The sequence below is a fragment of the Streptomyces sp. NPDC037126 genome (assembly GCF_055605965.1).
This window is the reverse complement of record NZ_JBVJTD010000013.1, coordinates 115343-226000: the sequence shown is the minus strand read 5'-3', so window position 1 is coordinate 226000 and position 110658 is coordinate 115343. Positions and strand designations below refer to the sequence as shown.

At 72.4% G+C, this 110658-nt stretch carries 107 protein-coding genes and 3 pseudogenes (2 of these 110 only partly in view); 48 read left to right on the top strand and 62 right to left on the bottom strand.

Annotated elements, in window-relative coordinates:
- The 15 genes from ACZ7FF_RS26915 to ACZ7FF_RS26845 all read right to left on the bottom strand — a co-directional run.
- Positions 1–457 carry the 5' portion of an NUDIX hydrolase gene (locus ACZ7FF_RS26915; RefSeq protein ID WP_365169908.1) on the bottom strand. Its footprint begins 110 nt before the window's first position, so only the first 457 of its 567 coding nucleotides appear in the window; it begins with the start codon at positions 455–457; its stop codon lies beyond the left edge, outside the window.
- A 4-nt stretch (positions 458–461) separates the two neighbouring features.
- Positions 462–1583, bottom strand: coding sequence for an adenosylhomocysteinase (locus ACZ7FF_RS26910; protein WP_470815013.1), 1122 nt, complete (start codon positions 1581–1583; stop codon positions 462–464).
- A gap of 26 nt (positions 1584–1609) precedes the next feature.
- Positions 1610–2590 (bottom strand): NAD-dependent epimerase/dehydratase family protein, encoded by a 981-nt coding sequence (locus ACZ7FF_RS26905; protein ID WP_470815011.1) that lies wholly within the window; start codon positions 2588–2590, stop codon positions 1610–1612.
- A 54-nt stretch (positions 2591–2644) separates the two neighbouring features.
- Positions 2645–3481: an aminoglycoside phosphotransferase/kinase family protein gene (locus ACZ7FF_RS26900; RefSeq protein WP_470815010.1), complete on the bottom strand. Its 837-nt coding sequence runs from the start codon at positions 3479–3481 to the stop codon at positions 2645–2647.
- Positions 3478–4134: a histidine phosphatase family protein gene (locus ACZ7FF_RS26895; RefSeq protein WP_365169356.1), complete on the bottom strand. Its 657-nt coding sequence runs from the start codon at positions 4132–4134 to the stop codon at positions 3478–3480. Before ACZ7FF_RS26895 ends, ACZ7FF_RS26900 begins: the two co-directional genes overlap by 4 nt.
- Entirely contained in the window at positions 4131–4892 is a 762-nt protein-coding gene (locus ACZ7FF_RS26890) for a phosphotransferase (protein ID WP_365169353.1), read from the bottom strand. The genes ACZ7FF_RS26895 and ACZ7FF_RS26890 overlap by 4 nt, the downstream gene beginning before the upstream one ends.
- Entirely contained in the window at positions 4889–5734 is an 846-nt protein-coding gene (locus ACZ7FF_RS26885) for a class I SAM-dependent methyltransferase (RefSeq protein ID WP_466386189.1), read from the bottom strand. Before ACZ7FF_RS26885 ends, ACZ7FF_RS26890 begins: the two co-directional genes overlap by 4 nt.
- Positions 5735–5765: 31 nt before the next feature.
- Entirely contained in the window at positions 5766–6278 is a 513-nt protein-coding gene (locus ACZ7FF_RS26880; protein WP_344016702.1) for a P-loop NTPase family protein, read from the bottom strand.
- 96 nt (positions 6279–6374) lie between these two features.
- Complete coding sequence (locus tag ACZ7FF_RS26875) at positions 6375–7439, bottom strand: glycosyltransferase family protein (RefSeq protein WP_470815007.1); 1065 nt, start codon at positions 7437–7439, stop codon at positions 6375–6377.
- Entirely contained in the window at positions 7424–9142 is a 1719-nt protein-coding gene (locus ACZ7FF_RS26870) for a carbamoyltransferase family protein (RefSeq protein WP_466386244.1), read from the bottom strand. The genes ACZ7FF_RS26875 and ACZ7FF_RS26870 overlap by 16 nt, the downstream gene beginning before the upstream one ends.
- An 8-nt stretch (positions 9143–9150) precedes the next feature.
- Positions 9151–10107, bottom strand: a complete 957-nt coding sequence (locus tag ACZ7FF_RS26865) for a thymidylate synthase (RefSeq protein WP_470815006.1) — start codon at positions 10105–10107, stop codon at positions 9151–9153.
- Positions 10104–11957, bottom strand: coding sequence for a hypothetical protein (locus tag ACZ7FF_RS26860; RefSeq protein ID WP_470815005.1), 1854 nt, complete (start codon positions 11955–11957; stop codon positions 10104–10106). Before ACZ7FF_RS26860 ends, ACZ7FF_RS26865 begins: the two co-directional genes overlap by 4 nt.
- Positions 11954–12628: an HAD family hydrolase gene (locus ACZ7FF_RS26855; RefSeq protein WP_470815003.1), complete on the bottom strand. Its 675-nt coding sequence runs from the start codon at positions 12626–12628 to the stop codon at positions 11954–11956. Before ACZ7FF_RS26855 ends, ACZ7FF_RS26860 begins: the two co-directional genes overlap by 4 nt.
- 84 nt (positions 12629–12712) lie before the next feature.
- Entirely contained in the window at positions 12713–13147 is a 435-nt protein-coding gene (locus ACZ7FF_RS26850; protein ID WP_470815001.1) for an ATP-binding protein, read from the bottom strand.
- A 49-nt stretch (positions 13148–13196) separates the two neighbouring features.
- The gene (locus ACZ7FF_RS26845) at positions 13197–14000 is read right to left on the bottom strand and encodes a TauD/TfdA family dioxygenase (RefSeq protein ID WP_470815000.1); all 804 of its coding nucleotides are present in this window, start codon (positions 13998–14000) and stop codon (positions 13197–13199) included.
- A 168-nt stretch (positions 14001–14168) separates the two neighbouring features.
- On the opposite strand from ACZ7FF_RS26845, the gene ACZ7FF_RS26840 reads away from it, so the two are divergent.
- The 4 genes from ACZ7FF_RS26840 (at position 14169) to ACZ7FF_RS26825 (ending at position 17960) form a co-directional block, all read left to right on the top strand.
- On the top strand, positions 14169–14636 hold the full coding sequence (locus ACZ7FF_RS26840) for an NUDIX hydrolase (RefSeq protein ID WP_470814998.1): 468 nt from the start codon (positions 14169–14171) through the stop codon (positions 14634–14636).
- 6 nt (positions 14637–14642) lie between these two features.
- A complete protein-coding gene (locus tag ACZ7FF_RS26835; RefSeq protein ID WP_470814997.1) occupies positions 14643–15836 on the top strand; it encodes a helix-turn-helix domain-containing protein in 1194 nt (397 codons plus the stop codon).
- Between the two features lie 207 nt (positions 15837–16043).
- On the top strand, positions 16044–17210 hold the full coding sequence (locus tag ACZ7FF_RS26830; protein WP_470814996.1) for a helix-turn-helix transcriptional regulator: 1167 nt from the start codon (positions 16044–16046) through the stop codon (positions 17208–17210).
- Positions 17211–17237: 27 nt separating this feature from the next.
- Positions 17238–17960, top strand: coding sequence for a 5-formyltetrahydrofolate cyclo-ligase (locus ACZ7FF_RS26825; protein WP_470815074.1), 723 nt, complete (start codon positions 17238–17240; stop codon positions 17958–17960).
- Between the two features lie 261 nt (positions 17961–18221).
- Here the strand turns inward: ACZ7FF_RS26825 and ACZ7FF_RS26820 are convergent, their stop codons facing one another.
- The 4 genes from ACZ7FF_RS26820 to ACZ7FF_RS26805 form a co-directional block, all read right to left on the bottom strand.
- Positions 18222–19703, bottom strand: coding sequence for a UvrD-helicase domain-containing protein (locus ACZ7FF_RS26820; RefSeq protein ID WP_470814995.1), 1482 nt, complete (start codon positions 19701–19703; stop codon positions 18222–18224).
- Positions 19696–21969 carry an ATP-dependent nuclease gene (locus ACZ7FF_RS26815; RefSeq protein ID WP_470814993.1) on the bottom strand — a complete coding sequence of 758 codons (2274 nt, stop codon included), beginning with the start codon at positions 21967–21969 and terminating at the stop codon, positions 19696–19698. The genes ACZ7FF_RS26820 and ACZ7FF_RS26815 overlap by 8 nt, the downstream gene beginning before the upstream one ends.
- 816 nt (positions 21970–22785) lie before the next feature.
- Positions 22786–23751, bottom strand: coding sequence for a pirin family protein (locus ACZ7FF_RS26810; protein WP_470814992.1), 966 nt, complete (start codon positions 23749–23751; stop codon positions 22786–22788).
- A gap of 213 nt (positions 23752–23964) precedes the next feature.
- Entirely contained in the window at positions 23965–24660 is a 696-nt protein-coding gene (locus ACZ7FF_RS26805) for a type 1 glutamine amidotransferase domain-containing protein (protein WP_470814990.1), read from the bottom strand.
- 141 nt (positions 24661–24801) lie between these two features.
- Here ACZ7FF_RS26805 and ACZ7FF_RS26800 point away from each other — a divergent pair, with 141 nt between their 5' ends.
- The gene (locus ACZ7FF_RS26800; RefSeq protein ID WP_470814989.1) at positions 24802–25707 is read left to right on the top strand and encodes a LysR family transcriptional regulator; all 906 of its coding nucleotides are present in this window, start codon (positions 24802–24804) and stop codon (positions 25705–25707) included.
- Positions 25708–25729: 22 nt separating this feature from the next.
- Here the strand turns inward: ACZ7FF_RS26800 and ACZ7FF_RS26795 are convergent, their stop codons facing one another.
- Together ACZ7FF_RS26795 and ACZ7FF_RS26790 are read right to left on the bottom strand one after the other, a co-directional pair.
- On the bottom strand, positions 25730–26281 hold the full coding sequence (locus ACZ7FF_RS26795) for a GNAT family N-acetyltransferase (RefSeq protein WP_470814987.1): 552 nt from the start codon (positions 26279–26281) through the stop codon (positions 25730–25732).
- Between the two features lie 2 nt (positions 26282–26283).
- Positions 26284–26883 carry an HDIG domain-containing metalloprotein gene (locus ACZ7FF_RS26790; RefSeq protein WP_470814985.1) on the bottom strand — a complete coding sequence of 200 codons (600 nt, stop codon included), beginning with the start codon at positions 26881–26883 and terminating at the stop codon, positions 26284–26286.
- A gap of 54 nt (positions 26884–26937) precedes the next feature.
- Here ACZ7FF_RS26790 and ACZ7FF_RS26785 point away from each other — a divergent pair, with 54 nt between their 5' ends.
- Positions 26938–27600, top strand: a complete 663-nt coding sequence (locus ACZ7FF_RS26785; protein WP_470814983.1) for a transmembrane-type terpene cyclase — start codon at positions 26938–26940, stop codon at positions 27598–27600.
- Between the two features lie 66 nt (positions 27601–27666).
- Here ACZ7FF_RS26785 and ACZ7FF_RS26780 read toward each other — a convergent pair whose 3' ends face one another.
- The 3 genes from ACZ7FF_RS26780 to ACZ7FF_RS26770 form a co-directional block, all read right to left on the bottom strand.
- The gene (locus ACZ7FF_RS26780) at positions 27667–28641 is read right to left on the bottom strand and encodes a D-cysteine desulfhydrase family protein (protein ID WP_470814982.1); all 975 of its coding nucleotides are present in this window, start codon (positions 28639–28641) and stop codon (positions 27667–27669) included.
- Positions 28642–28825: 184 nt separating this feature from the next.
- Positions 28826–30178: a vWA domain-containing protein gene (locus ACZ7FF_RS26775; protein ID WP_470814980.1), complete on the bottom strand. Its 1353-nt coding sequence runs from the start codon at positions 30176–30178 to the stop codon at positions 28826–28828.
- A complete protein-coding gene (locus tag ACZ7FF_RS26770; RefSeq protein WP_470814978.1) occupies positions 30175–31032 on the bottom strand; it encodes an AAA family ATPase in 858 nt (285 codons plus the stop codon). The genes ACZ7FF_RS26775 and ACZ7FF_RS26770 overlap by 4 nt, the downstream gene beginning before the upstream one ends.
- Positions 31033–31184: 152 nt before the next feature.
- Between ACZ7FF_RS26770 and ACZ7FF_RS26765 the strand changes: the two genes are divergently transcribed.
- From ACZ7FF_RS26765 to ACZ7FF_RS26750, 4 genes are all read left to right on the top strand, one after another.
- On the top strand, positions 31185–31754 hold the full coding sequence (locus tag ACZ7FF_RS26765; protein ID WP_470814976.1) for a TetR/AcrR family transcriptional regulator: 570 nt from the start codon (positions 31185–31187) through the stop codon (positions 31752–31754).
- 63 nt (positions 31755–31817) lie between these two features.
- Positions 31818–32498, top strand: coding sequence for an ABC transporter permease (locus tag ACZ7FF_RS26760; protein ID WP_470814974.1), 681 nt, complete (start codon positions 31818–31820; stop codon positions 32496–32498).
- Positions 32499–32589: 91 nt separating this feature from the next.
- Positions 32590–33261, top strand: a complete 672-nt coding sequence (locus ACZ7FF_RS26755; protein WP_470814972.1) for an ABC transporter permease — start codon at positions 32590–32592, stop codon at positions 33259–33261.
- Positions 33258–34199, top strand: coding sequence for an ABC transporter substrate-binding protein (locus tag ACZ7FF_RS26750; RefSeq protein ID WP_470814970.1), 942 nt, complete (start codon positions 33258–33260; stop codon positions 34197–34199). The genes ACZ7FF_RS26755 and ACZ7FF_RS26750 overlap by 4 nt, the downstream gene beginning before the upstream one ends.
- Positions 34200–34205: 6 nt before the next feature.
- On the opposite strand, the gene ACZ7FF_RS26745 is transcribed toward ACZ7FF_RS26750, so the two are convergent.
- The 7 genes from ACZ7FF_RS26745 to rhaI all read right to left on the bottom strand — a co-directional run bounded on the left by ACZ7FF_RS26745 (position 34206) and on the right by rhaI (position 43143).
- A complete protein-coding gene (locus ACZ7FF_RS26745; protein ID WP_470814968.1) occupies positions 34206–35360 on the bottom strand; it encodes a betaine/proline/choline family ABC transporter ATP-binding protein in 1155 nt (384 codons plus the stop codon).
- A 38-nt stretch (positions 35361–35398) separates the two neighbouring features.
- On the bottom strand, positions 35399–36052 hold the full coding sequence (locus ACZ7FF_RS26740) for a LutC/YkgG family protein (RefSeq protein WP_470814966.1): 654 nt from the start codon (positions 36050–36052) through the stop codon (positions 35399–35401).
- Positions 36049–37527, bottom strand: a complete 1479-nt coding sequence (locus ACZ7FF_RS26735; protein WP_470814964.1) for a LutB/LldF family L-lactate oxidation iron-sulfur protein — start codon at positions 37525–37527, stop codon at positions 36049–36051. The genes ACZ7FF_RS26740 and ACZ7FF_RS26735 overlap by 4 nt, the downstream gene beginning before the upstream one ends.
- Positions 37524–38279, bottom strand: coding sequence for a (Fe-S)-binding protein (locus ACZ7FF_RS26730; protein WP_470814963.1), 756 nt, complete (start codon positions 38277–38279; stop codon positions 37524–37526). The genes ACZ7FF_RS26735 and ACZ7FF_RS26730 overlap by 4 nt, the downstream gene beginning before the upstream one ends.
- 73 nt (positions 38280–38352) lie before the next feature.
- Positions 38353–39801 (bottom strand): rhamnulokinase, encoded by a 1449-nt coding sequence (locus tag ACZ7FF_RS26725; RefSeq protein ID WP_470814962.1) that lies wholly within the window; start codon positions 39799–39801, stop codon positions 38353–38355.
- Positions 39798–41837, bottom strand: a complete 2040-nt coding sequence (locus ACZ7FF_RS26720; protein ID WP_470814960.1) for a bifunctional aldolase/short-chain dehydrogenase — start codon at positions 41835–41837, stop codon at positions 39798–39800. The genes ACZ7FF_RS26725 and ACZ7FF_RS26720 overlap by 4 nt, the downstream gene beginning before the upstream one ends.
- Before the next feature lie 145 nt (positions 41838–41982).
- The gene (gene rhaI, locus ACZ7FF_RS26715) at positions 41983–43143 is read right to left on the bottom strand and encodes an L-rhamnose isomerase (RefSeq protein ID WP_470814958.1); all 1161 of its coding nucleotides are present in this window, start codon (positions 43141–43143) and stop codon (positions 41983–41985) included.
- A gap of 266 nt (positions 43144–43409) precedes the next feature.
- On the opposite strand from rhaI, the gene ACZ7FF_RS26710 reads away from it, so the two are divergent.
- From ACZ7FF_RS26710 to ACZ7FF_RS26680, 7 genes are all read left to right on the top strand, one after another.
- A complete protein-coding gene (locus ACZ7FF_RS26710; protein WP_470814956.1) occupies positions 43410–44927 on the top strand; it encodes a sugar ABC transporter ATP-binding protein in 1518 nt (505 codons plus the stop codon).
- Between the two features lie 55 nt (positions 44928–44982).
- Positions 44983–46056 (top strand): ABC transporter permease, encoded by a 1074-nt coding sequence (locus tag ACZ7FF_RS26705; RefSeq protein ID WP_470814955.1) that lies wholly within the window; start codon positions 44983–44985, stop codon positions 46054–46056.
- Positions 46049–47026: an ABC transporter permease gene (locus tag ACZ7FF_RS26700; RefSeq protein WP_470814954.1), complete on the top strand. Its 978-nt coding sequence runs from the start codon at positions 46049–46051 to the stop codon at positions 47024–47026. The genes ACZ7FF_RS26705 and ACZ7FF_RS26700 overlap by 8 nt, the downstream gene beginning before the upstream one ends.
- A 97-nt stretch (positions 47027–47123) precedes the next feature.
- Positions 47124–48203 (top strand): rhamnose ABC transporter substrate-binding protein, encoded by a 1080-nt coding sequence (gene rhaS, locus ACZ7FF_RS26695; protein WP_470814953.1) that lies wholly within the window; start codon positions 47124–47126, stop codon positions 48201–48203.
- A 15-nt stretch (positions 48204–48218) separates the two neighbouring features.
- Positions 48219–48539, top strand: coding sequence for an L-rhamnose mutarotase (locus ACZ7FF_RS26690; protein WP_470814951.1), 321 nt, complete (start codon positions 48219–48221; stop codon positions 48537–48539).
- A gap of 117 nt (positions 48540–48656) precedes the next feature.
- Complete coding sequence (locus tag ACZ7FF_RS26685; RefSeq protein ID WP_470814949.1) at positions 48657–49682, top strand: LacI family DNA-binding transcriptional regulator; 1026 nt, start codon at positions 48657–48659, stop codon at positions 49680–49682.
- A gap of 98 nt (positions 49683–49780) precedes the next feature.
- Entirely contained in the window at positions 49781–51082 is a 1302-nt protein-coding gene (locus ACZ7FF_RS26680; protein WP_470814947.1) for an alpha/beta fold hydrolase, read from the top strand.
- A 60-nt stretch (positions 51083–51142) separates the two neighbouring features.
- Here ACZ7FF_RS26680 and ACZ7FF_RS26675 read toward each other — a convergent pair whose 3' ends face one another.
- Entirely contained in the window at positions 51143–52297 is a 1155-nt protein-coding gene (locus tag ACZ7FF_RS26675) for a glutathione-independent formaldehyde dehydrogenase (protein ID WP_470814945.1), read from the bottom strand.
- A 190-nt stretch (positions 52298–52487) separates the two neighbouring features.
- Between ACZ7FF_RS26675 and ACZ7FF_RS26670 the strand changes: the two genes are divergently transcribed.
- Entirely contained in the window at positions 52488–53351 is an 864-nt protein-coding gene (locus ACZ7FF_RS26670; RefSeq protein WP_470814943.1) for a pentapeptide repeat-containing protein, read from the top strand.
- On the opposite strand, the gene ACZ7FF_RS26665 is transcribed toward ACZ7FF_RS26670, so the two are convergent.
- Positions 53313–54980 carry a cytochrome P450 gene (locus ACZ7FF_RS26665; RefSeq protein WP_470814942.1) on the bottom strand — a complete coding sequence of 556 codons (1668 nt, stop codon included), beginning with the start codon at positions 54978–54980 and terminating at the stop codon, positions 53313–53315. The two genes, ACZ7FF_RS26670 and ACZ7FF_RS26665, sit on opposite strands and share 39 nt — an antisense overlap.
- Before the next feature lie 120 nt (positions 54981–55100).
- Here ACZ7FF_RS26665 and ACZ7FF_RS26660 point away from each other — a divergent pair, with 120 nt between their 5' ends.
- Positions 55101–55706: a TetR/AcrR family transcriptional regulator gene (locus ACZ7FF_RS26660; RefSeq protein WP_470814940.1), complete on the top strand. Its 606-nt coding sequence runs from the start codon at positions 55101–55103 to the stop codon at positions 55704–55706.
- Between the two features lie 84 nt (positions 55707–55790).
- A complete protein-coding gene (locus ACZ7FF_RS26655) occupies positions 55791–56516 on the top strand; it encodes a DUF2470 domain-containing protein (protein WP_470814939.1) in 726 nt (241 codons plus the stop codon).
- On the opposite strand, the gene ACZ7FF_RS26650 is transcribed toward ACZ7FF_RS26655, so the two are convergent.
- The 4 genes from ACZ7FF_RS26650 to ACZ7FF_RS26635 all read right to left on the bottom strand — a co-directional run bounded on the left by ACZ7FF_RS26650 (position 56484) and on the right by ACZ7FF_RS26635 (position 60846).
- Positions 56484–57674 carry a lactonase family protein gene (locus ACZ7FF_RS26650; protein WP_470814937.1) on the bottom strand — a complete coding sequence of 397 codons (1191 nt, stop codon included), beginning with the start codon at positions 57672–57674 and terminating at the stop codon, positions 56484–56486. The genes ACZ7FF_RS26655 and ACZ7FF_RS26650 overlap by 33 nt on opposite strands.
- 112 nt (positions 57675–57786) lie before the next feature.
- Positions 57787–58833, bottom strand: coding sequence for a hypothetical protein (locus ACZ7FF_RS26645; RefSeq protein WP_470814935.1), 1047 nt, complete (start codon positions 58831–58833; stop codon positions 57787–57789).
- Between the two features lie 34 nt (positions 58834–58867).
- On the bottom strand, positions 58868–60121 hold the full coding sequence (locus tag ACZ7FF_RS26640) for an FUSC family protein (protein ID WP_470814933.1): 1254 nt from the start codon (positions 60119–60121) through the stop codon (positions 58868–58870).
- 233 nt (positions 60122–60354) lie between these two features.
- Complete coding sequence (locus ACZ7FF_RS26635; RefSeq protein ID WP_470814932.1) at positions 60355–60846, bottom strand: FBP domain-containing protein; 492 nt, start codon at positions 60844–60846, stop codon at positions 60355–60357.
- An 83-nt stretch (positions 60847–60929) separates the two neighbouring features.
- Between ACZ7FF_RS26635 and ACZ7FF_RS26630 the strand changes: the two are divergent.
- Positions 60930–61882, top strand: a pseudogene (locus tag ACZ7FF_RS26630) (DUF3626 domain-containing protein).
- Positions 61883–61922: 40 nt separating this feature from the next.
- Here ACZ7FF_RS26630 and ACZ7FF_RS26625 read toward each other — a convergent pair.
- A complete protein-coding gene (locus ACZ7FF_RS26625; RefSeq protein ID WP_470814930.1) occupies positions 61923–62567 on the bottom strand; it encodes a helix-turn-helix transcriptional regulator in 645 nt (214 codons plus the stop codon).
- 209 nt (positions 62568–62776) lie between these two features.
- On the opposite strand from ACZ7FF_RS26625, the gene ACZ7FF_RS26620 reads away from it, so the two are divergent.
- Positions 62777–65968: a cytochrome P450 gene (locus ACZ7FF_RS26620; protein ID WP_470814929.1), complete on the top strand. Its 3192-nt coding sequence runs from the start codon at positions 62777–62779 to the stop codon at positions 65966–65968.
- A gap of 138 nt (positions 65969–66106) precedes the next feature.
- The gene (locus ACZ7FF_RS26615) at positions 66107–67396 is read left to right on the top strand and encodes an ROK family protein (protein WP_470814927.1); all 1290 of its coding nucleotides are present in this window, start codon (positions 66107–66109) and stop codon (positions 67394–67396) included.
- Between the two features lie 5 nt (positions 67397–67401).
- On the opposite strand, the gene ACZ7FF_RS26610 is transcribed toward ACZ7FF_RS26615, so the two are convergent.
- Together ACZ7FF_RS26610 and ACZ7FF_RS26605 are read right to left on the bottom strand one after the other, a co-directional pair.
- Positions 67402–67641 carry a hypothetical protein gene (locus tag ACZ7FF_RS26610; RefSeq protein WP_470814925.1) on the bottom strand — a complete coding sequence of 80 codons (240 nt, stop codon included), beginning with the start codon at positions 67639–67641 and terminating at the stop codon, positions 67402–67404.
- A gap of 43 nt (positions 67642–67684) precedes the next feature.
- A complete protein-coding gene (locus tag ACZ7FF_RS26605; protein WP_470814923.1) occupies positions 67685–68716 on the bottom strand; it encodes an SDR family oxidoreductase in 1032 nt (343 codons plus the stop codon).
- 186 nt (positions 68717–68902) lie between these two features.
- On the opposite strand from ACZ7FF_RS26605, the gene ACZ7FF_RS26600 reads away from it, so the two are divergent.
- Complete coding sequence (locus tag ACZ7FF_RS26600; protein WP_470814921.1) at positions 68903–69775, top strand: alpha/beta fold hydrolase; 873 nt, start codon at positions 68903–68905, stop codon at positions 69773–69775.
- Between the two features lie 241 nt (positions 69776–70016).
- Here the strand turns inward: ACZ7FF_RS26600 and ACZ7FF_RS26595 are convergent, their stop codons facing one another.
- The gene (locus ACZ7FF_RS26595; RefSeq protein WP_470814920.1) at positions 70017–70673 is read right to left on the bottom strand and encodes an HAD family hydrolase; all 657 of its coding nucleotides are present in this window, start codon (positions 70671–70673) and stop codon (positions 70017–70019) included.
- A gap of 44 nt (positions 70674–70717) precedes the next feature.
- Positions 70718–71755, bottom strand: a complete 1038-nt coding sequence (locus tag ACZ7FF_RS26590; protein WP_470814918.1) for a PHP domain-containing protein — start codon at positions 71753–71755, stop codon at positions 70718–70720.
- A 456-nt stretch (positions 71756–72211) separates the two neighbouring features.
- On the opposite strand from ACZ7FF_RS26590, the gene ACZ7FF_RS26585 reads away from it, so the two are divergent.
- A complete protein-coding gene (locus tag ACZ7FF_RS26585; protein WP_470814917.1) occupies positions 72212–72457 on the top strand; it encodes a hypothetical protein in 246 nt (81 codons plus the stop codon).
- Between the two features lie 109 nt (positions 72458–72566).
- Positions 72567–72821 (top strand): annotated as a pseudogene (locus ACZ7FF_RS26580) (helix-turn-helix domain-containing protein); the annotation flags it as partial.
- A gap of 13 nt (positions 72822–72834) precedes the next feature.
- Here ACZ7FF_RS26580 and ACZ7FF_RS26575 read toward each other — a convergent pair.
- Positions 72835–73137: pseudogene (locus ACZ7FF_RS26575) on the bottom strand (ricin-type beta-trefoil lectin domain protein); the annotation flags it as partial.
- Positions 73138–73146: 9 nt separating this feature from the next.
- Positions 73147–73704, bottom strand: coding sequence for a VanZ family protein (locus ACZ7FF_RS26570; RefSeq protein WP_470814915.1), 558 nt, complete (start codon positions 73702–73704; stop codon positions 73147–73149).
- Positions 73705–73945: 241 nt separating this feature from the next.
- Here ACZ7FF_RS26570 and ACZ7FF_RS26565 point away from each other — a divergent pair, with 241 nt between their 5' ends.
- The 6 genes from ACZ7FF_RS26565 to ACZ7FF_RS26540 all read left to right on the top strand — a co-directional run bounded on the left by ACZ7FF_RS26565 (position 73946) and on the right by ACZ7FF_RS26540 (position 77783).
- On the top strand, positions 73946–74140 hold the full coding sequence (locus ACZ7FF_RS26565; RefSeq protein ID WP_470814913.1) for a hypothetical protein: 195 nt from the start codon (positions 73946–73948) through the stop codon (positions 74138–74140).
- On the top strand, positions 74137–74589 hold the full coding sequence (locus ACZ7FF_RS26560) for a monovalent cation/H+ antiporter complex subunit F (RefSeq protein WP_470814912.1): 453 nt from the start codon (positions 74137–74139) through the stop codon (positions 74587–74589). The genes ACZ7FF_RS26565 and ACZ7FF_RS26560 overlap by 4 nt, the downstream gene beginning before the upstream one ends.
- Positions 74590–74658: 69 nt before the next feature.
- The gene (locus ACZ7FF_RS26555) at positions 74659–74919 is read left to right on the top strand and encodes a Na(+)/H(+) antiporter subunit B (RefSeq protein ID WP_470814911.1); all 261 of its coding nucleotides are present in this window, start codon (positions 74659–74661) and stop codon (positions 74917–74919) included.
- On the top strand, positions 74916–75656 hold the full coding sequence (locus ACZ7FF_RS26550; RefSeq protein WP_470814909.1) for an MnhB domain-containing protein: 741 nt from the start codon (positions 74916–74918) through the stop codon (positions 75654–75656). The genes ACZ7FF_RS26555 and ACZ7FF_RS26550 overlap by 4 nt, the downstream gene beginning before the upstream one ends.
- Positions 75657–75666: 10 nt before the next feature.
- The gene (locus ACZ7FF_RS26545; RefSeq protein ID WP_470815073.1) at positions 75667–76014 is read left to right on the top strand and encodes a sodium:proton antiporter; all 348 of its coding nucleotides are present in this window, start codon (positions 75667–75669) and stop codon (positions 76012–76014) included.
- Positions 76014–77783 (top strand): complex I subunit 5 family protein, encoded by a 1770-nt coding sequence (locus ACZ7FF_RS26540; RefSeq protein ID WP_470814908.1) that lies wholly within the window; start codon positions 76014–76016, stop codon positions 77781–77783. Before ACZ7FF_RS26545 ends, ACZ7FF_RS26540 begins: the two co-directional genes overlap by 1 nt.
- A gap of 25 nt (positions 77784–77808) precedes the next feature.
- Here ACZ7FF_RS26540 and ACZ7FF_RS26535 read toward each other — a convergent pair whose 3' ends face one another.
- A complete protein-coding gene (locus ACZ7FF_RS26535; protein ID WP_470814906.1) occupies positions 77809–78459 on the bottom strand; it encodes a DUF4230 domain-containing protein in 651 nt (216 codons plus the stop codon).
- A gap of 278 nt (positions 78460–78737) precedes the next feature.
- Here ACZ7FF_RS26535 and ACZ7FF_RS26530 point away from each other — a divergent pair, with 278 nt between their 5' ends.
- Both ACZ7FF_RS26530 and ACZ7FF_RS26525 read left to right on the top strand, forming a co-directional pair.
- A complete protein-coding gene (locus tag ACZ7FF_RS26530) occupies positions 78738–81125 on the top strand; it encodes an ArnT family glycosyltransferase (protein WP_470814905.1) in 2388 nt (795 codons plus the stop codon).
- Between the two features lie 42 nt (positions 81126–81167).
- Positions 81168–82121: a ribose-phosphate diphosphokinase gene (locus ACZ7FF_RS26525; protein WP_470814903.1), complete on the top strand. Its 954-nt coding sequence runs from the start codon at positions 81168–81170 to the stop codon at positions 82119–82121.
- Positions 82122–82146: 25 nt separating this feature from the next.
- On the opposite strand, the gene ACZ7FF_RS26520 is transcribed toward ACZ7FF_RS26525, so the two are convergent.
- Together ACZ7FF_RS26520 and ACZ7FF_RS26515 are read right to left on the bottom strand one after the other, a co-directional pair.
- Positions 82147–82527 carry an anti-sigma factor antagonist gene (locus tag ACZ7FF_RS26520; protein WP_470814901.1) on the bottom strand — a complete coding sequence of 127 codons (381 nt, stop codon included), beginning with the start codon at positions 82525–82527 and terminating at the stop codon, positions 82147–82149.
- A 129-nt stretch (positions 82528–82656) separates the two neighbouring features.
- On the bottom strand, positions 82657–83607 hold the full coding sequence (locus ACZ7FF_RS26515; protein ID WP_470814899.1) for an NADP-dependent oxidoreductase: 951 nt from the start codon (positions 83605–83607) through the stop codon (positions 82657–82659).
- A gap of 71 nt (positions 83608–83678) precedes the next feature.
- Here ACZ7FF_RS26515 and ACZ7FF_RS26510 point away from each other — a divergent pair, with 71 nt between their 5' ends.
- A complete protein-coding gene (locus tag ACZ7FF_RS26510; protein WP_470814897.1) occupies positions 83679–84647 on the top strand; it encodes a GlxA family transcriptional regulator in 969 nt (322 codons plus the stop codon).
- A 61-nt stretch (positions 84648–84708) separates the two neighbouring features.
- Positions 84709–85557 (top strand): hypothetical protein, encoded by an 849-nt coding sequence (locus ACZ7FF_RS26505; RefSeq protein WP_470814895.1) that lies wholly within the window; start codon positions 84709–84711, stop codon positions 85555–85557.
- A 22-nt stretch (positions 85558–85579) separates the two neighbouring features.
- Here ACZ7FF_RS26505 and ACZ7FF_RS26500 read toward each other — a convergent pair whose 3' ends face one another.
- Positions 85580–87211 (bottom strand): amidohydrolase, encoded by a 1632-nt coding sequence (locus ACZ7FF_RS26500; RefSeq protein ID WP_470814893.1) that lies wholly within the window; start codon positions 87209–87211, stop codon positions 85580–85582.
- 17 nt (positions 87212–87228) lie between these two features.
- A complete protein-coding gene (locus tag ACZ7FF_RS26495) occupies positions 87229–88731 on the bottom strand; it encodes an APC family permease (protein ID WP_470814892.1) in 1503 nt (500 codons plus the stop codon).
- Between the two features lie 122 nt (positions 88732–88853).
- Here ACZ7FF_RS26495 and ACZ7FF_RS26490 point away from each other — a divergent pair, with 122 nt between their 5' ends.
- The 3 genes from ACZ7FF_RS26490 to ACZ7FF_RS26480 are packed head-to-tail and all read left to right on the top strand — an operon-like array spanning position 88854 to position 90525.
- Positions 88854–89573: a TetR/AcrR family transcriptional regulator gene (locus ACZ7FF_RS26490; RefSeq protein ID WP_470814890.1), complete on the top strand. Its 720-nt coding sequence runs from the start codon at positions 88854–88856 to the stop codon at positions 89571–89573.
- A 44-nt stretch (positions 89574–89617) separates the two neighbouring features.
- Positions 89618–90082 (top strand): pyridoxamine 5'-phosphate oxidase family protein, encoded by a 465-nt coding sequence (locus ACZ7FF_RS26485; protein WP_470814888.1) that lies wholly within the window; start codon positions 89618–89620, stop codon positions 90080–90082.
- Positions 90083–90132: 50 nt separating this feature from the next.
- On the top strand, positions 90133–90525 hold the full coding sequence (locus ACZ7FF_RS26480) for a VOC family protein (protein ID WP_470814886.1): 393 nt from the start codon (positions 90133–90135) through the stop codon (positions 90523–90525).
- A gap of 17 nt (positions 90526–90542) precedes the next feature.
- Here ACZ7FF_RS26480 and ACZ7FF_RS26475 read toward each other — a convergent pair whose 3' ends face one another.
- Positions 90543–90845 carry a DUF4235 domain-containing protein gene (locus ACZ7FF_RS26475; protein WP_470814885.1) on the bottom strand — a complete coding sequence of 101 codons (303 nt, stop codon included), beginning with the start codon at positions 90843–90845 and terminating at the stop codon, positions 90543–90545.
- Positions 90846–90873: 28 nt separating this feature from the next.
- Positions 90874–91890: a glutathione S-transferase family protein gene (locus tag ACZ7FF_RS26470; protein ID WP_470814883.1), complete on the bottom strand. Its 1017-nt coding sequence runs from the start codon at positions 91888–91890 to the stop codon at positions 90874–90876.
- Between the two features lie 99 nt (positions 91891–91989).
- Between ACZ7FF_RS26470 and ACZ7FF_RS26465 the strand changes: the two genes are divergently transcribed.
- Positions 91990–93051 (top strand): cation diffusion facilitator family transporter, encoded by a 1062-nt coding sequence (locus ACZ7FF_RS26465; RefSeq protein WP_470814881.1) that lies wholly within the window; start codon positions 91990–91992, stop codon positions 93049–93051.
- Positions 93052–93355: 304 nt separating this feature from the next.
- Here the strand turns inward: ACZ7FF_RS26465 and ACZ7FF_RS26460 are convergent, their stop codons facing one another.
- Positions 93356–93805 (bottom strand): nitroreductase family deazaflavin-dependent oxidoreductase, encoded by a 450-nt coding sequence (locus ACZ7FF_RS26460; protein ID WP_470814880.1) that lies wholly within the window; start codon positions 93803–93805, stop codon positions 93356–93358.
- 287 nt (positions 93806–94092) lie between these two features.
- Here ACZ7FF_RS26460 and ACZ7FF_RS26455 point away from each other — a divergent pair, with 287 nt between their 5' ends.
- Both ACZ7FF_RS26455 and ACZ7FF_RS26450 read left to right on the top strand, forming a co-directional pair.
- Positions 94093–95322 carry a cytochrome P450 gene (locus ACZ7FF_RS26455; protein WP_470814878.1) on the top strand — a complete coding sequence of 410 codons (1230 nt, stop codon included), beginning with the start codon at positions 94093–94095 and terminating at the stop codon, positions 95320–95322.
- Between the two features lie 12 nt (positions 95323–95334).
- Entirely contained in the window at positions 95335–95535 is a 201-nt protein-coding gene (locus ACZ7FF_RS26450; protein ID WP_470814876.1) for a ferredoxin, read from the top strand.
- On the opposite strand, the gene ACZ7FF_RS26445 is transcribed toward ACZ7FF_RS26450, so the two are convergent.
- On the bottom strand, positions 95510–96097 hold the full coding sequence (locus tag ACZ7FF_RS26445; protein WP_470814875.1) for a TetR/AcrR family transcriptional regulator: 588 nt from the start codon (positions 96095–96097) through the stop codon (positions 95510–95512). The two genes, ACZ7FF_RS26450 and ACZ7FF_RS26445, sit on opposite strands and share 26 nt — an antisense overlap.
- A gap of 137 nt (positions 96098–96234) precedes the next feature.
- Here ACZ7FF_RS26445 and ACZ7FF_RS26440 point away from each other — a divergent pair, with 137 nt between their 5' ends.
- Together ACZ7FF_RS26440 and ACZ7FF_RS26435 are read left to right on the top strand one after the other, a co-directional pair.
- Positions 96235–96693: a nuclear transport factor 2 family protein gene (locus ACZ7FF_RS26440; protein WP_470814873.1), complete on the top strand. Its 459-nt coding sequence runs from the start codon at positions 96235–96237 to the stop codon at positions 96691–96693.
- Between the two features lie 9 nt (positions 96694–96702).
- The gene (locus ACZ7FF_RS26435; protein ID WP_470814872.1) at positions 96703–97230 is read left to right on the top strand and encodes a flavoprotein; all 528 of its coding nucleotides are present in this window, start codon (positions 96703–96705) and stop codon (positions 97228–97230) included.
- Here ACZ7FF_RS26435 and ACZ7FF_RS26430 read toward each other — a convergent pair.
- Both ACZ7FF_RS26430 and ACZ7FF_RS26425 read right to left on the bottom strand, forming a co-directional pair.
- Complete coding sequence (locus ACZ7FF_RS26430) at positions 97227–98084, bottom strand: hypothetical protein (RefSeq protein ID WP_470814870.1); 858 nt, start codon at positions 98082–98084, stop codon at positions 97227–97229. The genes ACZ7FF_RS26435 and ACZ7FF_RS26430 overlap by 4 nt on opposite strands.
- 320 nt (positions 98085–98404) lie before the next feature.
- Positions 98405–99265 (bottom strand): endo alpha-1,4 polygalactosaminidase, encoded by an 861-nt coding sequence (locus tag ACZ7FF_RS26425; protein WP_470814868.1) that lies wholly within the window; start codon positions 99263–99265, stop codon positions 98405–98407.
- Between the two features lie 139 nt (positions 99266–99404).
- On the opposite strand from ACZ7FF_RS26425, the gene ACZ7FF_RS26420 reads away from it, so the two are divergent.
- Positions 99405–100373, top strand: coding sequence for an aldo/keto reductase (locus ACZ7FF_RS26420; protein ID WP_470814866.1), 969 nt, complete (start codon positions 99405–99407; stop codon positions 100371–100373).
- 4 nt (positions 100374–100377) lie between these two features.
- On the opposite strand, the gene ACZ7FF_RS26415 is transcribed toward ACZ7FF_RS26420, so the two are convergent.
- Entirely contained in the window at positions 100378–101172 is a 795-nt protein-coding gene (locus tag ACZ7FF_RS26415; protein ID WP_470814864.1) for a phytanoyl-CoA dioxygenase family protein, read from the bottom strand.
- 69 nt (positions 101173–101241) lie between these two features.
- Between ACZ7FF_RS26415 and ACZ7FF_RS26410 the strand changes: the two genes are divergently transcribed.
- On the top strand, positions 101242–102135 hold the full coding sequence (locus ACZ7FF_RS26410; RefSeq protein ID WP_470814862.1) for a helix-turn-helix domain-containing protein: 894 nt from the start codon (positions 101242–101244) through the stop codon (positions 102133–102135).
- A 277-nt stretch (positions 102136–102412) separates the two neighbouring features.
- Positions 102413–104329, top strand: coding sequence for an RICIN domain-containing protein (locus ACZ7FF_RS26405; RefSeq protein ID WP_470814861.1), 1917 nt, complete (start codon positions 102413–102415; stop codon positions 104327–104329).
- A 1-nt stretch (position 104330) separates the two neighbouring features.
- Here the strand turns inward: ACZ7FF_RS26405 and ACZ7FF_RS26400 are convergent, their stop codons facing one another.
- From ACZ7FF_RS26400 to ACZ7FF_RS26380, 5 genes are all read right to left on the bottom strand, one after another.
- Positions 104331–104825: a universal stress protein gene (locus ACZ7FF_RS26400; protein ID WP_470814859.1), complete on the bottom strand. Its 495-nt coding sequence runs from the start codon at positions 104823–104825 to the stop codon at positions 104331–104333.
- Between the two features lie 31 nt (positions 104826–104856).
- Complete coding sequence (locus tag ACZ7FF_RS26395) at positions 104857–106107, bottom strand: SLC13 family permease (protein ID WP_470815071.1); 1251 nt, start codon at positions 106105–106107, stop codon at positions 104857–104859.
- Positions 106108–106170: 63 nt separating this feature from the next.
- On the bottom strand, positions 106171–107406 hold the full coding sequence (locus ACZ7FF_RS26390) for a polysaccharide deacetylase family protein (protein ID WP_470814857.1): 1236 nt from the start codon (positions 107404–107406) through the stop codon (positions 106171–106173).
- Positions 107407–107615: 209 nt separating this feature from the next.
- Positions 107616–108308, bottom strand: coding sequence for a DUF4232 domain-containing protein (locus ACZ7FF_RS26385; RefSeq protein WP_470814855.1), 693 nt, complete (start codon positions 108306–108308; stop codon positions 107616–107618).
- A 137-nt stretch (positions 108309–108445) separates the two neighbouring features.
- Complete coding sequence (locus ACZ7FF_RS26380) at positions 108446–109849, bottom strand: serine/threonine-protein kinase (RefSeq protein ID WP_470814853.1); 1404 nt, start codon at positions 109847–109849, stop codon at positions 108446–108448.
- A 65-nt stretch (positions 109850–109914) separates the two neighbouring features.
- Here ACZ7FF_RS26380 and ACZ7FF_RS26375 point away from each other — a divergent pair, with 65 nt between their 5' ends.
- Complete coding sequence (locus ACZ7FF_RS26375; protein ID WP_470814852.1) at positions 109915–110445, top strand: RNA polymerase sigma factor; 531 nt, start codon at positions 109915–109917, stop codon at positions 110443–110445.
- Positions 110446–110624: 179 nt separating this feature from the next.
- On the opposite strand, the gene ACZ7FF_RS26370 is transcribed toward ACZ7FF_RS26375, so the two are convergent.
- Positions 110625–110658 carry the 3' portion of a SpoIIE family protein phosphatase gene (locus ACZ7FF_RS26370; RefSeq protein WP_470814851.1) on the bottom strand. It continues 2348 nt past the right edge of the window, so 34 of the gene's 2382 nt are visible here — the last part of the coding sequence; its start codon lies off the right edge, out of view — the gene reads right to left on this strand; the stop codon is at positions 110625–110627.

Sequence of the window (110658 nt, the reverse complement as noted above, 5' to 3'; positions counted from 1 at the left end):
TCACGGCGTGTTCGGCCCGGAGGAGGAAGGCCCAGCGGAAGTCGACGTGCTGGTGTGCCGGCTCGCCCTTCGCGGGGTTGGCGGCGATGTCGTGTACGTCGATGTCCAGCGGCACGGTCTCAAAGCCGGGGAGGGGGACGACGGCATCGCGAGGAATGCCGGCTTCCTCGCCCAGTTCACGAAGGGCGGCACCGGGAAGGTCTGTGTCCCCTGGCTCGTTGTGGCCACCGGGCGCGAGAGCCTTGCCCGTGGCGTTGTGCTGAATGTGGAGCACCCGGTCGTTGCTGTCGATGACGATGGCGCTGCACGTGACGTGCGTGGGAAAGGTCTTGCGGCTGGTCGGATCGTCCCCGCCGGTAAGGGCGACGAAGAGCGCAGCCAGGGCGTCCCGCTCGGACGGGTGGCGGGTGAGGTACCCCTCAACGGTGGCACGGATGTGGTCGGGGGAAGGCGGCATGGAATCACCTGTCGAAGTAGTCGAACCAGATCCTGGCGATGGCCTGGCGGTCGGGTGCGGCCATTTCGTGGAGACCGGACTGGAAGCGGCCGTGGCTGAGGGCCGCGGTGGCGGCGAGTATCTCGGCCTGAACGAGATGGATGTATGAGCCGACGGCGGCGCCGTGCACGAAGTTGACGGCGCCGCCGTCAGCGAGGACGTAGAAGTAGTGGCCCGTGATCTCGTAGCGCGTCAGATGCTCGCTGACCGGGGTGCGCTTGTAGAGGCCATGGAGGCTGCCGAGTTCAAGTTCGTCCTCTGAGGACGTTACCGAGGCGAGGTACGCCCCGTTGCGCAGGGCGGAGAAATCGCCCTGGCGGAGGGCGAGGTTGCCGGTGGCACACAGGACGAGTTCCGCCTCCCGCAGCGCCTCGGCCGTCGACGCGCTCGTACGGAAGCCTTGGGAATGCGCCTGCACTCTCTTGACTGGATCGGTGTCGTGGACGGTGACACGTAGGTCTTGGGCGCGCAGCGTCTGAGCGATGGCCCGGCCGACCTTGCCGAACCCGATGACGCAGGCATTTCGGCTGGTCAGAATGTCGCCGCGGGCGCGTACGAGGGCGTCGGTCGAGAAGACGATGGACCGGCCCACCAGGTGGTCCTCGCAGTCCTTCAGCGGGGAGCGGGCCACCGAGACGACCGGGCAGGGCAGGCGGTCGAGTGCCGCGTACCGCTGGTGTCCGTTCTCGGTGTCCTCGACGACGCCGAGGACACGGCCGGAGAACTTCTCTACCAGGGTGTCGAGGCACGGCGCGAAGTAGCCGCCGATGTCTATCAGGATGACGTTCCGGCCGCCTGCTGTGTCCTCCAGGTACTCCAACGCCCAGGTCGAGTCGGCAAACAGTTCTCGGTTCAGGTCATGGACGGTGAAGGCACGTCGGACCTTCTCCAGCGTCGGCTGGTCGACGGACCTGGGCTTGGGTAGTACAGCACCGACCGTGGACGTCGCGGCCATCGCGCAGAGGAACGCCGGCCGCTCGGAGAGCAGGTGCGTGATGATCAGCGTGGTGACGTGCTCGCCAGCGGGGAACCGTGTTGTGATCTGCCGGAAAAAGGCTTCCAGTCGCGCCCTTTCAGGACTCTCCACTGCAACTCCTCCTGGTGTCCCGCTGGTTATGCCGCGTGGCCGTACGCGGCGGTCTCGGCGGCCAGCGCCTGCATGTGGGCTCGCATGCCGTTGTGAAGGTCGACCTGGGGCTGCCAGCCCAAGACCTCATGGGCGCGGCCGGGGTCGGCGCGGGTGGTGAGGACGTCGCCGCTGCGGGGGTTTTCCTGGTGAACCTGGATCTCGCGACCGGAGAGGCTGTTCGCAATGTTGATCACTTCCAGCAGGGAGGCGCTCGAACCACCCCCGACGTTGATCACTCCGCTGGCGGTCGGGATCGTGGCCGCGGCGATGGTGGCGGCGACTGCGTCGTCGATGTACGTGAAGTCCCTGCGCTGGTGACCGTCTCCGTACAGACGTAGTGACTGGCCGGTCAGGGCGGCCGTGAGGGCGCGGTGCGTGAACATGTCGGGGCGCTGCCAGGGGCCGTAAACGGTGAAGTACCGCAGAGCGACGACGCTGGTGGGGCAATGGGCCTGGGCGGAGTGCGCGAGGCAGAGCTGCTCCTCGGCGAGTTTCGTGACCGCGTACGGGGATGCCGGCTGTGGCCGGTCGGTTTCTACGCTCGGACCGCCCTCGGTGGGGCCGTAGACGCTGGAGGACGAGGCCACCACCAGCCGGGGAACACCCATACGGGTGACGGCGTCCATGACGCGGTGGGTGGCGAGGACGTTGGAGGCGACGTACTCGCTGAACTTCGGCCCCCAGGAGGGGCGTACCCCGGGGATGCCGGCCAGGTGAAAGACGGCGTTCGCGTCCACGAGAAGCGGCTCGATCGCGCAGTTGATGAGGTCAGCGGTGACGTGCATGTACCCCGGGAGCCTCTGCAGGGCGGCCAGGTTGGCTGCGGCCGTGGGGTCGGTGGCAGGGTCACGACGGTCGACGCCGACGACGACGACGCCGGCCTGGACGAGGGCCTGCGCGAGGTGGGAGCCGATAAAGCCGGCGTCGCCGGTCACCACAGCCCGGCGGGGCACGGTGGTGGTCATGTGGGATGCGTGCTGTGACACGGAGTTCTCCAGGAATCCGGGGAGGGTTGTGGTTCAAGCGAGCCGGGCGAGAACGGTGCGGCCGTGGCTGCTGAGGGCGAGATCGTCCTGCTCGTGTCCGCGGACCAGGGCGGTGACGGCCTCGATCGCACCGAAGGACTCCAGCAGTGGCTGTTCGGTGTCGTTCAGCGGCGTTCCGTATCCGGCGAAGAAAGCCGTGCGGAGGTGGGGAGCGGCCTGCCAGCGGCGGAATTCGAGCCGGGCGAAGTCGCGGATGCGGGCGTCCCGGCGCATGTGCTCGAAGTCGCACATTCCGAAGGCGTCCCCAAGGAGCCAGTTCCGCGGCTGGTAGTCGAGGTGGCACACCGCGCTGTCCATGAGCGTGTTCGCCAAGACGTCCGCGCTGTGGCTCATGCGGTCGCGTTCGGCCGTGGAGATGAGGCCGGCTCGGTCTGCACGGGCGATCCAGTCGCGTAGCCGCTGGGCGAGTTCCGTGCCGACGGCGCCGGTACGCGGTACCGAGGTGGCGTGGTGCAGCTTGCCCAGGACGCGCCCGGCCTCGTAGTGAGCCTGTTCCTCCTCCGGCGATCCGGGGGCGACCGCATCCGCCCGTACGCCGCGCACCGCGGTGAGCAGCAGGGTGCATGTTCTGTCCTGTCGGCCCACCACTCGGGGGACGTGCCCGATCAGGTGAGCTCCCCAGGCGAGATAGGCATGGAGTTCTCGGGTGTATCGGTCGCGTTCGCTGTGTTGCTTGGCGAAGAACTCATTGCCGTCGGTGTCGACCAGACGCAGGACTCGGGGCGGGAGAGTCGGATCGTGCACGATCCGGACCGCTCCGAGTGCGCCGCGTGCCAGGCTCAGGCGCGGATCATCGGACAGCGTGATCACGCGACAGCCTCCTGCGCTAACGCGGCCAGGTGCTCGGTGTCGTTGTGGCGGTCGAGCATCCACCGTCTCTGTCCGAGCCGGTTGAGGTGGTGTTGCCACCGGGTGATGGACCCATGGGAGACCGTGAATCCCGCCGGAGACCCGAGAGGGATACCCAGGAGCAGGGTGTGGGCGACGATCACGGTCTCGCCGTGCGCGGCGAACAGGATGCGCTCACCCTCGTGATGGTCGATGAGCTCCCGTAGAAGGCGGCCGGCACGCTCCAGGTAGCCGTTCCACGTGTCGGATCCAGCAGCCCAGGGCCTGTCCGGGTGGGCGTGCGGCCCGCCATCGGCGGCTGTTTTCACCTCCGCCCACGGTCTGCCGTCGGCGGCACCGTGGACCGGACCGTCGAGGCGGTCGTCGGTGAACATGGGGAGGTTGAGGGCCTGGCTGATGATCTCGCCGGTCTGGCGCAGACGGAGGCGTGGGCCGGCGTACAGCGCTCCGAACGGCTTGTCGCGGTGCTCGGTGGCGAGGCGGAGCGCGACCCGTTCGGTCTGGGCGTATCCGCGGTTGGTAAGCCCGGTGCAGGTGCGCGGGCCGCCTACCAGGCCGTCGACGTTGCACTGGGCTTCGCCGTGGCGGACGAAGACGAGTTCGGTGGTGATCATGCGGATCCTCGGGGGCAGGGTCGGGGCGACCAGCAGTAGCGGTAGCCGTTGCGCCCGGCGTACGGAGCGGTCAACACGGCGTGCAGGGCGAGGAAGTCGTCGAGCCGCTCGCGATCCGTGATGCCAAGCCGGGGGTCGTGGCGTACGGCGGCCTCGTTGTAGGCGCACAGGGCCGAGTCAATGGTTGGAGTCGGCAAAGGCCCGTACGTCAGGACCAGCGTCGCGATCAGTTTCGCCAGGTCGTAACCCATCGGCGCCAGCGTCAGATCGTCGGTGTCGACCGTGTAGATCTCGCCGGCCTCGGTGATGATGAAGTTTCGCGGGTTGCTGTCCTTGTAGAAGGCGGTCGGCCCCTCGGCGGTCTTCTCCAGCAGCGTCAGCAATGCGTGCAAGGCCCCGCGGTCCGGCAGGTACCCCTGTTCCAGCCTTCTTCGCAGGGCAGCCTGCCGGGGACCGATGTAGTCGCCGAACGCGATGCCGTCACGGAAACGGTGGGGCCTGTTGAGCGCGGCCGGCCGGAGGTCGGTGGTCCAGGCGGCCCCGTGGACATCGCCCAGCAACCCAGCCAGGGCCGGCAGGTCCTCGGTCCGGGCAGGACGGCCGTCGATCCACTCGTATGTCAGGCTCGTCGGCCCCACCACCGTCAGCGCCGGAAGCCGCAGCGGCGGTGCGTGCTCGACGAGCCAGGCGTGATGGCGGGCTGCCGAGGCCACCCGGCCGGGGGTCTCGTAGTGCTTTGTGAACTGGCGAACGCTCACGACCGACCTCCCCCTGACTGGGCCACCACGAAGGTGACGAGGGACTTGGTGGTGAGGGGCCGGTCCGGCAGGAACTCATGCAGTGTTGCCGCGAGCGCGCCAGGATTGCCGTAAAGGCCCGGGGCGAGGTCGTACTTCGGGTTGGTGGCCAGGTACTCCGCCACGTGGTCGTGTCCGTCGAAGGTGAAGCGGTGTTCCTCGTGCTCCACAGCGAGTACGTCGAGCGACACGGCGGCCAGGTGGGCGAGGTTGTCGCTGTGCGCCGAGATGTACAGGCTCTCGTGCTGCTCGGCCCGCGGGTCGAGGCCGGCGGCAGCGACCAGCTGGTCCATCTCCCGGTAGCTGTCGAGTCCCTTCGTGACGAGCACGGCCAGCCCTCCCGGAGCCAGCACCCGCTTCATCTCCGCGACCACCGTCTGAGGCTGCGGTGAGTGGTAAAGGCAGAAGGCTGCGACAGCGACATCGAATGACTGGGCAGGAAGCGGCAGTTGGTGGAAGTTGCCCATGAGGAAGCTGACTGGGACGTTGGGGAGCCGTTGAGCGCGGTGCAGGGCCTGTTCGATCAAGGCCGGAGCCGCGTCGAGACCGAGTACCCGCTGCGGCCGGAGTTGCTGGGCCAGGGCCAGACTGCTTGTACCGCGACCACAGCCGACGTCCAAAACCAGGCCGAGCTTGTCTGCCCGCTCGTGGTGGGCGCGCACCAGGCGCACGATCGTGTCTGGTACCGGGCGTCCGGAGGTTTTCGCCCGCATCAGGGCATTGGACCGGCCGGCCAGCCGCGAGGCGTGCCCATACAGCTCCGCTTGCCGCGCGGGGTCCAGGAACGGGTTGGCGCCGCTCATGCCGCACCCTCCCCTCGGGGGCGCGGAGCGCTCAGCGGTGCTCGGCGGCGACCTTGCGCAGCCAGCGGTGCGTCTGTCGCCGGTTGCGCAGCAGCACCACCTCGGCACGGCCCGAGGCGAATTCCTCGATCTTGGCCATGACGCGCGGGCGCATCTTGCGGCGGTACGTCGCCACGTACTTGATCACGCCCCAGTGGATGCGGTTGTGCACCCCGTTGCCCTTGTGCCCTGCCCCGTGCCGGACCTGACGGGAGAAGATCCCGTACAGCGCGGCCACGGTCGAGACGTCCATGAGGACCACCGTGTCGCAGGCTTCGAGCCGGATCTGCAAGGTGGAGTTGTAGTTGCCGTCGATCACCCACTTCGGCTGCGCGACCAGGTCCCGCTGCAGGGCGGCGAACTTCTCCATGGGCAGCGCGTTCCACGCGTCGTCGTAGAACGCGGCGTCCAGGTGAGTGACCGGGGCGTCGAGGATCCTGCCCAGCTCGCGTGCCAGGTAGGACTTGCCGCTGCCTCCGCAGCCGACGATGGCGACCTTCTTCATGGTGCTCCAGCGTAGAGGCGCTCGGGTGCCCGGTCGGACCGGCCGGTCGGACACGTTCGGATGATCCAGGTGCCATGGTCTGGGAAGCCAGCTGCATCACGCCGCTCCCCGCTCCACATTTACGGGGCTGGCAGCCGTGTCCAGTACGGCTTCCAACGCGTCTACCTGCCGACTCAGGCGGAACAGGTCCAGGCGGTCCAGGCAGGCTGCGATCAGGTCCGCGTGCTGCTGGGTGCCGGCGATCCGCTGGAGGTGGGCGAGCCGCTCGATCACCTCGCTGCCGGAGCTGACGATCAGTTCCTTGGGCACGAAGCGGTCCGCGTGCAGGATGTCGGCAGGGGTGAGCGGCAGGCAGCCGGCGAGGACGGCCTCGAAGATCCGCTGCGTCATCTGCCCGACGACGGCGTACCGCTCCGGCAGCATCAGCACGGTTGCCAGAGACCTGCCATACACGGCGTGGACCGCCTCGAAGGGGAGCCTGCCGAGGAACCGGACGTGCGGCCAGCGATCGGTCTTGCTCCACTTGCCCCCGACCAGGTGATCGAAGCGGGTGGCGGCCGACGCGAAGAAGCGGTCGAAATGCTCGTCGCGGTCGTACTGGTTGCCGACATACCCGAGGACGAGATCCCTGGGCTTGTTGGCGAGCACGATCGGATCCGCCTCGTCGAGGAGACGGTCGTCGACCGGGAAGAGCAGGCGGTGGGCGCCCGCCGTAGGTTCGAGAGCGGCCTCGCACACAGTGGTCTGGCGGATACGCCGCCACACGCTGTCCGGCCGGAGCTGGCGGTCCTTATCCCAGATCACGGTCGGGGTTCCGAGCCGAACTGTGTACCAGGTGACCAGCTCTGTCTGGCGGTGCAGGTCGCAGGTGTGCCCCTCGGTGCCGCACGGGGTGGTGTTGCGCCCATCGATTGCCCAGCGCCACTCCAGGAACAGGACGTCGATGTCCGGGGTGCCGCTGTGGAAGGCGTAGGCGTTGCCGAGGTCGTCGCCGGCCTCGATCAGGTCGCGGTTGGCCTGTAGGAAGACGATCTCGTGGCCGCGGCCGAGGAGGGCGTCGATCAGGGGGCGGCGGTGGCTGCGGCCCCCGTCCGGGCTGTCGGTGATTCCGTTGCCGAGGAATCCCCAGAAGCTGTATCCGATCTTCACTTTGTGATCCACCGACCTTCCAGCAGCAGGGCGTCCAGTCCGGAGTTGGCCAGGCAGTCCAGCGCCATCTCCGGTGTTCCGCAGATCGGCTTGCCCTTGACGTTGAGGGAGGTGTTGATCAGCACCGGCACCCCTGTACGGCGGGCGAAGGCGCTCAGCACGTCGTGCATGAACGCGTTCTGCGACCGGGTGACGGTCTGGAGGCGGGAGGTGCCGTTGGCGTGCACGATGGCCGGCACGCGCTCGCGCGCCTCGTCGGTTACGCCGGACGCCATCGACATGTACGGCGCCTCTTGGCCGAGGGTGAAGAACTCCGCGGCGCGTTCGGCCAGGACCATGGGGGCGAATGGGCGGAAGGGCTCCCGGAACTTCACGGTGGCGTTCAGACGCTCGACGACCCCGGGCTCCAATGGAGAGGCGAGGATCGAGCGATTCCCAAGGGCGCGGGGGCCGGCTTCGACTCGTCCCTGGAAGAGCCCGACGATCATGCCGTGGGCAAGCTGGTCGGCGAGGAACTCGGCGGACTCCACGCCCAGCGTCTTCTGCTGGAGCCCGGGCCATGGCGTGAGGTCAAGGGCCTGGTGCTGGTACGACGGGCCGAGATAGCAGGCCCGGGCGACGCCGGACACGGGCCGCCGGCTGCGGCTGCCGGTGTGTGCGGCGATGGCGGCCCCGATCGCGGTGCCGGCGTCGCCCGGGGCGGGCGGGACGAAGACTTCGTCGAAAATTCCGGCCTCGATGATCCGCCCGATGCTCACGCAGTTCGTGGCGACTCCACCGCCGACACACAGGCGGCGCGATCTGGTGATCGTCCGGGCCCTGCGGGCCAGATGCAGCATCACCTGCTCGGTGCGCTCCTGGAGGGCGGCGGCCAAATCCCGGTGGACGTCTTGGATCGGCTCGCTCGGGTGGCGCTCGGGGCACGTCTCGTCCATGAAGCGGCGAGAGGTCCTCGGGTAGCCCGAGGTCAGCACGCGCGGCGGGAAGTAGGCGGGGTCGACCGAGAAGCCCGTGGGAGTTGTGCGCAGGGCCCGGGCAAAAAGTGGGCGGAACCGCTCCGGATCGCCGAGGGCGGCGAGCGCCATCACGGTGCCCTCCTCGTCACCACGGCGCCACCCGAGGTGCTCGGTGACCGCGCCGTACACATAGCCCAGGGAGGCAGGGTCGTTGATCGCCTCCAGGGTGCGGGTGGAAGGGTGGAGCGCGTTGTGTCCACAGGCGATGGTGGTGGTCTGCCGTTCGCCCAGGCTGTCCACGATGAGCACGGCGGACTCGTTCCACCCTGAGGCGGTGAAGGCCGTCAGCTGGTGAGCCCGGTGGTGCAAGACAGGGATGACGCCAGCGGAGGGGAACCGCCGGCCGAGGGCGCGGGTTCGCAGATGGGTGCGCAGCGCCACCTTGGCGAAGCCGTGAGCCCTCGGCAGCGCTCGCTCACGCGTCGTCGGCGACAGAGACAGGCGCAGGGCTGCCGGGGACTCGGCCAGGTAGTGGGCGGGCTGGAAGTTGTAGGCGACGGCGTCGACGTCGGCCGCGGTGAGCCGGGCCTCGCCGAGCAGCCACTCGACTGCGTGGCCGGGGTAGTCCTTGGTGTGTTTGTGCTGGGAGAGGCGCTCCTCCTCCACGAAGCCGATCAGCTCCCCGTCTACCAGCAGGGCAGCGGAGGAGTCGTGCGTGAAGGAACACAGCCCGAGGATGACCGAGGGCTCGCGGTCCATGGTGGCCATCACCGCGTCCCCGCCGTCTCGCGCGCGGTCGAGGCGCCGGCATGGCGATTCAGCTCGCCGTACCAGGCGATGAGCGCCTCGCCCAGCGGCCCGTCGATCTTGTCGGCGACCCGCCACGCCTGCTCACGCGCGCCGTCCTTCCACAGGCGGTAGCTGCGCAGTGTCTCGGCCATCGTGTCCCAGCCCGGGTGGCCGGTCACGTCCCGGGCCTCGACCTGGTCGAGCAGATCGTCGAAGCCCCGCCACGGTGTGGTGAGGTCCGGCATGACCGGGCTCGCGGTCACCGCGGTCAGCTCTTCCGCCTGGTCGAGATGGTTCTCGTAGATGTGCAGTGATCCCACGTGGTGGTGGAACTCGCCCAGCTCGGCGCCGAGCCAGCCCGCGACCAGCTCATGCAGCACGGTGTAGAAGAACAGGTCGTACGGCATGCCGATCCACACGTCCTGACCACGCATCGTTGTCGACATGTGCAGGCGGCCGGTGCGCAGGTGGAAGCCGAAGCCCAGGGTGCAGGGCACGTCCTTGTGCCCGGCGGCGTCCTGGGCCGGGTCGTAGAGCTGGATCAGGGCCCGGCGGGAGTCGGGGTCCTCTTTGAGGATCTCGACGATGCGGCTCAGCTGATCCACGTTACCGGCCCACTTCCGCATACGCGGCCCGTACGCGCCCCGCAGGACACCGTCGTCGGCGTACTGCCGCAGGCGCGCGTTGTAATCGAAGATCCACGGAGCGTCCGAGCCGGAGAGGTGCCAGACGGTCTCCGCCACGGCGAACGCCGGATTGATGACGCGTGCCGGCGGCGCGTACAGCAGGCGAGCCCGCGGCTGGGTCAGCCGCATGTGGACGTCGAGCACCTCACGGGTCGCCATGCCGCGAGGGCTGACCCTGTCGCCGCTCTTGGCCAGGGTGACAGCGCCGACGAACAGTTCGGCGACGCTGTCGGCGGTCAGGTGTGTCATCGGACAGGTACTCCTTCGCCCTGCGGCCGTCCGGACTCGGCGGCGCGGGCATCGTGGTTGATGTGGTGGGAGTGCATGGCATGGCCGCCCGAGCGGCGGGTGATGAGGCATGCGACTTGGGCCGCGCTGTCACCGCGCCACCGGCACACCGCGTCCGTCGCCGCCCGGTCGGCAGGCGGGTGCGGACCGCGCAGTGCGACGAGAGCGTCGGCGATGTCATCGGCGGTGCTGCACCGCCGTGCAAGGCCGTGGCCGGAGAGTCCGAGCGTGCGCTCGCCGGGCGAACCCAGTTCGAGCACCGGCACGCCCATCAGCGCGGCTTCGATGCCGCACGTCGAATAGGCGCTTGCCAGGGCGTCGGCACCGGCGAGGCAGCCACGAGCGCCGACCCGGGGATCGGCCACGGCCACGAGCGGCCGACCGTGCCGTTCGAGCAGGGGGGCGAAGACGTCGATGCTCTGCGCCGGGTGCGGCGCGATGACGAGGCCCCAGTCGCTGCCGGCCTGCCACAGACCGTCCAGCAGCAGGTCGGCCTGGGCCTTGAGCCGGTCAGGACCGAAGGGCTGGCAGGCCCACACCGCGATACGGGCAGGACTGCGACGCGGGCCGTGGGCCAGCAGATGTTCCAGGTAGCGCCGCTGGGTATCGCGGCCGAGGCCAGCGAGTACATCGAAGCGGGGCTGGCCCAGGACATGGACTTCGGCGTCAGGGTGGCGCACCCACTCCTTCGCGAGGGGGAGGTCCCGCTCACCCATGACCACGATGTCGCGGCTGTGCAGGGCGGGCCATGCGACCGACTCAGCCGTCCAAGCCCCGTGCTGGACGTGCACAGTGTTCATCCCATGGCGCTCTGCCACATGTACGGCCAGCGCACCCAGCGGGCTGGTGTCGTTGCTGACCAGGACGGTATGCGGCCGTACGGCGGCGAGAACGCCGTCCAACCATGTCTCCGCCCGGACCACGGATCGCCAAGACGGCTGGGTGCACCCGCCGCTCGTCTCCAGAAGTACGGACACGAGGCGGAGCAATCGGGCCAGTCGGAGGTCGTGCTCGTCGACTCGAACGACGGGGCCGTCATCCTGCGGCCTAAGCCCGTCCACGGCGCCGGAGAGGTCGAAGAGACTGGGCGGAGGCGAGCACAGGTTCACCCCCGCGACGCGCGAAGCCGGGCACCGCTCCGCCGGGTCGGTCGCCAAGTCCACCACGAGGCTGGGGCGCCCGTTCCTGGCCAGCTCCTCCAGCACTGGCAGCAGAGTGGCCGCGTGACGGGACGACCACGACAACGCCACCACCTCGCTCACTGGAAGCTCCGAGGGCGCCGAGCTCGGCACCGACGCGGCCGTCAGGGCAGGAGGGAGGTTGCGTAACTGCGCGGATCGGAGGGGATTGTGAAGGGCTGAGGCTCCGAGCAGGTAGGCAATGCCCGACCAGGTGACCGTGTACGCCCGGTACTCGCGGGAGCTGCTCGACCGCAGCCCGACGAGTCCTTCGTAGGGCGCGAGTCTCAGCGGACCTGGGGCCTTGGCGAACGGCTCCCACGCGCTGAGCGCCGCCAGCTTACGTACGACCTGTGCCACCAGGCGCCGCACCGGCACGTGCTGGACGTACAGCCACCCCGCGCCACCCGGAGTCCTCGCGAGGTCGGCGCCGTACGCTTCGAGGGCCTCCATCACATGGTTGACCCGTGCTTCAGCATCGCGCTGGTCGAAGGGCAGGACCTCCAGTTCGGACGTGGTGATCCGGTCGGACTTCATGGTCACGAGCGCGCGCTCGCCGACCAGCGCCCACAGGGGCTTGTCATCGGAGTCGGCGCGGGCGATGCCCAAGGCACTGCGCTTGGACGGCCTCATACCAGGCTCCCTTCAAGGATCGGCCCGGTGTCCATGAGCCGCAGCAGGTCCTTCGGAGATTCGGCGACGACGGGGGCCGGGGAGCTCGGGGTGCCGTAGCCCCAGCCCGCGTGCACGTACGAGACGCCGGCGCGACGGGCTGCCTCCTGGTCGACCGCCATGTCTCCGACGTACAGGGCATCGGCCGGGTCGGCGCCCAGGTCGATCAGGGCGAGCAGTATTGGGTCTGGCGCGGGTTTCCCCCGCCCTATCCCGTTCGGCGTGCGTACCGTGGCGAAAGGGACGCCGAGCTGAGCCAGGAGAGGGGTGGCTCGCGCCAACGGCTTGGACGTCACAATCCCCAGCCGCCAGTCGGCAGCGGCGAAGGCATGCAGGACCTCCATGACGCCGTCGAACTGCCGGGCAAGGTGAGAGGCGGCCGTCGACGCCTTTGAGTAGGTCTGGTGGATCGGCTCGGCGTCAGCGAGCCCGAGCTGCTGCATGACGTCGGCGAAGGGCCGCCCCAGGTGACGCTCGTACTCCCCGAACGGCACGTCGAGGCCGTGGTCCTCACAGACCTGGCGCCACGCGCGCTTCATGACCGGGCGGGTGTCGACGAGCACGCCGTCCAGGTCGAGGAGGAGCGCGGGCGACGTCTCCGAGTGGGGTGTGGACGTAAGCCGAGAGGGCATGAAAGGGCTCCCAAGGAAGGGGTGGGATGGAGGTAGAGTCTTCGGCGCAGCACGCTGTGACGGTTGCGTCGTTCCCGCTGACCGTCAGGCCCTGCCCGAAGCGATGTGGAAGGCGCACCACGTCGTATTGCCGTCCTCGCTGACGCCCCAGTTCTGCGCGAGGGCGGACACCAGGAGCAGACCGCGGCCCGAGGTGTCGTCGTCGCTGGCCGCCCTGAGTGTTGCAGGAGCGCTGTTGTCGTCAGTGACCTCGATGCGCAGCTGCTCATTTGTGTTGAACGCGCGCAGACGCACATCTCCCGTTCCGTGCTGGACGGCGTTGGTGACCAGCTCTGAAACGGCAAGCACGACGTCGTCGAGCAGAACCTGGGGAACCTCCCACATCCTCAAGAGCGCCGTGATGTCTCGGCGGGCTCGCTGAGCACAGGCTTGCTGCGGGGCGAAGGCGGTCTCGAAGATATGGGAATTCCTGGGCGATGGCTCCACCGGCGATCGTGTTGGGACTGTGAGAGCAGTCATCCGGTTCTCCCGTGAGTCGCAGGGCGCCGGAGCAGGTAGGGCTTCCACGTCAGCAGGGGGCATCGAGGGTTGTCGGAAGACGGGCACCAAGCGTGTCCGGAGCGAAGCCCGGCGGCGTGGGGACACAGGGCTCACCCAAGGAGCGCAAGCACAGGCGGCGACCCGTGAACCCGGCACGAGCATGAAGCCAACGGTGGTTGTCCAGCAGGTAACCCTGGCCCGGTCCGAGGCGGAGGCGACGTTGGCAGTTCGCGATGGCTCGGCGCAGTGCGGGTAGATGCGGATGGACGATCGGGCTCCAACGTGCAAGGCCGTCTTGGCGCAACCGGACCGTGATGCGGCCGTCGCCACGGATCGTGAACACCTGGCTGGGATGTCCTGCGCCCGCGCCGAAATACGCGGTTCTGGCCTTGGCGAGCATGACCGCCGCTTCCCGCGCCTCAGCGATCAGGCTCGCCAGGACGTCACGCCCGTCGGCCAGCAGGACATCGCCGCCTTCTGTAGCGGGCCTCATGCAGACGAAGAGCATCATGCGCGGCGGGTTGGGGACTCCGGCACGCTCGGTGTGTGCCTCCAGGTCGCCGCGTCCGAGGCCGGCAAGACCGGCGCGGTGCGCGTGCCTGCCCGTGTCCTGGATGGTCGTCAGTCCGTCGGGGTCGCTGTGAGGATGCGGCGTGATGTGCATCAGCTGGTTGGCGAAGTCGAATACCGAACTGCGGCCCACGAGGCCCGCGACGGTCACCAGTCCGGTCTCATGCAAGCGGGCGATGCACGCATCAACGGCGCGTGGTGCCCGAATGTCGATGTGTTCGGACTCAATGAACGTCGCCGGGCCAGTGGTTGCGGTGTGCATCGCGGTACTCCTTCGCACTAGGTCGGTACGGTCAGCGTGAGAACCGCCGGTGAGCCGGGTAAAGCGACAGATTGTCGACTCGGTCAAATCGCCTGGGTTGGCGTTGAGTTGCCCTCCGCGTGCTACGTTCCGGAGAACGTGAGTGCACTGCCCAGGACGAGGACCGCAATGACGTACACAACGCCCCGTTGGCCCGTTTCCGTGAAGGGCGTCGCTCTCGACGCTGACGACCGGGTACTGCTGCTGAAGAACGAACGGGACGAGTGGGAGCTCCCCGGCGGACGTCTGGAGTCTGGGACAGCGGACGGCGCTGTTCCGGCCGATGACAGCCCCGAAGCGGCCTTGGAGCGGGAGATCCAGGAGGAGACCGGTTGGGAGGTGAAAGCGGGTCCGCTGATTGACGGCGGCGTCTGGATCTACGAGCCGATTCCCGGCCGCAAGGTCCTGATCGTCTCCTACGGGTGCACGGTGCTTACTCCCGACCGAGCACCCGTAGTCAGCCATGAACACAAGCAGCTTGGCCTGTTCGCCGCTGACCAGGTGGCCGCTCTGAACATGCCCGAAGGCTACAAACAAGCAGTGACCGCCTGGTACGGCCGAAAGGCGGGATGCTTGGACGACTACAAGCGGAAGTAGCTCTCTATGGCCGCTGGAGTAAGTCAGGAGCACCAAAGCGAGCGCTGGCCGGCGATTCGTCCGTCGGCGCGCCATGCACAGTGGCACTGGGCGACACCACAAGCCGAGGTCATCCTGGCGGCAGGAGAACTGGCAGGCATCCTGCGTTTCTACCGCCGTGTGCACAGCTTGAACCAGACGGAACTCGGCGAACTCCTCGGGTACGACAAGACCTACATCTCCGCCCTTGAACTCGGGAAGCGCAGCCTTGATGATGTGAGGTCCCGCCGCCGTATCTGCGACTCCCTGCGGTTGCCACCTCACGTCCTTGGTGTGACAGACGTGGCTGACACCGATCACCGGGCCATGCTTCAGTTCGGTGAGTCCACCGTCCGGTTGGCCGAGATCGCCCGGCAGTCCGGCCACGCCGCGGAAGCAGTTGCTGAACTGTGGCCACTGGTTGCCCGCCTTGAGGCCCGGGTGGAAGACGGACACGCGGAGAGGGACGTCCTGCATCTGCTTGCCCGTGCCCGCGTGGGGCTCGGGGTCGCCCTGGGAAATGTCCTTCCAGAAGAGCGACTGAGCACGGCGGCCCGGTGGACGGCCAAGAGTCTGGAGCTTGCCAAGTACTTCGGGGACCCGGTCATGACGTCGTACGCGCTGCGGATGCACGGCAACGAGCTGCGGAAGGCCGGACTGCGAGGTGCAGCCGTGGAACGCCTGTGTCGCGCTGTCGCTGTTGCGCCCGACGAACGCGCACGCGGTGCTGGCCTGGCGCTGCTGGCCCGTGCCGCTGGTGCATTGGGCAACTGCGTACTGTTCGATCGGGTGATGCGTGAATCGGACAATCTGCTTTCTGCGGTGGAGCACACCAGCCTGTTCAACCCCTTCTCTCTGCACGAGATCCGACTTCGGGGGCTGGTCGCGACCGGACGGGCTCGCGAGGCCATACGGCTGGTGGGAGACAGTCCTGCGCCCACTACTACGGTGGCGCCGCAATGGCGGGTGATCGAGCTCGTGACCGTGGGCCATGTGCAGCTGCTCGCCGGCGACCGCAACGGTGCGGCAGAGTCGCTGGACGCTGCCATTCACGAAGCGGTCGTGCAGCGGTTGCCGCATCAGCTCCAGCGCATCATGCGCACCGCTGCCGACCAACTGCCGGCTGCTCATGAGGCCGCGGCCCACGCTTTGCACCGCGTGCGCAGTGAGATGGCGGCGTAGTGCCATGCCACCCTGGGAGACAACAGTGCTTTGCAGCAACACCGTCATGCCCTTCGTCCTGCGGAATCAGGGTGTCCATCGAATCGCTCGGACTCCGCTGGTCCCAGAGCAGATTCGCTGCAACAGTGATGCATCCGCGTGGCGTTGCCGGGGATGACCAGGGTGTTTGCCAGGGTTTGAGATCTTGAGGCAGTTCGGGGGCAAGTAATGGCACGCAGACGGCAACGTCTTGCTGAACGACGCCGATCAGTCGGCCTTACGCAGGAAGACCTGGCTGAGAAGCTCGGCGTCGACCGATCGACGGTCGTGCGCTGGGAGACGGGCACTGCCTCCCCACAGCCATGGATGCGCCCACGACTCGCCGATGCACTTCTCATCACGGTCGAGGCACTCGTCGACCTTTTGGCCAACGACGCTGAGCGAGACGGCCGCGTTCCGGCGGCTCAGGGTGCTGTGTTCCCCGATCGGGCTACTGCGTCTTTGGCCACGGCTACTGACCTCCGACACGACTTCGATGAACTAGCATCCCGCTACGACCGGGCCCCTTCGGCCAGCCTGCTGGCGAAGGGCGGAGAGCAACTCAGCCTGATCACCTACATGGCCCGAAACGCCCCGCACGGACGAGCAGGGCGAGAGCTGCTGACGCTCGAGGCCGACGCACTCACATTCATGGGCCAGCTCGTCTGGGATGCGTCCCAGCGCCGGGATCACGCGACAGCACGCCACTACTACGACGAGAGCCTGCGTGTTGCTCGACACCTCCACGATCCCACGCTTGAGGGCCGAGCCCGGCTGAGAACTTCCTACGTCGCCCTGTACGGAGCCCGGGATCCGCGTGCCGGTTTGGAGCTGGCTCTGCAGGCGGCAGAAACGGCGCGTTGGACCAGTCCAGCCGTTACCGGCCTCGCGCTTCTGCATGCCAGCGAAGCGTACGCAATGCTCGGAAGGGCGAAGGACTGCGAATCGACCCTTGCTGCAGCTCGGCAGCAGCTAGAACGAACGGACGGGATGGACGCCGCTGCGGATCTGGTCTCGTCCACCCAGTTCGGCCGCCTTGCGGGATCCTGCTACCTCTCCCTGGGACAGTACCGGCGAGCCCAGGAACTACTGGAGGCCACCGCCGCCGAGCTACAAGATCGGCGAAAGTCGCGCGCGATCGTGCTCGGGAACCTTACGCTCGCCTACATCCGTCAGGGTGAGGTCGACGCGGCTGTGGCTGCGCTGACCAAAGCCATCGCGGAAGTACAAGAGACCAGGGGCGGGGGAGGACTCAACGTAGTCTTCAGTGCCGCCCGCGACCTGCGCCCTTGGCGGCAGGAGCGTATCGTCGCCGACGTCCATGACCAGCTTTTCGCTCTCATGGCAACGGGGTGAGTGAGAGGAGAGACCTGGGTGCCCGTGATGCACGACGACGCCAAGCGGCTTGTACGGACTCAGGTCTGGAACGCTCTCGATGCGGCCGGCGCGGTCTACGACGACAGCGCTCACGGCCGCATCCCCAACTTCCGAGGGGCCGACGAGGCCGCAGCCCGGCTGGCTGAACTGGAGGGGTGGAAGAACGCTAACGTCATCAAGGCCGTGCCGGACAAGGCCCAGCTCCCTGTACGGGTTTGTGCCCTGAACGAGGGCAAGGTCGTGTACATGGCAGTCCCTAAGCTGGCGGCGACGAAGCCCTTTTACCTGCTCGACCCAGCCACCCTGCGCGTGTCGCCGCAAGAGGCAGCTACCAGCCGCGTTGCGTCAACGATCGCACCAACCGTCGAGGTCGACTCCCTCCGTCCGGTCGACGTCGTCGTCCTCGGAAGCGTCGCGGTCAACCGGGACGGTGCCCGGATCGGCAAAGGGGCCGGCTACTCCGACCTGGAGTTCGCACTCCTGACGGAAGCCGGCCTTATTGGCTCCAGCACTCTCGTCGTGACCACGGTGCACAGCCTCCAGGTGATCGACATCCCGATTCCAGTCACTGACCATGACGTGAAGGTCGACCTGGTCATCACGCCTGATGAAGTGATCGAGTGCACGGATCCGCACCGGCCGGAGGGCATCCTCTGGGATCACCTTGACCCGGCCAAGATCGCGGCGATCCCGGCATTGCAGTCAAGAATGAAATCGCTAGAACGCTGAACGGCGTGGCCCGGCTGAGATGATGCCAGCGCTTGGTACGGAAGCCGTCCACCCTGCTGCGAGGCCCTGCGAACTGACGAGCTGATACTTGCCGCTGCATCGCTTATTCAAGCGGCCATGTGGCGGGCGTTGTACTGGGCAATGCCAATTCTATCCGGGGGACTCTGCTTGCATCCCATCCCTATTGGAAATCGGCTCCCCTGTTTGTCGTCGCGGTTCAAGAGCAATCCAGCCGGGGCTCCGGCGTCGTCCGAGAGCGCTTCATGTGAGGGCCAGCGTGTTGAGGCGTGCACGCGTGAGTGCCACGTAGAGGGCGCGATGGTCTGCCTCCGTAGGGTCGAGACCGAGCGCCAGGGCCGAGATGTCTGCGGTGCTCAGTTTTATGGCCACCGTGTTCCACTCTCGACCTTTGGACTGGTGGCATGTAAGGCCAGGGACCAGCTGGTCATCTCTGAGCCGAAGCTGCAGACGGTTCAGCGCGAGGAGGGGGCTGCGTGCGTAGCGCTGTGCAGCTAGCGCCGGAATGAGATCGGTCAACCCATCCGAGAGACTCTGCCATACCCGCCGAGACGGGGCTCCGTCTTTCAGGTGAGAGACGGCTTCCCGCAGGCACGGTTGGAGAGTTGTCGCTAGATCGTCCTTCTCCAGACCCAGCGTGGCCAAAGCGTCGTGCAGAAATACTGCCTGCAAGCCGAGCGCATGCTGGGTGATCTCGTTGAGAAGCAGTGTGCATATCGCTTCCTGGACTTGGCCGACGCCAGGCTTGATGGCGAGAGGGAGGACGTGTGGATCGGCGCCCCAGAGTGCTTGCCATCTATGCGCAATGACCACGTCGGCGTCCTGCGCGGGGCCCGGGGGTAGCTGCACGGGCATTTGCCGGCGCAGCTGCCTCGTGAGCGATGCCTGCCTGTCGCTTCCCCACCGGAATGATTCGTCCAAGCGGTGTGTGGTAAAGCTATTCTCGTTGATATATCTCGTCATCGCCGCGGGACGTGCGCCTCTGAACTGGTAGAGGGCTTGCCATGGGTCCCCGACCAGCGTTAGTGAACTGCACCCTGACGCGGCCAGCGAGAAGATGTCCCTGTCCAGGTCGTTAGCGTCGAATACCTCGTCCACTGTCAATGATCGTATGGTGGTCTCGAAATAGGAAGTCAGTGCTTTCCTTACCTCGCCGGCTGCGAGGGCTCCTTGCAGGGCCTCCCGTACGTTGTCGTGCGTGCATCTGCCCTCAGAGATCGCTTTTCTGAAGTCCATGACGGAGGGATGGCTTGCGGACTGAGCTTCGTCAACAGTCCTGATGACGACCTGTCCGCTGTCGATGCTCAGAACGGGCTTGATGCGCCGGGGCTTTGCGGGAAGCGCCGTTCGCCATGTGTCGAGGACCTCAAGAACTGTGTGACCGCCTGGCCACTGGAGGACACCCTCTTGGAGGAGGTGGAAGAGAAGGTCGCACAGGAGGGTGTCCAGGGTAACGATACGGTGCGGCCAGGTCACTGATGACGGTCCCCAGTGCTCGATGACTCGGTTTCGTAGTTCCTCGGTGGCTGACCGTGTGAAGCTGACGGCTACGACTGCCCGCCGGTCGGTGGTGGCGGCAAAGCGGTGCAGTCCGAACCGCAATGCTGACACTGTGGTCTTTCCCGAGCCAGGCGCCGCTTCCACGTACACGCGGCCGTGCGGACTGCCGCTAGCCATGAGCTGTCGTGGCGTCAGGCCGTTGATCCCCGCGCCGGGCTTAGGCATTGTTCTGTGCTCCCGGCCATTGCCCTGGTTTCGATATTCGCGCGGTGGGCCAGCCTCCAGGACCAAGGTCCACCGCGTGGTCTTGCCGCGCCGGACGTGCGAGGAGTAGATCGTCCCAGCGCGTTGTTGCCTCCTCCGCATCGAGGATTGTCGGTTCGTAATCTGTCTCCTCTGGGTCGGGTTTGCCCTCCTGCCAGAACGCCGGCTCGTCGAGGTCGTCCCAGTCGACAGGGTCCCGAATCTCATCCCAGATGTCGTCCGGCGCAAGCCAGGCAGGCGGTTCTGTGACGTCCTCGTCGACCGCGGGATCGGTGGTCACGGATTCAGCGGCAGCGGGATAGAGGAAGTCGAAGAGGTTCCTCAGGTGGTCGGGAACGCGGACGGGCGCGAGGTCGTCTGCCTGCCCACGATCGGCGTCGATGGCGTCGCGCAACAGCGCGGCGAGTGTCAGGGCGAACTCAGCCTTTCGCCGTGCGCCTCGCCCTTCCTTGGCTCCTCCATCTCCGTCCTTAGCCGCTCGCCGGCTCCCGAAATAGGCGCGGACACTCTCGACGGTGACTTCGGCCAGCGGATGCTCCGGGTCGACGGATTGCTGGGCGGCTGCGATGAGGTGCTCGTTGCCCGAAGTGATCGCCGGTTCAAGTGTCGGGTGGCTGATGAAGGCTTGGACGATAGAAGGATCGTGCTCGGCGAGCCACTTGGGTGAATCCCGTGAGATGTCGAAGGGCAGGTCGCTGTCGCTGTCGCGGAGGATGGCCAGCTTGGTGCACAGCTCTGCGCCGCGTGTCGCCAGGAGGCGGACAGCCCATTGACCGACCTTCGTGCCCATGGGGACGATGCTCAGGGCATCAACGAAGGCTTGCTTCGCCTCATCGTCTGCGGCCCAGGCTCGGCCGAACTCTCGCACCACGGCACCTTCTGTGACCCCTTCGACCAGAAGTAAGCGTTCAGCGAAGAGCGCCGATGAGCGGCTCGTGTCGAGGTGCAGTTGGGTCATTCGCAGCGTGGCCTCGCGATACTGATGCGGGACGACGTCTTTCACGCAGCGACTGATGCTTCCGTGCTCCGTGCGGCGTACGACAACGAGTTCCTCCGGGGCGCAGGCGGTGATGATGTCGGTCGCATGACTGGAGAGGACCACCTGCAGTTCGGGTCGCGACTTGACGGTCCTGCGCAGGTAGCGCACCAGCGAGTGCTGTAGCTGGGGGTGGAGGTGCGCTTCGGGCTCCTCGATGACAACCGTTGCATGGAAGGGGGCCGTGGAGAAGAAGGAGTCTTCCTCCGATGCTGCCTCGGTTTGGGCTTGGACCAGGTTCTCAAAGGCTTGCCGGGCCTGCTCCTCCTCGGAGAGGGGCTCCCCGTCTCCAAGCCTTTCCAGTGGGTCCTTCGTTTCGATGGGCACCTCGGTGGAATCCGGTATCGCCGCCAACGTCACCGCGATGTGCAGCAGGTTCACATACCCCAGTCCGGAGACCTCTAGGGGACGAGCCTGGGAGCGGCCTTCGACGACGGCGAGCATGACTTCCAGCACGCGCGCAAGGTAGGCGTCGTCGATGACTTGGCCACGGATGTAGGGCCACTGCTGACTTACTCCGGCGGACAGCCTGCCCAAGTGTTCCCCGATTCGGGCTTCTACGGCGTCGATCAGGCTGTCTTTGGCAAGGTCCTCCAGCAGTCGGGATGCACGGGCCCGCAGAGCCACCAGGTTGCGACTGCCGTGGAGTTCCTGCTGCCGCGCTCGCAGCAGCTCGACCAGGATGCGTGCCTCGCGCCGGGCCAGTTCGTCCAGCGGATGGCGCCAGGCGGGCAGGTAGATCAGTTTGAACTTGTCCAGCTTCGGGGCAATTCCGTGCTTGTTGGCCAGCCGGGAGGTGACCGATCCCAGCTGTCGGTGCAGGGAGACACTCCAAGATTCAGCGTCTCCACCGAGGCGTCGGTGGCCCGTGGTGTGAAGCTCGCGGCCGAGTCGCCCTTCCGCTTCGAGGGTCTCTCCCAGTGCGTAGGTGATTTCGATGCTGCGCTCCACGCCTGCGTCAGGTGGTGCCAGTGCAGCTGAAGTCGGCCGTGGCAGCACAGGGAACCGGCTTCCGGGGTGCGCAAGGTAGAGGGCGTCCGTGAGCGTGGTCTTACCGGCGCCGTTCGCACCGATCAGCACACTGAATCTGCCAGGGAGGGTGCAACTCATTGGAGTTTCTGCGCTCGCGCGCAGGCCGCTCACCGCAATTCGGCTCAGATGCATGGCAGGCCCCCCGATCGGCTCGGTCACTCTGTGAACATCATCGCTCAGCGATACGCACGTGCACGCCCCTTCTGATCGTTGGCGACATCGGGATTTCGCTGGGGCGTGCGGGGTGACCATGTCGCGGGTCTGCAGCTGCCAGGTTTCCCGGCGCTCGCTCAGAACCGTGCTACGTCCTCGCCGCTGGTGTCCGCGATGACTGGCCGGAACTGGGCAGGGAAGCCGTCCAAGCGGTCAGGACCGGCCGCGGCGGCCACGGCAGGGGCCGCCTCGGCCAACCAGATGCGATACCGCTCGGCGGCTTCGCTGTAGGGGGCTTGAGCCAGGACGCGGTGCTCCCCGGAGGGGCAGAAGTCGACGGTTGCAAGTGACCATCTTCGATGTATGTCGTCAGTCTGTCGCGAGCCAGCCCAGTCGTCTGTGCTGTGGAGGGTGGTCTCCGCGCTTGACTGCGGGCCGACGTTCCTCCCACTCCACCTGAGCTTGTTGGGTTCTCACAATGCCCCGGGCGTTCGGCATGCGATCACTGCCCCCGGGGTCAATCGGCTCCCGAGGGCAGCCTCGGCTGACAGCGCCCTGCAGTCGACCTATCCGCGAGGCCGGGCTCCACGCGCCGACCACACAGCTTGGCTCTGCCCTGACTACCTGTCAGTAAAGTCAGCATTGGGTCAGCATTCGTCCGGCCAAAGCGGCCTTCAGATGCCCACACGTTGGAAACGCGAGATGCCGTCGGAGGTGTCCGTGCGGCAGCATCCAATGGCCTAGCCGCCACAGATACTCTTTGCGAGGCGGGCGGCGAGATCGTCTCGAACCTACCTGACCGGAAGACCGGATACTCCCAGGTCAGCGCGCCCTTCCGCGTGGTTTCAACGGCACCGGCGGCAGCTCGGGTGCTGGCAGCGGAGCTCCGTCGTACCCCTTCACCTCGCCGAATCGGGCCCCCTTCATCCAGTCCTCGCGAGCCTGTACGATCTCCTCCTGGGAGCGGGCGACGAAGTTCCACCACATGATCAACTCCTCCGCGAACGGTTCGCCACCGAGCAGCATGAGGCCGGCGTCCGACTCGGCGCGCAGGGGCAGTTCGGAGCGGCCGCAGCCGAGGTACAGCAGGGAGCCCGGCAGCACCGGTACGCCGTCCACATGTACCTCGCCGGACATCGCCAGCACGCCGTACTCGAAGTCGGGCTCCAGGGGGAGGCGGACGTCGGCGCCCAGGGTGAGGGCGAGGTCGGCGCCGACGATCGGGGTGTACGCCGTACCGGGCGAGACCGAGCCGTCGAGGCCGCCGAGGATCACCGTGGCACGGAGCCCGGGAGCGGTGACCGACGGCAGTTCGGGGTGGAACTCGAACCTCGGCTCGGTGTGCCGGTGTTCGTCCGGCAGAGCCACCCACAGCTGGGCGCCGTGCAGGAGTCGGGCGTGCGGACGGGGGCTCTCCTCGGAGTGGCTGATCGCACGCCCCGAGGTCATCAGGCCCAGCTGCCGCGGCCGGATCGTCTGGAGGCTGCCCGTGGAGTCGCGGTGCAGCACCTCGCCCTCGTGCAGCCAGCTGACCGTCTGGAGTCCGATGTGCGGATGCGGGGGCACCTGCATGCCGGGCTCGTCGGCGATGTCGTCCGGGCCGTAGTGGTCGACGAAGGCCCACGCCCCGATCATGCGACGGCCGAGGTTGGGCAGCAGCCGCCGCACCTCGGTCGACTCGCCCAGCTTCACCTGACGGGGACTCAGCAGCTCGCGGACGGGCTCGGCGACGACGAATCCACGACCGCCGCAGACACTGGGCACGGGCGCCCGGTCAAGGTTGCTCATACCGCCCAACTTAGCGGTGCGGCGGCCGGACCGGTGAGCGCGGAAACCCGCATTTTCCTTGGCTGAGTCAATCGACTGACTTGCGGGGCCGGGCGGGCTCGGCGCCGGTGACGGGGTGCCGGTGGCCGGACGGGGGAGCGGGCCGGCTCGCTCCGGGGGGCCGCGGAGCCGCGGACCAGGAGGGGTACCAGCCCGGCCCCGCCCGGCTTCGGCTCAGCCCAGTCGCCGCAGCAGTTCCTCGGCGACCGGGGCCGAGGAGGCCGGGTTCTGGCCGGTGACGAGGTTGCGGTCGACCACCACGTGCGGCGCCCACGGCTCGCCCGCCCGGATGTCCACGCCCGCCTCGGTGAGCCGGTCCTGGAGCAGCCACTTGGCCCGCTCGGCGAGTCCGGCCTGGATCTCCTCCGCATTGGTGAAGGCCGCCGCCCGGTAGCCGGCGAAGGCGTTGGTGCCGTCGGGCCGTACGGCGGCGAGCAGGGCGGCCGGGCCGTGGCAGACCACGGCGAGCGGCCTGCCCGAGTCGAGGGCCGCCACCAGCAGCCTGCCGGACTCGGCGTCCACGGCCAGGTCCTCCATGGGGCCGTGCCCGCCCGGGTAGAACACGGCGGCGAAGTCGTCGAGGTCCACGTCGGACAGCTTCACGGGCTCACGCAGCTCGGCCATGTCCTCCACGGCCCGCGCCATCTCGTCCGCCCGCTCCTGCCCCCCGTTGACCTCGGCGGCGAGGCTCGCCCGGTCGACCTGCGGCACCACAGCGCCCGGCGTGGCGACGACGACCTCGTGACCGGCGGCCCTGAGGGCGCGGTAGGGCACCACGGCCTCCTCGGCCCAGAATCCGGTGGGGTGCTGGGTGCCGTCGGCGAGCGTCCAGCGGTCGGCGCCGGTCAGCACGAAGAGGATCTTCGACATGGGTTCCTTCTCCCGGAGGGCTTGCGTCTACGGGAAGGAACGTAGGTGAACCGACCCATGGGAAGCCAATGGAACGGCGAATGGCTGACATAGGAAGTCCTATGGGGCGCGGGGTGTGCCGTTCGGCCGATACTCGGCCGTGTGGAGACCGCCGCCCTCGATCTGAACCTGCTGCGCACCTTCCTCGCGGTGTACCGCTCCGGGTCCTTCACCGGTGCCGGGCGCCTGCTGGGTCTGTCGCAGCCGACCGTGACGACGCAGATGCGCGCGCTGGAGCGGCAGACCGGCCGTGAGCTGTGCCAGCGGCTGCCGCGCGGGGTGGCGCCGACACCGGTGGCCGACGAACTCGCTGCCCGGATCGCCGCTCCGCTGGACGAACTGGCCACCGTGGCCGGTCCGGACGTCCCTTCCGGTGCCCGTGCGGAACCCGTCCACCTGGCCGGCCCGGCCGAACTGCTGTGCACCACCGTGCTGCCCGCCCTGTCCCCGCTGGTGGCCCAGGGCGTACGGCTGAGGGTGGCGACCGGACTGACCGACGCCCTGCTGGACGAGCTGCGGGCCGGCCGCCACGACCTGGTGATCGCCACCACCCGGCCGCGCGGCCGGACCCTGCACGCCACGCCGCTCACCGACGAGGAGTTCGTGCTGGTCGCGGCTCCCGTGTGGGCACGGCGGGTGGCTCGGCGGCTCGCCGCCGAGGGCCCGGCCGCGCTGCGCGACGTCCCGCTGATCACCTATGCCGAGGACCTGCCGATCGCCCGCCGTTACTGGCGCCACGTCTTCGGCCGGCGTCTGTCCCGGACCGCCGCCGTGACCGTGCCGGATCTGCGCGGGGTGCTCGCGGCGGTGGCGGCGGGCGCCGGGTTCTCCGTGCTGCCGCGCTACCTGTGCCTGGAACCTCTGGAGTCCGGGGCGCTGGTGGCGCTGCTGGAGCCGGAGGACCCGCCGATCAACACCGGCTTCCTCGTACGGCGCCCCGGCGCGTGCGAGAACCCCGACGTCGCCCGGGTGAGCGAACTCCTGCTGCGCGCGGCCCGGACCTGGTAGGCGGCGCGCCGGCACCGGGGGGTCAGGCGCCGCCGGTCCACTCCGGCGCCAGCACCGACCAGATCTCCTCGTCGTGCCGCTCGCCCCGGTGCAGGTGGCTCTCCCGCAGGACCGCCTCCCTGGTCATGCCGAGTCGCCGGGCGACCGCGATGCTGGGCGCGTTCTCCGCCGACACCCACCACTCCACCCGGTGGACACCGCGCTCCCGGACCGCCCAGTCGATCAGTAGACGCGCGGCCCGGGTCACCAGCCCGCGGCCCACCGCGGCCGGCTCCAGCCAGCAGCCCGCCTCCGCCGTGCCCCGCGGCACGTCCAGCCGGCGCAGGATCACCGCGCCGACGAGCGTGCCGTCGAGCCGGATCGCGCGGATGAGCCCCGCATCGGCCGCCTCCTTCTCGGCGTACGCCCGCAGGAACGCGCGGGCCCCGGCCAGGTCGGCGACCACGTCCGGCAGACCGTTGAACCGGCCGACGAACTCCCGTCCCCGGCCGATGTGGGCCAGGAACTCCTCGGCCTGCCAAGGCTGGAGAGGACACAGCTCGGCACCGTCGGCACCGAGTGAGGTCGCGAACACGGTCACCTCCCGTCGAGGGGATGGGACGTCTGGTACGCGAGCCTGCGGTCGGCCCCCGCCCCGATGTCCGCGAGGAACTCGTCCAGTTCCATGAACCACTGCCAGGCGGGCCGCCCGTCCGCCGCGGCCAGCCGCGCCACCACCAGGTCCTCCAGCTCCGGCACCCGCTTGTTCTTCCAGATCTTGTCGGCCAGGCTCACCAGCAGGTCCTCCACGCCCGTCCCGGGGGCCGTCCAGGACGCGTGGGTGGCGGCGAACCGGGCGAGGCGCGCCGGTACGCCGTGCGCCAGCAGCAGTTCCCGGCCGGTCTCCTCGTGCCGGGAGCCGGGGCCGGACAGCTCGGCCGTGTGCCGGGCCTTGCCGATGTCGTGCGTGGCGGCCCCGAACCGCACCGCCTCCGCGTCGAACTCCGTTCCGGGACAGTGCCGTTGGATCCACTCCACCAGCAGGGCCGCCACCTCGTGCACCGCTCTGAGGTGGGCCACCAGCCGTGGCGGGGCGTCAACTCGCGTCAGGAGCCGGGTGACCGCGTCGGGCAGGGGCCGCAGTGGCGGATCTTCGGTGGGGTCCGACGCAATCGACACTGTGTTCGCGGGAGTCATCCGTGCCAGAGTACTCACCGGCACAGGCGGTGGGTCGCTTCGACGGGGGTGGTCATGCGGGTGTTGCACACGGCGTTCCTGCTCGGCACGGGTGGGTTCTGGACGGCGGCCTACGTGCTGCTGGTCCGCACCGGGGTGCGGGAGCGGACCTTCGGGATGCCGGTCGTGGCCTTCGCCACCAACATAAGCTGGGAGTTCATGTTCGCGTTCGTGCGGCCGCAGTCGGGGGTCCTGCACGTCGTCAACATCGTGTGGTTCACCTTCGATCTCGCAGTCGGCTACACGGTCGTACGCTTCGGAAGGTCCGAATTCCCCTCCCTGCCCGGGCGGTTGTTCCTGCCCGCGCTGGCCGTGGTGCTCGCGTTCGCCTACCCGGGCATGAACTACGCCTCCGAGCAGTTCGACGCGGGTGCCGGCACCATCACCGCGTTCGGCAGCAACCTGGCGATGTCCGCCATGTTCCTGGCCATGGCGGCCGCCCGCCGTGGGACGCGCGGCCAGTCCGCCGCGATCGCGCTGACCAAGCTGCTGGGCACGGCCTGTGCCTCCCAGGCGCTGCTCACCGATCCGCACGGGAACCCCCGCTACGACTCCGCCCTCATGTACTACCTCTACGTCGGCTGCTTCCTCCTCGACCTCGCCTACCTCGGCGCCCTCCTGGCCCTGCGCCGAGCCGAGCGGGCGGAGCGGACGGAGCCCGTCCCGGTCGCGGTGTGAGGGCGCGGTCAGCCATCCGGGCGCGCACGTACCGCCGAGCTCAGCCGCCGTACCCCGCCCGGATCCTCAGCCCCCGAACGTCCCGGCGCCCTCCTCCGCGCGGGCCACGGCTTCCGCGTGGCCGAACAGGCCGGGCAGGCCACCGGTGTGGACGAAGACCGTCTTCGCGCCGGGGCGTACGTCGCCGTCGCGCACCGCGGCGTGGAGGCCGGCCAGGGCGCGGCCCGTGTAGGTCGGGTCGAGGACGAGGCCCTCGGTGCGGGCGGCGAGCCGGAGCGCGTCGGCCACCGGGGCGGTCAGTGCCGCGTAGCCGGCGCCCACCTGGTCCCGGCGCACCCGCAGCCCCTCCCGCGTGACCTGCTCGCCGGTGAGCGGTGTCGCGAACTCCGCCACCGCCGCGGCCGGGTCGGCCAGCGCGCCGACGTCGACACCGAGCACCGAGCCGGAGCCCAAGGCGGCGACCAGGCCGGCCATGGTGCCGCCGGAGCCGAGCGCGACCACCACCGTCCGCAGGTCCGGCACCTGCTCGCGCAGTTCCTCGCCGCACCGCACATAGCCCCGGGCGCCGAGGACGCCGGAGCCGCCGAACGGGACGAGCGCCGGCCGGGCGCCGTCCGCGCGCAGCCGGGCGCACACCTCGGCCGCCGTCGCGTCGAGACCCGCCTGGTCCACGTCGCCCGCCCAGGCGAGCCTCGCCCCGAACAGCCCGTCCAGGGCGAGGTTCCCGGACCGGGAGGCGCCGGCCGAGCCGCGCAGGACCAGGACGACGTCCAGCCCCAGGCGCGCGCCCGCGGCGGCGGTGAGCCGGGCGTGGTTGCTCTGCGCCGCGCCCGTGGTCACGAGCGTGTCCGCGCGCTCGGCGAGGGCCGCGCCCACCGTCCACTCCAGCTTGCGGATCTTGTTGCCGCCGCCGCCCAGTCCGGTCAGGTCGTCCCGCTTGATCCACAGGTCGTCCGGCCCGAGCCCGAGCGCGGCGGCCAGCCGGGGCGCCGGTTCGAGCGGGGTGGGGAACGTGCCGAGCGGCACGGGCGGGTGGGTCATGTCGGACATCCTCGTGGCCGGGAGACGGGCGACCAGTCGATCACAACCGCCCCCCGTGCGTCACACCGGCAGCAGTCGGCCGACCGGCGTGCCCAGCCGCCGGGCCGTGCGGCGTCCGGGTGTCACACCCGCGGCAGTCGGCCGACCAGTGTGCCCGGCTGTCGGGTCGTGCGGCGTCCCGGTGTCACACCGGCAGCAGTCGGCCGACCAGTGTGCTGAGCTGGCGGGCCGTGCGGCACTCGTGCATGTCGACCAGTTCGGCGTATTCGGGCGCGGCCGAGTCGCCGGTGCCCCACTGGGCGCGCGGCTCGGGGTTCAGCCAGTGGAAGCGGCGGGCGCGTCCCGCGACCTCCCGTACGGCGGCGAGGTTGGGGTCGCTCATGTTCGTCCGGGCGTCCCCGAGCACGAACACCGTGGTGCGCGGGCCGACCGCGGCGCCATACCGCTCGGCGAACTCGCCCAGCGCCACGCCGTAGTCGCTGCTGCCGTGCCAGCCGGTGAGCGTGGCCTCGGCGCGGATGCGGGCGCTGAGCCCGTCGGGGTCGGCGCGGCCGTGGTCGAGCAGGCCGGTCACCTCGTCCAGCCGGTTGACGAAGGCGAACACCCGGACCTTGCTGAACTGGTCGTGCAGCGCCTGCACCAGCAGCATCGTGAAGTCGGAGAAGCCCGACACCGAGCCGGACACGTCGCACAGCAGGACCAGTTCGGGCCGGACCGGACGGCGCCGGCGCAGTACCGGCCGCATCGGGACGCCGCCCGTGGAGAGCGAGGAGCGCAGGGTGCGGCGCAGGTCGATGGTGCCGCGTGCGGCCCGGCGGCGGCGCGCGGCGAGCCGGGTGGCCAGCTTGCGCGCGAGCGGCTGCACCGCCCGGCGCAGCTCGGTCAGCTGGTCCCGGTTCGCGAACAGGAAGTCCACCCGGTCGGCGGTCGGCCGCACCGCGCGCCGGGCGATCTCGTCGCGTCCGCGCCGCTCGGCGACCCGGCGCCGTGCCTCGGCCCCGACCAGCCGCCGGAACTCCTCGATGCGGCGCCGGATCTCGTCGTCCAGCAGCCGGTCCGCGAAGCCGGCGCCGTCGCCCTCCCGTGCCCGTACGTCGGCCCGGACCCGGGCCAACAGGGTCTGCGGGCGTAGCCGTTCGAGGGTCTGGTACGCCGACCAGCCGTCCGCCCCCGGTGAACTCCCGTAGCCGCCCAGGCCGTCGACCGCCTCGGCCGCCAGCCAGGCCATCAGCGCACGGTCGTCGGCCGCCAGTGCCTCGGCCAGCCGGCCGCGCAGCTCCTCCCGGTCGGCGGGGGTGCCGTCCGGACCGCCGACCCCGCGCGGGAAGTAGAGGTCGAAGACCGGGTCGAACACCGTGCGCTGCGCCGGGCCGTGCAGCAGTGTCGCGGCCAGGCCCTCGCGCAGCCGGTCCCGGTCGGCGAGCCCCAGCGCCTCGGCCGCGCGGGCCGCGTCCACAGTCTCCCCGGTGCCGATGCGCACCCCGTGCGTGCGCAGCGCGCCGACCAGGCCGGTGATCCGCTCGGCGACGTCGGTCACAGCGCGTCCAGGTCGAGTTTGGCGGCGGCCTTCTGGATGTCGTCCTGGTGCTTGAGGATCACCCCGAGACTGTCCCGTACGACCGTCTCGTCCAGGGTGTCCGCGCCCAGGGCCAGCAGGGTGCGTGCCCAGTCGACGGTCTCGGCGACGGACGGCGCCTTGCGCAGGTCCATCGCACGCAGCGCCCCGACGACCCGCACCACCGACTCGGTCAGCGCCTCGCCGAGGCCAGGCACCTTCAGCCGGACGATCCGCCGCTCCAGCTCCTCCTCCGGGAAGCCGATATGCAGGAACAGGCAGCGGCGGCGCAGCGCCTCGGACAGCTCCCGGCCGGCGTTGGAGGTGAGGACGACGAAGGGGCGGCGGGTGGCGGTGACCGTGCCCAGTTCCGGGACCGTGATCTGGAAGTCGCTGAGCACCTCCAGCAGGAGGCCCTCCATCTCGACGTCGGCCTTGTCGGTCTCGTCGATCAGCAGCACCGTCGGCTCGTCGCCGCGGATGGCGGTCAGCAGCGGGCGGGGGAGCAGGAACTCCTCGCTGAAGATGTCGGTGCGGGTCTCGTCCCAGCTCTCGTCGCGGCCCGCGCTGATGCGCAGCAGCTGCTTGGCGTGGTTCCACTCGTACAGCGCCCGGGACTCGTCCACGCCCTCGTAGCACTGGAGCCGGACCAGCCGGGCCCCGGCGACCTGGGCGACGGCCTTGGCCAGCTCGGTCTTGCCCACTCCGGCGGGCCCCTCCACCAGGAGCGGCTTGCCCAGGCGGGCCGCGAGGAACACGGTCGTGGCGACGGCGGGGGAGGCGAGGTAGCCGGTCTCGGCGAGGCGGGCGGAGACATCGTCGACGGACGTGAACAACGGGGCCTCCGGCGGGTCGGGTAGCGGCGTCCGAGTACCTATCTAAGCGCTTGTTCACCGACCCTGTCACGTGGAATCCGTGCGGCGGCGGTCACGCCGGGGAAAATACACCGATCGGTTTCTTTTCTCCCGGGAAGCGGTAACCTCGCCCCATGGCCACCACGGACAAGGCTTCCTCCCGCGACCGGCTGCTCGACGCGGCCGCCCGGCTCTCCTACCAGGACGGCGTCTCGGTCGGCATCGAGGCGCTGTGCCGGGCGGCGGGCGTCTCCAAGCGGTCGATGTACCAGCTCTTCGACAGCAAGGACGAGATGCTGGCCGCGAGCCTGGAGCGGCGGATCCCCTGGTACGAGGCCCAGCTCGCCCACCCCGACCCGGCCGCGGGGCCCCGCGAGCGCGTCCTGTACGTCTTCGAGCGGCTGGAGAAGGCATCCCTGGACGCCGACTACCACGGCTGCCCCTACCTCGCCGTGCTGGTCGAACTGAAGGACCCCGGGCACCCGGCGAGCGAGGTCGCCCGCGGGGTCAAGGAACGCCTCGCGCGGACCTTCCGCGCCGAGGCCGAGCGGGGCGGCGCCCGCGACCCCGAACTGCTCGCCCGCCAGCTGCTGCTGGTCTTCGACGGCGCGAGCGCCCGGGCCGGCGCCCGGGTGGAACGCCTGGACGACGGACTCGCCACGGCGACGGCGACCGCCCTGCTGGACGCCGCCGGGATGCGCTAGCCGGCCCCTCGTACGGGTCACCACAACATGCCGGCCGGCGCCCCCCGCCGGTCCAATGGACCCGTGACCGCGCCACCGCACGACTGCCTCGCGCGCAACGACTGGATCTGCGGCGCCTATCTGAGCAGCCGCCGCCAGATCCTGCTCGACGCCGTCGCCCAGCATCTGCGGCTGACCGCCCTCGCGGTCCTCGTCGGCCTGGTCGTCGCCGTGCCGCTGGCGGTGCTGGCCCGGCGCTGGGGCTGGGCGGCCGGCCCGGTCCTCGCCCTGACGACGATCCTCTACACCATCCCGTCGCTGGCGATGTTCTCCCTGCTCCTGCCCCTCTACGGCCTCTCGGCCACCGTCGTCGTCGCCGGTCTCGTGCTGTACTCGCTGACCCTGCTGGTCCGCAACATCCTGGCCGGTCTGCGGGCGGTCCCGGAGGAGACCCGGCAGGCGGCCCGCGGCCTCGGCTACGGGCCGATCCGGCTGCTGCTCACCGTGGAACTGCCGCTCGCCCTGCCCGCCGCCATGGCGGGGCTGCGCATCGCGACCGTCTCGGCGGTCTCCCTGGTCACCGTCGGCGCGATCGTCGGCTTCGGCGGCCTCGGGAACCTCATCTACGCGGGCATGAACACCTACTTCAAGGCCCAGGTGCTCACCGCGTCCGTGCTGTGCGTGGTGATCGCCGTCGCCGCCGACCTGCTCCTGCTGGGCGTCCAGTGGTTGATCACCCCGTGGACGAGGGCGGCCGGCACGTGAGCACGCCCCGAGGACGAGGACGGCCCGCACGTGAGCACGCCGAGGACACCGGCGGAGCCGCCATGGCCACGCCGAGGACGAGGGCGGGCCGGTGAGCACGCTCACCGCCACCTGGGACTGGCTCGCCGACCCCGCGCACTGGTCCGGCGAGAACGGGGTGTGGCACCGGCTGCTGCAGCACCTGTCGCTCACCGTCGTCTGCCTGGTCGTCAGCTGCCTGATCGCGCTGCCCGTGGCCCTGGTCCTCGGGCACCTCGGCAGGGGCGGGGCGCTCGCCGTCAACATCTCCAACGTCGGCCGGGCCGTCCCCACCTTCGCCGTCCTGGTCCTGCTGCTCCTGACCCCGGTCGGGAACTGGGGCGAGGGGCCCACGGTGGTCGCCCTGGTGCTGTTCGCGGTGCCACCGCTGCTCACCAACGCCTACGTCGGGATGCGCGGGGTGGACCGGAGCGTCGTCCAGGCGGCCCGGGGGATGGGCATGACCGGCCGGCAGACGCTGTTCCGCGTGGAACTGCCCCTCGCGCTGCCCCTGGTGATGACCGGGGTGCGGATCGCCGCCGTGCAGCTCGTCGCCACCGCCACCATCGCCGCCCTCGCGGGCGGCGGCGGCCTCGGCCGGATCATCACGGCCGGCTTCAACCTCGCCAGCACGCCCCAGGTCGTCGCGGGAGCGCTGCTCGTCGCGGCGTTCGCGCTCGTCGTCGAGGGCGCCTTCGAGATCGCCGAGCGGCGGGCACCGGCCTGGGCCCGGGGCGGCCGATGAGCGCACGCCACGCCCTGGCGGCCACCGCGCTGCTCACCCTCACCGCCTGCACCACCGGCCCGTCCCTGGAGAACCGCGGCCAGGTCACCGCGCCGCCCGGGGACAGCCACCACCTGACCATCGGTTCGGCCGGCTTCACCGAGAGCGACCTGCTCGCCCAGATGTACGCCCAGCTGCTGAACCAGGCCGGCTACAAGACGTCGGTCCTCACGGTCGCCAACCGGGAACTGTACGAACCGGCCCTGGAATCCGGCCAGATCGACGTCGTGCCCGAGTACGCGGCCACCTTCGCCGACTGGCTGAACGCCAAGACCCACGGCGCCGACGCCACCCCGGTCGGCTCACCCGACCTCGACGCCACGATGAAGGCACTGCGCACGCTCGCCGCACCCCGCGGACTCACCGTCCTGCCGGCCGGCCGGGCCGTCGACCAGAACGCCTTCGCCGTGAGCGCCGACTACGCCCGCCGGCACCACCTGAGAACCCTCAGCGACCTCGGCGCCTCCGGGCTGCCGGTCCGGCTCGCGGCGGGCGACGAGTGCGTGCAACGACCGTACTGCGAGCCGGGGCTGAAGAAGGTGTACGGCATCGACGTCACCGGCGTCGACCCCAAGGGCGTCGGCACCACCCCGGCCAAGCGGGCCGTGCAGGACGGCCGGGACCAGATGGTGCTGACCACCTCCACGGACGCCACCCTCGACTCCTTCGGCCTGGTGCTGCTCACCGACGACCGCCACCTGCAGAACGCCGACTACGTGGTCCCCGTCGTCAACCGCGCCCGCGCGGGCGGCACCGGCGTGACCAAGGCGCTCGGCAAGCTCAACGACGTGCTGACCACGGCGGACCTGGCGGACATGAACCGGCAGGTCGACAGCTGGCGGCGGCTGCCCGCCGACGTGGCCCGCGCCTATCTGAAGGACAAGGGCCTGCTGAAATGAGGCACGTCAGGCGTCCGACACCGAGTCGAAGCTGACCTGACCCCGCGCGACACCCCGCGCGTCCGCGTCCACCGAGCGGCGCAGCGCCTCGTGCAGCTTCGCCGGGGTCAGCACCCCGAGGAAGCGCGCCCCGTCCAGCACCGCGACCCACCCGGCGTCGTACTGGAGCATCACCCCGAACGCCTGCTTGAGGGGCGCGCCCACCGGCACCCAGGCGGTCATCCGGTGGGCCAGCTCACCCACCGTGCCGCCCCGCGCCAGTTCGTCGATCCCGACCCAGCCGTGCAGATCGCCGTGCGCGTCCAGGACGACCGCCCAGCGCGCGCCCCCGGTCCGCAGCCGCTCCCGCGCCCGGTCGGCGGGCTCGTCCGGGCGGGCCACGGGCGGCTGCTCCAGGTCGTCCGGCTCGATCGTGGTCACCGACAGCCGCTTCAGACCGCGGTCCGCGCCCACGAACCCGGCGACGTACGGCGTCGCGGGCGCCCCCAGCACCGCCCCGGGCGTGTCGAACTGCTCGATGCGGCCCTGCCCGTACACGGCGATCCGGTCGCCCAGCCGGACGGCCTCCTCGATGTCGTGCGTGACCAGCAGCACCGTCTTGCGCACCGCCGTCTGCATCCGCAGGAACTCGTCCTGCAACTGCTCGCGCACCACCGGGTCGACCGCGCCGAACGGCTCGTCCATCAGCAGCACCGGCGGATCCGCCGCGAGCGCCCGGGCCACGCCGACCCGCTGCCGCTGCCCGCCGGACAGCTGCTCCGGGTAGCGCGGCCCGTACGTCTTCGGGTCGAGCCCGACGAGATCGAGCAGTTCGGCCGCCCGGGCCCGGGCCTTCGCCCGCTTCCAGCCGAGCAGCGCGGGCACGGTCGCGGTGTTGTCCAGGACGGTGCGGTGCGGGAACAGGCCCACCTGCTGGATCACGTACCCGATGCGGCGGCGCAGCCGGACCGGGTCGACGCCGGCGATGTCCTCGCCGTCGACGAGGATCCGCCCCGACGTCGGTTCGATGAGCCGGTTGACCATCATCATGGTCGTCGTCTTGCCGCAGCCGGAGGGACCGACGAGCGTCACCAGTTCGCCCTCGGACACCTCGAAGGAGAGGTCGTCCACGGCCGTCGTACCGTCCGGATACCGCTTGGTGACCTGCTCGAACCGGATCATGTCCGCAACGCTAGCCACTCGGCGGGCCACCCGCGCGTTCAGTCGCCCGGGCCGCCGGCCAGCACCACCTCCAGGGTGCGCGGCCCGTGCACCCCCTCCACCCGGTCCAGCTCGATGTCACTGGTGGCCGACGGCCCGGAGATCCAGGTCAGCGGGCGGCCCGGGTCCAGCCGTTCGAGGGCCTGCGGCACGGACGCCACGACCTGGTCCGGGACCCTGACGACACAGACGTGGTGGTCCGGGACGAGGGAGATACGGCGCCTGCCCTGGTCCGGCGAGCCGTCCAGGACGATCGTGCCGGTCTCGGCGACCGCCACCGCGCACGCCGTGACCACGCTGTCCACCTCGTCCAGTTCGCGTGCCGTGCTCCCGGCCAGGTCGGCGACCCGCTCCACGTCCGTGCGCGCCAGCCACCCCGGCGGGAGGCCGGGCGGCACCAGCACCGATCCCGTCTTCCGCTCCGCGAGCAACCGGGCGATCAGGGACGGCAGTTCGTCCTCCGTACAGCGGTGCACGACCGCGCGGTAGTCCGCCAGGTTCTCGGCCAGCAGCGCCACCGCCTCCTCGGCCGAGCGCTCGGCGTGCTCGCGCGCGTAGTCACGCGGCACGGCCTCCTCGTACGGCCCGCTCTCGGGCGTGACGTCCGCGAGTGCGCGCCGCACCCGCCCCAGGACCCGCTCCCTGCTGCTCACTTCGCCCCGTCCTTCCCGCCGCGCGTGCGCTGCCACCAGTCCCGGAACGGCTCCGCCGGCACGGCCGGCAGGTCCCGGGTGCCGCTCCACGCCCTCCCGGGGCCGGGCAGCGCCCGTGGGTGCAGCCGGCGGGTGCGGGAGGCGAGCCGCTGGCCCGTCCGCAGCACGCCCGGGTGCGCGAACGCCCAGCGCGCCGCCCGCATCGCGGCCCGCTCGGCCGCGTGCCCCTTTGCCGGTCGCAGGACGACCTTGTTGCCCTGCCGCACCGCCGGACCGCCCTGCGCGACCCGCTCCCGCAGATGCACCAGCACCTCGGGGATGTCGATGGCGACCGGGCAGACCTCGTAGCAGGCCCCGCAGAGCGAGGAGGCGTACGGCAGGGAGGCGTCGATCTCACCGGCCGTGCCCCGGAGCTGGGGGCTGAGGATGGCGCCGATCGGGCCCGGATACACCGAGCCGTACGCGTGTCCGCCGGCGCGTTCGTAGACGGGGCAGACGTTGAGGCAGGCCGAGCAGCGGATGCAGCGCAGCGCCTGGCGGCCGACGGTGTCGGCGAGGGCGTCGGTGCGGCCGTTGTCGAGCAGCACCAGGTGGAAGGCCCGGGGCCCGTCCCCGTCGGTGGTGCCGGTCCACATCGACGTGTACGGGTTCATGCGCTCGGCGGTGGAGGAGCGGGGCAGGGTCTGGAGGAACACCTCCAGGTCGCGCCAGGTGGGCACGACCTTCTCGATGCCGACGACGGAGATCAGCGTCTCGGGCAGGGTCAGGCACATCCGGCCGTTGCCCTCGGACTCCACGACGACGAGGGTGCCGGTCTCGGCGACCATGAAGTTGGCGCCGGAGACGCCGACCTTGGCGCGCAGGAACTTCTCCCGCAGGTGCAGGCGTGCGGCCTCGGCGAGTTCGGCGGGCGTGTCGGTCAGGTTCGCGGGGGCCGGGCGGCCCCACTCGCCCATCTCCGAGCGGAAGATGTCCCGGATCTCGCCCCGGTTGCGGTGGATGGCGGGCACGAGGATGTGCGAGGGCCGGTCCCTGCCCAACTGCACGATCAGCTCGGCGAGATCGGTCTCGTAGGCGCGCACGCCCTCGGCCTCCAGGGCCTCGTTGAGGCCGATCTCCTGCGTGGCCATCGACTTGACCTTGACGACCTCCGACTCGCCGGTCTCCTTGACCAGCCGGGCCACGATCCGGTTGGCCTCCTCGGCGTCGGCGGCCCAGTGCACGGTGCCGCCCGCGGCGGTGACCGACTCCTCCAACTGCTCCAGGTAGCGGTCGAGATGGCGCAGCGTGTGGTCCTTGATCCGCCGTCCGGCCTCGCGCAGCTCCGCCCAGTCGGACAGCTCGGCCACCGCCCGGGCCCGCTTGGCGCGGATGGTGTGGGTGGCGTGGCGCAGATTGCCGCGCAGCGTGGGGTTGTTGACGGCGGCGTGCGCGGCCTCGGGAAAGGCCGGCATGCCGAGATACGTTCCGCTCATGCCGCCGGGTCCTCCTCCGTGCTCGCCAGGATCTCCGCGATGTGCACCGGCCGCATGCCGGAGCCGAGCCTGGTCATGGTCCCGCCGACGTGCATCAGGCAGGAGTTGTCGGCCGCGCACAGCACCTCGGCGCCGGTCGACTCGGCGCTGCGGACCTTGTCCGCGCCCATCGCCGCCGACACCTCCGCGTTCTTCACCGCGAACGTGCCGCCGAACCCGCAGCACTCCTCCGCACCCGGCAGCTCCACCAGTTCCAGCCCCCCGACGGCCCGCAGCAGCCGCAGCGGGCGCTCGCCGAGGCCCAGGGCGCGCAGCCCGTGGCAGGTGGGGTGGTAGGTGACCGTGTGCGGGTAGTGGGCGCCCACGTCGGTGACACCCAGCACGTCCACCAGGAACTCCGTCAGTTCGTACGTCCGTGGCACCACCGGCGCCACGGTACGGGCGAGCGTGTCCCCGCGCCCCTCGGCGCGGGCCCGCTCGCCCATCCGGGGATACAGCTCCCGGACCATGGCCCCGCAGGATCCGGAGGGCGTCACGATCGCCTCGTACCCCCCGAAGACGTCGGCGAAGTGCCGGGCCAGCGGCTCCGCCTCGTGCCGGTAGCCGGTGTTGTAGTGGGCCTGCCCGCAGCAGGTCTGCGCCATCGGGAAGTCGACCTCGACGCCCAGCCTGGTCAGCAGTTTCACCACGGCCTTGCCGGTGTCCGGATAGAGCGTGTCGTTGACACAGGTCAGGAACAGGGCGACACGCATCGCGGCTCCTCGGAGTCGGTCGTCGGACGAGTTGCAGGGTAGTGGGCGCGTCCCGCGGCGAGCAGTGCGCGGCTCACGGCGCGGCGAGCCGCGCCTCGGCCTCCCGCCAGGGCGCGGTGCCGCCGCGCGGCGCGTACCGGGTCAGCGGCTGGGTCCGGGCCAGCAGCCGGCGCAGCGCGGTGAGGTCGCCGGCCGGCCCTTGCGCACGGGCCTGGACGAGGACGTTGCCGAGTGCGGCCGCCTCCGTCGGGCCCGCCACCACCGGCAGCCCGCAGGCGTCGGCGGTCAGCTGGCACAGCAGCGCGTTACGGGTGCCGCCGCCGACGACGTGGACGACGTCCACCGGGTGGTCGGCCAGCCGCTGCGCGTCACCGACGGCACGGCGGTGGGCCAGTGCCAGCGAGTCGAGGACGCAGCGGGTGATCTCGGCCCGCGTCCCCGGCACCGGCTGTCCCGACGCCCGGCACGCCTCGGCGATCCGCTGCGGCATCCGCCCCGGCGCCAGGAACGCCGCGTCGCCGGCGTCCACGACCGAGCGGAGCGCGGGCACGTCCGCGGCCTCGCGCAGCAGCAGCCCCAGATCGGGCTCGCCCCAGGCGCGCCGGCACTCCTGGAGCAGCCACAGCCCCGTGATGTTGCGCAGGTAGCGCACGGTGCCGTCGAGCCCCAGCTCGTTGGTGAAGTTGGCGGCCCGGCTCTCCTCGGTGAGCACCGGGGCGGCCAGTTCGAGGCCGGCGAGGGACCAGGTGCCGGTGCAGATGTAGGCGAAGCGCTCGCCGTCGGCCGGGACCGCGGCGACCGCGGAGGCGGTGTCGTGCGAGCCGACGGCCGTCACCGGCACCGGACCCGTGAGGCCGGTCTCCTCCAGCACCCGAGGACGGAGCACGCCCGCCGGGTCGCCCGGCTGCCGCAGCGGCGCGAACAGCCCCAGGTCGATGCCCAGCCGCTTCGCGATCCCGTGCGCCCAGGTGCGCGTGCGCGGGTCGACGAGCTGGGTGGTGGAGGCGTTCGTCAGCTCGGTGCCCTGCTCCCCGGTCAGCCAGTACGTGATCAGGTCCGGGATGAGCAACAGCCGCGCGGCCCGCGCGAACTGGGCGGTCGAGCGGGCGGCGGCGAGCTGGTAGAGGGTGTTGAACGGCGCGTACTGCAGGCCCGTCGCCGCGTACAGCTCCTCGGCCGGCACGGTCGCCCACACCTTCTCGGCGACCCCCTCCGTGCGGGTGTCGCGGTAGTGCACCGGGTTGCCCAGCAGGGCGCCGTCCGCGTCCAGCAGGCCGTAGTCCACGGCCCAGCTGTCGATGCCGACCGAGTCGACCTGCCCGGCGGCCCGCAGGCCGTCCAGGACGCCGCCGTACAGCCCGAGGACGTCCCAGCGCAGCCCCTCGGGCACCCGCACGGGACGGTTGGGGAACCGGTGCGCCTCGGTCAGCTCCAGCGAGCCGGGCCCCACGCGGCCGACCATGACGCGCCCGCTGGACGCGCCGAGGTCGACCGCGGCGTACGACCTCACGCCCGCGCTCATCGCAGGAACGCGGCCGCCACACCCGCGTCGACCGGGATGTGCAGCCCGGTGGTGTGGGTGAGGTCCCCGCCCGTGAGCGCGAACACCGCGTTCGCCACGTGCTCGGGCAGCACCTCCCGCTTGAGGAGGGTGCGCCGCGCGTAGAACTCGCCCAGTTTCTCCTCCGGCACCCCGTACACCGCCGCCCGCTGCGCGCCCCAGCCGCCCGCGAAGATCCCGGAACCGCGCACCACGCCGTCCGGGTTGACGCCGTTGACCCGGATCCCGTGCTCTCCCAGCTCGGCCGCAAGCAGCCGCACCTGGTGGGCCTGGTCGGCCTTGGCGGCGGAGTAGGCGATGTTGTTCGGTCCGGCGAACACGGCGTTCTTGGAGGCGATGCAGACGATGTCGCCGCCCAGGCCCTGCGCGGTCATCACCCGGGCCGCCTCCCGCGACACCAGGAACGAGCCGCGGGCCATGATGTCGTGCTGGAGGTCCCAGTCCCTCGCCGTGGTCTCCAGCAGCGGCTTGGAGATCGAGATGCCGGCGTTGTTGACCACCAGGTCGACCCCGCCGAAGGCCAGCAGGGCCGCGCGGAACGCGGCGGCGATCTGCTCCTCGTCGGTGACGTCCACCGTGACCGCCACCGCCCGGTCCGGGCCGCCGAGTTCCTCCGCGACGGCGGCCGCGTTCGGTGCGTTCAGGTCGGCCACGACGACACACGCCCCCTCGGCCACCAGCCGGTGCGCGACGGCCCTGCCGATGCCGCTGCCCGCACCGGTCACCAGGGCGATCCGCGTGGCCAGCGCCTTGGCCCTCGGCATCCGCCGGAGCTTGGCCTCCTCGAGCGCCCAGTACTCGATGCGGAACTTCTCCGACTCCTCGATCGGCGCGTACGACGACACCGCCTCCGCCCCGCGCATCACGCCGACGGCGTTGACGTAGAACTCGCCGGCCACCCGGGCGGTCTGCTTGTCCTTGCCGAAGCTGAACATGCCCACCCCGGGGACCAGCACGATCGCCGGATCGGCGCCGCGCATGGCGGGGGAGCCGGGCTCGGCGTGCCGGTCGTAGTAGGCGGCGTACTCCTCGCGGTACCCGGCGTGCAGCTCCCGCAGCCGGGCGACGGCGTCCTCCAGGGGCGCCGCCGGCGGCAGGTCCAGCACCAGCGGCCGCACCTTCGTGCGCAGGAAGTGGTCCGGGCAGGAGGTGCCCAGCGCGGCCAGCCGGGGGTGTTCGGCCCGCGCGAGGAAGTCCAGGACCACGTCGGCGTCGCTGAAGTGCCCGACCTGGGGCCGGTCCTGGGAGGCGAGGGCGCGGACGTGGGGCGCGAGCGCGGCGGCCCGCTCCCGCCGCTCGGCCTCGGGCAGCGCCTCGTACCCCGGGACCACAGGACCGAAGGGCTCGGCCCTGCCCTTGTCGGCCAGGAACGCCTCGGCGGTGCGGATGATGTACAGCGAGTTGGCTTCGCACTCCTCGGCGGTGGCGCCCCAGGCGGTGATCCCGTGGCCGCCCAGGATCACGCCGATCGCCCGCGGGTTGGCCTCCTTGACGGCGGCGACGTCCAGGCCGAGCTGGAAGCCCGGGCGCCGCCACGGCACCCACACGACGCGGTCCCCGAAGCACTCGGCGGTCAGCTTCTCCCCGTCGGCGGCGCAGGCGAGCGCGATCCCGGAGTCCGGGTGCAGGTGGTCCACGTGCGGGGCGTCCACCAGCCCGTGCATCGCGGTGTCGATGGAGGGCGCGGCGCCGCCCCTGCCGTGCAGGCAGTAGTCGAACGCGGCGACCATCTCGTCCTCGCGGTCCTCGCCCGGATACACGTCCACGAGGGCCCGCAGCCGGTCCAGGCGCAGCACGGCGAGTCCGGACTCGGCCAGCGTCCCGAGGTCGCCCCCGGACCCCTTCACCCACATCAGCTCCACGTCACCGCCGGTGACCGGGTCGGTGGCGGTGCCCTTGGCGGAGGCGTTGCCGCCCGCGTAGTTGGTGTTGCGGGGGTCGGAGCCGAGTCGGTGGGAGCGGGAGAGCAAGGCGGCGGCCTCGGGATGGGGTGACATGAACATCCGGTCCTTTGCAGAAGAGGCTGGGGGAGGCGCCCCGGAGGGGCGCGGGAAACTGCGCGATCGACCACGCGCGGCGGCAGACCACGTACGACGGGACGCGGCCGCCCTTCGGGCGACGACGCGCATTGTCAGACAGGCCCTAGGCCCCCCATCCCGCCTGAAGGCCGCCGACCCGCTCGGCGGCGATCTTCTCGGCCCACCCGGACCGGGTGTACGCGGCGAGCGGATCCGCCGCGATCCCCATCTCCTCGCGCACCTCGCGGAGCAAGGGCCGAACGTCCGTGTCGTACGCGTCCATCAGCACCGCGTTCGCCCCCAGCACATCGCCGCGGGCCTGTGCGGCGGCCAACGCCTCCCGGTCGACCAGCAGCGCCTTCGCCGTGGCCTCCTGGACGTTCATCACCGACCGGATGATCGCCGGGATCTTCGCCTCGATGTTGTGGCACTGGTCGAGCATGAAGGCCACGTCGGCGGCGAGGCCGCCGCCCCGCACCACCTCGTACATGATCCGGAAGAGCTGGAACGGGTCCGCGGACCCCACCATCAGGTCGTCGTCCGCGTAGAAGCGGGAGTTGAAGTCGAACCCGCCCAGCCTGCCCTCGCGCAGCAGCGTCGCCACGATGAACTCGATGTTGGTGCCCGGCGCGTGGTGGCCGGTGTCGACCACGACCCGGGCCCGCGGCCCGAGCTTCAGGCAGTGCGCGTACGCCGTGCCCCAGTCGGGGACGTCGGTCGTGTAGAAGGCCGGCTCGAAGAGCTTGTACTCCAGTAGCATCCGCTGCCCCTCGCCGAGCCGTTCGTACACCTCGGCGAGGCCCTCGGCCAGCCGGTCCTGCCGGGCGCGGACGTCGTCCTGGCCGGGATAGTTCGTGCCGTCCGCGAACCACAGCTTCAGGTCCCGGGAGCCCGTGTCGTCCATGATGTCGACGCACTCCAGCAGGTGGTCGACGGCCTTGCGCCGCACCGCCGCGTCGGGATGGCAGATGCTGCCCAGCTTGTAGTCGTCGTCCTGGAAGGTGTTGGAGTTGATCGCCCCGAGCCTCAGGCCGCGCTCCTTCGCGTGCTCGGCCAGGGCCGCGTAGTCCTCGACCCGGTCCCAGGGGATGTGCAGCGCCACCGTCGGGGCCACGCCCGTGACGGCGTGCACCTGCGCCGCGTCGTCCAGCTTCTCCCGCGCAGTGCGCGGGACGCCGGGCTGGGTGAACACCTTGAAGCGGGTCCCCGAGTTCCCGTACGCCCACGACGGCGTCTCGACGGCCTGGGTCTTGAGCGCGGCCTTCACCGCGGCGAGGTCGGTCACTGCAGGGCTCCTGTGGGATCGGTCGGCACGGCTGAGCGGTGAAACGATTCAGATCGCAAGCTAGGGGCGCGGTCGGAGGGGTGTCAAGCACTCCGGCCGAGCCCGTTTCCCGTGACGGGCCGTGACCCAGTGGTCTCAAAATTTTTTCGTCACGAGCCCATTGACGCGACATGGCTCCGGTGCCTACGGTCCCGGCAATCCAGTTGAAACCTTTCACGACGCGGTGGAGGCCCGGTGCCGTCCCCCGGTGTCGTCGAGGAGCCCTCATGACCCACCCGCCCGACACGGGACCGGCCCCGGTGCTGGCGCTGCGGGACGTCGCCAAGTCCTTCGGTGCCGTACGCGCCCTCAGGGGGGTCTCCCTGCAGCTGTTCCCCGGCGAGGTGCACGCCCTCGCCGGGGAGAACGGCGCGGGCAAGTCCACCCTGATCAAGACCCTCGCCGGGGTGCACCGGCCGGACTCCGGGCAGGTGCTGCTCGACGGGGAGCCCGTGGTCTTCCACGGCCCCGGCGCCGCCCGCGACGCCGGCATCGCGGTGATCTACCAGGAACCCACCCTCTTCCCGGACCTGTCGATCGCCGAGAACATCTTCATGGGCCGCAGGCCCCGGCGGACGCTCGGCAGGATCGACCACAAGGCCACGCACGCGGCCACGGCCGCGCTCATGAAGCGGCTCGGCGTGGCCCTCGACCCCGACCGCCCGGCCCGTGGCCTGTCCATCGCCGACCAGCAGATCGTGGAGATCGCCAAGGCGCTCTCCTTCGACGCCCGCGTGCTGATCATGGACGAGCCGACGGCGGCCCTGACCGGCAGCGAGGTGGCCCGCCTCTTCGGTGTCGTACGCACCCTGCGCGAGCAGGGCGCGGCGGTGCTGTTCATCTCGCACCGGCTGGAGGAGATCTTCCAGATCTGCCAGAGGGTCACCACGCTGCGGGACGGCGCCTGGATCGCGAGCGAGTCCCTCGACGGCATGTCCGAGGACGACCTCGTGCGCCGGATGGTCGGCCGCGACCTGGACGAGCTGTACCCCAAGCAGGAGGTCGCCCCCGGCGAGGTCGCGCTGAGCGTGCGCCGGCTGACCCGTGAAGGGGTCTTCACCGACGTCTCCTTCGAGGTGCGGCGCGGTGAGATCGTCGGCCTCGCCGGGCTCGTCGGCGCGGGCCGTACCGAGGTCGCCCGGGCGGTGTTCGGCGTCGACCGCTGGGACGCGGGCGAGGTCGAGGTCGACGGCCGTCCGCTCACCAAGGGCGCGCCGTCCACCGCGATGGCCGCCGGGCTGGCCCTGGTGCCCGAGGACCGGCGGGCCCAGGGCCTGGTGATGGACATGAGCATCGAGCGCAACATCGGCCTGACCGGGCTGCGTACGACGGTGCGGGCAGGGCTGGTGGACCGGGGCGCCGAACGCAGCCGCTCCCTGGACTGGGCGGTCAGACTGCGGGTGAAGTACGCCCGGATCGCGGACGCCGTCGCCACGCTCTCCGGCGGCAACCAGCAGAAGGTCGTCCTCGCCAAGTGGCTGGCCACCGGGCCCAAGGTGCTCATCGTCGACGAGCCCACCCGGGGCATCGACGTCGGCACCAAGGCCGAGGTGCACCGGCTGCTCGGCGAACTGGCCGCCGACGGCGTGGCGGTGCTGATGATCTCCTCCGACCTGCCGGAGATCCTCGGCATGGCCGACCGGGTGCTGGTGATGCACGAGGGCCGGATCACCGCCGAGATACCCCGTTCCGAAGCCACCGAGGAGACCGTGATGGCCGCCGCCACGGGGAGGGCCGCCGCATGACAGCCGCGGAGAGGGCCGCCCCCCTGTACCCGACCACTGCCCGGAGGGCCGCCGGATGACGGTGACCGCACCGAACGAGACCCCCCTCGCCGAGGCTCCCGAGTCCAGCGGAACCCGGCTGGTGGACCGCGTGTTCAGGATGCGCGAACTCGCCATCCTGGTCGTCTTCCTGGTGATGATCGCCGTCACCCAGGCCGGCAACAGCCAGTTCCTGTCCGAACAGGGCGTCAAGGACCTGCTGCTGAACGCCACCATCCTGGTGCTGGTCGCCACCGGACAGTCGCTGGTCGTCATCACCCGCAACGTCGACCTGTCCGTCGGCTCCACGCTGGGCATCAGCGCCTTCGCCGCGGGCACCTATCTGCACGGCGGCGGCAACCCGGTCGTCGCGGTCGTCCTGGCCGTGCTGCTGGGGATCGGCTTCGGACTGCTCAACGGCCTGCTGGTCAGCCTGGGCCAGGTGCCCGCGCTGGTCGTCACGCTCGGCACCCTGTACATCATCCGGGGCGTCGACTCCGTCTGGGTCGGCTCCCGGCAGATCACCGCGGCCGATCTGCCCGGCGGATTCGTCGACTTCGGCTCCGGCGGCGTCTCCGCGGTCCCCTGGCTCGCCCTGATCGCCCTCGCCGTGCTCGTGGTCACCGCCTACTACCTCAAGCAGTACGGCAGCGGGCGGGAGTTGTACGCGCTCGGCTCCAACCCGGAGGCCGCCCGGCTGGCCGGTATCCCGGTCCGCAAGCGGATCCTGACCGCCTACACCCTCTGCGGCGCTCTCGCCGGGCTCGCCGGCGCCCTGTACCTGGCCCGGTTCGGCAACGTCGACTCCGGCACCGGCGGCGGCTACGAACTCACCGTCGTCAGCGCGGTCGTGGTCGGCGGCGTCGCCTTCACCGGCGGGTCGGGCAGCGTCTACGGCGCCGCCCTCGGCGGTCTGCTGCTGACCTCCGTCAACAGCGTGCTGCCCGCGCTCGGCGTCAGCTCGGTGTGGGTGCTCGCCATCAACGGCGTCCTGCTGCTGCTCGCCATCGCGGTCGACCGGATCGTCGCGCTGCGCGTGGCCGCGGCCCTGAAGAAGAAGCCGTCCCCGAGGAGGACCGCCGTGGCGAAGGAGAACACCGGCCATGCCTGAGGCACTGACACGCGCGGTCCGCTGGGACACGGTCGTCGGCGCGCTCCTGATCGTCCTGCTACTGCTGTCGTTCGGCTTCGTGGACGGCTTCGGCAACGCCCTCAACCTGTCCTTCCTCATCGGCAACACGCTCCCGATCGCGCTGATCGCCCTGCCGATGACGCTGCTGGTGGTCGCGGGAGAGATCGACCTGTCCGTGGCGTCCACGGCCGGGCTCTCCGGGGCGGTGATGGGCCGGCTGTGGAACGGGGGCATGGCCATCGAGACGATCATCCCGCTGTGCCTGCTGCTCGGCGTGCTCTGCGGCCTGGTCAACGGCCTGCTGGTGACCAGGCTCGGGCTGCCCTCGCTCGCCGTCACCATCGGCACGCTCGCCGCCTACCGGGGCATCGCCCAGATCGTGCTCGGCTCCGACGCGGTCACCGACTTCCCCACCCAGTACCTGGACTTCGCGGCCGGCCGCGTCGGCGGCACGTTCCTGCCGCAGGCCTTCCTGCCCTTCCTGCTGCTGCTGGCCGTCGCCGTCGTGGTCCTGCACGCCACCCCCTTCGGCCGGTCGCTGTTCGCCGTCGGCGCCGCCGAGGAGGCCGCGCGGTTCGCCGGGATCCGGGTCAAGCGGACGAAGCTGGCCCTGTTCGTGGCCACCGGCCTGATGGCCTCCCTCACCGGCGTCTTCTGGGCCCTGCACTACGCCAGCGCCCGCTACGACAACGCCACGGGCCTGGAACTCTCCGTCGTCGCCGCCGTGCTCCTCGGCGGGATCGACTTCGACGGGGGCCGGGGCACGATCGGCGGCGCGATGGCCGGTGTCTTCCTGCTCGGCGCGCTGCAGAACGTGATGAGCCTGCTCAACGTGTCCGCGCAGTCCCAGATCGTGGTCACCGGCGTGCTGCTCGTCGTCTCGGTCCTCGGCCCGCGGGTCGCGCGCCGGATCCTCGTCGCCAGGGCGGCGGCCGGGTCCGCCGGCTAGGCCGTTCGCCGGCCGCCGGGCCCGTCACGGCTGTTCGTGCAGTTTCCGCGCCCCCGTCCGGGGCGCGTCCACCCATCCTCCTCCCAAGGACCCCTTCATGAAGACGTCATCAGTCCGCCGTGTCTGCGCCGCCCTCGCCGCCGGCACGTCCCTCGCGCTCGCGCTCACCGCCTGCGGCGGCACCACCAAGAAGGACGTCAAGGCCGACAACGCCTCCGCGGCCTCCGCCGGGAAGGCCGATCCGAACGCGGCGACCAAGAAGGGGCTCACCGTCGGGTTCCTGCCCAAGCAGGTGAACAACCCGTACTTCACGACCGCGGACAAGGGCGGTGAGAAGGCGCTGACCGAACTGGGCTCCACGTACAAGGAGGTGGGCCCCTCCAGTGCCACCGACACCTCGGGCCAGGTCAGTTACGTCAACACGCTCACCCAGCAGCAGGTCGACGGCATCGCCGTGTCGGCGCAGGACCCGGGGGCGCTGTGCACGGCGCTGAAGCAGGCGATGAGCAACGGCATCAAGGTCGTCACCTACGACTCCGACACCACCCCCGGCTGCCGCAACGCGTTCGTCTCCCAGGCGTCGGCCGAGGACCTGGGCCGCACCGAGGTGCGGCTGCTGGCGCAGCAGATCGGCTACAAGGGGAAGATCGCGATCCTGTCGGCGGCGCAGACCGCCACGAACCAGAACACCTGGATCGGCTACATGAAGGACGAGCTGAAGGACCCCAAGTACAAGAACGTCAAGCTCGTCAAGATCGCCTACGGCAACGACGACGCCCAGCAGTCCTTCCAGCAGACCCAGGGCCTGCTGGCGCAGTACCCGGACCTGAAGGGGATCATCTCCCCGACCACCGTCGGCATCAAGGCCGCCGCCCAGTACCTGTCCAGCTCCAAGTACAAGGGCAAGGTCAGGCTGACCGGTCTGGACACCCCCAACGACATGCGCCAGTACGTCAAGAACGGCACCGTCGAGGGCTTCGAGCTGTGGGACCCGGCCAGGCTCGGCGACCTCGCCGCACGGACCGTGGTGGCACTGGCCTCCGGGCAGATCAGCGGCAAGGAGGGCGAGACGTTCAAGGCGGGCGGGACGACGTACACCATCGGCAAGGACGGCGTCATCACGCTGGGCAAGCCGACCGTGTTCGACGCCCGGAACATCGGCGAGTTCGACTTCTGAGAACCGGGGGCGTCGATGCAGCGCGTGTGCTTCCTGCTGAAGGTCCGGGCGGAGCGCCTCGACGAGTACCGTGAGCGGCACGCCGCCGTCTGGCCGGAGATGCGCGCGGCGCTCTCCGCCACCGGCTGGCACAACTACTCGCTGTTCCTGCGCGAGGACGGGCTGCTCGTCGGCTACCTGGAGACCGGGGACTTCGCCGCCGCCCGGGCCGCGATGGAGGCCACCGACGTCAACGCCCGCTGGCAGGCGGAGATGGCGCCGTTCTTCGAGTCACCGGACGGCGCCCGGCCCGACGTGGCCATGAAACCCCTCACGGAGGTGTTCCACCTGCCATGATCATCGCCACGATACGCCCCCCCTCGCCGCTCCACGCGACCGGCTTCGCCCCGTCGGCGCGACGGTAATGTGAAGGTCGTCCCGCCGCCCCCTCGTCTCCCTGGAGGTCTCCGCCCGATGGCCCAGTCGGTGGGTATCAAGGACGTCGCCCGCGCTGCCGGCGTGTCGGTGGGCACGGTGTCCAACGTCATCAACCGCCCGGACAGCGTCGCCGGCGAGACCCGCGCGCGCGTGCTCTCCGCGATCGACCGGCTCGGCTACGTCCGCAGCGAGTCGGCGCGCCAGCTGCGGGCGGGCCGCAGCCGGATCATGGGCCTGCTCGTCCTCGACATGGGCAACCCCTTCTTCGTGGACGTGGCACGCGGTGCCGAGCGGGCCGCCCGCGACGCGGGGCTCGGCGTGATGGTCTGCAACAGCGCGCAGAACGCCGGCGAGGAGGCCGAGTACCTCGCGCTGTTCGCCGAGCAGCGGGTGCGGGGCGTGCTGCTCACCCCGGCGGACGCCACCGGCCGCAACATCGCGGCCTTCCGCCGGCACGGCATTCCGTTCGTGCTGGTCGACCGGGTCGCCGAGGGCACCACCGAGTGCTCGGTCAGTGTCGACGACGTGGCGGGCGGCGCGCTCGCCGTGCGGCACCTGGTGGACGCGGGCCACCGCTCCATCGCCTACGTCAGCGGTCCGCCCGGGCTGAACCAGGTCCGCGACCGCCGCACCGGCGCCCTCGACGCGCTCGCCGAGGCCGGCCTCGGCCCCGACGCGCTGCGCGAACTGCCCACCGAACGCCTCGACGTGGCCGCCGGCCGGGACGCGGGCGCCCGCCTGCTCGGCCTGTCCGCCCGCCCCAGCGCCGTCTTCTGCGCCAACGACCTGCTCGCCCTCGGCGTCCTGCAGGCCATGTACGCGGCCGGCGTCACGGTCCCGGACGACCTCGCGATCGTCGGCTACGACGACATCGAGTTCGCCTCCGCGGCCGCCGTACCGCTGACCTCGGTGCGCCAGCCCGCCGTCACCATGGGCGCCCTGGCCGCCGGGCTGCTGCTGGAGGAGACCGAGGAGGCCGAGGGCGGCCGGACGCACGAGCACCGCCGGGTGGTGCTCCAGCCGGAGCTGGTGGTGCGCCGCTCCAGCCTGGCGGCCCGCTGACCCGAAGTTCAGTAACAAACCATGATCCCGGGGCTCGGCCCGCGCACGGACATGTGCTGAACTGGGACGCCTCCGTCCCATCCGTCCCGGGAGACCCGTTGACCCTCAGCTACCGCCAGCCCGGCGTCGTCCTCACCGACCGCCGGTTCACCGTGCCCCTCGACCATGCCGACCCGGGCGGCGAGACCATCGAGCTGTACGCCCGCGAGGCGGTCGCGAGCGACAGGGCGGGCCAGGACCTGCCCTGGCTGCTGTATCTGCAGGGCGGCCCCGGCTTCGGGGCGAATCGTTTCGTCGGGCGTCAGGCCTGGCTCGAAAGGGCCCTGAAGGAGTACCGGGTCCTGCTGCTCGACCAGCGCGGCACCGGCAGCTCCACGCCCGCCACCCGGCAGACGCTCCCGCTGCGCGGCGGCCCCGCCGCACAGGCCGACTACCTCACCCACTTCCGCGCGGACTCCATCGTGCGCGACTGCGAGGCCGTCCGCCGCGAGGTCACCGGCGGCGCCCCGTGGACCGTGCTCGGCCAGAGCTTCGGCGGCTTCTGCACGGTGTCGTACCTCTCCCTCGCCCCGGAGGGTCTGACCACGGCCGTGATCACCGGCGGACTGCCCTCCCTCGACGCCCACGCCGAGGACGTCTACCGCGCCGCCTACCCGCGCGTCGAACGCAAGGTCACCGCGCACTACGCCCGCTACCCGCAGGACGTCGAGCGGGCCCGCCGGATCGCCGACCACCTCCTCACCCGCGACGTGGTCCTCCCGAACGGCTACCGCCTCACCGTCGAGGCCTTCCAGTCCCTCGGCCTGATGCTCGGCACCGGCGACGGCAGCCACCGCCTCCACCACCTGCTGGAGGACGCCTTCGTGCGCACCCCCTCCGGCCCGGAGCTGTCGGACTCCTTCCAGGAGCAGGCCCAGACCCTGCTGTCGTACGCGGGCCACCCCCTCTACGCCGTCGTCCACGAGTCGATCTACGGCCAGGACGCCCGCCCCACCGCCTGGGCCGCCGACCGCGTCCGCGTCGAGTTCCCGCAGTTCGACGCCGCCAAGGCGCTCGCGGGCGACGCCCCGGTCCTCTTCACCGGCGAGACCGTCCACCCCTGGATGTTCGACTCCGACCCGGCGCTGCGCCCGCTGCGCGAGACGGCCGAACTGCTCGCCGCCCGCACCGACTGGCGCCCGCTGTACGACGCCGACCGTCTCGCCGGCAACGAGGTCCCGGTCGCCGCCGCCGTCTACCACGACGACATGTACGTCGACACCGCCCACTCCCTGCGGACGGCGCGCACCATCCGGGGCCTGCGCAGCTGGGTCACCGACGAGTTCGAGCACGACGGGCTTCGCGCGGGTGCGCCCCGCGTCCTCGACCGGCTGCTGGCGCTGGCCCGCGACGAGGCCTGACGCACGGGGGTCCGGACACCCGCGGGTGTCCGGACCCGTCGTCTCACCTGCCGGGCCGGCTCACGCGGCGAGCGCGTGCCCCGGGTGCAGGACCACCTTGGTGTAGCCCTCGATCCGCTTGTCGAACTTCTCGTAGGCCTGCGGTGCCTGGTCGAGCGGCAGCTCGTGGGAGACCACGAAGCTGGGCTTGGCCCGCCCGGCGATGATCATGTCGCGCAGCTGGCGGTTGTACCGCTTCACGTTGCACTGACCGGTGCCCATCTGCTGGCCCTTCTCGAACATCCTGCCGATGGAGACCAGGAGTTGGCCGTGCTTGGCGTGCTCGTCGGGGCCGCCGGGGTCCGAGGGCACGTACAGACCCGGCACGCCGAGCATGCCGGTCGGCCGTACCGTCTCGACGAGTGTGTTGAGGACGACGGCCGGTTCCTCGTGGCTGGCGTCGTGGTGCGACTGGGCCTGGTAGCCGACGGCGTCCACGCCCTTGTCGGTGCCCTCCCCGTTCGTCTGTGCCTTGATCTGCTCGGCCGGGTCGCCCTGGGTGAAGTCGATCGGGATCACCCCGATCTCCTCCGCCTTGGCGAGCCGTTCGGGGACCCGGTCCACCGAGAACACCTTGGCCGCGCCCCGCAGCATCGCGGAGTAGGCGGCCATCAGGCCCACCGGTCCCGCGCCGAAGACGGCCACGCTCTCGCCGGGGGAGACCTGGGCGAGTTCGCACCCGTGGTAGCCGGTGGGGAAGATGTCGGCGAGCAGCACGAAGTCGGTCTCGAACTCCTCGCCCGGCGGCAGTTTCAGGCAGTTGAAGTCGGCGAAGGGCACGCGCAGCAGCTCGGCCTGTCCGCCCTTGTACGGGCCCATGGCCACGTAGCCGTAGGCTCCGCCGGCGAAGCCCGGATTGACCGTCAGACAGAAGCCCGTCTTGCCGGCGAGGCAGTTCTTGCAGAATCCACAGGCGACGTTGAAGGGCATGACCACGCGGTCTCCCCGGGACAGGGAGGCCACACCGTCGCCGACTTCCTCGATGATGCCGAGGTTCTCGTGCCCGAAGACGATGCCCGACTCGGCCGCCGTGCGGCCCTCGTACATATGCAGGTCGGATCCGCATATGGCGGTCGACGTGACCCGTACCAGCACATCGTTCGGATGCTGGATGCGCGGGTCGTCGACGTCCTTCACCATCACACTGAAGGGCTTTTCATAGACGACCGCTTTCACGTTTGTCACCTCCGCGTCGAACGCTGGACGACGGCGGCGGGGCGGGCCGCGGCGGCACAGGAGGAGGGGCCCTCGGACCGTGCCGTGGCCTTCATGCGCGCTTCACCGCCGCTACTTCCAGGTAACGCCCCTCCGGCAGGGGCCGCAACCGCCGGTTTTCTCCCGGGTCGTCCCCAGTAGGCTGGCCTCCATGCCAGATCAGATAGCCGGACTTCCGGAGCTGCGCGGGGACTGCGCGAACTGCTTCGGGCTCTGCTGTGTCGCCCTGCCCTTCGCCGCCTCCGCCGACTTCGCGCTCGACAAGCCCGCGGGCAGGCCGTGCCCGAACCTCGGCGCGGACCACCGCTGCGGCATCCACGCCGACCTGCGCGGGAGGGGCTTCAGCGGCTGCACGGTGTACGACTGCTTCGGCGCCGGCCAGAAGGTCTCGCAGGTCACCTTCGGCGGGCAGGACTGGCGTACCGGGCCGAAGGAGCGCGGCCGGGCGATGTTCGAGGTGTTCCCCGTCGTACGGCAGCTGCACGAGCTGCTGTGGTATCTCACCGAGGCGCTCGGGCTGCCCGCCGCCCGGCCCGTCCACCCCGATCTGCGGCGGGCGCTGGAGCGGACCGAGCGGCTCACCCTGGGGACCCCCGAGGAGCTGGCCGCGCTGGACGTGGCCGCGCACCGGCAGGAGGTCAACGTGCTCCTGCTGCGCACCAGCGAGCTGGCCCGGGCCGGCGCGGCCGACCGCAAGGGCGGCAAGGGCGGCAGGAGCAGGGGCAAGGGGAAGGACCGGCGGGGTGCCGACCTGATGGGGGCCCGGCTGCGCGGCGCCGACCTGCGCGGGGCGAGCCTGCGCGGCGCCTACCTGATCGCCGCGGACCTCACCGGCGCGGATCTGCGCGACGCCGACATGATCGGCGCCGACCTGCGCGACGCCGATCTGACCGACGCGGATCTCACCGGCGCCTTCTTCCTCACCCAGCCGCAGCTCGACGCGGCCCGGGGCAGCGCCGGCACCCGGCTCCCGCAGTCACTGAGCCGCCCGGTGCACTGGACCACGTCCGGCTGACCCCGCCTCGCCGTCGTCGGGCGGCTCCGGTGCCCCGGTGACGGCTGCCGCGGCCACCTGGTGCGCCGGGCAGCCGGTGGCCGGTTCCGGTCGTCCCGTGTCCGTGCCGGCGGGGGTCCTCGGCGCTTCTGTCGCCGTTTCCCGGTGCTCCTCGGCGGACGCGCCCGCTGCCCGGGCCGGGCCGGGGCGGCGTTCGAGGCGGAGACGGAGGTCCTCGGGCATCATCGTCAGCCGCTCGGTGACGCTGAGCCGGTAGGCGGGGTCGCCCCGCAGTTCGTAGCGGCGCAGCAGCAGGCCGAGGACCAGAGTGGCCTCGTGCAGGGCGAACTGACGCCCGATGCAGGCCCGTGCCCCGGTCCCGAACGGCTTGTAGGTGTGCGGGGGCCGGGCCCGAACGGCCGCGGCCTCGAAGCGGTCCGGGTCGAACCGCTCGGCGTCCTCGCCCCACACCTCGGGATCCCGGTGCAGCAACGGCGTCAGCACCAGCGCCCACGCCCCCCGGAGCATCGGATGGTCCCCGGCCAGGACCGTGTCGTGCCGCGCCTCGCGGGCGAAGGCGGGCGCGGTCGGCCACAGCCGCAGCGACTCGTCCAGCACCCGGCGCACCAGGCGCAGCTTGGCGACCTGGTCGTAGCCGGGCCGCGGGGTGTCGCCCCAGACGCGGTCCACCTCGGCGCGCGCCCGCGCGGCGACCTCGGGGTGCCGGGCGAGGTAGTACAGGGCGAAGGACAGCGCGCCCGACGTGGTCTCGTGGCCCGCCACCAGGAACGTGATCACCTGCCGGCGCACGTTCTCGGGGGAGAGCTTCTCGCCGGTCTCCGGGTGGGCCGTGGCCAGCATGCGGTCCAGCAGGTCCCCGTCCCCGCCGCCGGACCGGCGCCGGGCCGCGACGAGGTCGTCGACCGTGCGGTCGAGGAAGGCCATGTCCGCCGCGTTGCGCCGGGTGGCGGTGCGCAGGAGCAGCGGGGCCAGCGGCGCGGGCACGGCGTTCAGCCGCTGCGCGTGGGTGAGCGTGCCGACCATCGCCCGGACGAAGGGGTGCGGACGGTCCCGCTCGAAGGAACCGAAGTCGTGCCCGAAACCGGTGCGCGCGATCGTCTCCAGGGTCAGCTTGGTCATGTCCCCGGGCACGTCCACGGCCCGCCCGGCCGCCAGTTCCCGGTCCCAGTGCTCGGTCAGCCGGCCGGCCACCGTGAGCATCATGCCGTGGTAGCCCTCCATGGCCTCCCGGCTGAAGCCGGGCGCCAGGATGTCGTGCGCCAGCTGCCAGTTGGGCTCGTGGTTGTAGGCGGTGAACAGCCCGTCCCCGGCGACCGGCCGGAGATTGGCCACACCGAGTCCGACGTGCTTGGCGAAGCGGGACTCGTCGGCGAGGTCGGCCGCGAGCCGTGCGCCCCACACGAAGACGAACTCCTTGCCGAAGGCCCGGCGCCTGAAGACCGGGCCCAGCTCGCGCCCGAAGCGCATGGAGTCCTGGACGGGGGTGCGGCGGTCCACGCCGACCACATCGCCGAGCAGCGGCAGCCGGCGCGGCGGATGCGGGATGCGGTGCAGCTCGGGCCAGCCCTGCTCGGCGCTCCGGAACCCCTTCGGCAGCCCGGTCCCCGTCGTCTCCCTCGTCGCCGCCATGACGCCGATCTCCCTTGATCCAGCGGACGTCGCGCCTGCCGGCGCGCGTGTTGTACGTGGGTTCAATAACGGGTTTCAGTGTGGTCCGCTTGTTGAACCCGCGTCAAGTAAGGTGACGCCATGGCCGCGAACCAGGGGGAGCGCGCCCGGCGCCGGCTCAGCACCGGGGAGCGCCGGGAGCAGTTGCTGTCGGTCGGCGCGAAGCTGTTCTCGGAGAGTCCCTACGACGACGTGCTGATCGAGCGGGTCGCCGAGATCGCCGGGGTCTCCCGCGGGCTGCTGTACCACTACTTCCCGACCAAGCGGGACTTCTTCGCCGCGGTGGTGGAGCGCGAGAGCGAGCGGATGCTGCGCATGACGGCGGCCGTGCCCGGCCTGCCGGTGCGCGAGCAGCTCGCCGCCGGCCTCGACACCTACCTCCGCCACGTCGAGGCCCACGCCCATGGATTCCGCGCCTTCCACCGCGCCGACGCGGCCGGTGACCAGGCCGTGCGCCGGGTCTACCAGCAGGCGCTCGCGGCCCAGGAGAAGCAGATCCTGGCCGCGCTGGCGGCCGACCCCGAGTTCGCGCCCGACCCGGACGGCGCCCCGCAGACACGACTTGCCGTGCGCGGCTGGCTCGCCTTCACCACCGCCGTCTGCCTGGAGTGGCTGCGCGACGGCGAGTTGAGCCGGGAGCAGGTGCGCGATCTGTGTGCCCGGGCCCTGCTGGGCGCCATCGCCTGAATCGCCCCGTCCCGTGCGGGGCCTGGTTGGCGCACACTCCGCTCTCCGATAGATTAGGCAAGGCTTACCTAGGGAGGTCTCGGGATGGGTGACACTGAGGACTGGACGGCCGCCCCCGGCGCGGCGGAGCGGGCCCGGTCGGTGCTGGCCGCCGCGTGGTCGTGCGCGGTGACCGCGGACGGCGCCCGCGAGGAGTACGTCGGTGCGCACACCGTGACCGGCGACGGCGAGATCCTGCTGGGGGTGCCCGAGGACAGTGCCCTCTTCGCCGCGGCCCTGTGTGCCCCGCGCGGGGAGCCCTGCGCGGTGCTGGAGTTCGCCGACGTGGCCCCCGTGCCGGTGCGCAGCCGGATCCGCGCCAGGCTCTGGCTCGCCGGCTGCTTCGCCCCGGCCGCGGGCGCCCTGCGTTTCCGGCCCACCCGGGTGGTGCTGCGGCGGCCCTGCGGGGCCGTGCTCGTCGACCTCGACGAGTTCGCCACCGCCCGCCCCGACCCCCTCGCCTGCGCCGAGCCCCGGCTGCTCACCCATCTCGCCGACGCCCACCCGGACGCCGTCGAGCGGCTCACCCGTCTGGTGCGGCCCGAGACCCTGCACGCCGTGACCCGCGTGGTCCCGCTCGCCGTCGACCGGCACGGGCTGACCCTGCGCATCGAACGCACCCGCGCCCACGGCGACGTACGACTGCCCTTCCACGCGCCCGCCGACGACCTCGCCCAGCTCACCGAACGCATGCACGCCCTGCTGGCCCGGGCGAGTGCCGCCGGCTGCCCCCGGGCGCTACAGCGGCAGCGCGCAGACGGCGACGCGTGAGGCGAACGGCTCGCCCGCCCGCCGCAGTTCACCGCGGTCCGGGTCGACGTGGAAGACGGTGACCGTGCCGGAGCGCTGGTTCGCCGCGAACAGCAGCCCGCCGTCCGGTGAGAACGCGATCTGCCGCGGGAAGTCCCCGCCCGCCGGCACCGTGCCGAGCAGCCGCAGCCGGGCCCCGCCGGCCTCCACACCGAACCGGGCGATGCTGTTGTGGCCCCGATTGGCGAGGAAGGCGAACCTTCCGTCCGCCGTGACCAGGATCTCCGACGGATAGTTGGTGACGCCCGCGGAACCCGTGGACTGCGGCTCGCCGATCGCGAGCCGCCCGGTGGCCGGATCGTAGGCGCACACGGTGACGGTGTCGTCCACCTCGTTCGCCAAGTAGGCGTACCGGCCGCCCGGGTGGAAGGTCAGATGCCGGGGCCCGGCGCCGGGCCGGGCGTGCGCCTGCCCCGTCTGTGCGAGGGTGCCCCTCGCCGGGTCCAGGCGGTACGTGTAGACGGTGTCGGTGCCGAGATCGACCGCGAGGACGTGGGCGCCGTCCGGGCCGGTCACGAACTGGTGGGCGTGCGGTCCCTCCTGGCCCGGGCCCGGCGGCGGGGAGGTGTGCGTGACCAGCGCGGTGCGTTCGCCGAGGGCCCCGGACGCGCCGATCGGATGCACGGCGACACTGCCCGACCCGTAGTTGGCGCTCAGCAGCCAGCGCCCGCCGGGGTGCACCGACAGATGGCACGGCCCCGTGCCGCCGGTGCTCCGCGTGCCGAGGACCCGCCGGTCCGCGAGGCGTACGGCGGTCACACCGCCGTCCTGGCGCTCGTCCACCGCGTACAGCGTCCGCCCGTCCGGATGCACGGCGAGGTACGACGGGTCGGGGACCCCGGTCAGCGCGCCCGCCCCGGTGACCTGGCCCGTCCCGGAGTCGTACGACGCCAGCCCGATGCCGGCGCCACCGCCCTCGACGGAGGTGTACGTGCCCACGTACAGCGGCCGGGGCCCGGCGGGCAAGCCGGAGACCGGACGCCCGCGGGGGGCGGGCGCGGGGTCCGCCGGCGGGGCCGCCGGGGACGGCACCGCCACCACGGCCGCCGCGCCCGCCGCGGCCCCGACGAACCGGCGCCTGCTCCAGCCGCCGCCGCTCGTCCCTGCCTCCGTGTCCATGCCGCACCTCAGGTCGTCGGTCGCCCCGCTCCAGACAGCCACCTTGGCGGCTGCGGGCCGCCAGGGGCAAACCCGGCCACGCGTGTTGCGGACGATGCGACACGGAAGGGGCTCACCAGTCGCCGTCCTCCACCGGCTTGCCCGGCGCGTCCTTCAACGGGGTCACCTGACCGGCGGACGGCGCCTGCCACGGGTCCAGGTCGTCCCCGAGCCAGTCGCCGACCGGCTTGACCGCGCCCAGGGCGTCGGCAGGGGCGAGGTCACCGGCATCGGCGTCGTAGTAGTCGTACCAGGGCAGTCCCGCGCGCGTGTACGCCGCCCGGTCCACCGGCGACGGCGGGGGCGCCTCACCCGTGATCCGGCGCCACTCCGGGGGCGTGACCAGGTGTACGAACACCCGCCCGGCCGGCTCCCCGGACCAGTCCGTGAGCGGCCGGTCGTCCTGGTAGACCTCCTGCCGCATGGCACCGCCGACGCCCAGCCCCATCGCCGCCGCGCGCCGCGGGGCCGCCGTGCCCGGAGCCGGGGGCGGCGCCCCCGGAGCGGACGCCATCATCGGCGCCGCCGCGCCGAAACCACCGACCGGTCCCGCCGCCCGGGCCCGCTCGGCGCGCTCCCGCTCCCGGCGCCGCCAGTCGGCGAGGACGTCCTGGCGCAGCGGGAACGACTGCAGCTGCACACCGCCCCACACCTCCTCGCCGGTGACCTGCCCCTCCACGGTCGCCCCGAGACCGAGCGGCACGGCGACGAACTGGCGCACCGTGCCCTTGCCGGAGTTGATGCCGTCCAGCCAGGGCTGGCGGGGCAGCGTCAGGTAGTTCTGCGGTCCGCGGGAGAGCCGGCCGCTCCAGGGCCGGCCGGAGACCGCGCACACCTTGCCCACCCCGACCTGCAGCGCCGCCGGTTCCGTCGTACCCGCGAAACTCAGCCACATCGCCTCGCGCAGATACACCGGCAGCATCACGCCGCCGCGCGCCCGCCACTCCTCCGGGACCGTGTCGGCGTGGTCCGCGACCCGCCGGACGGGGAACTCGCCCAGCCCCGGCGGCAGCGGATGCGTCCCGGTCTCGGGCAGCCGCAGCGTGCGGACGAACCGCACCGCCACCCCGCCCGGCAGCCGCAGTGTGTTCCCGTCGATCCGTACTCCCGCAGCGGTCATCCGCCGCCCCCTCGTCTCCCGTCCCGGCCTCTCCTCACGGAGAACGCTCACCGAACCCGGTACGGTTCCGCCACAGCTCGTCCTGGACGCCGAGCCGCTCGCGCAGCCGGGACATCCGGGGCAGCTTCGCCCGCTGCTCGCGCGACACCCGGTCCAGCTCCTCCAGCAGGCGGCGGGTGCGGTGCTCGGTGTCCAGTTCGTCGATGATCCGGGTCGTCTCGGTGAGCACGGCGCCCAGCAGCTGCCAGTTCACCCAGTCCTTGCGGATCTCCTCCTGGAGCAGCTCGGACAGCCGGTCGCGGGTCCCGGCCGCCGTGTGCAGCTCGGCCGTCAGCCGCGCCTCCGCCGACTCGGCGTTCTCGCTCAGATGGGTGGTCACCAGGACGGCGAAGCTGACCACCGCGTCGGCGATCTCCGACAGCAGCTGCTCCACCGTCGCCCCGACCTCGGCAGGGAACAGGTCTTCCGGACCCCGGGCCTTGGCCAGGTCGGTGAAGGTGCGGGCCAGTACCCGCAGCACCACCGTGCAGATCTCCAGCGTGTCCAGACCGGTGCGCAGCACCACCCGGTGCAGCAGCCCCTCCCTGACGCGCGGGTTCAGCCGCAGGCTGTCCTCGGCCTGCCGCAGCGCCGCGTCCACCCGGGCGATGTGCTGGTCGAGGCGGCGTGCCTCGTGCAGCCGTTCGGCCGCGCGCTCCCAGGGGATCCGGCCCGCGGCCTCCTCGCCCATCCGCAGCATCAGCTGCCGTACCCGGCGCGCCTGGTCCTCGATCGAGCGGCCCGCCTCGTCCACCCACACCGGTGGCGGCAGCAGCAGGTTGCAGGCCGTGCCGACGACGGCCCCGATCAGCGTCTCCACGATCCGGGCCCAGGCGGTGAAGCCCACGGTGGTCACGCCGAGCACCAGCATGGCGCTGATCGCCACCTCGGCCACGTACTCGTCGACCCGCACCAGGTGCCCGACGGCCAGCGAGGCCACGATCAGCAGCGCCAGACTCCACCAGGTCAGCCCGACCAGCACGCTGAAGGCGATGGCCACCAGCACACCGGCCACGACCGAGTTCACCCGGCGGATGCCGTTGGTGAGCGTGGCGTAGAACGTCACCTGGACGACCAGCAGCGCGGTCAGGGGCGCGGTCAGCGGAGCCGGCTCGGGGCTCAGCCGCAGCGCGACGACGTAGGCGATCGTCGCCGCCGTGGCCGATCGCAGGGTCTGGACGACCACCGGCTCCCGCCGGCGCTTCGCCAGGCGCAGGGCATCCGAGGTCCACTTGCGTACGTCGTGCATCCCTTGGCCTGTTCCCGTTCCTCGGGTGCATCGAACGTGACCGTTCGGGGGCCGTGCCCGACCGGAAAGAACCCCCGGTGGCCCTCTGCCGACCGGGGATCCTCGCAGGCCGGCTACGGAGGGCGTCCACCCGGTCACCGAGAGGAGGGATGGCCGTGGCGATCGCCCGCCTGAGGGGAGTGGGTGGCGTGAACGCACGTTTTCGGCCTCGCCCAGGGGCCGAGTGGCCGACCTCAGGAGAGCTTGTCGATGAAGGAGAACAGGTTGCCCCGCGTGCGGGCGATCTGCTCCTCCAGCGTCAGGCTCTCCTCGAACCGGCTGCCCGACTCCGGCACCTTCCTGCCGTGCACGTACAGCGAACACGCCAGGTCCGTGCACATGTACAGGCCGACCGAGTTGCCCTCGCGGCCCGCCGCGCCCGCCTTCCGCGCGGTCATCAGCGAGACCCCGCCGCCGCGGTGCGTGGTCAGGCACAGCGAGCACATGCTGCGGTGCAGGAACCCGCGCTGGGCGGCGGGGAAGCGCAGGGCGACGCCGGCCAGCCGGCCCTCCCGCTCGGCGACCAGATAGCTGCGGTCCGGGGCCCCCGGGTCCCGCCAGCCGAGGAAGTCCAGGTCCTCCCAGGGGCGTTCACCGAGATCCCGGGGTACCGCGAGGCGCTTGGCCTCTCCCTTGGAGCAGTTGACAAATGAGTTGCGGATGTCCTGCTCGGTGAGCGATCTCATGGGGGAGTCCTTCGTCGTGCCGCGGTGAACCTAGGGGGTCTAGGTTCACTTGCAGCCTAGGTACCCCTGGGGAGGGTGGGCCAATGGATTTCCCGGACGGTCTCCCGTCGCGTGCCCTGCGAGCGCTGCGGCACGTGGCCGCCCGGGCGTCCGGCCCCCGCTCGTCCCGGGCCCGCGGCTGACCCTCAACTTCCATCCCGACCGGGTGTCGGGCGGGCTGCCGATCCTGGAGTCCCTGGCCCGGGACGGCGCCTACCACTCCCAGTTCGTCACCGGGACCAGCAACGGAGGCCTCACCGCGCACCCGGGCGGCGACCGCCGGCGCTGGGAGAGCCGCATCTTCGGCGGCGCGTACGACGACGCGGCCCCGGCGGAGCGCCCGCTGTACGGCGCGCTGAACTTCCGGCGCCAGGTGGTCGGCGCGGCTCCCCGCTTCGGCTCCTCCCACCTCAGGCTGCGCGGGGCGGTCCTGGCACGGACCACCTTCTGCTACCCGGACAGCGCGGCCGAGCCCACCGACTTCGGGGCGGCCGGCGCGCTGTCCCTGATCGCCCTCGCCGAGGCGGACCGGCGGGACGCGCTCGACGACTACATCGAGGGCCATGTGCACGGTGGTGTGCTGCTCGCGCGGGACGTGGAGGCGCTCGTGCTGGACGCGAGCTACCGGGGCACGGCCGTGGAGGCCGCGGCCCGGCGGCTGCCGTTCCCGCTGGAGTGGCACCCCGGTTACCGGCTCACGGTCACCCGGCTGCGCCGGCACGCCGCTTACCGGGGCGCGGAGTACGCCGACCTCGGCGCCCGGATCGCCGGGCGGGGCGTGCTGACCCCACGCGTCCTGAGCGACGCGGCCCGCACCGGCCGCCACGAGCTTCAGGATCTCAAGATGGTCTGGCACACCCTGGCACGCTTCGGCGCCCCGCAGGGCGCGGGCACGGCAGCACCGGCCGCCTCCCGCAGCCCCGGCCCGGCGTCCACCGGCTCCGGCCCGGAAGACCACGGCGCGACGACCCCGCTGACCACCGGCTCGGCGACCTGAGCAGGCTCCGCGGATCCACCCCGGGCGCCTCCGCCCCGCCCTACTCCGCCTCCGGCCCTCTCGTCTGGGGCGGCCATGTTCCCGGCACGAGGATGCCCAGCGCGTAGGCGCGGGCGACCAGTTCGGTGCGGTTGGAGGCGTTCCAGCGGGAGGACAGGCGCCGCAGGTGGTAGTTGACGCCGTCCACGGTGAGGCCGAGGTCGCGGGCGGCGCGGGCCGTGGTGGCGCCCGACGCGAGCAGGGCGAGCACCCGGCCCTCCACGGCGGTGACCGGCGCCGGCCCCGGCTCCCGGGACGCGGCGCGCTCGCCCCGTACCCGCAGCATCACCAGCAGCGCCGGCGTCTCCTCCACGCTGTCGCTCACCGGATCCGCCGTCAGTTCGCCGAACCGCTCCGCCCCGCCGGAACCCTGCCAGCGGACCGACACCTGGTAGCGCGACCGGCGCCGCAGCCGCAGCGCCTCGGCGATCCGCTCCACCTGCGTGGCCTCCTGTGGGCGGAACAGCTCCAGCACGTCCCGGCCGCACAGCCGCCCGGGCGTCGTACCGCACTCGGCGGCCATCGCGGGATTGGCCAGCACCACCTGCCCGTACACGTCGCACACCGCGACCGGCACCGACACCCGGTCGAACAGCGTCATGGCGCGGTTGCGCCAGACCACGGCGTCGCCGCGACCCACATCCATCCGCATCTCCCGCCGTTCCCGGGCCGTCCCGCCCATCCAAGACGAACGGCCAGGTCAGCGCCAGCTCCAGGGCCCTGCCGGCCTACCGCGCAAGCCCCGGGAGGCACTTTCGACTGCACGATCGTGTAGTGCCGCGGCGTGGCCCCGGACTTCCCGTCGATCACCCTGGAACGCAGTACACCCGTACCGCGAAAGGCAGTTGCCGCGCCATGCCCCCCACCGCACCGCACCCCGCACCGGCCCCCACCCCGCCAGGCCTCCCCCTCGTCGACATCACCGCCACGGGCCCCGGACGCACCCCCCTCCAGCAGGTCATGGGCCTGATGCGCGAGCACGGCCCGGTGCTCGTGCGCAGGCTGCACGGCCGGGACGCGCTCTTCGTCGCCGACGCGGACCTGGTCGCCGACCTGTCCGACGAGCAGCGCTTCGCCAAGCACATCGGACCCGCGCTGGAGAACGTCCGCGCCTTCACCGCCGACGGCCTGTTCACCGCGTACAACGACGAGCCCAACTGGGCCAGGGCGCACGACATCCTGATGCCCGCCTTCGCGCTCGGCTCGATGCGCACCTACCACCCCGTGATGCTGAGGGTGACCCGACGGCTCGTCGAGCACTGGGACCGCGCGGCGCGCGCCGGGCGGCCCGTCGACGTCCCGGACGACATGACCCGGATGACCCTCGACACCATCGGACTGGCCGGATTCGGCTACGACTTCGGTTCCTTCGAGAGGGACCGGCCGCACCCCTTCGTGGAGTCCATGGTCCGCTGCCTGGAGTGGAGCATGACCCGCCTCGCCCGTACCCCGGGCGAGGACCACTCGGCGGCCGACGCGGCCTTCCGGCAGGACGCCGACCACCTCGCCGGAGTCGTGGACGACGTCATCGCCTCCCGCGCCGGCACCGACCAGAGCGGCGCCGAGGACCTGCTCGGGCTGATGCTCAGCGCGGCCCGGCCGGCCGACGGTACCACCCTGGACGCGGCCAACATCCGCAACCAGGTGATCACCTTCCTCATCGCCGGCCACGAGACGACCTCCGGCGCGATGTCCTTCGCCCTGTACTACCTCGCCAAGCACCCCTCCGCGCTGCGCCTGGTGCAGCGCGAGGCCGACGCGCTGTGGGGCGACGCGGCCGACCCCGAGCCGACGTACGACGACATCGGCCGGCTCACCTACACCCGCCAGGTCCTCAACGAGGCGCTGCGGCTGTGGCCGACGGCCGCCGCCTTCAGCCGGCAGGCCCGCGAGGACACCGTGCTCGGCGGCCGCGTCCCCCTCGCCGCCGGGCAGGCCGTCACGGTGCTCACCCCGATGCTGCACCGGCAGCCGGTGTGGGGCGACAACCCGGAGCTGTTCGACCCCGAGCGGTTCACCGCGGAAGCGGAGGCGGCCCGCCCGGTGCACGCCTTCAAACCCTTCGGCACCGGCGAACGCGCCTGCATCGGCAGGCAGTTCGCCCTGCACGAGGCCACCATGCTGCTGGCCATGCTGGTGCACCGCTACCGGCTGCACGACCACGCCGGCTACCGGCTCACCGTGAAGGAGACCCTCACCCTCAAGCCCGACGGCTTCACCCTCACGCTCACCCCGCGCACCTCGGCCGACCGCGTCCACGCCCCGCTGCCCGGCACCGCCGCCGCACCGCGGGACCGGGCCCAGGACCCCGGGACGCTCCCGGCGCGGGTCCGTCCCGGCACGAGCGCGCTCTTCCTGCACGGCAGCAACTACGGGACCTGCCGTGCCTTCGCCGCCCAACTCGCCGAGGAGGCGGCCGCCGTGGGCTGCGACACCGAGGTCGCCGCGCTCGACGCCTACGCGGACGGACTGCCCACGGACCGGCCCGTCGTCATCACCGCGGCCTCCTACAACGGCCGCCCCACCGACGACGCCACCGCCTTCACCGCCGGCCTTGACGCCACCCCCGACCTCACCGGTGTCCGCTACGCCGTCCTCGGGGTCGGCGACCGCAACTGGTCGGCGACCTACCAGCAGGTGCCCACCCGCATCGACGCCCGGCTCGCCGAACTCGGCGCCGCCAGGCTGACCGAACGCGCCGCGGCCGACGCCTCCGGCGATCTCACCGGCACGGTCCGGGAGTTCACCGCCCGGCTGCGCACCGCCCTGCTGACCGGGTACGGCGACCCGGGGGCCGCGGCCGCCACCCCGGCCGAGCCCGGCCGCGCCTACGAAGTGCGCACCCTGACCGGCGGGCCGCTCGACGCCCTCGCCGAGCGGCACGGGCTGGTCCCGATGACCGTCACCGAGGCGTACGACCTCACCGCGCCCGGACATCCGCGCGCCAAGCGGTTCCTGCGCGTCGCCCTGCCCGACGGCGCCACCTACCGCACCGCCGACCACCTGACCGTGCTCCCCGCCAACGCCCCCGGCCTGGTGGACCGCGCGGTCGCCGCGTTCGGCCTCGACCCGGACGCCGTCCTGGACATCCGGGCCACCCGCCCGGGCGCGGCCGGGCGCGGGGGAGGACTCGCGGTGGACCGGCCGTCGACCGTGCGCCACGTGCTCACCCACCACGTCGAGTTGCAGGAGCGCCCGACCGCGCGGCAGCTGGCCCTGCTCGCCGAGGCCAACCCCTGCCCGCCCGAGCGCGCCGCCCTCGCGGCCCTCACCGGCGACGATCCGCGCACCCTGGTGGAACTCGCCGAGGACCACCCCGCCCTGTGCGGCGCCCTCGACTGGCCGCTCCTGCTGGACCTGCTGACCCCGCTGCGGCCCCGCCACTACTCGATCTCCTCCTCGCCCGCGGCCGGCCCGCGCCACGTGGACCTCATGGTGTCCGTCCTCGACGCCCCCGCCAGGTCCGGCAGGGGTCACTACCGCGGCACCGGCTCCGGCCACCTGGCCGCGCTGCGGCCCGGCGACACCGTCCTCGCCCGGGTGCGGCCCTGCCGCGAGGCCTTCCGGGTCGACGGCTCGGCGCCGGTGGTGATGGTGGCCGCGGGCACCGGACTCGCCCCGTTCCGCGGCGCCGTCGCCGACCGCGCCGAGGCCCGCCGCGCCGGCGCCGAACTCCCCGAGGCGCTGCTCTACTTCGGCTGCGACGCCCCCGAAGCCGACTTCCTGCACGCCGGGGAGCTGCGCGCCGCCGAGGCCGCGGGGGTGGTCCGGCTGCGCCCGGCCTTCAGCGCCGCGCCCGTCGAGGGCGCCCTCTTCGTGCAGCACCGCATCGCCGCCGAGGCGGACGAGGTGTGGGCGCTGCTCGGCGCCGGCGCCCGGGTGTACGTGTGCGGCGACGGCGCCCGCATGGCGCCCGGCGTGCGCGAGGCGTTCCGTACCCTGTACCTGAAGCGGACCCCCGGCGCCGACGGGGCGGCGGCCCGGCGGTGGCTCGACGCGCTGGTGGCGGACGGGCGGTACGTCGAGGACGTGTACGCGGCCGGCTGAGCCAGGGGGAGGGGATGTGCGGCGCCGGATGGGGCCCCTGCTTAGCTCACAGCGTGAACTAAGGGTTGGGAAAATATCGCGCTCCGGCTGTCCGAAGGGGTATGTTGCAGGTCGGGCAGGGTTCGTGAAGGGAGCCGCATGGCGGGGCGGAACGGGCGCACGGTACGTGACCTCAGGCGGGGCAACCGCACGGCCGTACTGCAACGACTGTATTTCGACGGCCCGCTCAGCCGATTCGAGCTGGGCCCGGCCACCGGTCTGAGCTCCGGCTCGGTCAGCAACGTGGTCGCCGACCTGATCGCCGACGGCCTGGTCGAGGAGGCCGGCAGCGTCGACTCGGACGGCGGCCGGCCCCGCACCCTGCTGCGCGTCGCCCCGCACAGCGGCCAGATGATCGGCGTCGACGTGGGCGAGACCCGGGTGAGGGTCGAGCTGTTCGACCTGGCGCTCACCGAACTCGCCCGCACCGAGCGCCCGCTGACCCCGCAGGGCTACGACGTCGACGTCATCGTCGGGCACATCCGCGACGGCGTCGCCGAGGTGCTGACCGCCGGGGGCGCCGCACCCGAGCGGCTGCTCGGCGTCGGGGTCGGCGTCCCGGGCATCGTCGAGCACACTCCCGACCAGGGTGCCGTCGTGCACGGACAGACCATCGGATGGGACGCGGTGCCGCTGGAGCGGCTGCTCCGCGCCACCTCCGAACTCCCGGAGACGGTCCGGTACTTCATCGACAACGGCGCCAAGACCCTCGGCCAGGCCGAGATGTGGTTCGGGGCGGGACGCGGGGCCCGCAACGCCGTCGTCGTGCTGTTCGGCTCCGGCGTCGGGGCCTGCCTGGTCGCCCCGGAGGTGGAGCACGGCCGGGCCGTCGAGTGGGGCCACCTGACGGTCCGGGTCCGCGGGCGGCGCTGCCGCTGCGGCGCCCCCGGCTGCCTGGAGGCATACGCGGGCGCCGAGTCGCTGCTCGCCCGCTGGCGCGAGGAGGGCGGCTGCCCGCCCGGGAACGCCGACGAGGAGACCGCCCTCACCGCCATGCTGGCCGCCGCCTACCCCGCCGAGGGGGCCGAGGCCGATCCGGTCGCGCTGGCCGTCCTGGAGGAGACCGCCGAGTACCTGGGCGCGGGACTTTCCGACCTGATCAACCTCTTCCAGCCCGAGCGGATCATCGTCGGCGGCTGGGCCGGGCTCCAGCTCGGCAGCCGCTTCCTGCCCTCCGTGCGCCGGCACGCGGCCACCTACGCCCTGCGCCACCCGGCCGACAAGGTGACGATCGAACTGGGCCGACTCGGCCCCGACGCGGTCACGGTGGGCGCCGCGATCCTGCCGCTGGCCGACTTCTTCACCGGCGGCGGGCGGCGCCCCGAACCGGCGCCCGAGGACCGGCTCCCGGCCTGGCGGGCCGCGCTCCAGGAGCGGGCCCCGCGCTAGACCGCTCAGTCCGACGGCTCGTCCGGGACCGGCTGTTCGGGGTCCGGTGCATCCGGGCCCCGCGCGCCCCGCGGCCCCGCGCCGGCCTCGTCGGGGTCCGGCACCCGGTCCGCTTCCGGCGCGTCGCCGGACGGCCCCGTGGTGGCGGCCCAGGGGTCGTCGTCGCCCTGGGCCTGCTGGTCGGGCAGGTCCCGGGGGACCGGCTCCGTGTCGTGTCCGGGTTCCTGCTCCCGCTGTGCGGCCATGTCGCTCTCCTCGGCGGTCCGTCGGTGCGCCTCGCTCCGCCGCTCAGCCCACCTTGCGTCCCCGCATCGGCTCGGTCTCCGTCCCCCCGCCCTTCTGCAGGCCGTCCAGGAACTCCTGGATCACCTCGGTCGCCGTCATCCGGGGCTGCCAGCCCAGCTCGGTGCGGGCTCGTGCGCAGTCCATCAGCGGCAGGCGCAGCACCGCGTCGAACAGGTGCGGGGAGGCCGGGAGCAGCCGCAGCCCCCAGGCGGCGGCGATCGCCGAGCGGGCCGCCGTACGCGGCAGCCGCACCGGGCGGGCGCCGAGCAGCTCGGCGAGCACGGCGGCGTCGAGCGGCGGCTCGGCGGCGAGGTTGAAGGCGCCCCGGGCGGTCTCCGAGACCACCGCGAGCCGGTAGGCCCGGGCGGCGTCGTCGGTGTGCAGCGCCTGCACGCGCAGGCCCGGGACGTCCGGCAGGAACGGCAGCAGCTCGGGGCGGGCCAGCGGACCGGGCAGGAAGCGCCCGCCGAAGATGCGGCGCTGCTCGCTCGCCGACTCCCACTTGAAGAGGAACGCCGGGCGCATCCTGACGACCCGGACCTCGGGGTGGTCGCGCTCGAACACGTCCAGGGTGCGCTCCAGATAGGCCTTCTCCCGGCAGTACGCGGCGTCCGGCCAGCCGTGCGTCGGCCATGACTCGTCCACCGCGTGGTCCTTCGGACCCGGGGAGTACGCCCCGACGGAGGACGCGTGCACCAGCACCGGCACCCGGGCCGCGGCCACGGCCTCGAACACCCGGATGCCGCCGAGCACGTTGGTCCGCCAGGTGGCCGCCGGGTCGTGCGTGGGTTGGAACGCCCAGGCCAGGTGGATCACCGCGTCGGCGCCCTCGAAGCGCTCCGCGAGGTTCGCCAGGTCCGAGGCGACGTCCGCGCCGGACCACTCGGTCTTCGGCGGCGACCACCCGGGCGTGCGCCGGGCGATGCCCCGCACCGACTTGATCCCGGGGTCCTCGGAGAGCAGGCGCACCACGCTCGTACCGACGTTGCCGGTCGCGCCCGTCACCACCACCCTGCTGCCCGCTGAGCTGCTCACCTCTCGGCTCCTTCCGTCCGTGGGGCGGAGGCTCGACGCCCGGCCGGGTACCCGGGCGCCACGCCCGCACACCCGGCATGACGTGGCAGGTAATCGACCCGGGGGCCGGTTCCGGGAACCATCTGGATCGTCAGCACGATCACGTCCCGTCCCGCCGGACCGGGCCGGAACCCGAGGAGGCCCCCCATGCCGTACTACGAGAGCCCCGTCGACGGCGTCCGACTCCACTACGCCGACCACGGTCCCGCCGACGGCCCCGTCGCCGTCTTCGTCGCCAGCGCCTATCTGGGGCACGAACTGTGGGAGTACCAGATGCTGCCCCTCGCGGAGTCCGGCCACCGCTGCGTGGGCCTGGACCGGCGGGGGCACGGCCGCTCCGAGGACACCTGGTCCGGCTACGACCTCGACACCCTGGCCGACGACCTGCAGGGGCTGCTCGACCACCTCGACCTGCGCGAGGTCACCCTGATCGGCCACTCCGTCGGCACCGCCGAGGTGGTGCGCTGCCTGACCCGGCACGGCAGCGCCCGGGTGGCGCGCGTCGCCCTCGTCGCCGGGGTCAGCCCCGGGGTGGTCCGCTCGGCCGCCCTGCCCGAGGGCCTGGACCCGGCGCTCGTGCGCGCCGACGAGGAGTTCTTCCGGCGCGACCGGGCCGCGTACTTCACCGCCATGGCGGACGACTTCTTCGCCGCGGGCCGGCCCGGCAACGAGGTGTCCCCGGCCTATGTGCGCCACACGGTCGACCGGTGCCTGGCGGCCACGCCCCGCGCGTCGACCGGCGTACGGGCCGTCGTGGCCGGCCTCGACCTCGCCGCGGAGCTGCCCGCGCTGGACGTCCCGGTGCTCGTCGTGCACGGCACGCACGACACCTCGGCGCCCCTGGCCCACACGGGCGAGCGGTCGGCGAGGCTCGCGCCGGACGCCGTGCTGAAGGTGTACGAGAACGGTGGCCACGGCCTGTTCGCGACGCACGCGGAGCGGCTCACGGCGGACCTGCGGGAGTTCCTCGGCGCCGGGACGCCCGCGGCGGCCGCGGCGGGCCCGCGCGGCCGGGCGTGACCGGGCACGAGAAGAGCCCCGGCCGTGACGGGGGATTCACGACCGGGGCGGTCCATGGTGGGTTCGAACGGCGGTCGCCACTCGGCGACGGGCTCCACAGGGTTTCAGCCGGACGATCGTCCCTGTGGGCGGAAGGTGAGGCCCGGGGACACTGCCCCATCCGCACCCACGCCTCGTTCAACGGGCAACCACTCCGCGGTGTTCCGCCAGTATACGTGACCTGTGTCACGGTGTGTGAGGCTCAGGCCAGCGGACTTCCGGCGATTCGGGCGAGCAGATCGGCGGGGTCCGCGAAGACGGCCTCCGCCCCCGCCTCCTCCAGGTCGGCCCGCGGAATCCCGCCGCACAGGACACCCACGCAGCGCACCCCGGCCTTGGTGCCCGCCCGCATGTCCCACACCGTGTCCCCGACGAACACCGCCCGTGAGGCGGGCACCCCGGCCAGTTCCAGCGCGTGTTCCACCGGCTCCGGAGCGGGCTTGCCCTCCCGCACGTCATCGCTGCTCGCCGTGTCCGTGATGGCCTCGTCCGCGTCGATGGCCCGGCGCAGCGCGCCCAGCTCCGACCCGCTCGCCGAGGTGGCGAGGACCACCGTCCAGCCGTCGCGGTGCAGTCGCCGCAGCAGCTCCCCGGCGCCCGGCAGAGCGGGGAGCCGGGCGAAGTACTGGCCGTAGAGCGCCTTGTGCGCCGCGCTCAGCCCGGAGTCCTGGTCCCGGTCCCGGTCGTCCCCGAGGAGATGGGCGACCAAGTCCTCGGACCCGAGGCCCACCGCCCGGTGCACGGCGTGCATCGGTACGTCGTGACCGGCCTGCCGGAAGGCCTCCCACCAGGTCACCACGTGCAGGTGATTGGTGTCGACGAGGGTTCCGTCGACGTCGAAAACGGCGGCGCGGTCCATCCGGGATTCCTCTCTCGGGGGGCGTTCCCGGCCCGGGTACCACGTCAGGGCCCGGCCACGCGTGCGGGCACCCGGCCCTCGTGCGTCCAGTCCAGCAGCTCCGGCGCCGACCAGGTGGTCACCACCCGCTCCGCGGGCACGCCGCACTCCTCGGCGCGGGCGCAGCCCAGGATCTGCCAGTCCAGCTGGCCGGGCGCGTGCGCGTCGGTGTCGACGGAGAACAGGACCCCCGCGGCCACGGCCCGGCGCAGCAGCCGCCGGGGCGGGTCCAGCCGCTCGGGGCGGCTGTTGATCTCCACGGCCGTACCGGACTCGGCGCAGGCGGCGAACACCTCGTCCGCGTCGAACTCCGACTCCGGCCGGCCGCGGCCCGTGACCAGCCGTCCGGTGCAGTGCCCGAGGACGTCGGCGTGCGGATCGCGGACGGCGGCCACCATCCGCCGGGTCATCGAGCGGGCGTCCATCCGCAGCTTGGAGTGCACCGACACCACGACCACGTCCAGCCGTTCCAGCAGCTCCGGTTCCTGGTCGAGCGAGCCGTCCTCCAGGATGTCGCACTCGATCCCGGTGAGCAGCCGGAACGGCGCCCACCGCGCGTTCAGTTCCTCCACCACGGCCAGTTGCTCGCGCAGCCGTGCGGGCGACAGGCCCCGGGCGACCGTCAGCCGAGGGGAGTGGTCGGTGAGGGCGGTCCACTCGTGGCCGAGCCCGGCCGCCGCCCGGCCCATCTCCTCGATCGGACTGCCCCCGTCGGACCAGTCCGAGTGGGTGTGGCAGTCCCCGCGCAGCAGCGCCCGCAGCCCGGCCCCGGCGCCCTCGGGCGCGGCCCCGCTCTCCTCCTCCAGCCTGCGCAGGTAGCCCGGCACCTCACCGGCCAGCGCCTCCCGCACCACCTGCGCGGTCTTCGGCCCGACCCCCTTGAGCGACTCCAGCGTCCCGGCCTGCGCGCGATCGGCGACCTCGTCCCCGGGCAGGCCGGCCAGCACGCGCGAGGCCGTGCGGAACGCCTTCACCCGGTAGGTGGGCGCCAGCGCCCGCTCCAGCAGGAAGGCGATCCGGTCCAGGGCGGCGACGGGTTCCATGCAGACCAGGGTGGCACCGGGCACCATGACCAGGCGCGGCGAGCGCGCGACCGGCGGGACCCGGGGGTACCGCGATGCCCCCGCTCAGGAGGAGGGCCGCTACACCCAAACCGGAGACCCGGCGAACCGCCGTGGTCACCGATGGGGACAGCCGCACCGGCGCCTTCGCCCTGTCCCGCGACGGCCTGGCGAGCGGTAGGCGCCGTCCCCAGCCGCGCGGCCGTGGGCGGTGCGTGGCCGCTCACCGGGGGTACCGGCCCCCGGATCCGGCCGGGCCCGGCATCACCCCTGGTGAGCCCACGCACCGGCGCCTGCGACGGCCCGGGCCACCGGCGCATCCGCTGCGGCCGGCGCCGGCGGACCGGCCGCCCGGAGTGGCGCGGCCGGCGGTCCCGGACTCCTGGACGGTGGACCCTGATGACCCACCGGCCAGGGTTACGTCCTACGCTGAATTGCATGACCGAACAATCAGCTCCCTATATCTCCCATCCGCGGATCCTGGTGCTCGGTGTGTGCCCGGGAGGGCCGGGCGAGCCTCCCTTCCGGATCGTGGAGATCGACGGCGAGGTGATCGGCCGGGCAAAGACCGTCACCGACGTCCTGGAGGTGGCCGCCTCCCACGGCATCACCGTCCACGACCTCGACGACCCCGAGGTGGTCCGATGGGTCGGCGGCGGCAAGTACACCTGGACCCTGCGCTGAGCCCTAGGTGTTCGGGTGAGTCAGGTCTCGGCTGAGGGACCTTGAACGGGTGAGGGCCTTCCGGGTCGGTGTGGATTGCGACATCTCCACCGAGCAACGAAAGGCCCTCGTGCCCCACCGTAATGCACCCCTGACCGAGACCGGACGGCTGCGCCTGGCCCGCTGTGTGGTCGAGGACGGCTGGCCGCTGCGCCGGGCCGTGGAACGCTTCCAGGTCTCGCCGACCACCGCCCAGCGGTGGGCCGACCGCTACCGCAGGCTCGGCGAGGCAGGCATGAGCGACCGTGACCGTTCCCGTCTGCCGCGCGACGCCATGCACGCACGCTCGCCGTGCCGGCCCCAGACCCGAGTACGTCCGGTACGAGGGCCTGGGGCCGGCGCGTCGCGTCGGCCGGGTTGTTCCCGGTCACGTCCAGGCACTTGTCCGCCTGCGGATTGACGATGTCGTGCGCCGCGGTGACGGTCCACTTCTGGTTGGGGCCGCCGGTGCAGTCCCACAGCTGGACGGTCGAGCCGTCCGCCGTGCCGTTGCCGGTCACGGTCAGGCACTTGCCGAGCGCCCGGAGCGTGCCGTCCGGGCCGACCGTCCAGGACTGAGCGGCGGTGCCGTTGCAGCCGTAGAGCTGGACCGGGGTGCCGTTCGCCGGGTTGGCGCCGGCCACGTCCACGCACTTGCCGGCCGCGGTCCCTCACCCGGCCGACGGTTGGGTGACCCGCCGGTGCACCCCCCGCCCGAGCCGCCGCCCCAGCAGCAGCCAACCGAGCAGCGCCCCGCTGGTGTTGAGGATGACGTCGTCGATGTCGAAGGCCCGGCCGGTGACCAGCGCACCCTGCACCAGCTCCACCATCAGCATCACCAGCGCCGTGAGCGCCAGCACCCGCAGGGCACTGCGGGACCGCGGCGCGAGCACCGGCACCAGCACCCCGAAGGGGACGCCGAGGAGCACGTTCCCGCCGAGCTGCTTGACCGCGTCCCGCCACTGCGCGTGTTCCACGTAGGCCCTGATGCTGCGGCCGGGGTGCAGATTGCTGTGCGTCAGCGCGACCGAGGCCGGGGACGGCTCCAGCGTGAGCCGGGCCAGGACGACGGCGAACGCCACCATGAACGCGAACGCGACCAGCATGGCGAGCAGTCGCAGGGGCAGGGGAAGCGCATGCCGCTCGGCGGCCCGGCCGGCCTCCTTCGGCTGTTCCCGCCTTCTGGGTGCGCGCAGCACCGCGGGCAGTCGTGGGGCGGTCCGGCCCATGCTTCCTCCCGTGTCCAACGTCTCGGATTCGTTAGGCGGTTACCCGCCGAAACGGCGAGGATGCGGCCTCCGGGGCGGCGCCGGGAGCGCGCCGCCGGTTTCCGTTCACGCTCCCGGGGCACTCCGTCGGCGGACTCGCGCGCCGCCGCCCCCCGACGGGGTCGGCGGTGTTTGGATGCCCCGAGCGAAGAAGCTGACATACCGCCGTGTATATGGGCGGATCGGACCGAGGAGGTGGCGGATGACCCGGCGCACGGCACCGCGTACGGTCCTCCTCGCCCTCGGCGAACTGCTGGTCTGGTGGGCCGCGCTGATGGCGTTGTGGCTGGTCCTGATCACCCCGGTGTACACGTTGGAATGGGTCGTCGGCGGCAGCGCCGCCGCCGCGGGGGCGCTGCTGGCCCGGGCCGGCCGGCGGGCGGTGACCTGGCGGTGAACGGCTGGATCCTCGCGGCGACCGTGGTGCTGGGCGGGGGAGGGGCGGCCGCCCTCTGGGGCGTGACCACCGGCCCGATGGCGCGCCGCGTGGTGGCGCAGAACCTGACCACCTCGGTGCTGTGCCCGGCGCTGCTGCTGCTCTCGCAGGGCTACGGCCGGCCGGCCTATCTCGACCTCGCCCTGCTGCTCGCCCTGCTCGGCCCGGTCGGCACCCTGGTCTTCGCCCGGCTGCTCTCCGACGACCTGGAGGGACAGCGGGCGAGCGCCTGGGGGCTCACCTACGCGGCGGCCGGCCTGGGCGCGGCCGTCGTGCTCACGCTGTGCGTGGTCACCGGGGCGGGCCGGGCGACGGTGAAGCTCCTGGTGATCGGCGCACTGCTGATCGGCGGCAACCTGGTCGCCTCGCGGTCGCTGACGGGCGGCTTCCGGGGGGTGCGCGGTGGCTGACCTGCCGTGGGGCGCCGGGTGCCACCGCAGCGGAGGCGCGGCGCCGGGCGCCGCCGGAGGTGGTGACGCATGGCCGACGCGGTGATCGTCGTCGCCCTGCTGCTGGTGGCCGCCTGCGCCACCGCGGCCGTGGTCCAGCGCGACCCGTCCCGCCAGGCGCTGGTGCTGTCCGTGTTCGGGGTCCTCCTCGCCGTGCTGTTCACCGTGCTCCAGGCCCCGGACGTCGGCCTGTCCCAGCTGGCCGTGGGCTCGGCGCTTACCCCGCTGCTGATCATGCTGTCGGTCCGCAAGATCAGACGGCGCGGCCGGTCCAAGGACGGTGCGCGGTGAGCCGGCGGCTGCGGCTGTGGGTGCTCGCCCTCGGCGGTGCGGGTCTGGCCGCCCTGCTGGTCGCCGCCTGCTTCGACCTGCCCGGCTTCGGCGGCCGCCGGCACCCGTACGGCATCCGGGCCGTGCGGGCCTCCATCGCCCGGCACACCGCCAACACCATCGCCTCCGTCAACTTCGACCAGCGCGCCTACGACACCCTCGGCGAGATGAGCATCCTGTTCGCCGCCGTCCTCGGCTGCGTGGTGCTGCTGCGCCAGGCCCGCGACGAGCACCGGGCGCAGCCCGAACCCGCCGAGGTGGCCCGCCCGGTCCGCCGCTACGCGCTGCTCGTGCTGCCCGTCGCCCTCGTCTGCGGCCTGTACGTCGTCGCCCACGGCCAGCTCAGCCCCGGCGGCGGCTTCCAGGGCGGCGTGGTCGCCGCGACCGCCCTGCACCTGCTGTACCTCGGCGCCGACTACCGCGCGCTGGAACGCGTCCGCCCGACCGGCGTCTACGAGGTCTCCGACGCGGTCGCCGTCTCCTGCTACCTGGTGCTGGGCCTGGCCGGCGTCCTGGCGGGCACCGCCCTCCTCGCCAACACGCTGCTGCCCCTGGGCACCTTCAACACGCTGTCCTCCGGCGGCATCGTCCCGCTGCTCAACGCCTTCATCGGCATGGAGGTGGCGAGCGCGGTCGTGGTGCTGCTCGCCAACTTCCTCGACCAGGCCGTCGAGATCGAGGAGGAGTCCGGGAGGTGAGAACTCCGTGATGCACGTCTTTCCGTACCTGGTCGCCGCCTACGTCTTCCTGGCCGGCTGCTACGGCCTCGCCACCAGCCGCAACCTGATCCATGCCGTCGGCTGTCTCGCGGTGTGCCAGTCCTCCACCTACGTCCTGCTGCTGGCGGTCGGCTACCGCACCGGCGGGACCGCGCCCGTCTTCTCGGATATCGAGCCGGGCTCGCGGCCGGTGGTGGACCCCGTGGTGCAGGCCCTCACCCTGACCGACATCGTCGTCGGCGCCACCGTCACCGCGCTGCTGCTCGCCCTGGTCCTGCAGATCGCCAAGCGGCACGGCACGGTCGACCCCGACGAGCTGCGGGAGCTGCGCGGCTGATGCACCATCTGCTCCCGCTCCTCGTCGTGGTGCCGCTGCTCGGGGCCGCCGTGCTGGTGGCCGCGGGCCGCCGGCTGCCCCGGGTGGCCGCCGAGCTGACCGGTCTCGCCGCCTCCGCCGCGACCGCCGCGCTGGCCCTCGTACTGCTGCTCCACTCGTCCCCGCCGATGGTCGAATGGGTGGGCGGCTGGGTCCCGGTGCGCGGCGAGAGCGTCGGCATCGTGGTGATCGGGGACGGGCCGTCGCTCGGCATGGCCGCGCTCGTCTCGCTGGTGAGCCTCGCGGCACTCGCCTACTCGTGGCGCTACTTCGACGAACCCCCGCTCGGGCACACCGGCTCCTTTCCCGCGCTGATGCTCGTCTTCCAGGGCGCCATGTGCGGCTTCGCCATCGCGGGCGACCTCTTCAACGCGTTCGTGTTCTTCGAGCTGATGAGCGTGGTGGCCTACGCGCTGACCGGTTACCGCATCGACGAGGCGAAGGCGGTGCAGGGCGCGCTGACCTTCGGTGTCGTCAACTCCCTGGGCGCCTACGCTCTGCTGACGGGCCTCGGACTGCTGTACGCCCGCACCGGCGAGCTGGCCTACACGAAGATCGGCCGGGGACTCGACAGCGCGGCGGCCGGACACGGCGGACCGGACGCGCTGGTCCTCGCCTCCTTCGTGCTGGTGCTGACGGGCCTGCTGGTGAAGGCGGCCACCGTGCCCTTCCACTTCTGGCTCCCCGACGCCCACGCCGTCGCCCCCACCCCGGTGTGCATGCTGCTGTCCGGCGTGATGGTCGAACTGGGCGTGTACGGCGTCTGGCGCGTGTACGGCACCGTCTTCTCCGGGCCCGGCGGCATCCCGCCCGCCGACCTGACCCGGGCCCTGGTCACGCTCGGGGTCCTCACGGCCCTCGTCGGCTCCGTGATGTGCTGGTACCAGCGGCACATCAAGCGGCTGCTCGCCTACTCGACGATCGCCCACGCCGGACTGTTCCTCATCGCCATCGGCGTCCTCACCCCCGAGGGCGACGACGGAGCCGCCATCTACATCCTCGCGCACGCCGGGGTGAAGGCCGCGCTGTTCGCCTGCGCGGGCCTGCTCCTCGACCGCTTCGGCAGCCTCGACGAGCACGAGCTGCACGGCCGCGCGCGGGAGCTGCGCGGCACCGCGGTGATGTTCGCCGTCGGCGGCCTCGCCCTCGCGGGCCTGCCGCCGTTCGGCACGGGACTGGGCAAGGCGGTCAGCGAGGAGGCGGTCGGCGGCGCGCTCACCGTGGTGTACGTGGCCGCCTCCGCGCTCACCGGCGGTGCCGTCCTGACGGTGACCGCCCGCGTGTTCCTCGGGCTCGGGCCGCGCCCGGCGGACACCGAGGACCAGACCGGCGGCTCCGACGAGGAGCCCGAGACGTCCGGGCTGGCCGGCCGGCTCCCGGACACCATGCGTACGGTGCCCGCCGTGCTGCTCCTCGGCGCCCTCGCCGTCGGCGCGGTCCCGGGCTTCGGCGACATCGTGGCGCGTTCGGTCAACGAGGCCGGGTCCGGCGGCGCCGGGGCGTCCGCGCGGTGGACACCGGAGGGCGTCCTGCTCGACCTGGCCGCCAGCGCGCTGGCCGTGGGCCTCGCCGCCCTCGCCGTGGCCCGCCCGCGCTGGGTGGCGGCCCCCGGCTGGTCCGCGCCCCTCAGGCGCCTGCAGTCCGGCCACGTCGGCGACTACGTGGCCTGGCTGCTGGTGGGCGCCACGGTGCTGGGGGCGCTGGCCCTGCCGGCGGTGCTGGGCGGCTGAGCGCCGGGCGCCGGGTCACGGCCGCTCACGAACCGTAGGTGATGCGCACCTCCTTGAACCCGAGCGAGCGCAGCAGGCCCTGGAGCATGCCGGTGGTGTTGGTCTCGGCACGCGCGGTCAGCCCGCTGCTCCGCGCCGCGTCGCCGATGTGCTTCACGGCCAGCTTCTGGACCGCCTGCTCGCTGTTGGGATTGTCCGAGAACAGGTCGCCGAGCCGGTCCAGCAGCCCGCGCTGCTTGGAGACGGCGTAGGAGTGGTCGGGGTCGAGGGCCGGGCTGCCGAGCCGTGCGTGCGGCAGCCGGAGCGTGGCGGACGTGCGGTCGCCGTTGACCGACACGTCCTTCTGGCCGACCTGTCCGAGGTCGACGTAGGCGTCCACGGTGCCCGCCCCCACGTACAGGGTGCGGGTGCCGCGGATCGCGTCGGGCAGGTACTTGGAGTCCTTCTCCAGGTCCACCACGACCTGGAAGTTGCCCGAGGCGGCGTCGTAACGGCTCATGTCCTGGATGGACTTCAGCAGTGCGGGGCCGGAACGGTCGTGCGTCTCGGTGCCGAACAGGTCCTTGATGCCCGGCAGCACGGCCAGCCGGATCCCGGCGAACAGCACGGCGAGCACCAGCACGAGCGCGGCCACGGCCTTGGCCCAGCCGGGCATGCGCCTGACAGAAGTCGTCATCGTGACGGTCCTCCTTCCTGCAGTGCGGATGCCCCGTCACCCGCCCCGCCAGACCGCCGTGTTGAGGCGACACGGCCGGCGGCGGACGCGCCGGAAGGCTGTGCCATTGCTGTCGGATTCCTGTGTGCGGCGGAATTCTGGGGCGGGTAATGAACGTGCTTCACCGGTGCAAATTCGATGTCGGGCGGTTAAAGAATTGCCCTCGGGGTGGTGAGAGTTTCCTTGAATACGGGCCGCTTCGGCGTTGCGGACGTGCGCGGTGACGAAGACTGCTGCGCATGGCTACGAACGTCCTCGATGCGACCGCCCCCACCGGTGCCGACCGCAGGCCACCGTGGAGATCACCGGTGGGTGAGCCCGCGTACGCCCGTCCCGCGCTGCTGGTCGTCACGGTGCTGGCCGCGGTGCTCTACGCCTGGGGCATCAACCACAGCCAGTACCACACGTTCTACGCGGACGCCGCCCGCAGCATGACGGAGAGCTGGAAGGCATTCTTCTACGGCTCTTTCGATCCCGGGAATTCCATCACCCTCGACAAATTGCCGGGATTCCTTTGGCCGCAGGCGCTGTCCGCCCGGCTCCTCGGATTCCATCCGTGGGCGCTGATCCTTCCCCAGGTTCTGGAGGGGGTGGCGAGCCTGCTGGTGCTGCACCGGCTGGTGCGCCGCTGGGCCGGCACGCACGCGGCGCTGATCGCCAGTGCCGCCTTCCTGGTGACGCCCGTGGCGGTCGGGCTGTTCCGCACCGGGGTCGAGGACCCCATGTTCACCCTGTGCGTGCTGCTCGCGGCCGAGGCCACCCAGCGCGCCGCCCGTGACGGCCGGCCGGCCCCGCTGGTGCTCGCCGGGGTCTGGGTCGGCGTCGGCTTCCAGGCCAAGATGCTGGAGGCGTGGGCCGTGCTGCCCGCGCTCGCCCTGGTGTACCTGGTCTCGGCGCCGCTCACGCTGCGGCGGCGCCTCGTGCACCTCGGGGTCTCCGCGCTGGTGACGACCGCCGTGTCGGCGTCGTGGATGCTGGCCGTCACGCTCGTACCGGCGAAGGACCGGCCCTACGTCGACGGGACCACCAACAACTCCGCCTTCAGCATGGTCGTCGGCTACAACTTCCTGAACCGCTTCGCCTCCCTCGGCATCAGCGCGGCCTCCACGGGCAGTGTCAGCGCGACCCAGGGCGGCGGACACGGTCACGGCGGCGGCGCCGGGCAGACGTTCGGCGGTGCGGGCGGCGGTATGGGCGCGGGCCAGGCGTTCGGCGGTGCGCGGGGCGGCACGGGTGCCGGGCAGGCGTTCGGCCGGTCGGGTGGCGGCACGGGCGCCGGATCCGGCCGGGTCCGCTACCGGGGCACCGGCGCGGCCGGCGCGGGCGGCGCCCACGGCACGCGCCCCGTCGGGAGCACCCGTGGCCCGGCGGCCGGGGCGGGCGGCGCCCGCCAGTCCGCCGGTGGTCGCGGCGGCGGCCAGGACGGCTGGTCGAAGATGTTCGGCGCCGCGCTCGCCGACCAGACCGGCTGGTTCTACCCGTTCGCCGCGGTGGCCGCCGTCTGCGGTCTGCTGTGGCGCCGGGGACGGCCGCGCACCGACCGGCTGCGGGCCGGGTTCCTCCTGTGGGGCACCTGGCTCGCCACCTACTTCCTGGTCTTCAGCGCCGGCAGCGTCGGCGGCCACACCTACTACATGGGTGTGATCGCGGTACCGCTCGCCGCGCTCACGGGCGCCGGAACGGTGCTGATGTGGCGCGCCCACCGGGCCGGAGGCCGCCGCGCCTGGGTGCTGCCGGGCGCGGTGGCGGCCACGGCGGGGTGGAGCGCGTACCTCGCGGGACAGGTCCCGTCCTTCCTGCCGTGGCTGGCACCCGTGGTCGCCGTGCTCGGCCTCGCCGCCGTCGTCCTGCTGGTGCCGGCCCGGCCCGGTCGCTCGCGCGCCGGCGGCCGGCTCGCCCTGGCCGGGCTCGCCGCCTCCCTGGCGGCGCTGCTCGTCGCGCCGGGCGCGTGGGCGGTGCAGGTCTTCAACCCCGTCTACCGCAGCACCGGCATGGGCGCGGTGGGCCCGTCCGGCGCCGGTCGCGGCCATGGGGCGGCGCGTTCGGGGGCCGGGTGGTACGGCCAGGAGGCGTGGGCCGGCGGCGGGACGCCCGGCGCCCCGGCGACGACCCGCGGGCGCACCGGGAGCGCCGGGCGCGCCGGCCTGTCCGGGCCCGGCGGGACGGGCGGCTTCGGCGGTGTCGAGGCGGACGGCGGACTGACCGCGGACCAGCGCCAGCTGCTCGACTACACCCGCGCCCACCAGGGCTCCGCCGCCTATGTGTTCGCCACCGGAAGCTGGAGCACGGCGTCCCCGTACATCCTGAGCACGGGTGTGCACGTCCTGCCGCTCGGCGGGTTCAGCGGCAGGGCCCCGTTCCCGACCGAGGCCGGGTTCCGGCAGCTGGTGCGGTCCGGCGAGGTCCGGTACGTGCTGCTCGGCGGCCGCGGCATGGGCTTCCCGGGCGGCGGGTCCGGGCCGACGGCCGCCACGGAGATCACCGGCTGGGTCCGGTCCTCCTGCACCAGGGTGCCGGCCTCGGCCTACGGCGGCACGGATCCCTCCGCCGCGGCCGCGTCCACGCGGGGGCGCGCCGGGAGCACGGCGGCCGGTGAGACGCTCTACCGCTGCGGCCCAGGCCAGTAGCATGGGCCCGGCAGCCCGGAGTGATCACGCGAGGAGCGGATCGTGCGAGACATCGCCGTCTTCAGCGGCAGTGCCCACCCCGACCTGGCCCAGGAGGTCTGCGCGCACCTCGGTGTGCCGCTCAGCCCGACACGGGTCAGCCGGTTCGCCAACGACTGTCTGGAGGTGCAACTTCAGGCCAACTGCCGGGAACGGGACGTCTTCCTGATCCAGCCGCTGGTCACACCGGTGCAGGAGCACCTGGTGGAGTTGCTGCTGATGTGCGACGCGGCCCGGGGCGCCTCCGCGGGCCGGATCACCGTCGTCATGCCGCACTACTCCTACGCCCGCTCCGACAAGAAGGACGCGCCCCGGATCTCCATCGGCGGGCGGCTGGTCGCCGACCTGATGGTGGCGGCGGGCGCGAGCCGGGTCCTCGCCATGACCCTGCACTCGCCGCAGGTGCACGGCTTCTTCTCGGTGCCGGTGGACCACCTGCACGCGCTGCGTGAACTGGCCGCGCACTTCAGGCAGTACGACCTGAGCCGCACCACGGTCGTTTCCCCGGACCTCGGCAACGCCAAGGAGGCCGCCGCCTTCGCGCGGCGGATCGGCGCGCAGGTGGCGGCCGGTGCCAAACAGCGGTACGCGGACGACCGGGTGAGCATCAGCTCGGTCATCGGCGACGTCGCCGACCGGGACGTGATCGTGCTGGACGACGAGATCGCCAAGGGGAGCACCGTACTGGAACTCCTGGACCGGCTGCGGGAGTCGGGGCCGCGGTCGGTCCGGGTGGCGTGCACGCACGGGCTGTTCGCGGCGGGTGCCCTCAAGCGGCTGAGCGAGCAGCCGGACGTGCTGGAGATCGTCTGCACCAACACCGTGCCCGTACCCGAGGCCGAGCACACCGGCAAGCTGCGTGTCCTGTCGATCGCCCCGGCCCTCGCCGAGGCGGTCCGGCGCATCCACGACGGAGAGTCCGTCAGCGCCCTGTTCGAGGAGTCGTGGAGCGCTTAGCCGACGCCGAGGGGCCGGCCCTCCCTCACCAGGAGCCGGACGCGGCCTCGGCCTCCTCGACGGCCGCGTCCGTGGTGGGGTGCGGCGGCAGCAGCCGGGCCAGGCCGGTCACCCGGAAGACGCGCAGGGTCAGCGGATGGGTGCACACGAGGTGCAGCCGCCCGCCGTGCTCCAGCACCCGGGCCCGCGCCCGGTAGAGCAGGCGCAGGCCCGAGCAGTCGAAGAACTCGACGCGCCGCAGGTCGATCACGACCCGTGCGCCGGGGCGGTTCGTGACCTGGTCGAGGGCCGGGGCGATCTCCGCCGCCGCGGCGATGTCGATCTCGCCCCGGAACTCCAGGACCGTGTGGGCACGGTAGGCGTACACGCGCAGATGCCGGGTGAAGGGTACGGGCTCGTGTCGCACCTCGACATCACCTCCCACCCGCGCCCGGACGTCGGATCCCCGATCGTCAAGTTACCCTCGATGGAAGGAATTTGAGCATGTTCGATTGACATATGTCTTCGAGTTTCACGCGTGTGGCACCGCGATGGGTCAGTCGACGAGCAGCACCAGCTTCCCCGTCGTACGACCGGTGTCGCCCTGCTCGTGCGCCTTGGCGGCGTCGGCCAGCGGGAACGTCCCGGCGATCGTGGCCCGCAGCCTGCCCGACGCGGCCAGCTCCGCGACCGCCTCCATCCCGGCCCGGTCGGCGTCGACCAGCATCTGCACACCCCGTACGCCCAGCCGCTCGGCCTCCGCGAAGTACTCCGGGTTGCCGTCCGGCAGGATCGACACCACGATCCCGCCCGGCCGCACCACGCGCAGGGACTTCACGGCCGTCTCCCCGCCGATCGTGTCCAGGACGACGTCGACGTCCCGCACCGCCTCGGTGAAGTCGGTGGACCGGTAGTCGATCGCCTCGTCCACGCCGATCTCCCGGAGGAAGTCGTGCTTGCCCGCGCTCGCGGTGCCGATCACGTACGCGCCGCGTGCCTTGGCGATCTGCACGGCCACGTGCCCGACCCCGCCCGCCGCCGCGTGGATCAGCACCCGCTGCCCCGGCTGGATGCCGGTGTGCTCGGTCAGCGCCTGCCAGGCGGTCAGGGACACCAGCGGCAGCGCGCCCGCCTGGGTGTGGTCGATCGAGGCCGGCTTGCGCGTCAGGGCGCGGACCGGCGCGATCACGTACTCGGCGTGCGAGCCGTGGCCGTAGGGGTAGGGCAGCATGCCGAAGACCTCGTCGCCGGGCTCGAAGGCGACCACGCCGGTTCCCGTCGCGGCGACCTCGCCGGACACGTCCCAGCCCAGGACGAACGGCGGCTCGCCCAGGAACAGGCCGAAGGCCCGGTGCTTCCAGTCGGTGGGGTTGAGGCCGGCGGCCCGCACCCTGACCAGCACCTGGTTCGGGCCCGGCTTCGGCCGCTCCACCGTTACTTCCTTGAGGACCTCGGGACCGCCGAGGACGTCCTGGCTGATGGCTCGCATCGTGTTCACATCGCTCATGGTCACCCAGCCTGCCGGGCGTCGCGCGGCGAGGAAATGGCAAGATGGCCAATATCCGATAAGATCCTGCCATGCATGACATGGAGCTGCGCGTCCGGCGCCCCGAGCGGGTGGTCGTCCTCGCCCTCGACGGCGTCTACCCCTTCGAGCTGGGCATCCCCAGCCGCCTCTTCGGCGCGGCCGACGGCCACTACGAGGTGCTGACCTGCTCGGTCGACGGCGGCCCCGTGCGCACCAACTCCGACTTCACGATCGGTGTGGCCCACGGCCCCGAGATCCTGGAGACGGCCGACACGGTGGTGGTCACCTCCGTACCGCCCACCCACATCCCCACCGAGCTGCCCGACGAGGTGGCCGCCGCGCTGGCCCGCATCCGCCCCGACGCGCGGATCGTCTCCATCTGCACCGCCGCCTTCGTGCTCGCCGCGGCCGGCCTGCTCGACGGCCGCCGCGCGACCACGCACTGGCACGTGGCCGACCTGTTCCGACGCCGCTACCCGCAGGTCGACCTCGACCCCGACGTCCTCTTCGTCGACGACGGCCGCCTCCTCACCTCGGCCGGCGCCGCCTCCGGTGTCGACGTCTGCCTGCACATCATCCGCACCGACCACGGCAGCGAGCTGGCCAACGCCGTCGCCCGCCGGTGCGTGGTCCCCCCGTTCCGCGACGGCGGCCAGGCCCAGTACATCGAGCAGCCGGTGCCCGTCAGCGGCGCCGCGAGCACGGCCGCCACCCGCAGCTGGGCGCTGGAGCGCCTGGACCAGCCGCTCACCCTGACCGACCTCGCCGGACACGCCCGGATGAGCCCGCGCACCTTCGCCCGCCGCTTCGGCGAGGAGGTCGGCCTCAGCCCCGGCCGCTGGCTCATCCAGCAGCGCGTGGCCCGCGCCCGGCATCTGCTGGAGTCCAGCGACCTTCCCGTGGACCGGATCGCCGGCGAGGTCGGCTTCGCCACCGGCGCCTCGCTGCGCCAGCACCTGCACGCGGCCATCGGGGTGTCCCCGGGTGCCTACCGGCGGACGTTCCAGGAGGCCCGCTGAACGTCGCGGGCCGCCCCGGCGTCACAGGAGCCGACAGCAGCCGAGCGGTGGAGGGGCGGGCATGCGCGGAGGGCCCTTGGCGGTGACGGTACTGGCGGCCGTGACGGCGGTGGGATGCGGCCCCGGGTCCGGTCCGGACCTGGTGGTGCGCGGAACGCCCCCGGCCTCCCCGTACCGGGGCCCGCTGCACGTCCCCACCCGGAGCACCGACGGCAGCGGGCCCCGGGCCCTGCTTCTCGCCTCCGGGGCCGCAGGCCGGGCCCTGGAGTGCGACGGGGAGATCCTCGACGGCGAGGGACCCGACGGGTGGAGCGCCGCCGACGGCGGCGCCACGCCGGAGGAGGGGCTGGCCCTCTACTTCGACATGTTCCAGCCCGAGCAGCCCGAGCACGGCTACCGCGTGGAACGCCGGACCGCCGACCGGGTGCTGTACTCCTTCGACGTCGGCGGCCGCACCAAGGTGGCCGTCGTCGTGGCCGAGGACCAGAAGGGGCGCCCCTGCTGGGGCCCGGAGACGAGCGCCTCCTGCGACCCCGCCGAACTCCCCGCGAGCTACACCGCCGCCAGGGGCTGGGAGATCTGGACCGACCGCACGGGCCACCGGGTCCCGGTGAGCCGGCTCAGCAGCTCCCCCGGGGCGGAGCACTGCGACGGGGAGTCGGCCCACTTCCTCACCCTCGACGGCCGGAGCTACGTCCGCGACCCCCAGGGCGACCTCGGCCGGGACGGCCTGCTCACCGCCCCGTACCGAGGCCATGTCCGGACGCTGCCCGCCGCCGCGCACGACACCGGGTACCGCTACCACGACTGGCGGCTGTGGCTCACCCCCGACCGGTCCACGGCGTACGTCCGCACGCCCGGCGGAACCGAGGCGTGGCCCCGGCTCGCACCGGGCGGCGCCTGCCGCTGACCGGGCGGGGGAGCAGGGGCGCTCAGGCCCCGGGCGCCGCGTACACCCGCTCACCGCCGACGTAGGTGAGTGCCACGGCCGTCTCCGCGATCGCCTCCGGCGGCCCGGCGAACGGGTCGCGGTCCAGGACGACCAGGTCGGCGAGGGCCCCGACGGCCACCCGCCCGGACTCGTCCAGGTGGTTCACGTACGCCGAACCGGCCGTGTACGCCGTGAGCGCGTCACCGAGGGCCAGCCGCTCGTACGGCAGGAACACCGGCCGTGTGCCCCCGGGTTCGGTCCGGTTGACCGCGACATGGACGCCCTGGAGCGGATCCGGACTGCTGACCGGCCAGTCGCTGCCCGCCGCGAGCCGCGCCCCGGAGCGCAGCAGCGCGCCGAACGGGTACTGCCAGGCGGCCCGTTCGGGCCCGAGGAAGGGGATCGTCAGCTCGTCCATCTGCGGCTCGTGCGCCGCCCACAGCGGCTGGATGTTCGCGGTCGCGCCGAGCCGGGCGAAGCGCGGCACGTCGTCCGGGTGCACGACCTGGAGGTGCGCGAGATGGGGCCGGGTGTCGCTCGGCCCGTTCGCGGTGCGCGCGGCCTCGATCGCGTCCAGCGCGTCCCGTACGGCACGGTCGCCCAGCGCGTGGAAGTGGCACTGGAAGCCGAGCGCGTCCAACTCGGTGACGAACTTGGGCAGTTGTGCGGGGTCGAGGAAGCTCTTGCCCCGGTTGGCCGTGACGCAGCCGCACCGGTCCAGATAGGGGTCGAGCAGGGCGGCCGTGTGGTTCTCGGCGACCCCGTCCAGCATCAGCTTCACGGTGCCCGCGCGGAACCGGCCGTGGCTGAACGCACCTCGCCTCTCCACGAGTTCCGGGATCTGCTCGGCCCCGCGCTCCCGGTCCCACCACAGCGCGCCGACCACCCGCGCGGTGAGGGAACCGTCCCGGGCCGCGGTCAGGTACGCCTCGGCCGGGTCGTCCATGCCGAGGAAGTCGCCGACGAGCGCGTCCTGCCAGGCGGTGATGCCGAGCGCGTGCAGATGCCGCTGGGCGTGCAGCAGCGCGGCCAGCCGGTCGGCCGGGCCCGCGGGCGGGGTGAGCCGGCCGACCAGCTGCATCGCCCCCTCCTGGAGCGTGCCGCCGGGTGCGCCGGACGCGTCCCGCTCGATCCGCCCGTCGGCCGGGTCGGGGGTGTGCCGGTCGATGCCGGCCAGCTCCAGCGCCCGGCTGTTCACCCAGGCACCGTGGTGGTCCCGGTTCGGCAGGTACACCGGCCGGTCCGGGACCACCGCGTCCAGCAGCTCCTTCGTCGGCGTGCCGCCCTCGAACGCCTCCATCGACCAGCCGCCGCCGAGGATCCACTCACGCTCGGGGTGGGCGTCGGCGTAGGCGCGCACGGCGGCCACGGTCTCCTCGGCCGTCGTCGTACCGGACAGATCGCACTGGGACAGCTCGAGACCGGCCGGCACCGGGTGGACGTGCGCGTCCTGGAAGCCGGGCAGCAGCAGCCGTCCGGCCAGGTCCACCACCTCCGTGCGCGGCCCGGCCGGCTCGCGCGGCCCGGCGTGCCCGACGGCGGTGATCCGGTCGCCGGTGACGGCGACCGTGGCCGCGGTGCGGCCCTGCGGGGTGAGGACGAAACCGCCGGTGAAGAGCAGATCAGCGTGCATGATGCCTTTCCTGAAGGTCAGTTGGAAGTGGTGAGGAGCTGCTGGGAGTCGGCGTCGGTGCCTTCTCCGGTGCGGAAGTAGGGCGACCGGCGCACCCACTTCGCCCACGCGGCCACCAGGAACCCGGACCCGATCATCGCCAGCGGCATGAGCAGCAGGAACCAGCCGTTGTCCGCGCGCAGCGCCAGGTGGTCGGTGGAGCGGTAGAACGACCACGCGAGGTAGCCGCCGAGGCCCAGCAGCGCGGCGGCGCTGAGCGTGGGCAGCACCACCGCCCGCACCCCCTGCCACCGGTCCTCGCGCAGCAGCGAACGGAAGCGCACGGCCGCCGCGAGCGCGGTGAGCGCGTACGACAGGGCGACGACGATCCCGACCGCGTTCACGATCGCGTCGATCATGTCGGCCAGCCGCGGGATCACCAGGGCGGCCGCCGCCACCACCGTGGCCAGCGCCCCGATCAGCAGCGTCCCGGCCGCCGGGGTCCCGTAGCGTGCGCTGACCCTGGACCACACCGGTCCGAGGGTACGGTCGCGGCTCATCGCGAACATCCCGCGCGCCGTCGGGATGACACCCGCCTGGAGCGAGGCCACCGCCGAGAACATCAGCGCCACCAGAGGCAGCGCGGCCAGCGGCCGGTCGGCCAGCCGGTCGCCGTAGAACGCCAGGCCCTCCGCGCCGTGCCCCGCCAGCTCGCCCTGCGACAGCACCCGCTGGAAGGCCAGCGAACCCAGCAGGAACAGCCCGAGCATCGTCACCAGGGTGATCGTCCCGGCCCGGGAGGCGTCCCGCGGCTCGCGCACCTCCTCGTTGACGGTGAACGCGGCCTCGAACCCCCAGTAGCAGAACACCGAGAGCACCAGTCCCTGCGCCAGCGCGGTCGCCGAGGGGATCGCGAACGGGTCGAACCAGGAGAGGCTGAAGCGGTGCGGGCCGGTGACGAGGCCGTAGCCGCAGAACCCGAGCAGCACGACGTACTCGAAGACCAGCAGCCCGCTCTGCAGCCGGGCCGCGCTGCGGACCCCGGTCACGGCGGTCAGGGTGACCGCGACCAGGACGAGGATGCCGACCGCCGTGGTCTGCGCGGTCGAGCCGGGGTCGAGGCCGAGCGAGCCGATCCGGTGCAGGCCCGCCTCCCCGGCCAGTTGCAGCACCGCCGAGCCGGTGACCGCCGTGGTGTACGCGAGGAACGCCACGCTGGCCACGATGTTCACCCACCCGACCGTGAAGCCGAGCCAGGGGCTGAGCGAACGGCCCACCCACACATAGCCGTTGCCCGCGTTGGGCTCCACCCGGTTGAGCCGCGAGTAGGCACCGGCGATGCCGAGCACCGGCAGGAACGACAGCAGCATGATCGCCGGCAGGTGCGGGCCGACCACCCCGGCGATCACGCCGAGGCCGATGCCGATGCTGGTGGTCGCGGCCGTGCTGGAGGCCGCCACGGCGACCGTGTCCGACACGCTCAGGGACCTGCGCAGCCCGGGCCGTGCAGGGGGGTCCACTCCGATGGATCCGTCGTTCATGGCCGGCTCTCCGCTCACCGCGGGGCCCGGACGGCCCCGGTGAGCGGACATGAAACTGCCGGGGCACTTAACAGGTCAACGGTGTTGTCATAAGGTGCGGGGCACGTCCCCAGGGAGGCCCCATGAGCGAACGTGTCGTCCCGCCCGCCGATCGCCGGCGCCGCCGCCCCACGAAGCAGGGCGTCGTGCTGTCCGAGGAGCTGATCGTCGGGACCGCGATGCGGCTGATCGAGGAGCACGGCGCCGACGCACTCTCCGTGCGCCGCCTCGGCCGGGCGCTCGGCGCCGACCCCAGCTCGCTGTACCGGTACTTCCGGCACACCGACGACCTGATGCTCGCCGTCGCCGACGAGCTGATCGGCCGTACCCTCGCCACCTGGCGGCCCACCGGCGACTGGGCCGCCGACCTGCGCGACCTCGGCCTGCGCATGCACGCCGGTGCCCTCGCGCACCCCCGTGCGGCCGTGCTGAGCGCCCACCGCGTCACCGGGCGCGCGCACGAGATCCAGGCGGTCGAGAGCATCCTCGGGGTGCTGCGGCGGGCCGGGTTCCCGGATGCCGAGGCGGTGCGGACCTACCACGCGTTCGTCGACCAGGCCCTCGCCTTCGGCGCGCTGGACTCCGCGGGCACCGCCCTGCCCCGGCCCGCACGGGAGGCCGAGGCGGAGGTGTGGCGCGACACCTACGGCAGCCTGTCCGCGGACACCCACCCGCACATCGCGGCCACCGCCCGCCATCTCGTCGCCACCATGCGCGCCAGCTCCTACCCGGCCGCGCTGGAGCTGCTGCTGACCGCCGCGCGGACACGCCTCGACCAGATCCGTGCCAACACGCGGCAATAGAGGCCACACTGGACGGCATTCGTATCCAGAGGAGGCCGAACACCATGACCCCGCCGCCCGCCCGCACCGCCGAGCAGCGCAAGAAGGACACCCTGCACCGGCTGGAGCATGACGTCGACGCCTGGGTCGCCACCGCGGGCCCCGACGGTGCCGCCCCCTACCTCGTGCCGCTGTCCTTCGTCTGGGACGGCGCCGTCCTGCTGATCGCGACCCCCGCCGACAGCCCCACCGGGCGCAATCTCGCCGCCACCGGCAGGGCCCGCCTCGGCATCGGCCCGACCCGGGACGTCGTCCTCGTCGAGGGAGCCGTCCGCGCCGTGACCCCCGAGGAACTGCCCGAGGAGGACGCCGAGGTCTTCGCCGGCAAGACGGGCTTCGACCCGCGCGAACTCGCCACCCCCTACCTCTACTTCACGGTCGTACCCCAGCGCGTCCAGGCCTGGCGGGAGGCGAACGAGCTGCCGGGGCGGGAGCTGATGCGCGACGGACGGTGGCTTCTCGCCGACTGAATCCGGGGGCCCGGGATATCCGCAGGGGGAGGACATCCCCGGGAGGAAACATGGCACTGGTGAAAGCGGGCGTCGTGGTACTGGACTGCTCCGAGCCCGAGAAACTGGCCGAGTTCTACAGGGAGTTGCTGGAGGGGGAGCAGACGCGCGCGTCGGCCAACCTGGTGGAGATCCGGGGCGCCGACGGCGCGCGGCTGGCCTTCCGCCGGGACGTGAACGCCACCCCGCCCAGCTGGCCGCGCCCCGAGAACTCCCTCCAGGTCCACCTCGACTTCCTGGTCGAGGACCTGGACGAGGCCGAGCGCCGGGTCGTGGGACTCGGCGGCCGGCCGATCGAGACCAAGGACGCGGCGGGGCCGTACGAGGAACGCGGCTACGCCGACCCCGCCGGGCACTCCTTCACCCTGCGCCTGGTGCCGACGCCGGCACCCAAGCAGGGCTGAGCACGGCACTCACGCCCTCAGTCCCGGCCCTTCTCGTCGGCCACCGGCCACATACCCGTCGACCGGGCGATGGCCTTGGCGCCGGTGCGGTCCACGGCGCTGCGCACCACCGCGAAGATGGCGCCCTGGACCGCCGCGGCCAGCAGGATCTCGCCCCAGCCGCGGTCCCGGTCCAGGGCGTCGGGCGCGTCCTCCTCATGCCGTATCGCCATCCACGCCTTCTGGAAGGCGAGACCGGCCAGCGCGCCGCTCGCCCAGCTGAGGACGAACCCGATCGGCTGGTAGACGAGCGGTAGTTTCTTCTTCTTCGTCTTGGACATGTGTGACTACTTCCTCGTCAGGTGGTCCTCATGCGGCCCGTCCCGGAGCAGCCACTCGTTCGCCGGGAGGCACCGGCCCCGGGGGCGTCCCCTCGCCGAACGGCCGGCCGCCCAGCTCCTCGCGGTGGTGCGGGCTCAGCCAGCCGGCCAGATCGGGGCCGAGCGGGACGATCGCGGTGGGGTTGATGCCGGTGTGCACCTGGTAGTAGTGCCGCTTGATGTGGTCGAAATCGACCGTGTCGCCGAAGCCGGGCGTCTGGAACAGGTCCCGCGCGTACGCCCACAGCACCGGGTGCTCGGCCAGCTTCCAGAGGTTGCACTTGAAGTGGCCGTGGTAGACCGGGTCGAACCGGACCAGCGTGGTGAACAGCCGGATGTCCGCTTCCGTGAGGGTGTCACCGACCAGATACCGCTGTCCGGCCAGCCGGTCGGCGATCAGTTCCAGCCGCCGGAAGACGCCCGCGCACGCCTCCTCGTACTCCTCCTGGTGCGTGGCGAACCCGGCCCGGTACACGCCGTTGTTGACGTCCCGGTAGACGTCCGCCATCACTGAGTCGATCTCGTCGCGCAGGCCCTCCGGGTACAGGTCGGGCGCGCCGTCGCGGTGCAGCGCCCGCCACTCGGTGGCCAGGTCCAGGGTGAGCTGCTGGTAGTCGTTGGTCACCAGCCGTCCGCTCGGCACGTCCACCACCGCGGGCACGCTCACCCCGCCCGGGTAGCCGGTCTCGCGCCGGTCGTAGGCCTCGCTCAGATGGCGGATGCCGAGCACCGGGTCCCGGCCGTCCGGGTCCAGGGTGAACCGCCAGCTGCGGTCGTCCTGGATCGGGTCGGTGACCGCCATCGGCAGCGCGTCCTCCAGGCCGAGCAGGCGGCGGGAGACCACCGCCCGGCTCGCCCAGGGACACGCCCGGGACACCACCAGCCGGTAGCGCCCCGCCTCGACCGGCCAGCCGTCCCGGCCGTCGGCGGTGATCCGGTCCCGGAAGTGGCTCCGGGACCGGCTGAACGTCTTGTGGCCGTAGGCGCTGTTGCCGTCGCCGCCCATGTCTCCTCCTCGCCTCCCAGGGGGCCTCGGGCAACCGCGTTCCCCGTTTTCCGCCGCCCGCACGGTGTGATCCGCCCGCTCGGGGGCAGTCGGCGATGGGTGAGCGGGACATCCTCGGAACGGGAGCCGGCCGCGCGGGCGGCCGAGGACGGCGGTACGACGGGCGAGCGCGCCTCGGCGGCGCGCCGCGGACGAAGGCACCGGGGGGACCCCGACGGGGACCGGCACACCAAGGTCACCGTCCTGGTGGCGCTCGGCGCCAATCTGCTGATCGCCGCGGCCAAGGCCGTCGGCGGGGTCGTCGCGGCCTCGCCCGCGCTGCTGTCGGAGGCCGCGCACTCCGTGGCGGACAGCTTCAACGAGGTGTTCCTCCTGACCGCCCTGCGCCGCAGCCGCCGTCCCCCGGACCGACGGCACCCCTTCGGCTACGGCAAGGAGCGCTTCTTCTGGTCCCTGCTCGCGGCCGTCGGGATCTTCGTCATGGGCGGCTGCTTCTCCTTCTTCCAGGGCTTCGAGGCGCTGCGCGAAGGCACCCAGGAGAAGTTCACCGGCTATGTGGTGGGCCTGATCGTGCTCGGCGTGGCGCTGCTGGCCGAGGGCGGCTCGCTGCTGCGGGCGCTGCACCAGGTGCGACGGCAGGGCGGCGGCCTCGGCGCGCTGCGCGATCCGGCCCTGCGCACGGTGGTCGCCGAGGACGGCACGGCGGTGCTCGGCGTGAGCCTCGCGATCGTCGGCATGGCCCTGCACATGGTCACCGGACAGGTCGCCTGGGAGGCGTCGGCCTCCCTCGCGATCGGTGTGCTGCTGGTGTACGTCGCCTACCGGCTGGGCCGCGACGCCCGCGACCAGCTCATCGGTGAGGCCGCCGACCCGGAGCTGACCGGCAGGATCCGCTCGCTGCTGCGGGCGCAGCCGGAGATCGACAGCGTCGAGGCGATGTTCACGATGAAGCTGGGGCTCGACTCCATGCTGGTGGCCGCCCGGATCGACCTGGCGCCGGGTCTGGACAGCGAGCGGGTCGAGGAGGTCGCGGTCCGAATCAAACGGTCCCTCGCCGACATGTTCCCCGAGGCCGACCAGATCTTCCTGGACGTGACCGACCGGCCGGCGGAAGAGGCGGCAAAAAGCCCCGCCGCGACGGGGGAACGCGGCGGGACCTGACGCCCGCTTGCCCACCCCGGGCGGGGTTCACACCTCCCCGGCACAGATTTTTCCGGAACTCGGCGGACCCGGCCCCGAACCGGCCGGGAACCGGCGTCGGCCGGGCCTGGTGCACGCCGTGCGCCGGCCGGTGTTTCCGGCCTCCGACGGAGCCGCCGCCCTGCCGCGGCAGGTCATGCCGCCGGGCCCGGACGGAGCAACGGGATCCGGCCGGGCCCGGCAGCCGGATCGAGCCACACCCCGCCCGGGGGTCGTGCACGGTTCGAGCCGGGAGCCGGGAGCCCCGCGGTGCGGCCCGGCCCGGTCAGCCGGCTTCGACGGGCTCCAGCACGAAGACCGGGATCTCCCGCGACGTCTTCTCCTGGTACTCGGCGTACGGGGGATACGCCGCCACCGCGCGGTCCCACCACCGGGCCTTCTCCGCCCCGGTGACCTCGCGGGCCCGCATGTCGCGCCGCTCCGCACCGTCCTGCAGCTCGACGTGCGGATCGGAGGTGATGTTGAAGTACCAGACCGGGTGCTTCGGGGCGCCGCCCTGGGAGGCGACCACCGCGTACCGGCCGTCGTGCTCCACCCGCATCAGCGGCGTCTTGCGGATCTTCCCGCTCTTCGCGCCCCTGCTGGTCAGGATGATGACCGGCAGTCCGGTGTCCAACAGTGTGGTTCCCTTCGTCCCGCCGGAGCTCTCGTACAGCTCGACCTGCTCGCGCACCCACTGCTGCGGGCTGGGCTCGTACTCGCCCTCAAGAGGCATGGGATCCGTCCCCTTCGTCGGTCCAACGGCTGTCCGCCACCGCACTCCAACGCCGGTGGCCGCCTGATTCATCCGTACCGTGCCTCCTGTCCGCCGACCGGGTGGTTACTCCCGGCCGTCGTGTCGGCCGAACGGACGGCACTGGCCGGATCCGGATCCCGCGAGCTCTGCACTTCGGCCAGATCGGGCGGATCATTGAAGTGGCCGAACTTGCCGTCGACCCATAGATGCCTGGGGCATCTAATGAAGATCGGCACGACGCACCTCTTCGTCTGCGAGGTCTTTCCATGACGGAACTGACGGACATCACCGGTCCGGCGACCCCGGCCGATCCCGTCGCCTTCCCCCAGGACCGCACCTGCCCCTACCACCCGCCCACCGGGTACGACCCGCTGCGCGACGGGCGAGCCCTGTCCCGCGCCACCCTGTACGACGGCCGTGAGGTCTGGCTGGTCACCGGCCACGCCACCGCCCGCGCGCTGCTCGCCGACCACCGTCTGTCCTCCGACCGCCGCCGTCCCGGCTTCCCCGTGCCCACGGCGCGCTTCGCGGGCGTACGCGACCGCCGGGTGTCCCTGCTCGGGGAGGACGACCCCGAGCACCAGAGGCAGCGACGGATGATGATCCCGTCGTTCACCGTCAAACGCGCGACCGGGCTGCGGCCCACCATCCAGCGGACCGTGGACGGGCTGCTGGACCGCATGACCGAGCAGGGCCCGCCCGCCGAACTGGTCTCCGCCTTCGCGCTGCCCGTGCCGTCGATGGTGATCTGCGGCCTGCTCGGGGTGCCGTACGCCGACCACGAGTTCTTCGAGGAGCAGTCCCGCAGGCTGCTGCGCGGCCCGACGGCCGCAGACACCCAGCGGGCCCGCGAACGGCTGGAGGAGTACCTCGGCGGGCTCATCGACGAGAAGTCGAAGGAGCCGGGGCCCGGCGACGGCGTCCTGGACGACCTCGTCCACCAGCGGCTGCGCGAGGGCACGATGGAGCGCGCCGAGGTCGTCTCGATGGCCGTCATCCTGCTGGTCGCGGGCCACGAGACCACCGCCAACATGATCTCCCTCGGCACCTACACGCTGCTGCAGCACCCCGAGCGGCTGGCCGAGCTGCGCGCCGACCCGGCGCTGCTGCCCGACGCCGTCGAGGAGCTGATGCGGATGCTGTCCATCGCGGACGGCCTGGTGCGGGTGGCGCTGGAGGACATCGAGGTCGCCGGAACCACGATCCGGGCCGGCGACGGCGTGTTCTTCTCCACCTCGGTGATCAACCGTGACCCGTCCCGGTACGCAGAGCCCGACGCCCTGGACTTCCACCGCCCCACCCGCCACCACGTGGCCTTCGGCTTCGGCATCCACCAGTGCCTGGGCCAGAACCTGGCCCGCGCGGAACTGGAGATCGCCCTCGGCAGCCTGCTTGCGCGGCTGCCCGGACTGCGGCTGGCGGCCCCCGCCGAGAAGATCCCGTTCAAGCCCGGCGACACGATCCAGGGGATGCTGGAACTCCCCGTGACCTGGTAAGAGGCCCTGCTCATGCACATCGAGATCGACAAGGACCGGTGTATCGGCGCGGGGCAGTGCGCGCTGGCCGCGCCCGGCGTCTTCACCCAGGACGACGACGGCTTCAGCATGCTGCTGCCGGGCCGGGAGGACGGCGGCGGCGACCCGATGGTCCGCGAGGCGGCCCGCGCCTGCCCGGTGAGCGCGATCAGCGTGAAGGAGACGGCGGGCTGAGCCGGTCCCGGCCTGCGGCCGCCATGAGCGCCCGGGCGGCGTCCCGGGCCTCGGCCGCCGGCCGGGTGCTCCCGCTGACACCCGCCGTGACCATGGCGCCCTCGGCCAGCAGGAAGAGCGGGCCGGTCAGCGCGGCGGGCAGGCCGGCCGCGTCGACGAGCGAGGCGAGGTAGTCCCGGAACGCCTCCTTGTGGGCGCGCACCTCCCGCGCCACCAGGGCCGAGGTGGCGCCGAGTTCGCCGTGGGCGTTGATCCAGGCGCACCCGCGGAAGCCGTCCTCGCCGAACCACGCCTCCAGCCAGTCGAACACGGCCGGGATCCGCTCCCGCGCGTCCGGCTGCCGCTCGACGTGCTCGGCCAGGCGGCCGCGCCAGCGCTCGTCCCGCCGTCCCAGATAGGCCGCGACGAGCTGCTCCTTGGCGGGGAAGAGCTGGTAGAGGCGCTTGAGCGAGACGCCGGACGCACCCCGCAGCTCGTCCATCCCCACGGACTGCACACCGCGGGCGTAGAACAGCTCCTCCGCGGCGTCGAGCGCCCTCTCCCTGGCTATCGCGCTGTCCACGGCGGCACCACCACTCCTTGACGTGAGAACGAGCGTTCTCCTACCGTAGCAGCCACCCGGAGAACGAGCGTTCTCCTACCGTAGCAGCCACCCGGAGAACGCTCGTTCTCCGGTCTCGCGCGACCTGAGGAGAAGAGATGGCCGACCGTCCGCCCCTGCCGCCGTTCACCGCCGAGACCGCCGCCCGTAAGGTCCAGGCCGCCGAGGACGCCTGGAACACCCGGGACCCGCACAAGGTGGCGCTCGCCTACTCCGAGGACTCCGTGTGGCGCAACCGCGACACCTTCGTCACCGGCCGTGCCGGGATCGTCGAGTTCCTGACCGGCAAGTGGGAGCGGGAGCTGGAGTACGCGCTGCGCAAGGACCTGTGGGCCTTCGAGGGCAACCGCATCGCCGTCCGCTTCCAGTACGAGTCCCGGGACACCGGCGGCCGGTGGTGGCGCTCCTACGGCAACGAGCTGTGGGAGTTCGACGAGCACGGCCTGATGACCCGGCGCGAGGCCAGCATCAACGACGTGCGCATCGAGGAGGGGCAGCGACGCATCCACGGCCCCCGCCCGGAGGCCGAGCGAGGTGAGTCCTTCCCGCTTCAGTAGGGTTCCCCGATGACCCCGCGGAAGCCCTTCCTCTACGTAGTCGTCTGCGCGGCCGGCATCGCCGCCGGCGTCAGCAAGCTGGTCACGGCCGCCCAGGAACGTTCCTGGGAGGTCGGTGTCATCGCCACACCGGTCGCGATGGGCGGCTTCTTCGACACCGCGGCCGTCGAGGCGCAGACCGGCCGCCCCATCCGGTCGGCGTGGCGCTCACCGGCCGACCCGCGCCCGTTCCCGGCGCCCGACGCGGTGGTGGTCGCGCCCGCCACCTTCAACACCGTCAACAAGTGGGCCGCGGGCATCGCCGACACCCTCGCCCTCGGCACCCTGTGCGAGGCCCCGGGCCTCGGTGTGCCGGTCGCCGTGCTGCCCTGTGTGGCGGACGCGCTGGCCGCCCATCCCGCCTATCGGGACAGCCTGACGCGGCTGCGCGGGATGGGCGTCCGCTTCGGTGCCCCGTACTCCGGGGAGCCCCTGCCGGACGGACGGCGCCCGGAGTTCCCCTGGGAGAGCGCCCTGGACCTGCTGGAGCGGCACTAGCCGCAGGTCAGCGTCGGTCCCGCCACCATGCCGCCGGTGTAGAGCGCCTGCCCGTCGGGCATCCAGTAGCCGAGCTTCGACACCACCGTGGAGCACCGGGACCCGACGGTGACCCGCACCTCCACCTTCTCCGGGTGGCCGGGCTGCAGTTCGGTCAGCGCGCAGTCCAGGGAGTGCCCCCGCCGGGTCCTCGCCGGGTACCGGCCGACCAGCGGGTTCACGCAGCGGGCGTCCGACGTGGAGATGCGCACACCGGTGCCCGCCTCGCCGATCAGCCCGAAGCGCGCACTGCCGTCGCCCTCGGTGCTGTCCCGGCGGATCGTGTAGGTCAGCGTGGTCGTGGCGCCCCGGCGCAAGGTCGTCCGGTCCACGGTGACGGCGTGCGTGGGCTTCGCCCTGGGGGCGGTCAGCGACAGGGTGGCCTGGACCGTGCCCTGGAGGTCGACCCCCGCGGGCGCCGACCGCACCCGCACGGTGGCGGTGATGTCGTAGGTGCCGGGCCCCGGGTACTCGCCCGAGCCGGGCAGGGTCCCGGCGGCGAGCGTCCGCCCGGTCCGCCGTGCCGTCCAGGTGCCGGTGGTGCGGCAGGTGTACCTGACCCGGGTGCCGGCCAGGCCGCAGGCGGCCGGCGCGGAGACCGCCAGCTGGGGGCCGCCGCTGCCCGCGCACAGACTGACCAGGGCGTGCTGGCCGTACCCGCCGTGCAGGACCCCGGCGGTCGCGCACAGCGTGGCCGGCTCCTCGGCCTTCGGTGCGTGCGCGGCGGCGGGCCCGGCCCAGGCGGGGGTGACGAGGGCCAGGGGCAGCAGCGCCGCCCCGGCCAGGGCTCTCAGGGTGGTCGGACGTGTCGGCACCGCGTTCCTCCCGGGCGGCCGTGACCGGCCGGGCGCCGGTCGCCTGCGCAGAGGATGATCCGACGGTACGACCATCCGCCGGACCCCACGCCGGGCGGTCACCTGGGGGCAGCAACCGGTACGCCCCGTCGCGCGCCGGTCGGTCGCGGCGCTGGGGCCTGTCTGACCACTCCCGTCTGCCGCGCGACGCCATGCACGCACGCTCGTCGCGCCGGTCCCAGACCCGAGTACGTCCGGTACGAGGGCCTGGGGCCGACACACTGCGCTCGGCGGCCGGCCGCCGATCACCCGACGGTCACCGAAGTCATGACCGGGTACACCTAGCGCACCGCGCGGACGTATCCCGCGCTGCCCGGGGTGGAGACGTCCCGGTCCCGGCGGACGATGCTCAGCCGGCCGCCCCAGTGGGCGAGGGCCTTGCGCAGGCCGCCCGCGGTGTACTCGATGTCCACGACCCGGTCGTCGAACGCCTTCGCGTACACGTCGCACTCGTCGTACTGCCCGCACTCCTCCGTCACCGCGAAGTCCAGTCCCGCCTGGCGGCGCCGGCCGGCCAGTTCGGCGGTGTTCTTCTGCGCGATGGCCAGGTGCCGGGCGTGCGCGTGCCGGGAGAGCAGGGTCATGAACGCGGTCGCGTCGGCCGCGGTGAGCAGCCCGTGGGAGCGCGTGTAGCTGTCGTAGTTGTCCGGTTCGACGGCGTCGAAGCCCTTGCGCGCGCAGCCGTCGGTCCACCCGTTCACCCGCTCGGCCACCCGCTGCCGCTTGGCCGGGGTGCCGATGTCGAGCAGCGGCTCGTTCCAGTCCTCGTCGATGACGACCTTGCCGTGCGCGTCGCGCAGCAGCAGGTCGGCCGGCCACGAGGAGCGCTCGGCGGGCTGGGCCTGGAAGGCGTTGACGTAGCAGATGTTGTACAGGCCGGGCGCGGGGGAGTCGGAGCGGTCGCGGCTGACGATCCGCACGCCCGCCGGGGGCGGATAGGCGCCGCCGATCTGGTAGTCGAACCCGGCGTGCCGCGGCGGCAGGCGCACCGCCCCCTGCTTCGGCGAGCCGTCCGCCTTCCCGCCGTCCTCGGCTCCGGAGGAGCAGCCGCCCAGGACCGACACGGCGGCGGTCAGGGCGAGCACTGCGGCGCCGGCGGCCCGCGCGGGACCCGCGGCGCGGAGAACACCCTTGGGGGGCAAGTCCGCTCCATCCTGCCCACGCCGGGCGGCGCGGCACGTGTCAGGATCAAATCGTCCGCACACTTCGACCGTCAAGTCGCCCCGGGCCACGTCGTAGGCTCGGCACCGACCACCCGTCCCGAAGGCAGGAGCAGCAACGATGCAGTACGTGAAGCTCGGTTCGACGGGCCTGGACGTCTCGCGAATCTGTCTGGGCTGCATGACCTACGGACTGCCGGACCGCGGTACGCACGAGTGGACCCTCGACGAGGAGGCTTCCCGTCCGCTCATCCGGCAGGCGCTGGAGGCGGGCATCAACTTCTTCGACACCGCCAACGTCTACTCCGACGGCACCAGCGAGGAGATCGTCGGCAAGGCCCTGCGCGAGTACGCCGACCGCGACGAGATCGTGCTGGCCACGAAGGTCAACGGCCGCATGCGGCCGGGCCCCAACGGCGCCGGACTGTCCCGCAAGGCCATCCTGGCCGAGATCGACCACAGCCTGCGCCGGCTCGGCACCGACCACGTCGACCTCTACCAGATCCACCGCTTCGACCACGCGACCCCCGTCGAGGAGACGATGGAGGCGCTGCACGACGTGGTCAGGGCGGGCAAGGCCCGCTACATCGGGGCGAGTTCCATGTACGCGTGGGAGTTCGCCAAGCTCCAGTACACGGCGGAGCGGCACGGCTGGACGACGTTCGTGTCGATGCAGAACCACTACAACCTGCTCTACCGCGAGGAGGAGCGGGAGATGCTGCCGCTGTGCGCGGACCAGGGTGTCGGCGTGCTGCCGTGGAGCCCGCTCGCCCGGGGGCGGCTCACCCGCGACTGGGGCACGGTCACCGAACGCAGCGCGAACGACAACTTCGGCAGCCGCCTCTACCTGGAGGGCGACCGCTCCATCGTCGAGGCCGTCACCCGGATCGCCGGCGACCGGGGCGTGCCGCGCGCCCAGGTGGCCCTCGCCTGGCTGCTGCACCAGGGCACGGTGGCCGCGCCGATCGTCGGCGCCGGCAAACCGCGGCACATCGAGGACGCGGTGGCCGCCGTCGAACTCCGCCTGACCGACAAGGAGATCGAGGAACTGGAGCAGCACTACACCCCGCGCGCCATCAGCGGCCACTGACCGGTCAGTGGGGTCCGTGCGGCGCGAACGCGGTGCCGCACGGACCGGCACCCCCGCTCTTTGGCAGCGCCACCCGCGCACCGGACATCGTCAGCGTCCGGTAGTACGCCCCGACGCGCTCCGCCGAGCGGCCCACGTAGTGCCCGATGAAGGAGCGCCGGAACCGGTCGGCGCTGCGGTTGGGGCCGGAGCCGTGCACCAGGCTCCCGTTGAAGAAGAGCACGTCACCCGGCGCCAGGTCCACCGGCACCGGGGCGAGCCCGGGCGGCGGCGGCACGTACTCGCGGGCGAACGACAGCTCCTCGTCCGCCACTTCCGGGCAGAACAGGCCCATCCGGTGGGTGCCGGGGACCACTTCGAGGCCTCCGTTGTCCCGGTCGACGGGCTCGCACGCCACCCACGCGGCCACACAGGTGCCCGGCTCGGCCCGCAGGTAGAAGTTGTCCTGGTGCAGCGCCTGTCCCCGGGCCCCCGGCGGCTTGAAGTAGAACATGCTCTGCGCGGCCAGCACCTCCTCCCCGAACAGCGCCTCCAGCACCGCCCGCAGCCGGGCGTCCAGGAGGAACTCCCTTGCCACGACGCTGATCTCGTGCGGATGCATCACCCGGGGGTGGCGGCGCAGCGGGTCGGGATCGGCCGGGTCGGGCGCGAAGTGCCCCGGCACCGGACCGGCCGCGTGCAGCGCCGCGAAGGCCGCGCACAGCCGGCCGACCTCGTCGTGCCCGAACAGGCCGCGCACGACGGCGTACCCGTCCTCCTCGAACCGCCGCACGGTGGCGCCGATGTCCGTGGCCGTCATGGTCCGCTCCTCGTACGGGTACGCCTCGGTCTGCCACGCTAGGCCGGCGCCCCCGACGGGAGGATGCCCATGGGTGCTGAGGGTCTGCCCGTGACCGCTGCCGCGGGTGATCCGTCCCCGCCGCCGGGACTGGTGGTGACCGGGCGCTACGACCAGGGTCCGGACTACGGCGTCAACCGTCCCCGTGGAGCCGCCAGTTGGCTGTTCACGTTCACCACGGGCGGACGCGGGCTGATCCGGCAGGGCGGCGCCCGGGCGGAGGCGGACGCCGGGCGGCTGGTGGCGCTCGCACCCGGTGTCGGCCACCGTTACGCCGTCGCGCCCGGCGCCGGCCGGTGGCGCTTCTGGTGGACGCACTGCCAGGCCCGGCCGTCGTGGGCGCCCTGGCTCGCCCCGTACGCCGTCGCCGACGGCCTGTACGCGGTCGAGCCCGTACCCGGCGCCCTGCTCGGCCGGATCGAGGCGGCGTTCGCCCGGATGCTCGCCGACGCCCGCCGGCCGGGCGTGGGCGCGCCGGGCGGCCCGGACCCGGTGGCCGTGGCCCAGGGCAGCCTGGCACGGGAACTCGCCCTGTGCGCACTGGAGGAGGTCGTCCTGCTGGCCGTCTCCGGCACCCGGCGGCCCGCCCGGCGGGCGGCCGCCGACGCCCGGGTGCGCCGCGCCGGGGAACTGATCGCCGCCGACCCCGGCGCCCCGCACACCGTCCGCTCGCTCGCCGGGAGCGTCGCGCTGTCCCCGTCCCGGTTCGCGCACCTGTTCACCCAGGAGACCGGAAGTCCCCCGATGCGCGCCCTGCGCGAGGCCCGGCTGCGGCACGCGGCCCGGCTGCTGGAGGCCACCGACCTGACGGTGGCACGGGTCGCCGCCGCCTCCGGATTTTCCAGTCCCTTTCACTTCAGCCGGCTCTTCCACCAGCGCTACGGCGTGCCGCCGGGCGCCTACCGGGCGGGCGAACGGCAGTAATTGGAAGAAAGGGCCGCCCTTGACAAAGTGTCAATACAAAAGGCCTCGCGGGCAATGCCGAAAATCGAGGGATCACTTGTTCATACATGCGCGACTGTGCAAAAGTGTGGGCTGTCGGCGCGCAGGCACATCACATTCCCGCTGTATGCGCCAGGCGCTCCCCGTACACCCTCCACGCTTCAAAAGAGCCGCTCAGGTGGACGTTCGAGCTGCCCGCCACCCTGCCCATACCCGTTGGTACGGACTAATTACGAGCCGCGTCCGGAGGAATACAGCCGTGAAAGAGGAAGGCCCGTCGGACGAGCAGTTGAGCGCCGAACTGCAGAAGTGGACGGGCTCGGCACCGGCGCTCCATCCGGTCGGTGAACTCCTCGACCGGCACTGGGAAGCGGCCTTCGCCTATGCCCGGCTGTGCACGAACGGGCCGCGCGCCGCCGGCATGCTCACCACCGCCGCGTTCACCCGGCTCTTCGGCGAATCCCTGCGTCAGGTCGGCCCGAACGCGGCCTGGCGGCCCCAGGTGCTCGTCGCCGTCCGCCGTATCGCCGCCGAGTGGGACACCGACGGCCGCCGGGAGCTCCTCCACCCCGCCCTGCGGCCGGACGGCGCCGGCGAGCGTGCCACCGCCCGGCTGCTGCCCCCGCCGGAACGCCGGCTGCTGTCCCGCGCCTTCCAGCTGATCCCCCAGGCCTCCCGCGCCGTGCTGTGGCACGTCGAGGTCGAGGCCGAACCCCTCGCCGTACCAGCGGCGTTGCTCGGGCTGGACGAGGAGGAGGCCCGCGTCGAACTGCGCCGGGCCCGTGAGCGACTGCGCGAGGAGTGCCTCCACGTGCACCGCGAACTCGCCCCCGAGGCCGAGTGCCGCAGCTACCAGCGCATGCTCGACGTGACCTTCCGGCGCGGCGGGACCGACGTCGACCCGGACCTCCGGCAGCACCTGGTCGGCTGCACGCACTGCCGGCGCACCGCCGACCAACTCGCCCGGTTCAACGACGGACTCGGCCTCGCCCTCGCCGAGGGGGTCCTCGGCTGGGGCGCACGCGACTACGTGGAGTCCCGGGCGGACCGCACGGCCGTGCCCGCCGAGCCGGCCCCGGCCCCGCAGGCCGTGGCACCCCCCTCCGGCGAGCCCTTCGTCTCCGCCGCACCCGCCACCGGATCGCCCCGCACCGCTGCCGCCCCGCCCCGCGGGGCCCCTTCCCCCGGCGGCGCGGATCCGCACGGCACGGACCGCCCCGGCGCGTCTTCCCGCCGAACCACCCCGCCCACCGGCGCGGGTCCGCAGGGCACCGGCCGCCCCGGCACGCCCTCCCGCCGGGCCGCCTCGCCGCGTTCCGCCCACCGCGCCGCCCGCCGGGCACGGCGCCGCAACCTCGCGGCGGCCGTGGTCACCGTGAGCGGTCTGGTCGTACTGCCCCTGGTGCTGTGGGCGGTGCTCGGTCCGGGCGACGACCCGGGCCCCGGCTCGGCCGCCACCCCCTCCCGGACCCCGGGCAAGGGCTCCGCGACCCCGGGTGCGTCCTGGGCCGGTGCCGGTGCCCCGGGACAGGGCGCCGTACAGGGCCGGCTGCACAACCTCGCCTCGGGACTCTGCATCGGCGTCGTCGGCGGGAAGGCCGTCCAGGGCGCCGAGACCGAACTCGCCACCTGCTCCACGACGCCGGGCCAGCAGTGGCGCTACGAGACGGACGGACTGCTGCGCAACGTCTCCGCCCCCGAACTGTGCCTGGACTCCCAGCTCGGCTACTCGGTCCGCCTCGCCCCCTGCACCGCCACCGGCGCGGCCGCCAAGGACATCCGCTACGACTTCACCCTCCAGGGCGCGCTGGTGCCGCGCTGGAACCAGGACCTGGCCCTCGCCCCGGCCGCCACCGACGGCTCCGGCGCCCTCGTCGTCAAGAACCGTGCCCCCGGCTCCGCCCAGCGCTGGTCCGTCGACACCGCCAAGCCCGATCTGCGGATGCAGAACGTCAACTGGGACAGCCGCAGCGGCACATCACCGGCCCCCACCACCAGGCGCCCCACCCCGACGGCCACGGCCGCCACGCCCAAGGCGTCCGGGACCCCGTCACCGGCCCCCAGCCCGACGGCCACCACGCCCCCGGCACCCTCCGCCACCTACGACCCCTGCTCCCAGTACCCGTACCACTGCGACGGCGGCGGAGGCTGGGGAGGCGGCCGCCACCACCGCTGACTCAGGGGTGGTGGTGCGGCGGCGGGGGCGGGATCGTCGCGAGGCCCGGGGCGGGTTCGGGCCACACCAGCAGCACCGGACAGGGCGCGTGGTCGACGGCGAACCGGACGTGCGGGCCGAGACTGCGCGGCCCGAGCCGGGACCGGTCCCCGTCCCGCGCGAGCACCAGCAGGTCGGCCCCCTCGGCCGCCCCCACCACCTCCCGCTCGACCCGGCCCGAGCGCTCCTCACGCTCGCAGGGCCGGCCCAGCCGCTCGGCCGCCGCGTCGAGCAGTTCGGCCGCCGAACTCCCGCCGAGCGCCTCCAGCAGGTCGCCCGGATCGCGCTCGCGACGGCCCCGGCCCAGCAGCCCGGCGAACGCGCCGTGCGCCACCTCGGGCACGTCCGGACCGCTGACGTGCAGCAGCACCACCTCCGCCGCCTCGGGCGCATGGGCGCGCACCGCGTCCACACAGGCGGGCCAGGTGCCCTCGACGAGCCAGGCGATCACACGCATCCGGTCGGCCTCCCTCGGCCCGCAGCCACCGTCAGAAAACCTGCAGGGACCCCCACAGTGCCACCACCGACACCGCGAGGGAGGACGGCACGGCGAGCAGGCCCAGCCTGGTGAACTCCCCGAGGTCCACGCCGTGCTCGTGCTGGTGCACGATCCGCCGCCACAGCAGCGTGGCCAGCGACCCCGCGTAGGTCAGGTTGGGGCCGATGTTCACCCCGAGCAGCACCGCCAGCACCGCGCCCGGACCCGCCGGAGCCGTGAGCGGCAGCAGGACCAGCACCGCGGGCAGGTTGTTGATGAGGTTCGCCAGTACGGCGGCCAGCGCCGCGATCCCGAGCAGCGCCGGCAGCCCGGTCCCGCCCGGCAGCACCCGCCCGAGCACGCCCGCGAGCCCGTTGTCGACGACGGCCCGGACCACGATGCCCAGCGCCAGCACGAACGCCAGGAACGTTGGGGCCGCCGCCCGGACCACGGTCAGCGGTGTCGCCCTGCGCCGCAGCAGCGCCCGCCCGGCCAGCACCAGCGCGCCGGCCGCGGCGACCCAGGCGGGCTGCACGCCGAACGCCGAGGCCACCACGAACCCGGCCAGCGTGCAGCCCACGGTCACCAGCGCGAACACGGGCAGCCGGGGAGCCTCGCCGGTGTCCCGGCCCGGCGCCGCCGCCGCGAGGTCACGGGCGAAGAACCCCCGGAACACGGCGTACTCGACGCCGATCGCCAGCAGCCACGGCAGCGCCATCAGCGCGGCGAACCGGGTGAAGCTCAGCCCGCTCGCCGCGAACGCCAGCAGGTTCGTCAGATTGGACACCGGCAGCAGCAGCGAGGCGGTGTTCGACAGATGGGTGCAGGCGTACACATGCGGCTTGGGCCGTACGCCCGTCCGCGCGGCCGTGGCGAAGACCACCGGCGTGAGCAGCACGATCGTGGCGTCCAGGCTGAGCACGGCCGTGATGGCGGAGGCGAGGACGAAGACCGCCGTCAGCAGCCGCACCGGGCGCCCCGCCGCCCACCGGGCCATCCACGCCCCGCACGCCTGGAACAACCCCTCCACGTCACAGAAGTGGGCGAGCACCAGCACGGCCGCGAGGAACCCGATCACCGGCCCGAGCTGCTGGGCCTCGGCCCGGGCGTGGTCGAGCGGGATCGCGCCGGTCACGATCGCGACGGCGGCGGCCGGGACGGCCAGCACCGCCTCCGGCCACCCGAAGGGCCGGACCACGGCCCACGCGAGGACGGCGGCGAGCAGCACGGCGGACAGTGCTTCGGCGAGCGGGGTGTTCAGGGCGGGTCCCTCCGGAACGGATCACATGGTGCCCGCCCATGAAAACAGACGACCCGGGCCGGACTACGACGAGCGGGTGCCCGCCGCGCCCAGGAACTCCGCCCAACCGCCCACCGGGGCCTGCCCCGGCACGAGCGTGCGCAGCTTGCGCAGCACCGCCGGGTCCTGCGCCTCCAGCCAGGCCACGAGCTGCTTGAAGGACACGAACCGCACGTCGTCGTACGCGGCCATCTTCCCGATCGCCTCCTCGACGGCGTCCATGTAGACGCCGCCGTTCCAGCGCTCGAAGTGGTTGCCGATGAAGAAGGGGGCGCGGTTGGTCTCGTACGCCCGGTGGAAGCCGGCCACATACGTGTCGCGGGCCTGGGCGCGCCAGGCGTCGAACTGGCTCTTGTCGCCGAGCGGGTTGCCGCCGGACTGGTTGAACATCATGTTGTAGTCCATCGACAGCACCTGGAAGGAGTGGCCGGAGAAGGGTATGGACTGCAGCGGGAAGTCCCAGATCCGGCCGCCCTGCACCTTGCCCGGCCAGATCTGCAGGCCGCCGGGGGAGCTGGCGTCGTACTTCCAGCCGAGCGCGGCGGCGGTGGGCAGCAGATTGGTCTGGCCCTCCAGGCAGGGGGTGCGCCCGCCGATCAGCTCCTTGCGGTAGTCGAAGGGGAGCGGCTCCAGGTCGGTGAAGCCCGTGTTGGTCTTCCACCTGGTGACGAAGTCGACGGCCTGGTCGATCTCGCTGCGCCACTCGGCCGGGGACCAGTTGCGCACACCGGTCGCGCCGCAGAAGTGCCCGTTGAAGTGGGTGCCGATCTCGTGGCCCTCCAGCCAGGCCGCGCGCACCTGCTGGAGCGTGGCGTGGATGTGCCGGTCCGCCAGGTAGCCGATCGCGGACGCGCCGACCGCGTGCTGCGGCGGGCGGTACAGGTTCTTCTTCGCCTCCGGCAGCGTGTAGATGCCGCTGAGGAAGAAGGTCATCTTCGCGCCGTGGTCGGCGGCCACCTTGCGGAACCGGGAGAACAGCTGGTTGCTCAGCTCGCCCGCGCCGTCCCAGGAGAACACCACGAACTGCGGGGGTTTCTGGCCCGGCTTCAGCCGGTCGGGCACCGGCTGGTGCGGCTGGGGCCCGGTGTCGGCCGTGGAGCCGTCACCGATCGGCTTGCCCTGCCGGGCCTGTGCCGTGCCCTTGGCGCCCGTCGGCGCGCCGACCGAGAGGCCGGTGCCGGACGAGCAGGCGGCCAGTGTGCCGAGGGCGCCCGCCGCAGCCCCCGCCGTCAGCACCCGCCTGCGTGAGATCCCGCTCATCTTGTCCCCGATTTCCTCGTCATGGCCCCCGCGGGGGCGGCTTCTCCTGTGCGGTCGACGGGTTCGATGACGGGTCCCGGCCAAAAGATCGGGGCCGGCCGCGCCTGTTGCCGTCCTGTGACAGTCGAGGCGCGGTCATGACGAACCCCGCTGCCTCGGGGGAGGGCAGCGGGGTTCGCGGACGGGGGAGCGGGCCGGGCGGGAACGGGTCAGGGGGCGGTGCCGGGACTGAACACCGTCAGGGAGACCGACGAGGAGTTCCCGGAGACGGGCACCGCCCCGCCCGTCCACGCCACCTTCAGCTGGTCCCGCTCGTCGGGCGGCGTGACCAGCAGCGCGGCGGGCGTCGCCGTCTTCGCGCCGCTGATCCCCGGGTTGGAGAAGGTCAGCCCCGCCCAGGCGCTCTGCCCCGGCTTGAGGGTGACGGTCGCGGGGGAGCCGGACTCACGCCTGGGGTCCGGGCCGAGCTGGGTGCCGGAGGCGTTCACGAAGGCCGCGCCCGGATAGCCGTGCACGGTGCAGGTGCGGGCGGACTTGTTGGTGAGCACCACGGGGAAGTTCTCCTGCCCCGCACCCGGGTCGTTGCGGCCCACGGACGCGCTCAGTTCGGAGGTGTGGCAGCGGGTGCCCGCCGCGGTCGTCGTCCTGCCGCCGCCCGCGGTGGCGGTCGCCCCGGAAGCGGTCGAGGAGGGGGCGCCCGCGGTCGCGGAGGGCGTGCCGGCGGGGGTGCCGGACGCGGGCTGCCCCGTGCCGTCGGTCGCGGGACCGGCCGTACCGGAGGCCGTCACGGGCGGGTTGCCGTGGACGTCGTGGCCGTTGCCGCAGGCGGTCAGGAGGCCCAGCACGGCGGCCGTGCCCACGAGCAGGGCCCCGCGCCGCGTGGACCGGGGGGTGTACACCATGTCGCTCAACACTCCTGGTTGTTTCGGGGCACGCGACGGAACGCGCGCCTACGGCACCGAGTGCGCCGTCCCCCACTCCGATGCCCGGGCGGCGGGAAAAGTTCGGCACACACCCTGTTCTTTCCCCGCTTCGACGGTCAGCCGACCCCGTGGCCCACCTTGAGTGAGCCGAGCACCCCGTCGGTGGCGTCACCGTCACCCCGCTGGCGCAGCTGCACGTACACCTGGGGCTGCGCGGCGCCGTGCGCCGGGGTCAGGGCCGACTCCGTGATCGAGCCGCCGTCCGGGCAGCCGCTCCAGGCCCGGACCAGCCCGTGCCAGTCCGCGCTGCTGAAGCTGCGGCTGCTGGAGTAGTGACAGCCGGCGTGGGTGAGGGCCTTGACCTTCGCGGTGACGTCGCCGTGCTCGGCGACCCCGACGAACACGCCGTCCACGGGGGCGTTCAGATCGGGCCACCGGGCGAGGTCGTCGGCCACCACCAGCCCCGGCTCGTGCCCCGAGGCGAGCCCCAGCGCCCGTGGGTTCCAGCCGGAGTCGCGCAGCTCGTGGCCCCAGCCGGCCGGCACCCGGAGGACCACCCGGCCGGTGGAGTCCGCCACCCGTATGTCGTCGTCCGCCGTGCCGTCGCCCTGGAACGCCATGGTCACCGCGACCGCGGCCGCGGCGGCCGCGAGGACGGCGGCGACGGACAGCGTCACGCCGTTGAGCCGGCCGCGCACCCCGTCAAGGCGCCGCACGGACCGGCCCCCCGGCCCCGCCGCCAGCCGGTCCAGCTCGTCCGCGAACGCCTGCGCGCCCGGCCAGCGCCGCTCCCGGTCCGCCTCCAGCGCGCGCAGCAGGGCCCGCGCCACCCCGTCGCCGAGGTCCGGCCGCAGCCTGCCGGGCGGCACGACCTTGCCCGGCGCAGCCGGCACGCTCCCGGTGACCAGTTCGTAGCCGACCGCGCCCAGGCTGTAGACGTCGGCCCGCTCGTCGATGCCCTCGCCGGGCTCGGCCTGTTCCGGCGGCTGGTAGCCCGCCGAACCCGCGGCCAGCGTGAGCACCGAGGCCTGCGCGAGGCTCTTGGCCAGGCCCAGGTCGGCCAGCAGCACCCGCCGGGTGCCGTCCGGGGCGGTGTGCAGCAGCACGTTGGTCGGCTTGATGTCGCGGTGCACGATCCCCGCCTCGTGCAGCGCGGCGGCGGCCCGTGCGGCCTCGGCGGTCAGCGCCAGCGCGTCGGGCACCGGCAGCGGCCCGGCCGTCAGCAGGTCGGCGAGGGTGCCGCCGTCGGCGTACTCCATCACGAAGTACGGCCTGCCGTCGGGGAGTTCACCGATGTCGTAGACCTGCACCACCCGGCTGGAGCCCGCCCGGCGCAGCAGCCGCGCCTCGGACAGGAAGCGGTCCCGGATGTCGAGCCGGTGCGACCAGTTCTCGGCGAGGACCTTCACCGCCACCGGGGCCTGAAGCTCCGGGTCGTGGGCGAGCCACACGGTGGCGAAGGCGCCGGTGCCCAGCGGCCGTGCGAGACGGTAGCGGCCGATCCGCTCCAGGGAGTGCATACGACTATCATGCCTGCCCTGAGATCGACTTGAAGGGGGGCCCTGACGTGCAGGACGAGGCGCCGATGGAAGACTTCGCCCGGCGTGCCGCCGCGGGTGACGGCGCGGCCCTGGACCGGCTGCTGACCGAGATCCGGCCCGAGGTGCTGCGCCGCTGCGCGCGCTTCCTGCCCTGCCGGGAGGACGCCGAGGAGGCCGCCCAGGACGTGCTGCTCCAGGTGGCCCGGCACATCACCCGGTTCGAGGGCCGCAGCCGCTTCGGCACCTGGCTGTACACGGTGGTCGCCAACTGCTGCCGGCAGAAGTACCGCGAGCTGAAACGGCGGGCCGCCGAGCAGCCCGCGGCCATCGAGCCCTCGCACGCCGTCGACCCGCGCACCACCAGCGTGATCGCCGGCTCCCGGGTGGACCTGCTGGAGGCCCTGGACCGGCTGGAGCGGGAGCACCCGCACCTGGTCGCGCCCCTGGTGTACCGGGACATCTGCCAGCTGGAGTACGCCGAGGTCGCCGAGCGCGTCGGCATCCCGCTCGGCACCCTCAAGTCCCGGCTGCACGAGGCCCGCAAGCAGGTACGGCCCTGGCTGACGGCCTCCTGACCGCTAGGGCCTGTCTGACCGTTCCCGTCTGCCGCGCGACGCCATGCACGCACGCTGGCCGCGCCGGTCCCAGACCCGAGTACGTCCGGGTACGAGGGCCTGGGGCCGGCACGCCGAGAGCACGCACCTGACGCCGCGCGGCCGCCCTTCGGGCGACGACGCGAATGGTCAGACAGGTCCTAGCGGTCCTCCTCGAACAGGGGCAGCTCCGCC

What these genes read in the sequence shown, in the direction of transcription:
- ACZ7FF_RS26905 (WP_470815011.1), bottom strand. Translation starts at nt 2,590, where the DNA reads ATGACCACCACCGTGCCCCGCCGGGCTGTGGTGACCGGCGACGCCGGC.
- ACZ7FF_RS26895 (WP_365169356.1), bottom strand. Translation starts at nt 4,134, where the DNA reads ATGATCACCACCGAACTCGTCTTCGTCCGCCACGGCGAAGCCCAGTGC.
- ACZ7FF_RS26885 (WP_466386189.1), bottom strand. Translation starts at nt 5,734, where the DNA reads ATGAGCGGCGCCAACCCGTTCCTGGACCCCGCGCGGCAAGCGGAGCTG.
- ACZ7FF_RS26880 (WP_344016702.1), bottom strand. Translation starts at nt 6,278, where the DNA reads ATGAAGAAGGTCGCCATCGTCGGCTGCGGAGGCAGCGGCAAGTCCTAC.
- ACZ7FF_RS26870 (WP_466386244.1), bottom strand. Translation starts at nt 9,142, where the DNA reads ATGGACCGCGAGCCCTCGGTCATCCTCGGGCTGTGTTCCTTCACGCAC.
- ACZ7FF_RS26865 (WP_470815006.1), bottom strand. Translation starts at nt 10,107, where the DNA reads ATGACACACCTGACCGCCGACAGCGTCGCCGAACTGTTCGTCGGCGCT.
- ACZ7FF_RS26860 (WP_470815005.1), bottom strand. Translation starts at nt 11,957, where the DNA reads ATGAGGCCGTCCAAGCGCAGTGCCTTGGGCATCGCCCGCGCCGACTCC.
- ACZ7FF_RS26855 (WP_470815003.1), bottom strand. Translation starts at nt 12,628, where the DNA reads ATGCCCTCTCGGCTTACGTCCACACCCCACTCGGAGACGTCGCCCGCG.
- ACZ7FF_RS26850 (WP_470815001.1), bottom strand. Translation starts at nt 13,147, where the DNA reads ATGACTGCTCTCACAGTCCCAACACGATCGCCGGTGGAGCCATCGCCC.
- ACZ7FF_RS26845 (WP_470815000.1), bottom strand. Translation starts at nt 14,000, where the DNA reads ATGCACACCGCAACCACTGGCCCGGCGACGTTCATTGAGTCCGAACAC.
- ACZ7FF_RS26840 (WP_470814998.1), top strand. Translation starts at nt 14,169, where the DNA reads ATGACGTACACAACGCCCCGTTGGCCCGTTTCCGTGAAGGGCGTCGCT.
- ACZ7FF_RS26835 (WP_470814997.1), top strand. Translation starts at nt 14,643, where the DNA reads ATGGCCGCTGGAGTAAGTCAGGAGCACCAAAGCGAGCGCTGGCCGGCG.
- ACZ7FF_RS26830 (WP_470814996.1), top strand. Translation starts at nt 16,044, where the DNA reads ATGGCACGCAGACGGCAACGTCTTGCTGAACGACGCCGATCAGTCGGC.
- ACZ7FF_RS26825 (WP_470815074.1), top strand. Translation starts at nt 17,238, where the DNA reads ATGCACGACGACGCCAAGCGGCTTGTACGGACTCAGGTCTGGAACGCT.
- ACZ7FF_RS26820 (WP_470814995.1), bottom strand. Translation starts at nt 19,703, where the DNA reads ATGCCTAAGCCCGGCGCGGGGATCAACGGCCTGACGCCACGACAGCTC.
- ACZ7FF_RS26810 (WP_470814992.1), bottom strand. Translation starts at nt 23,751, where the DNA reads ATGAGCAACCTTGACCGGGCGCCCGTGCCCAGTGTCTGCGGCGGTCGT.
- ACZ7FF_RS26805 (WP_470814990.1), bottom strand. Translation starts at nt 24,660, where the DNA reads ATGTCGAAGATCCTCTTCGTGCTGACCGGCGCCGACCGCTGGACGCTC.
- ACZ7FF_RS26790 (WP_470814985.1), bottom strand. Translation starts at nt 26,883, where the DNA reads ATGACTCCCGCGAACACAGTGTCGATTGCGTCGGACCCCACCGAAGAT.
- ACZ7FF_RS26785 (WP_470814983.1), top strand. Translation starts at nt 26,938, where the DNA reads ATGCGGGTGTTGCACACGGCGTTCCTGCTCGGCACGGGTGGGTTCTGG.
- ACZ7FF_RS26780 (WP_470814982.1), bottom strand. Translation starts at nt 28,641, where the DNA reads ATGACCCACCCGCCCGTGCCGCTCGGCACGTTCCCCACCCCGCTCGAA.
- ACZ7FF_RS26765 (WP_470814976.1), top strand. Translation starts at nt 31,185, where the DNA reads ATGGCCACCACGGACAAGGCTTCCTCCCGCGACCGGCTGCTCGACGCG.
- ACZ7FF_RS26750 (WP_470814970.1), top strand. Translation starts at nt 33,258, where the DNA reads ATGAGCGCACGCCACGCCCTGGCGGCCACCGCGCTGCTCACCCTCACC.
- ACZ7FF_RS26745 (WP_470814968.1), bottom strand. Translation starts at nt 35,360, where the DNA reads ATGATCCGGTTCGAGCAGGTCACCAAGCGGTATCCGGACGGTACGACG.
- ACZ7FF_RS26735 (WP_470814964.1), bottom strand. Translation starts at nt 37,527, where the DNA reads ATGAGCGGAACGTATCTCGGCATGCCGGCCTTTCCCGAGGCCGCGCAC.
- ACZ7FF_RS26730 (WP_470814963.1), bottom strand. Translation starts at nt 38,279, where the DNA reads ATGCGTGTCGCCCTGTTCCTGACCTGTGTCAACGACACGCTCTATCCG.
- ACZ7FF_RS26725 (WP_470814962.1), bottom strand. Translation starts at nt 39,801, where the DNA reads ATGAGCGCGGGCGTGAGGTCGTACGCCGCGGTCGACCTCGGCGCGTCC.
- ACZ7FF_RS26720 (WP_470814960.1), bottom strand. Translation starts at nt 41,837, where the DNA reads ATGTCACCCCATCCCGAGGCCGCCGCCTTGCTCTCCCGCTCCCACCGA.
- ACZ7FF_RS26710 (WP_470814956.1), top strand. Translation starts at nt 43,410, where the DNA reads ATGACCCACCCGCCCGACACGGGACCGGCCCCGGTGCTGGCGCTGCGG.
- ACZ7FF_RS26705 (WP_470814955.1), top strand. Translation starts at nt 44,983, where the DNA reads ATGACGGTGACCGCACCGAACGAGACCCCCCTCGCCGAGGCTCCCGAG.
- ACZ7FF_RS26700 (WP_470814954.1), top strand. Translation starts at nt 46,049, where the DNA reads ATGCCTGAGGCACTGACACGCGCGGTCCGCTGGGACACGGTCGTCGGC.
- rhaS (WP_470814953.1), top strand. Translation starts at nt 47,124, where the DNA reads ATGAAGACGTCATCAGTCCGCCGTGTCTGCGCCGCCCTCGCCGCCGGC.
- ACZ7FF_RS26690 (WP_470814951.1), top strand. Translation starts at nt 48,219, where the DNA reads ATGCAGCGCGTGTGCTTCCTGCTGAAGGTCCGGGCGGAGCGCCTCGAC.
- ACZ7FF_RS26685 (WP_470814949.1), top strand. Translation starts at nt 48,657, where the DNA reads ATGGCCCAGTCGGTGGGTATCAAGGACGTCGCCCGCGCTGCCGGCGTG.
- ACZ7FF_RS26670 (WP_470814943.1), top strand. Translation starts at nt 52,488, where the DNA reads ATGCCAGATCAGATAGCCGGACTTCCGGAGCTGCGCGGGGACTGCGCG.
- ACZ7FF_RS26665 (WP_470814942.1), bottom strand. Translation starts at nt 54,980, where the DNA reads ATGGCGGCGACGAGGGAGACGACGGGGACCGGGCTGCCGAAGGGGTTC.
- ACZ7FF_RS26660 (WP_470814940.1), top strand. Translation starts at nt 55,101, where the DNA reads ATGGCCGCGAACCAGGGGGAGCGCGCCCGGCGCCGGCTCAGCACCGGG.
- ACZ7FF_RS26655 (WP_470814939.1), top strand. Translation starts at nt 55,791, where the DNA reads ATGGGTGACACTGAGGACTGGACGGCCGCCCCCGGCGCGGCGGAGCGG.
- ACZ7FF_RS26650 (WP_470814937.1), bottom strand. Translation starts at nt 57,674, where the DNA reads ATGGACACGGAGGCAGGGACGAGCGGCGGCGGCTGGAGCAGGCGCCGG.
- ACZ7FF_RS26645 (WP_470814935.1), bottom strand. Translation starts at nt 58,833, where the DNA reads ATGACCGCTGCGGGAGTACGGATCGACGGGAACACACTGCGGCTGCCG.
- ACZ7FF_RS26640 (WP_470814933.1), bottom strand. Translation starts at nt 60,121, where the DNA reads ATGCACGACGTACGCAAGTGGACCTCGGATGCCCTGCGCCTGGCGAAG.
- ACZ7FF_RS26635 (WP_470814932.1), bottom strand. Translation starts at nt 60,846, where the DNA reads ATGAGATCGCTCACCGAGCAGGACATCCGCAACTCATTTGTCAACTGC.
- ACZ7FF_RS26625 (WP_470814930.1), bottom strand. Translation starts at nt 62,567, where the DNA reads ATGGATGTGGGTCGCGGCGACGCCGTGGTCTGGCGCAACCGCGCCATG.
- ACZ7FF_RS26620 (WP_470814929.1), top strand. Translation starts at nt 62,777, where the DNA reads ATGCCCCCCACCGCACCGCACCCCGCACCGGCCCCCACCCCGCCAGGC.
- ACZ7FF_RS26615 (WP_470814927.1), top strand. Translation starts at nt 66,107, where the DNA reads ATGGCGGGGCGGAACGGGCGCACGGTACGTGACCTCAGGCGGGGCAAC.
- ACZ7FF_RS26610 (WP_470814925.1), bottom strand. Translation starts at nt 67,641, where the DNA reads ATGGCCGCACAGCGGGAGCAGGAACCCGGACACGACACGGAGCCGGTC.
- ACZ7FF_RS26600 (WP_470814921.1), top strand. Translation starts at nt 68,903, where the DNA reads ATGCCGTACTACGAGAGCCCCGTCGACGGCGTCCGACTCCACTACGCC.
- ACZ7FF_RS26595 (WP_470814920.1), bottom strand. Translation starts at nt 70,673, where the DNA reads ATGGACCGCGCCGCCGTTTTCGACGTCGACGGAACCCTCGTCGACACC.
- ACZ7FF_RS26590 (WP_470814918.1), bottom strand. Translation starts at nt 71,755, where the DNA reads ATGGAACCCGTCGCCGCCCTGGACCGGATCGCCTTCCTGCTGGAGCGG.
- ACZ7FF_RS26585 (WP_470814917.1), top strand. Translation starts at nt 72,212, where the DNA reads ATGACCGAACAATCAGCTCCCTATATCTCCCATCCGCGGATCCTGGTG.
- ACZ7FF_RS26570 (WP_470814915.1), bottom strand. Translation starts at nt 73,704, where the DNA reads ATGGGCCGGACCGCCCCACGACTGCCCGCGGTGCTGCGCGCACCCAGA.
- ACZ7FF_RS26565 (WP_470814913.1), top strand. Translation starts at nt 73,946, where the DNA reads ATGACCCGGCGCACGGCACCGCGTACGGTCCTCCTCGCCCTCGGCGAA.
- ACZ7FF_RS26555 (WP_470814911.1), top strand. Translation starts at nt 74,659, where the DNA reads ATGGCCGACGCGGTGATCGTCGTCGCCCTGCTGCTGGTGGCCGCCTGC.
- ACZ7FF_RS26545 (WP_470815073.1), top strand. Translation starts at nt 75,667, where the DNA reads ATGCACGTCTTTCCGTACCTGGTCGCCGCCTACGTCTTCCTGGCCGGC.
- ACZ7FF_RS26540 (WP_470814908.1), top strand. Translation starts at nt 76,014, where the DNA reads ATGCACCATCTGCTCCCGCTCCTCGTCGTGGTGCCGCTGCTCGGGGCC.
- ACZ7FF_RS26535 (WP_470814906.1), bottom strand. Translation starts at nt 78,459, where the DNA reads ATGACGACTTCTGTCAGGCGCATGCCCGGCTGGGCCAAGGCCGTGGCC.
- ACZ7FF_RS26530 (WP_470814905.1), top strand. Translation starts at nt 78,738, where the DNA reads ATGGCTACGAACGTCCTCGATGCGACCGCCCCCACCGGTGCCGACCGC.
- ACZ7FF_RS26515 (WP_470814899.1), bottom strand. Translation starts at nt 83,607, where the DNA reads ATGAGCGATGTGAACACGATGCGAGCCATCAGCCAGGACGTCCTCGGC.
- ACZ7FF_RS26510 (WP_470814897.1), top strand. Translation starts at nt 83,679, where the DNA reads ATGCATGACATGGAGCTGCGCGTCCGGCGCCCCGAGCGGGTGGTCGTC.
- ACZ7FF_RS26505 (WP_470814895.1), top strand. Translation starts at nt 84,709, where the DNA reads ATGCGCGGAGGGCCCTTGGCGGTGACGGTACTGGCGGCCGTGACGGCG.
- ACZ7FF_RS26500 (WP_470814893.1), bottom strand. Translation starts at nt 87,211, where the DNA reads ATGCACGCTGATCTGCTCTTCACCGGCGGTTTCGTCCTCACCCCGCAG.
- ACZ7FF_RS26495 (WP_470814892.1), bottom strand. Translation starts at nt 88,731, where the DNA reads ATGAACGACGGATCCATCGGAGTGGACCCCCCTGCACGGCCCGGGCTG.
- ACZ7FF_RS26490 (WP_470814890.1), top strand. Translation starts at nt 88,854, where the DNA reads ATGAGCGAACGTGTCGTCCCGCCCGCCGATCGCCGGCGCCGCCGCCCC.
- ACZ7FF_RS26485 (WP_470814888.1), top strand. Translation starts at nt 89,618, where the DNA reads ATGACCCCGCCGCCCGCCCGCACCGCCGAGCAGCGCAAGAAGGACACC.
- ACZ7FF_RS26480 (WP_470814886.1), top strand. Translation starts at nt 90,133, where the DNA reads ATGGCACTGGTGAAAGCGGGCGTCGTGGTACTGGACTGCTCCGAGCCC.
- ACZ7FF_RS26475 (WP_470814885.1), bottom strand. Translation starts at nt 90,845, where the DNA reads ATGTCCAAGACGAAGAAGAAGAAACTACCGCTCGTCTACCAGCCGATC.
- ACZ7FF_RS26470 (WP_470814883.1), bottom strand. Translation starts at nt 91,890, where the DNA reads ATGGGCGGCGACGGCAACAGCGCCTACGGCCACAAGACGTTCAGCCGG.
- ACZ7FF_RS26460 (WP_470814880.1), bottom strand. Translation starts at nt 93,805, where the DNA reads ATGCCTCTTGAGGGCGAGTACGAGCCCAGCCCGCAGCAGTGGGTGCGC.
- ACZ7FF_RS26455 (WP_470814878.1), top strand. Translation starts at nt 94,093, where the DNA reads ATGACGGAACTGACGGACATCACCGGTCCGGCGACCCCGGCCGATCCC.
- ACZ7FF_RS26450 (WP_470814876.1), top strand. Translation starts at nt 95,335, where the DNA reads ATGCACATCGAGATCGACAAGGACCGGTGTATCGGCGCGGGGCAGTGC.
- ACZ7FF_RS26440 (WP_470814873.1), top strand. Translation starts at nt 96,235, where the DNA reads ATGGCCGACCGTCCGCCCCTGCCGCCGTTCACCGCCGAGACCGCCGCC.
- ACZ7FF_RS26435 (WP_470814872.1), top strand. Translation starts at nt 96,703, where the DNA reads ATGACCCCGCGGAAGCCCTTCCTCTACGTAGTCGTCTGCGCGGCCGGC.
- ACZ7FF_RS26420 (WP_470814866.1), top strand. Translation starts at nt 99,405, where the DNA reads ATGCAGTACGTGAAGCTCGGTTCGACGGGCCTGGACGTCTCGCGAATC.
- ACZ7FF_RS26415 (WP_470814864.1), bottom strand. Translation starts at nt 101,172, where the DNA reads ATGACGGCCACGGACATCGGCGCCACCGTGCGGCGGTTCGAGGAGGAC.
- ACZ7FF_RS26410 (WP_470814862.1), top strand. Translation starts at nt 101,242, where the DNA reads ATGGGTGCTGAGGGTCTGCCCGTGACCGCTGCCGCGGGTGATCCGTCC.
- ACZ7FF_RS26400 (WP_470814859.1), bottom strand. Translation starts at nt 104,825, where the DNA reads ATGCGTGTGATCGCCTGGCTCGTCGAGGGCACCTGGCCCGCCTGTGTG.
- ACZ7FF_RS26390 (WP_470814857.1), bottom strand. Translation starts at nt 107,406, where the DNA reads ATGAGCGGGATCTCACGCAGGCGGGTGCTGACGGCGGGGGCTGCGGCG.
- ACZ7FF_RS26385 (WP_470814855.1), bottom strand. Translation starts at nt 108,308, where the DNA reads ATGGTGTACACCCCCCGGTCCACGCGGCGCGGGGCCCTGCTCGTGGGC.
- ACZ7FF_RS26380 (WP_470814853.1), bottom strand. Translation starts at nt 109,849, where the DNA reads ATGCACTCCCTGGAGCGGATCGGCCGCTACCGTCTCGCACGGCCGCTG.
- ACZ7FF_RS26375 (WP_470814852.1), top strand. Translation starts at nt 109,915, where the DNA reads ATGGAAGACTTCGCCCGGCGTGCCGCCGCGGGTGACGGCGCGGCCCTG.